Genomic DNA, 111,177 nt, shown 5'->3' with positions numbered 1-111,177 from the left:
CGAGCGCTTCGGGTTGATCCGGTTCGGCTCGCGGGTCGACGTCTACCTACCGGCCGGCGCCACCGTGCTGGTCGGCCTCGGCCAGAAGGCGGTGGCCGGCGAGACGGTGCTGGCCGATCTCGGCGGCGGCCCGGGGCGGCAGTTCAAGCGGATCTAGACGATCATGGACGACCTGTTCCCGCCCTTCGCGCCCGATCCGAACGAGCCGCGCCCGCGCCGGTTCAAGCCGGTGCCGTTCCGGATGATCGCGCCCAACATGATCACCCTGATGGCGCTCTGCCTCGGGCTGACCGCGATCCGGCTCGCCTTCGAGGGCAAGTTCGAGCCCGCCGTCATCGCCGTGGTGGCGGCCGGCGTGCTCGACGGGATCGACGGGCGGGTGGCGCGGCTGCTCAAGGGCACGTCCCGGTTCGGGGCGGAACTCGATTCGCTGGCCGACTTCGTGAATTTCGGCTGCGCCCCGGCGCTGATCCTCTACGGCTTCGCGCTGTTCCACCTCAAATCCGCCGGCTGGATCGTGGCGCTGATCTTCGCCATCGCCATGGCCCTGCGGCTCGCGCGCTTCAACGCGATGCTGGACGACCCGAACCGGCCCGAATGGAAGAAGGATTTCTTCGTCGGCATGCCGGCGCCCGCAGGAGCGCTGACCGCGATGCTGCCGCTCTACCTGCATTTCCTCGGCCTGGGCGGCGACACCTGGGCCGCCCCGGCGATCCTGATCTACGTGCTGGCCATCGCCCTGCTGGTAGTCTCCACGGTCCCGACCTTCTCGGGCAAGACCATGGGCAAGCGGGTGCCGCGCAGCCTCGTCCTGCCGATCTTCCTGTTCGGGGTCGCGGCCTTCGGCATCCTGATCAGCTATCCGTTCGAGGCCCTGGTGGCCGTGAGCGGCGGCTACCTGCTGACCATCCCGGTGGTGGCGGCCCAGTATCGCCGCCGCGCCAAGGCCGAACTAGCCGCCGCGGTCGACGAGCCGTCGGGACCTGCGGCGATCGGTGGGGGATAGACCGAGGCCAGCGCTGGCTTTCGCGCGCCTCCGGCCTAGGTTGGCCGGGGATACCGGCGGGGGTTGGGGATGCTCGAAGAGTTCAAGAAGTTCGCGCTGCGCGGGAACGTGGTCGACCTCGCGGTCGGCGTGATCATCGGCGCGGCCTTCGGGGCGATCGTCAACTCGGCGGTGCAGGACCTGTTCATGCCGGCGATCGGCGCGATCACCGGCGGGCTCGATTTCTCGAACTACTACATCCCGCTCTCGTCCAAGGTTCAGGCCGGGCTGCCCTATGCGGATGCCAAAAAGCAGGGCGCTGTCTTGGGTTACGGCCAGTTCCTGACGTTGACCCTCAACTTCCTGATCGTCGCCCTCGTGCTGTTCCTGGTGATCCGGGCCATGAACAAGCTGCAGCATGCCGAGGCCAAGAAGCCCGAGGCGGTGGCCGAGGTCCCGGCGGATGTGAAGTTGCTGTCCGAGATCCGCGATCTCCTGGCCGAGAAGCCGCGGGTCTGACGGTCAGGTCCGACGCTCAGGTCTTGGGCTTGTCGGCATCCTCCGGATTGACCCCGAGGGCGTCGAGGATCTGGTCGAGGGCCTGGCCCACCGCGCCGGTGCCCTCCTCGTGAGTCTTCAGCCGGGTCTCGAGCCGGCGGATCTGCGGCTCGAACGCGTCCGGCACCGGGTCGTCCCCGAGGAATCGGGGCTTGTCCGGACCGACGGGCAGCACGCCGCGCAGCTGCTGGCCGAGATGGTCACGCACCGGTTCCGGCAGCGTTGCGCCGGGGTCGCTCGGATCCTGGCTCATGATCTCCTCACATATGCCTTGGCGCATCAACGACTTCGCCGGAGAACCGTTGCGCCGCCGTCGCGGGTCGCAGATCGAAGACGGGCCCCGAAGCGGGTCGCTCCGGGGCCCGGTGGGCCGGCGCGGGACCGGCCCGGCTGATTAGTCGATGACCTCGACGATCCGGTGACCGCGATCGACCAGGACCGGACGATCGTTCACGACCGTGTAGCGGTAGCCCGGCTGCACGCGGTACTCGGACGGGACGTCGTAGTAGGTGACGCCGGAGGTCGGCAGCGTGGAGCCGACGGCGACGCGGCCGTCGTAATCGTACGAGCGGACGTTGCGCTCGCGGACGTAGCTGCGGAAGCGCGGCGCCATGTCGACGCCGAGGATGCCGCCGACCGTGCCGGTGGCCGCGCCGACGGCGCCGCCGACGATCCCGCCGATCGGGCCGGCCGCGTCGTTACCGGCGGCCGCGCCGCGCTCGGCACCCGGGATGGTGCCCTGGGCCTGGGCGGCGAGCGGCAGCGACAGGACGAGAGCCGAGGCGGCGATGAGGGTCTTGAGGGTCATACAGGATCACTCCGTTCCGTGGCGTTCCGCCGCAACGAGGCGACGAAGCTCGGGCCGGTAACGCCCGATCCCCGGAAACGGATGCATCCTTTCTCCGGCGCGATGCGCCGAAGACCACGCAGCCCAGAGTTTACTAGGCGTCCTTGGGCATCGCCGACTGGATGAACCGGTCGGAACCCAGATCCTCCTCGTCGTAGCCCAGCAGCTCGGCCAGCCGGCCGCGGGCGCGGCTGACGCGGCTCTTCACGGTGCCGACCTTGCAGCCCATGATCGTGGCCGCCTCCTCGTAGGAGACGCCCTCGGCGCCGACCAGCACCAGCGCCTCGCGCTGGTCCGGCGGCAGCTTGGCCAGGGCCGATTGCAGATCCTCGACGTCGAGCCGGTCGCCCTGATGCGGGGCCGTGGCCAGCCGCGCCGCGTATGAGCCGTCCTGGTCCTCGACCTCGCGGACCCGCTTGCGGTGATCCGAGTAGAAGATGTTACGCAGGATCGTAAACAACCATGCGTTGAGGTTGGTCCCCGGCTGGAACCGGGCGCGGTGCTGCCAGCCCTTCAGCAGGGTGTCCTGGACGAGGTCGTCGGAGCGGGCGGGGTTCGAGGTCAGCGACAGCGCGAAGGCGCGCAGGGACGGCACCGCCGCGAGCAGGCCGTTGCGGAATTCCGGCTCGATCGCCTCGCCGCGGGCGCGCAGCGCCTCTTCCAGCTTCTCGATCAGGTCGGCGAAGCGGGAGGGAAGCACCTCTTCACCGATCCGCTCGTAGACGGTGCGCAAGTGCTCGCCGAGATGCGTGCGGATGTTCGGCGCGAGGTTCGGGCGGCCATCCTGAAGCCCGTCCTCTTGGGATAGGACGGTGTCGGTCTCGTCGCGGCTCATGCGTGTCGTGCTCGTCAGCTCATCGTGGCTCGACCTGCGGTCCGGAACGGTCGAGGCGGATCGCTTGCCGGCCGAACTCCCTTCAAGTCCGGTCGATGCTCTCCTGTTACGGTCGTTCTAGCGCATCGGGGGCGCGCATGCACCCTCGCTCAAGTCGTCCTCAGGAGAGCCCGGCCGGTCTCAACAGGCGGATCGCCCCATCGCGCAGGGTCAGGACGTCGCCGCGGGCGAGGTCGGTCCAGCACTCGTCCCGGGTCAGCGCCTGGGTGGCGATGACCGTGACCACGTCGCTCTCGGAGGTCTCCTGCGCGAAATCGACCTGCCAATCCTCGTCGATCAACGTGGCGGTGCCGAACGGCGCCCGGCGGGTGAGATAGCAGAGGCGCTTGCCGCAATGCGCGTAGAGGGTGCGGCTGTCGGTCAGCAGCATATTGAAGACGCCCAGCGCGTGCAGCTCGCCCGCGAGGTCGGCCACCGCCCGGTCGAGGGTCTCGGGCCGGGGCAGGGCCTTGAACCGCGCCTGGAGGCGGCCGAGCATCCAGCAGAAGGCGTGCTCGCTGTCGGTGGAGCCGATCGGCATGAAGCTGCCGAGCGGCAGGCGCTTCACGCCCTTGAGCTGCCCGTTATGCGCGAAGGTCCACCGGCGGCCCCACAATTCGCGCGCGAACGGGTGGGTGTTCTCCAGGCTGACCCGGCCGCGATTGGCCTTGCGGACATGGGCGACGACGATGCGGCTCTTGATCGGCATGTCGCGCAGCAGCCGGGCCAGCTGCGAGCGCGAGCTCGGCTCCGGCTCGTGGAAGCTGCGACAGGTCCGCCCGTCATAGAAGCTGATGCCCCAGCCATCGGCATGGGGCCCGGTGTCGCCGCCGCGCCGGGCGAGCCCGGCGAACGAGAAGCGGATGTCGGTCGGCACGTTGGCGCTCATGCCGAGCAATTCGCACATAGTCGCCGACTTTCCACCCGAACCGCATCCGCGGGTGAGCGGATTTAGAGACGTTCGACCTTCGCGACAACCGAAGTTTCAGTCTCGTGTCTGCGCACGCTCCAGAGCGCGGAGCACCGCAGCGGAATCATGGCGGATCACGGTCAGATAGGCCAGCGTCGCGGCATCCGGTCGAGTGCGGCCCCTCTCAAGGTCGCGAAGGGTCCCGATCGGAAAGCCGAAGCGGGCCGCGAATTCGGCCTGCGTGAAACCGAGCTCCCGACGCACGACCTTCACGTCGAGCGTCTGCGGGCTGTGGACGCGATAGGTCCCCGGCTCGGCTTCGCCGCGGACGATGGCAAGGGCCTGCTGCGCGGCCTCGACCAGCCCTTCCCCGAACGCGGTCATCTCTCGCCTCTCGATACAACTCGTATCCACCATGTGTGGATCACCCGTGCCTGTGCAAACCCGCTCGATACGCCGCGACGAGGTCCGTCAGCGCCGCCCTGACGGCATGCCGCTCGGCATGGCTGATATCGACGCGCTGCCCCTTCGAAACCAGACGAAGCAGGAAGACGGGCAGATCATCAACAACGTAGAATGTAATGACCCTATAGCCCCCGGACTTGCCCTTGCCGCGGCCGCCGATCCTGACCTTTCGGGCTCCGCCGGTCTCCGGGATGAGATCACCAGCGCTCGGATCCGCTGCAATCGCATCGATGATCGTCGCCATCTCGCTGTCCGAGACGCCCGCGGCTTTCGCGTCAGCCAGAAATTTCGGCGTCAGGACGACCGTGTGCATGAGTCTCGACGGTAGAGATCAGCCGTCGGGACGCAAGATGGGGCGCTCAACCTTCACCGAGCAAGATAATCGGTCAGCGTCATCCCGATCATGATGGCGACCCAGAAGAAACCGAGCACCGAGAACAGCCGCACCAGCGGCGGCTCGTGGATCACCTCCATGGAGACCAGGAGGATCAGGGCCACCATCACGGCGACCACGAGGAGCTCGACGACCCAGACCTGGGGGAAGGGCAGGGTGGCCCCCAGGGTGACGTTGACCGCGAGCAGGGCCAGCAGCGCCAGGAAGGTCAGCACCGGCGTGCGCAGCCGCCGCCGGAGCAGGGCGCGGTCTTCGGCGCTCAGGGTCGACCAGGGCGCAAGCAGCCTCATGCCTGATGCTGCCCCGGACCGACATGGCCGGTTCGATCCGGAAGCATCGCGAGGGCGTCCTGCGCGGCGGCGGCGGCGTCCGGATCCGGCCCGGCGGCGAGTGCGGTGAGTTGAGCGCTCGCGACGCGGCGGCTCTCGGGATCCGCCATCGACACGCGATCCGCGTCCAGAAAGTGAAGCGCCTCGGACCGCGCCTCGAAGGAGCCGTTGCGCAGGATGTTGAGGAGGCCCTCCAGAGAAAGCGTCCCGCCCAACTCGTCGAGGGCGAACAGGAGCGACCCAGATTGCGGCGCGACGTCAGCCCGCCGGAGGAGCACGCCGATGCGTTCTGCGGCACCGTCCGCCTTCAGGTCCGCGAGCGCCAGAGCGGCGGCGTTGCGCAGGCGGTGTGAACCGGTCCGGTCGAGAAGGCGCGCGATCTCCGCCGTCGTCAGGGCCGGCGGCCGGCTCCCGATGTCGCGCAGCCACGCGATCATCTGCTCCTCGTCGACGGAGCCCGGAGATTCCCAATCCTGTAGAGCGACGGCCATGCTCAAGACCTTACACGATTCCGACCTGAGTTGATCCACGCCTCGTATCCCGCAAGCGCCTGCTCCCGGCTCTCCAGATCGCGTCCCCCGGACTCCTCCTTGCCAACGCGATGCCACCAGCGCCGAAAGGCTTCGAAGTCAGGTTGCTCGTCGAGGCCGAACCAACGGTCGCGCCGGGTCTGCGATCCGCCCCGAAAGCGGCCGCTCGGCTCCTTCGACATCGCATCGCATCCCCCGACTCAGACTCATCGGTTCACCACGTAGAGGATCGGGAAGGCCAGGATCCAGACGAGGTCGATGAAGTGCCAGTACAGGCCGTAGACCTCGATCCAGTTCTGGTGGCGGGACAGGAATCCGGCCTTGGCGGCCATCCAGGTCATGCCGAGCAGGAGCGCGATGCCGGTGAACAGGTGGAGCGCGTGCAGGATCGTGGCGACGTAGTAGAGGTTCACGAACAGCCGTGCCGGCGGCGTCTCGGCCAGCGCGAAGGGCCGGTTGCTCAGGAACGGCATCATGTGCTCGTCCCAGTCGGCGTAATACTCGTAGCCCTTGAGCACCAGGAACAGGCTGCCCAGCGCCGCGGTGGCGAGCATCGCCCGGACCATGGCGCGCTGCCAGCCGATCCGCGAGAACTCGATCGCCATCGACATGGTCAGGCTGGAGCAGATCAGCACCACGGTGTTGACCGCGCCGATCCAGAACTTGAGGTGCTTGGCCGCCGCGACCGTCGCCTCGGGATGCTGGATCCGGGTGATCAGAGCCACCAGGAACAGGGCCGAGAACAGCAGCAGCTCGGTGATCAGCCAGGCCCAGATGCCGAGCGTCGCGGCGGCGCGCTGCTGGCCCACCGTCTCGAAATGCCCGGCGCGGGAGACCCCGACGCCCTCTGCCAGTCCCTCGCTCATCCGTGCTGGTCCCGGGCTTCCTGCGCCTGGATCGGGTAATCGTAGGGGATGCGCGGCACCTCGGGCGGCGAGTGGAAATTGTGCTTGGGCGGCGGCGAGGCGGTCTCCCATTCGAGCCCCTTCGCGTTCCACGGATTGGCCGGCGCCTTCCGGCCGAACCACAGGGAATAGACGAGGTAGAGCATCGGGAAGATGTAGCCCGCGGCCAGGATCGTGGCGCCGGCCGAGGACAGCACGTTCAAGAGCTGGAACTCGACCGGGTAGGTCGCGTAGCGCCGGGGCATCCCGAGATAGCCGAGGATGAACTGCGGGAAGAAGGTGACGTTGAAGCCGAGGAAGATCAGCACCGCCGAGACCCGGCCCCAGGGCTCGCTGTACATCCGGCCGGTGAATTTCGGCCACCAGAAGTGCAGGCCGCCCAGGAAGGCCAGCACCGTGCCGCCGACCATGATGTAGTGGAAATGCGCGACCACGAAGTAGGTCGCGTGGATGTGCTGGTTGATGGCGAGGGTCGCGAGGTAGAGGCCGGTGAGCCCGCCGAGCACGAACAGCCCGATATAGCCCATGGCGTAGAGCATCGGCGTGTCGAGCCGCAGGCTGCCCTTATGGATCGTGGCAGTCCAGTTGTAGACCTTCACGGCCGAGGGCACCGCCACCGCGAAGGACAGGGCGGAGAAGACCAGGGAGGCCAGGTCGCTCTGGCCGTTGACGAACATGTGATGGCCCCAGACGAAGAAGGTCACCGAGGCCAGCCCGATCGACGCGTAGGCGACGAAGCGGTAGCCGAACAGCTTCTTCTGCGCGAAGGCCGGGACGATCTCCGAGATCACCCCCATGCCGGGCAGGACCATGATGTACACGGCCGGGTGCGAGTAGAACCAGAACAGGTGCTGGAACAGCACCGGGTCGCCGCCATAGGCCGGATCGAACACGCCGATATGGAAGCCGCGCTCCATGATCAGCAGGATCAGCGCGGTGGTGATCACCGGGGTGGCCAGCAGGAAGATCAGGCTGGTGGCGTAGTGCGCCCAGACGAAGATCGGCAGCTTGAACCACGTCATGCCGGGGGCCCGCATGGTGTGGATCGTGACCACGAAGTTCAGGCCGGTGAGGATCGACGAGAAGCCCACGATGGTCACGCCGATCAGGGCCGGCAGGACCCAGGTGTTCGAGAAGGCGGTGGAGAGCGGGGCGTAGAAGGTCCAGCCGGTGTCGACGCCGCCGAGCACCAGCGAGACCAGGGTGAAGAACGCCCCGGCCATGAATACGTACCAGCTCGTCAGGTTGAGCTTGGGGAAGGCCAGGTCCTTGGCCCCGATCATCAGCGGGATCAGGAAATTGCCGAAGGTCGCCGGGATCGACGGGATCAGGAAGAACCACACCATCACCACGCCGTGAATGGTGAAGGCCTTGTTGTAGGTGTCGTTGGTCATGATCGCGCCGTTCGGCACGATCAGCGCCAGCCGGACCACGCCGGCCGCCACGGCCCCGATCACGAAGAAGCCGGTGATCGAGGTGAGGTACAGGATCGCGATGCGCTTGTGGTCGGTGGTGAGGAACCACGAGCGCAGGGTCGAATCCGCGTGGAGATAATCCGCCTTGCGCCCGAGGGTGGCCTCCGGCGCGTGCGGCTCGCGGCGGGCCGTGCCGCCGACGCTGCCCGTTGCGCTCATGGTGTCGCCCTCATGGATTCGCCTGCGCGGCCTTGCCGGAGGCCGGCGCCGTGTAGGATTTCAGGAAGTCGATGAGGCGACCGAGCTCGTCCTCCGGGATCCGCCCGGCAAAGCTCGGCATGACCTGCTTGTAGCCCTCGGCGAGCCGGTCGCCGTTCGGGTTCAGGATCTTCTCGCGCAGCCAGGTCTCGTCGGCCGTCACGGTGCGGCCATCGGCGAGCTTCACCGGGCTGCCGTAGAGGCCGACGAGGCTCGGGGCCTTCACGGTTGAGCCGGGATCGTGGCAGCCGGCGCAGCCATAGGCCTCGTAGAGGGTGCGGCCGGCCGCGACCTTGCTCTGCTGCGCGCCGGCATGGGTCAGCCACTCCTGGTAGTCGCCCGGGTTCATGAAGGTGACCTGGCCGCCCATCACGGAATGGTCGGTGCCGCAATATTCCGAGCAGTGCAGGTGATAGGTGCCGATCTTGTCGGCCTTGAACCACAGGTCGGTGTAGCGGTCGGGCAGGGCGGCGACCTGCAGGCGCAGGGCCGGCAGGTAGAGGGCGTGGATCACGTCCTGGCTGATGATCCGCAGGCGGATCGGCTGCCCGATCGGCAGGTGGAGGTCGTTGATCTCGGCCTGGCCGGTCGGGTGCTGGAACTTCCACATCCATTGCCGCCCGATCGCCTCGATCACCATCGCGTCGGGCGGCGCGTTCTTCGAGGCGATGAACAGGCGCGCGCCCCAGACGAAGAAGATCAGCGTCAGCAGGAACGGGATCAGCATCCAGCTGATCTCGATCAGGTTGGAGCGGATGCCGGACGGGTGCCGGTCCGCCTCCGAGCCCTCCCGGTAGCGCAGGGCGAAATAGGTGATCGCCACGAAGACCGGCACGGTCAGCAGCAGGGTCAGGACCGTGAAGGCCAGGATTAACAGATCCGTCTCGGACGCTGTGGCCGAGATCGCGGGGGGCCAGAGTTCGAGGGCTGCGTGGTTCGGCGTCATCCTGTCTACCGTTCCGGCGCGTCGAGGGAGCGGCCGACGATCAGCTCCATGGCCCGGTCGACCGGGATGCGGGCCCGGGTGCGGGCCGGATCGCTGTAGCCGTAGCCGGAGACCTGCGCCGCCGCTCCGGCCCGCTGGCGGTCGAGATCGGCATAGGGATCCGCCTGGAGGTTCGGCGGCGGCGGCGTCAGGGGCGCGGTCTGCTGGCGGGTGAGGGGCGGCAGGCTCCGGCGCTGGCTGGCGCTGAAGGCGCCCATCAGCCAGACCATGGTGCCGATCACCGTGAGGACCGCGAGCGCGAGGCCCGCCATCACCAGCGCGGTGTTGCGGACGCTGACGTCGCGCGTCTCGTAGCCGGGACCGTCCGGATCGCGCGGGGCGTTGGCCGGCGTGCCGCGGGGCGGCCGGCCGTTCAGCAGGCCGCTGCCGCGCAGGGTCAGCCCGGCCAGGATCGCCGGGATCAGGCCGGGACCGGGGGTGCCGCCGGCGCTCATGCGACCCTCCCGGCGCGCCGGGCTTTCGGGGCCGCGCGCCCGCCCAGCAGGGGATGCAGCGCGGCGGCCAGACACGCCACCGCCAGGGCGGCGAGCGCGTCGGCCGGGCGGATCACGAACCGGTCGCGCAGGGCCGGCGTCACCAGCCAGAACATCTCGAGCGCGTGCACGGCGAGCGCGGCGCCGGCCAGGATCCGGGTGGTCGGGCGGCCCGGACGGAGGGTCGCGAGCCCGGCCAGCACCACGACGATCCCGGCCGCGATCGACAGGCCGCGCCCGAGCCCGCCGCCGCGAGCGAAGTACCAGGACACCTCCGGCGGCAGGTTGGCCGACCAGACGATCAGGAACTGCACGAAACGCAGGAACGCCCAGAGGCCGAGCAGGACCACCAGGGGGACCAGCCGGCCCCGCCCGGGCGGGGTGCGCCCGCGACCCACCGGCTCCGGCTCCTCCCAGGCGAGCAGGATCGCGGCCGCGAAGGCCAACCCGCTCCAGGCGGTCATCACAAGCAGGCCGAGCAGGGCGGAATCGAGCCGCGGGTCGAGGGAGGCGATGACGTCGGTGGTGAACAAGGTGCCGACCACCGCGTGGAGCCCCACCGCCGGCACGGTGCGGCCCTCGCCCGGCTCGTCGAAGGGCCGCGCGAAGCGGAAGGCCAGCCAGGTCCAGGCCGCGAGATACGCGATCACCCGGGCCGCGAAGAACGGCGTGGTGAACCAGAGCGCGGCGAGCGGCGTGCGCGGCGCCGCCCCGACCCAGGGATAGAGCAGCGGCACGGCGGCGAGGAGCGGCAACCCCAGCAGCGCGGCCACCGGCATCAAAGCCATCAGCCGGCGCAGGGCCGCCAGCATCTCGACGCCGCCGCGCTCGCGCACGCGCTTGCCGAAGCGCTCGGCCACGATCGTCACCGGCAGCGCCCCCACCGGCAGCGCCAGGAGGACGAGCCAGGCGGAGAGATACCCGCAGGCCGCGCCGCGCCAGCCGCCCGCGAGGAAGCAGCCGGCCAGCAGGCCGAGGCCGAGGAGGCCGAGGAGGAGGGGGCGGCTCACTGGGTCGCCTCCAGCCGGGCCCGGTCGTCCGGCGGCAGGCTCGCCACGGGGGCGTCCTGGCTGAGCTGGAGCGCCCGCACATAGGCGACGATCGCCCAGCGGTCGGCGGAGGGGATCATCTGCGCCATGCCGAACATGGCGCGCCTGCCGTTGCCGATGGCGTCGTAGATCTCGGCGGCCGGGGCCTTGCGCAGGGGCTCGGCCGTGAGGTCGCCGGCATGCGGGAAGCCGCGGGCCACGACGATGCCCTGGCCGCGCCCGTCCTGGCCGTGGCAGGGAGTGCAGAACACCGCGTAGCGCTGCCGGCCGCGCTCGACCAGGTCCTGGCTGATCGTCTGCGGCTGCGGCGCCTCCCGCGCCGGGTCGGTCCGCGGCACGGTCCCGGGGACCGGCTGGCGCATGGTGAGCTGGCGGGGGAAGAACGGGTTCCGGTCCCAGGTCTTGGCCCGGGCCTGGTCGTCCATGTTGGCCTCGCCGCAGGCCGAGAGGGCCGGCAGCGCCGCGACGAGGATGAGGCCGACGGCGCGCCTCATCGCGGGATCCTGCGGATCTCGAGGGGACGCCCGGCCTCGACCGGCAGGCCGGTGAGCCGCCGCTCGAACCGGGCCGCGTCGAACCGGTCGCCGCGCGCCTCCGCGGAGAGGAAGAACCGGTCGTCCGAGGCGCGCAGGAAGCCCGGGATGTTGAAGGCCGGGTGGTTCAGCCGCGGCAGGCGGTTGAGCACGAGCAGCGCGAGGTGGATCGCGATGCAGCCGGTCATCATCGCGAAGGAGATGCTCGGCACCACGAAGGACGGCCAGGACAGGCGCGGGCGCCCGCCGATCAGGAACACGTAATCGTAGGCCGTGGCGTAGACGCACATGGCGTAGAAGCCCGCGCCGCCGAGCAGCGCGCCGGCGAGCGCGTAGGGCAGGATCGAGCGCCCCTCCAGGCCCAGCGCCCGCAAGGTCCGGGGCATCGGCACCGGCCCGTGCCCATCGAGATGGACCTGGTCCGGCGGGCTGATCGACGACACCGCCTGCAGGGCGGCGGCGAGGTCGGACTGGCTGGCGAAGGTCGCGGACACGCCCCAGAGCGGCGCCGGCCCGGGATTCTCCTCCGGGCGGAGGGTGGCCCGGGACGCGGCCTCCCGGGCGGCGGCCTCGGTGCCCGGGGCCCGGGCGAGGGCCAGGCGCCGGCTCTCGATGATCGAGACCGCCGGCAGGTAGCGCAGGAACAGCAGCAGCAGGGTCAGGAACAGGCCGAGCGAGCCCGCGAAGGTGGCGATGCCCCAGGGATCCGGCCCGTAGGGCAGCCGCGAGGAGGGCAGGAAGTCCTGGGTCAGGGTGACGACCAGGACCATGACGTGGTCGGCATAGGCGCCGGCCGCCACGAGGAGCCCGACCGCGGCGAGCACCAGCGGCGCCGTGCGGGCGCGGGCCGACCACAGCACCTGCGCCGGCAGGACCAGGCCGAGGATCGCCGTCCACGAGACCAGGGCGTGGTCGCCGGTCATGCGCCGCACCAGAACGCCCCGCGCCTCCGGATCGCCGTTGAGGAACGTGTCGAAATACTCGGCGGCGTAGCAATAGGCGCTGGCGCAGCCGAGGCAGAGCAGCAGGCGGCCGAGCACGTCGAGATGGCGCACGCTGACCAGGGCGTCGAGGCCGTAGACGATGCGGATCAGCACCACGATCGCCGCGGTGACGCCGACGCCGGAATAGACCGCGTTCACCAGGAAGCTCACCGGCAGGAGCGTACTGTGCCAGCCCGGCATCAGCGATCCGGCGAGCATCACCGAGGCGCCGGTCTGGACCGAGACCACCAGCAGCACGCCGAGCAGGGCCACGGTCCGGTAGGCCTGGACCCAGATCTGCCAATGGGCGGCCGAGCCGCGCCAGCCGGAGGCGACGATGCCGTAGATCTGCGCGCGCAGCAAAGCGAGCTTGCGGGTGCGGGCCTTGGCGTCGCTCTGGCGCATCGCCTCCACGAAGGCGCGGTCGCGCAAGGTGGCGAGGTCCGGCAGCATCCCGATGAACCAGAGGCTCACGCAGATCACCAGGAAGGCGACGATGTCGATCGCGTCCCAGAGCAGCGGCGAGCGGAATTGCGGCCAGAGATTGTAGGTGTTGGGGTAGGGCAGGTTCCAGAAGAAGAACCACGGCCGCCCGAGATGGATGATCGGGTAGAGCCCGGCCGACGCGGTGGCGAGCAGCGCCAGGGTCTCGGCGATGCGGTTCACGGCCCCGCGCCACTCCGCCCCGAGCAGGAGCAGCACGGCCGAGACCAGCAGGCTGCCCGAGGCGACGCCGATCCACCAATCGTAGCTCGCGATGTCGAGCGCCCAGACGACGGCGTTGTTGTTGGCCCAGACCCCCGGCCCTGCATAGAGCAGGTAGCCGAGGGTGAAGCCGAACACGCCGAGCAACGCCACCGCCCCCGCGAAGGCGATCCACCAGCGGCGGTTGCGCGGATGGGTCAGCGGGATCGCCGCCACCGCGCCGCCGATGCCCTGGAGGGTTTCTTCCGGGCCGATCAGGGGGCCGGCGGGCTGGCCGCCGAAGAGGGCGCCGGACATGCTCAGCCCTCCCGTCCGGTGGGATCGGCCGCGGGCGCGAGCCCGGCGAGGTAGGTGGTGCGCGGGCGCGTGTTCAGGTGGCCGAGCAGCGCGTATTCCCGCGGATCCTTGCGGGCGGCCGAGACCCGGCTTCCCGGATCGGCGACGTTGCCGAAGGTGATCGCCCGGGTCGGGCAGGCGCCCTGGCAGGCGGTCTCGACGGCGCCGTCCGGGATCGGGGCATGCGCATCCTTGGCCGAGATGATCCGGGCCGCCGCGATGCGCTGGATGCAGTAGGTGCACTTCTCCATCACGCCGCGGGCGCGGACCGTGACCTCGGGATTGCGCTGCTGCTGCTGCACCGGGGTCATGCCGCCCGTGTAGTCCAGGTAGTTGAAGCGGCGGACCTTGTAGGGGCAGTAGCTCTGGCAGGTCCGGGTGCCGACGCAGCGGTTGTAGACCTGGAGGTTCAGGCCCTCGCTGTCGTGCAGGGTCGCCTCCACGGGGCAGCCGACCTCGCAGGGCGCCTGCTCGCAATGCATGCACGGCACCGGCTGGAAATGCGTCGCCGGCGCGTCGAGGTCGCCCGCGTAGTAGCGGTCGACCCGCAGCCAGCCCATCCAGCGCCCGAGCGCGACCTCCTCGCGCCCGACCACCGGGATGTTGTTCTCGGCCTGACAGGCGGTGACGCAGGCGTTGCAGCCGATGCAGGCGTCGAGGTCGATCGCCATGCCCCATTGCGCCGCCTCGCCGGTGATCTGGCTCTCCGGGGGCGGGTAGAACGAGGCCGGGGCCGCCGCGTCCTTGGGGTCGCCCACCGGGGCGGCGCCGAGAGCCTGGACCCGGACGATGTCCTGCCCCTCCATCGTGCCGAGGTTCTGGGTGGTCGCCGGCATGCGACGTCGGCCGGTCTTGGTCAGCCGCGCCCCGGTGAGCCGCCAGGGCGTCGCGACGGGCCGCAGGGTGGCGGCGTCGTAGCCGAGGCCGTTCGAGAGGTGGTCCGGCACGTTGCGGCCGTAGCCGAGGCTCAGGGTCACGGTCTCGGCGGCCTGGCCGGGCAGGATCCAGGCGGCGCCCTCGACGGCGCGCCCGTCGGCCTCGACCCGCACGATATCGCCCATGGCGATGCCCTCGCGCTCGGCGAGATGCGGGCTGAGGGCGACGACGTTCTCCCAGACGATCTTGGTCAGGGGTTTGGGCAGCTCCTGCAGCCAGGCGAGGTCGGCATGGGTGCCGTCCCAGATCGTGGGATCGGGGCGGAACACCACCTCGATCCCGCCCGGAGCAGGCGCCGGGCGGGCGGGCGGCGCCTCCTGGGTGAGGGCGACATCCTCGGCGGCGCCGGCGCTGTCCGGAAAGAACCCCCGGCGCAGGGCATCGGCGAAGCGGGCCTCGAAGGCGGCCGCATCCTCGCCCTCCTTCCGCCAGCGCGCCTTGACCAGGCCGAGCGCGTCCGCGCCGCCCTCGCTCCCGCGCCCATCGGTCAGGAAGGCCAGCATGTCCTGGAGGGTGCGGCCGTTATAGAGCGGCGCCACCGTCGGCTGGATCAGCCCGACCGTGCCGTCGAGGGATCGCACGTCGCCCCAGGATTCGAGCGGGTGGGCGGTGGGCAGGTGCCAGTCGGCATGGGCCCCGGTCTCGTCGGCATAGAGCCCGGCATGGATCTTGAGCGGCACGCGCTCCATCCGGGCCGCGAAATCGAGGGCGGCCGGGGCGTCGTAGACCGGGTTGGCGCCGAGCACGATCAGCACCTTGACGGCGCCGCGCTCCATCGCCTCCGCCAGTTCCGCCAGCGTGCCCGCGCCGTGCTCGACGACAGGCGCCGCGTGCCGCAGGGTCGCGCCGGTATTGCCCAGCGCGCCGTTCAGGCGGTGGACCAGGGCGTGCAGGTCGGGGCTCGTGGTGAGCCCGGCGGTGACGATGCCGGCGCCGCGCGCCTCAATCAGCGCCTTGGCGGCACCCCGGACCCAGCGAGAGACCGGATCGTCGCCCCCGGGCGCCGCGCCGCCCCCGGCCACGCCCAGAAGATCATGCGCCAGGGCTTCGAGGCGGCCCTCCGGTACGGCCACCGCGTGATCCGCCTTGGCGCTGGTCAGCGTCGGGGTCGGCGCCGCGGCGTGGAGGCTGAGCAGGCGGCCCTCGGCATAGGCCGCGCGGCGGCCCGCGCTCCAGCGCCCCGACAGGCCGACCTGGCCGGGCCCGAGATCGAGGAAGTCGCCGTCCAGGGCCACGATGGTGCGCGCCCGGCCGAAATCCGGAATCGTCTCCAGCGGCCGGCCATAGGCGCGGCGCGCGCCCTCGTAGATCGCCTCGCGGCCCGCCCCGCCGCCGACGAACCAGCGCGAGGCCGGATAGGCGGCCCGCATCCGGGCGATCTGCGCCGCCACGGTGGGCGAGGTCACCGGCCCGGTCAGCACCGCGATCCCCTCGCCCCCGGCCGCGTGCCAGGCCGGCATCTGCGCCTGGAGCTCCGCCCGGAACGCCGCCCAGGAGCTCGGCTTGCCGAGATGCTGCACCGCCTGGGAGCGGAACGGATCGTAGAGGCCGAGCACCGAGGCCTGCGCCAGCACGTCGGTGCCGCCGAGGCTCCAGGGATGCTCGGGATTGCCCTCGATCTTCAGGGGCCGCCCGTTGCGGGTGGTGACCAGGATGCCGTTGCCGAACCCGTCGAACACGGCCGAGGAGGCGTAGGACAGGTCCGTGCCCGGCACGATCCGCTCGGGCTGGTTGACGTAGGGCACCTCGTAATCCCGGCTCGCGCCGCCGCCGCAGGCGGTGAGGCCGCCGAGCGCGAAGGAGGCGGCCATCAGCTTCAGGAAGCCGCGCCGCTCCGGGGAGGCCGCGAGCCGGGCCGCGGAGGGGAACTCGGCCGCGAGGTAGTCGCGGAATTCCGGGCTGTCGGCGACGGCGTCGAGGCTGCGCCAGAAGCGCGGGCCGTCGCTGCCGGCGAGCTTCTCGCGCAGGGACGCGATGTCGGATCCGCTGGTCATCGGTGGCAGATCCCGCACTCGGTCAGCCGCGAACCGCCGCGGATATGGTACTCGGCCACGAGCTTCGGACCGAGCGTCGCCTGGTCGGCCGGCGGCTTCCAGGTCATGTTCCAGACCTGGTCGGGCGTGCGGACGTATTTCTCCGGCGCCTGATGGCAATCGAGGCAGAACTGCATCTCGAAGGCGTTGGCCCGGTAGGTCATCTGCATCGACGTGACGTCGCCGTGGCAGGTCGAGCAGCCGATCCCCTTCGTCACATGCACCGAGTGGTTGTAGTAGACGTATTGCGGCAGCTTGTTCAGCCGGACCCATTCCAGCGGCTTGTCCTGCGCGTAGCTGTCGCGCACCGGCTTGAGCATGTCCGAGCCGGTCCAGATCTGCGAATGGCAGGTCATGCAGGTATGGGTCGGCGGGATGCCGGCCGAGGCCACCTTGCCGACGGTGGTGTGGCAGTAGCGGCAATCGATGCCGAGCTCGCCCGAATGGTGCTTGTGGCTGAACGGCACCGGCTGGGCCGGGGCGATGCCGACCCCCGTGACGTAGTTCGAGCGCACGATCCCGGCCGCCAGAACCGGCAGGCCGACCAGGCAGGCCACGCCGGTCATCAGGGCGAGCCGGTAGACCGCGTCCGCGCCGGGCGTGAACAGCTGCGCCATCAGGTGCGCCCGCCGGACAGGCCAGCACGCCCGGAAGGCGCGAAGGTCCGGTCGTCGGGTTCGATCTGCTCAGCCTCGCGCCGCAAGCGTCGCCCCACCATTGGTCCCGGGTTGAAGTGTGCGGTGCACCGGATCGCTCGCGCAATGCGACCAAAGCGGCCGGGCCCCGCGGCGGCCGCAGCGCGACCGTCCCGGATGCCTCGCTGCCGAACCTAGAGCTTTTCCAGACGAGGGCTAGAACATGGATCAGAATGCCGGCCGCCGCGTGCGCCGGCTCCGCGCCACTTCCCGCCGGCGGCGCGAGGGCCTATGCGCTGCCTGACCAGGATCCGGCGGCCCGATCCCGCCGCCGCCCAAACCGGACTCGCCCCGGAGCCCTATGGATTCCGATCCCATCGTCCTGACCTGGCGCGCGGCCCGCCGCCTGCACGCTTCCGCGGCCGCCCTCGCGGTCGGAATCGGCGCCCCGCTCTGCGCGCTCGCCCTCCTGTGCCTGCGGGATCTGGTCGCGGTGCTGCCGCACGACGAGGCGCCGACGCTGCGGTTCCTGCGGCTCGCCCTGTCGCTGCCCGGCCGCGAGATCGTGCTGGCCCCCGGCTTCGCGATGCGCCCGGTCGACCTGGAGCTCGCCGCCTTCCTGTGCATCGCCGTCTGCGCCCTGGCCCTGGCGGGGATCGGCTGGGTCGTGGCGCGCCTGTGCTTCAAGGCCCAGAACCGGGCCGCGGACGCCGTCCGGGAGAACGTCCTGCGGGCGATCCTCGACGCGCCGGCCGGGGCCCGGGACGAGGCCCGCAGCCTGGCGCGCCTCGTCGGCGAGGTTCTGGGCCGGGGCGACCGGCTGCTCGCCGCCGGGATCGTCGTGCCGGCGATGACGCTCGCCGCCCTGCTCCTGGCGCTCGGCTTCGCGGGGCTGGCGGCGCCCCGGCTGATCCCGACCGCGGCGATCGGGCTGGCGGCGATCGGGCTCGCCTACGGTCTGGTGCTGGAGCGCGCCCGGGACCGGCAGGACCTGCGGCTGCGCACGAGCACCCGCGCCGAGACGAACCTGAACGACCTGGTGCGGCGGCTGCCGGCGGTTCGCGTCCACGGGGCCGCCGCCCTCGAGCGGACGCGCATCGCCGCCCGGGTCGCGGCGATGCGCACCAACGTGGCCCGGGCCGAGGCGCGGCTGGCCTATGCCCGGGCGCCGGCGCTGGCCCTGGCGGTGATCCTGCCGGCGATCGCCGTCGGCACGGCCCTGTGGCGTTCCGCGACGCCAGGCGCCCCGCCGGCACCGCCGGTCGATCCCGCCGCGCTCCTGGCCGCCACCGGAGCGTTCGGCCTCGCCGGCTGGCTCGCGGCGATCTGCGCCCGGCTCTGGACGGTGCGCAAATCGGTCCGCCCGCGCTTCCGGGACGTCGCGCGCATCATCGCCCAGCTGCAGGGACGGCAGGCGCGGGCGCCCCGGACCGGGGTCGCGCCGCCGCCGCTGCCCCGCTCCGGGATCCTGGCGACCCAGGGGGTCGGCGCCTTCGATCCGGCCACGGGCGAGCGGCTGACCGGCGTCGACGTCGCCGTCACCATGCCGGGCCACGTGGCGATCACCGGCAGCCGGGGCAGCGGCGCCCGGGTGCTGGCCGCGGTGCTGGCCGGCCAGGTCGAGCCGACCGCCGGCGCCGTCACCTATGCGGGCTCCGACCTGCGCGGCTTCGACGCCGCCGAGCGCGCCCGCCGCATCGCCTTCGCGGCCGGGGAGGCGATCCTGATGGAGGGCTCGCTCCGCCAGAACCTGCTCTACGGCACCGAGCCGGCCAACGCCCCCGACGACATCGCGCTGATCGGGATCTGCCGGCTCGCGGGGCTCGACAGTTTCGTCTACGCCCGCGGCCTCACCGGCCGCCTGGACCCGGCCAGCCAGCCCCGTCTGGCGGCGGCGATCGTGGCGGCCCGCCGGACCATGCGGGCAGCCCTGGCCGCCAAGGGGGCCGAGCGGCTGGTCGAGCCGTTCGACCCGGACCGCTACAACCACCAGGCCAGCATCGGCGAGAACATCCTGTTCGGCGAGCCGGTGGGCGGCGCCTTCGCGCCCCTGCGGTTCGCCCGCCACCCCTACCTGCGGGCGGTGCTGGAGGCCGAGGAGCTGGTGCGCCCCCTCACCGAGATCGGCCTGGCGGTCGCCCGCAGCACGGTGGAGATCTTCGCCGACCTGCCCAACGACCATTCGCTCTTCGACAATTACTCGCTGTTCCAGGCCTCGGAGCGCGGCTACTTCGAAGACCTCGTCGTCCGTCTGCCGAATGCCGCGAGCCTGCGCCGCGGGCCCGCCGGCCAGCGCGATCGCACGCGGCTGATCGGCCTCGCCCTGCGCTACAGCGAATCCCGCCACCGCTTCGGGCTGATCGACGCCGCCTTCGAGCAGCGCCTCGTGCAGGCGCGCCGCTCGTTCGCCCGGATGCTGCCGCCGCATCTCGCGGGCGCCGTCGAGTTCCACGATCCCAGCCGGGTCAATCCGGCGGCGAGCCTGGAGGAGAACCTCTTGTTCGGCCGGATCAGCCTCGGCGAGGCCAATGCCGAGCCGCGGGTGCGAGCGCTGGTGCAGCGCGTTCTCGCCGACGAGGGGCTCGAAGCCTCCGTCTACAGCCTCGGCCTGGACAGCAAGGTCGAGATCCAGCCCAGCACCGGCGCGCTGACGGACGGCGCCATCAACGCCCGGGAGCGCGTCGCGATCGAGCTGGCCCGCTGCCTCGCCCGCGAGCCCGACATCCTGGTGGTCGCGGTGGCGCTCGAGGACCGCACGGTCGAGGGCGTGCGCGAGCGCCTCGCCCGGCTCCGGCAGGCGAGGGCCGGCCGCGGCTTCATCGTCTGCCTGCCCGAAGCGGGCGTGTCCGACGGGATCGAGCCGTTCGACGCGGTGATCGCAGTGGAGAACAGCGCCCTGGCCGCGCCCCCGGTTCGCGAGACGGCCGAAGAGGCGGAGCCTGCCCTCGCCTGAGCGGCGGGCCGGCGACCGCGCCGGCCTCACGACGGCCGCAATGGCCCGTCAGGTCGGGACGCCGTGCTCGACCGGCACGCCACGCCTTCGCCCGGCCGATCCAGCGCGGACGGTTCATGCCTCTCCCGATCCCGAGATCCTTCGCCGCCGGCCTCGTGCTCCTGACCGTCTGCGGCCCGGTCGCGGCGCAGGCCGGGAAGGCCGACGCGCCGATCCCGGCCGCGACGCTCGCCCTGATGGCGCAGAAGGGCACCACGGCCGCCGCCCCGGTGCTGTTCCGGGCCTACAAGAAGGAATCCGAGATCGAGGTCTGGAAGAAGGGCCCGGCCGGGTTCGTCCACATCAAGACCTTCCCGATCTGCCGCTGGTCCGGCCAGCTCGGCCCCAAGCGCAAGAGCGGCGACCGGCAGACCCCGGAAGGGTTCTACATGGTGCCCAAGCGCCAGATGAACCCGAACTCGCATTACTACCTGTCCTTCGACGTCGGCTATCCCAACGCCTACGACCGCGCCCATGGCGGCACCGGCTCGGCCGTGATGGTCCACGGCATCTGCTCGTCGATGGGCTGCTTCGCCATGACCGACGCCACGGTCGGCGAGATCTACGCCATCGCGCGCGAGGCCCTGAACGGCGGGCAGGCGGCGTTCCAGTTCCAGTCCTACCCGTTCCGGATGAGCGCCGAGAACATGGCCCGTCACCGGGCCGACCCGAACATCGCGTTCTGGCGCGAGCTGAAGGCCGGGTCCGACCGGTTCGAGGCGAGCCGGGAGGAGCTTCAGGTCTCGGTGGTCGCCGGCCGCTACGCCTTCGCGCCGTCCCGGGATCCCGCCCGGGAGGCCGCTGTCGCGACCTATCACGCCGTCGAGGAGGCGCGCATGGCCGCGCTCGCGGAAGCCGGCGAGCCGGCCGTGCGCACCACCTATTCCGACGGCGGCCAGCACGCCTTCTGGGCGGCCTACACGGCCCGGGGCGGCGCCGTCGGCGACATCAGCCGGCCGGAGGCGCTGGCCTATGCCGGCCAGGAGGTGGTGGTCGTGCCGGGCCACCGGGCGCCGCGCCCGGTGCCGGAATCCGTCTGGGCCGCCTGGGCCGCGCCGGATTCGGGGCTCGCGCTGCGGCACATGGCCGGCTTCGTCCCGTCCTACGAGCGCGCGCCCGACCCGTTCGGGGCCCTGGCGGGCCGCCTCCCGGCGCGCTACAGCGACGCCCTGCCGTCCCTGCTGGCGGCGGGCCTGGCCGATTCGCGCGGCGCCGTCGCCGGACACCCGATTCCCGCCGGCGCGGGGGCCGGCCTGATCGCCTCGGCCGAGCGTCTCTAGGGGTGGCGCCGCCCCGAAGCGCGGCCGGTTCGTGTGCGCGGCCGCACATCACGGCCGCCTGCGACCCCCCAATTCATTGTCAGGCAGGGGATGAGCGGTACTCCTGTCCCGTCGGCCGGCCCTATTCAGCGCTACCTTCCCGGAACGGCGACGGGGTTTCGATCGTAACGGATTGGGACCGACTGTCCGCAGATTCGTGATCGCCATGTCCAATTGTTCCGAGCCGACTATCCGTGCGGCCGACGAGGGCCTCGTCCTCCGCTTCTGGGGCGTCCGCGGCTCGACCCCGGTCAGCGGCCCGCAATACGCCGAATTCGGCGGCAGCACGCCCTGCATCGAGGTGCGCTGCGGCGAGCGGATGTTCGTGGTCGATGCCGGCTCGGGCATCTACAATCTCGGCCAGGGCCACCGCACCGATCTGCCGCGGGAAGTCGACCTGCTGTTCAGCCACCTGCACCTCGACCACACCGCGGGGCTGCCGTTCTTCAAGCCGGCGGTCCTCGATTCCGACCGGGTGATCAACACCTATTGCGGAAATCTCGGCGGCGAATCGGCCGGCCCGACCCTCGACCGCCTGTTCGCGCCGCCGCTATTCCCGGTTACGCTCGACAAGCTGTGCTGCACCTTCAACCACCACGGTTTCGAGGCCGGCCAGACCCTGACCTTCCCGGACGGCGCCCGGGTCGACACGATCCTGCTGAACCACCCGCAGGGCTCGGTCGGCTACCGGTTCGAGCATGCCGGCCGGCGCCTGTGCCTGATCAGCGACATCGAGCACAGCGATCCGTGGCCGGAGCCCGAGCTGGCCCGGTTCGTCGCCGGCGCCGACCTCATGGTCTATGACGGCATGTTCACCGACGGCGAGTACCCGACCTGCCGTGGCTGGGGGCACTCGACCTGGCAGAAGGGCGTCGAGCTCGCGCAGACCGCCGGGGTCAAGGCGCTGGCGATCATCCACCTGCACCCGGCCCATTCCGACACGGCCTTGCGCGACATGGAGGCGGATCTCCAGGCCGAGATGCCCACCGCCTTCATCGCCCGGGAGCTTCAGAGCATCACGGTCGGCGCGCCGCGCTCGGTGGGCCGCCGCGCGGGCGGCCGCCCCACGGTGGCGCGCGAGGTCCGCCGCCGGATCAGGGTCGCCTGATCCCGTAGGTCAGGTAGAGCGTCCGCGCCGCGTCTGGCCGAACCTGCGATAGGCGAACAGGACGAACAGCGCGACACCGACCGTCAGGATGCTCCAGCCATAGGTGGTGACGAGCTGCGCATCGATCGGATGGCCGATCTGGCCCAGCGCGACGAGCAGGCCGAAGACGGCGATCACCGCTGAGACGAGCATCCCTAGAATCATCGTGGTCCCCGGCGCGTCCCGGCCGGCACCCCGGCCCGGCGAATTCGTCCGTGGAAATGCGCGGGACCGGCCCCCGTTCCCGGTCGCTTCCGGCGCTGCGAAGCGCTAATCGCGCCCCGACGCGCATGGGCGGCTCCCAAGGCGCCGAACTTAGGCTAAGTAGGCGCGCACGACGGCGCCCCGGGGCGCGCGAGGAGCCCGAGACCACGGCGATGACCGGCCCACAGAACACGCCTCAGGACAGCATGCCCGCAACCACCGCCGCTTCGGGCCCGCTGCGCCCGCAATCCCAGCTCGTGACCATCTTCGGTGGCTCCGGCTTCCTGGGCCGCCACGTGGTGCGGGCGCTCGCCAAGCGCGGCTACCGGATCCGCGTCGCGGTGCGCCGGCCGGACCTGGCGCTGTTCCTGCAGCCGCTGGGCAAGGTCAACCAGATCGTGGCCGTCCAGGCCAACCTCCGCTACCCCGAATCGGTGGCCCGCGCGGCCGAGCGCTCGGACGTGGTGATCAACCTCGTCGGTATCCTCCAGGAGACCGGGTCGCAGAGCTTCGCGCGGCTTCAGGTCGACGGCGCCGCGGAGATCGCCCGCGCCGCCGCCCGGCAGGGCGCCCGGATGATCCACGTCTCGGCGATCGGGGCGGACCCGGCCTCGCCGTCGCTCTACGCCCGCACCAAGGCCGAGGGTGAGGCCCGGGTCTTCGCCGCCTGCCCGGATGCCGTGGTGTTCCGGCCATCGCTGGTCTTCGGGCCGGGCGACAGCTTCTTCAACCGCTTCGCCGGCCTTGCCCGGGCGCTGCCGGTCCTGCCGCTCGCGGGCGGCCAGTCGCGCTTCCAGCCGGTCTTCGTCGGCGACGTCGCCGAGGCGATCGCCCGGGCGGTGGACGGCGTCGTGCCGGGGGGCAAGGTCTACGAGCTCGGCGGCCCCGAGGTGGCGACGCTGGAGCACCTCGTGCGCTACATGCTGAAGACGATCCAGCGCAAGCGCGCCGTGGTCGACCTGCCGCTGCCCGTGGCCAAGCTCCAGGCCCGGCTCCTGGAGGTCGCCGACACGCTCACCTTCGGCCTGCTGCCGGACAGCCTGAAGCTGACCCGCGACCAGGTGATCCTGCTCCAGAACGACAACGTCGTGTCCGAGGCCGCCAAGGCCGAGGGCCGGACCATCGAGGCGCTCGGGATCACCCCGACCGCCGCCGAGGCGGTGGTGCCGGGCTATCTCTGGCCGTTCCGCAAGGCCGGCCAGTTCGCCACCGACCGGGACGAGGAATACCTGGCCGAGGTGCCGGACTCGATCGCACCGACGCCCATGGCGGCGGGCTCCCAGCACAGGCCGCAGACCGCGTCCGGGCCGGCGATCGGCGCCGATGCCGGCAGCTCCCCCGGCAGCGCCCAGAGCCGCATGGGTACCCGCTGGGGTACCCGGACGATGAGCTGAACCGGGGTTTCAAAAGGCCTTCGACCTTTTGCGGGTCCAGGGCGGAGCCCTGGGTCAAGCGAAGCTCGATGCCATCGGGGCTCCGCCCCGATACCCCGCCAAAGGGCCGTGGGCCCTTTGGAAACCCGTTTCCTTGCCGGTGTGCGGCTTTATATGCCTGCGTTCTCCGAGAAGGAGACAACGCCTGACCTCGTCCGGGACTGCACGATGATGACGACCCCGTGGAACGGATCGGCAGGCTCGGCGTGAGGCGCATCCTCGTCACCGGCGCGGCGGGCTTCGTCGGCGGCCATGTCCTGCCGCTGCTGGCGGCGACAGGCGCCCGCGTGGCCGGGATCGGCCGCGGAGCGCCCCGGGGCCTGCCCGAGGGGGTGACCTACGAATCGATCGATCTCCTCGACGAAGCCGCGCTGACCGCCTTCGTGGCGCGCTTCCGGCCGACCGAGATCCTCCACCTCGCCGGCCTGGCCTCAGTGGGCCAGTCCGCCACCGGGCCGGGCCAGACCTGGCGGGTGAACGTCAACGGCCTGATGAACCTCGTGGCGGCGGTCGCGGCGGTGCCGGGCTGCACCTTGTTCTTCGTCAGCTCAGGCGAAGTCTACGGCAGCGCCTTCCTGGCCGGGCACGCGCTGACCGAGGAGGCCGAGCCCCTGCCGCGCAACACCTACGCCCGGTCGAAATGGGTCGGCGAGCAGGTGCTGCACGACCTGCTGCCCCGGATCGGGGTGAAGCTCGTGGTGCTGCGGCCGTTCAACCATATCGGCCCGGGCCAGGACGAGCGCTTCGTCGTGGCCTCCTTCGCCGGGCAGATCGCCCGGATCGAGGCCGGCCGCGCGCCGCCCGTCCTCGAGGTCGGCAATCTCTCCTCGTACCGCGATTTCCTCGATGTCGCCGACGTGGCGGGCGCTTACGTCGACCTGATCGGCCGGTCGGAATCCTTGGCGGACGGGAGCGTGTTCAACATCAGCTCCGGCGTGCCCCGCACGATCGCCAGCGTCCTCGACGGGCTGCGCGCCCGCGCCCGGGTGCCGTTCGAGATCCGCATCGCCCCCGAGCGGGTGCGCCCGAACGAGATCCCGCTGGCGGCGGGCGATGCCAGCCGCCTGCACGAAGCCACCGGCTGGCAGCCCCGGGTCGCCTGGGACGACGCCCTGACCCGGGTGCTGGACGATGCCCGCGCCCGGCTGGCGCCGGCCGAGGGCTGAGCGGCCCTTACCGGACCACCCCGCGCGCCGCGAGCGCGTCCAGCGCCTCCTTCGAAACATCCAGCCGCTCGGCCAGGATCTCCCGGCTCGAATCGCCGAGGCCCGGTGGCATGCGGCGGACCGGCAGGCGGCGCCCGTCGAGGCGGTAGGGCGGGGCGATGACGTGGGCGTTGCCGGGCGCCTCGACCACGAGGCCGGCTTCCCGCGCGCGGTCGCAGGTAAGCGCCTCGCGCAGGCCCATCACCTCCCCGCAGGGGATGCCGGCCGCCCGCAGGCGCGCGATCAGGGGCGCCCGCTCCCACTTGGCGAGTTCGGCATCCAGGATCGGGATGAAGGCGGCCCGGTTCCTGGAGCGGTCGAGATTGGTGGAAAAGCGCGGGTCGGCGCAGAGGTCCGGCCGCTCCAGCACCTGCTCGCAGAAGCGGCGGTACTGGGCGTTGTTGCCCACCGTGATCACCACCGGCCCGTCACCGGCCTCGAACACCCCGTAGGGCACGATCGACGGATGGGCATTGCCGTAGCGCGGCGGGTCGATCCCCCGGGCGAGCGCCTCCAGGCCGTAATAGGAGGTCAGCGCCACGCCGCAATCGAACAGGGCGAGGTCGATGGTCTTGCCGCGCCCGGTGCGCTCCCGCTGGAACAGGGCCGCCAGCACCGCCTGGGCGGCGTATTGCCCGGTGAACAGGTCCACCGCCGCGACCCCGAACTTCAGGGGCGGCCCGCCGGCCTCGCCGTTGAGCGCCATCACGCCGGATTCGCCCTGCACCACGAGGTCGTAGCCCGGCCGCCCGACCTCCGAGCCATCCGAACTGTAGCCGGCAATCGAGCAGTAGATCAGCCGCGGGTTTTCGGCCGAGAGGGCCGCGTAGCCGAGCCCGAGCTTGTCGGCGCCGCCGGTCTTGAAGTTCTGGACCAGCACGTCGCTCTCGCGGGCCAGCGCCTTGACGATCGCCAGCCCCTCCGGCGTGGCGAGGTCGACCCCGATCGAGCGCTTGTTGCGGTTGACGCTGTCGAAATACGAGGTGTTGCCGGGGCTGGTCGCCACGCCCCAATCGCGCGTGTCGTCGCCGCGCTCCGGATGCTCGACCTTGATCACGTCGGCGCCGAGATCGCCCAGCACCTGCGCGCACCACGGCCCGGCCAGGACCCGGGACAGGTCGAGGACGCGGATCCCGGCGAGGGGGAGGTCCGATGACGGCTCAGATTCCATCGCTAAGATCCTCAGAGCGCACGCGTCGCCTCGTAAAAAGTCTTGGTTTCAAAAGGTCTGCGACCTTTTGCGGGTCCAGGGCAGAGCCCTGGTCACTCGGGGGCTCCGCCCCCGAACCCCGCCAAAGGGCACGCCCTTTGGAAACCCCATCCCATGAGCCTTCAGGCGCCCATCACGCCGTCGAGGCCGCGCACCGCCGCGACGAGTTTCGGGCGGACCACGTCCATCAGGAACCGGGCGTCGGTGATGACGGTCGGGCCGCCGCAATTGACCGACATCGGCGGCAGGCCGCCGCCGGGATGAAAGCCCACGCCGATGGCGCAGACCGTCTCCTGCCACTCGCCGAACGAGGTGCAGCAGCCGATCTCGCGATGCTCGGCCACCGCCCGGTCGAGGCCGGCGCGCAGGGCGGGCCAGGCCACCGGGTCGAGGGCCTTCAGGTCCTCATAGATGCTCTCGCGCTCGCGCTCGGGGCAGACCGCCACGTAGGCGCGGCCCATGGCGCTGCGGGCGAGCGAGATCCGCGAGCCGGTATCGAGGTTCAGCGAGATCGCGGCGGGGCCGCGCTGGCAATCGACGTAGCGCATGCTCAGCCGATCGCGCACCCCGAGCCCCACCGAGGCATTCGCCGCCTCCGCGACCGCCCGCAGCACCGGCCGGGCGATGCCGCGCACGTCGAGCCCGCCGAGGGCCGCCGAGCTCAGGGCGATGGTCGCATTGCCGAGCCGGTAGCGGCCGGTCTCGGCGGTGTGGTGCAGGTAGCCGAGCTTGGTCAGCGTGTAGGTCAGCCGCGAGACGGTGGAGCGCGGCAGGCCGCAGGCGGCCGCGAGATCGTGGTTGGCGAGGCTGGTCCGCCCCGGTCCGAAGCAGGCGAGCACCGCGAGGCCGCGGGCGAGCGCCGTGACGAAGTGGCGATCCTCCTTGGCACCGTCCTCCTTGGCGCCGTCACCCGGCGCGGCTTCGGGATCGGCGAGCAGGGCCTCGTCCGCGGCGTTCATCGGCGCAGGAACGCCGCGAAGGCCGCCTGCGCCTCCGGGCCCCGGCGCAGCGCGTGGAACACCTCCGCCTCCTCGGCCAGGGCATGGGCGACGCTGGCGTCCTGGCCCCGGCGCAGGGCCCGCTTGGTCGCCGCGATCGAGGCTGGGGGCAGGGCCGCCAGGGAACGGGCCCGGGCGAGGGCAACCTCCAGGGCCGTCCCCTGCGGGACGGCGGCGTTGACGAGCCCGGCCGTCACCGCCTCCGCGGCGCCGAACGGCTCGCCCAGCAACAGCAGCTCGGCCGCCCGCTTGGTGCCGGCGATGAGCGGCAGGAGGTAGCTCGACCCGCCTTCCGGACTGAGGCCGAGCGCCGTGAACGGCAGGCGGAAGCGGGCGCCGTCCCCGGCATAGGCGAGGTCGCAATGCAGCAGCAGCGTCGTGCCGATGCCGACCGCGTGCCCCTCCACCGCCGCGACGACGGGTTTCGGGCAACCGCGCAGGGCCTTCAGGAAGATCAGGCCCGGGCTGTCGCCGGCGGCCTCGACATCCTGGAAGTCCTTGAGATCGTTGCCGGCGGTGAAGCAGCCCCCCGCCCCGGTGAGCACCACGGCGCGCAGGGTCGCGTCGGCGCCGGCGGCGTCGAAGGCGGCGGCGAGGCCCGCATAGGTCGCCCGGTCGAGGGCGTTGCGGCGCTCCGGCCGGTCGATGGTGACCAGCCGGATCCCGGGCTCCGGATCGGCGACGCGGACGCTCAAGAGACGGCCTCGCCGGCATACGCTGCCGAGACGCCCGCGAGCCCGGCCCGGGCGGCGGCGTATTCCCGGGCGAGCCGGGCGACGAGGTCGGCGGTGGCCGGGGCGTCGGCGATGGTGCCGACCCCCTGGCCGGCGCCCCAGACGTCCCGCCACGCCTTCACGCCGGCGCTGCCGAAATCCATCGCGGTCTTGTCGCGCGCCGGCAGCGCCTCGGGATCGAGCCCGGCGGCGCGGATGCTGGGCGTCAGGTAATTGCCCGGCACGCCGGTGAAGTAGGGGGTGTACAGGATGTCGGCGGCGGCGCTGCCGGCGATCATGTCCTTGTAGTCGGACGCCGCATTCGCCTCCCGGGTGGCGATGAACCGGGTGCCCATATAGGCGAGGTCGGCGCCCATGGCCTGGGCGGCCAGGATCGCCGAGCCGGTGGTGATCGCCCCCGACAGGATCAGCGGGCCGTCGTAGAAGCGCCGGATCTCGCCGACCAGGGCGAAGGGGCTCAGCGTGCCGGCATGGCCCCCGGCGCCGGCGCAGACCAGGATCAGCCCGTCGACCCCGGCCTCCAGGGCCTTCTCGGCGTGGCGAACCGTGGTGACGTCGTGGAACACCACGCCGCCATAGGCATGGACCGGGCGGATCACCGCGTCCGGGGCCCGCAGCGAGGTGATGATGATCGGCACACGGTGCCGGACGCAGGCCTCGACATCCTGGGCCAGGCGGTCGTTCGAGGCGTGGACGATCTGATTGACCGCGAAGGGGGCGATCTTCCGGGCCGGATCCTTCGCGCGCGCGTCAGCGAGCGTGCGCGTGATCGTCGAAAGCCATTCGTCGAGGCGTTCGGCCGGCCGCGCGTTGAGCGCCGGGAACGCGCCGACCACGCCGGCCAGGCATTGCGCGATCACCAGCTCCGGTCCCGAGACGATGAACATCGGCGCGCAGATCACCGGCAGGGCGAGCCGGCCGCGCAGGACGTCCGGCAGGCGGCTGGCCGGACCCTGTTCGGGGCCGTCGCTCATCGGAGGCTGCCGGGTTGCTGGCCGATACCGCGCAAAGCGATCCTCCCTGATCGGTCGGGCGGCCCGGCCCTTGGAACCCGGCTGGGCGGGTTCGAGCCGGACTCGCGCCCGGGGCGGGCCTGAATGGCATGGCGCCCGGCACCGGTCAAACCGTCCGGCCGGATCGCGTCTGCAATGCGGAACGCGCTGCGGGACGTCACACGCGACGCCGCGACATCCTTGACGGGTCGGCCACCGCGGATCAACATCCCGCAAAACTGCGAACGACAATTCTGCATTGCAGAACAGGGAGAAAGCCGCTTTGGTTCGTTACGAGGTCGATGGCGGCGTGGCCGTGCTCACGCTCGCCAACCCGCCGGTCAACGCGCTGGGCGCCGCGCTGCGGGCTGCCCTCGACGGCGCCCTGGCGCGGGCGGAGGCCGACGAAGCGGTCCGGGCAATCGTCCTGGCGGCCGAGGGCAAGGTGTTCGTCGGCGGCGCCGACATCTCGGAATTCGGCAAGCCGCCCCAGGCGCCGAGCCTGCCGGACGTGCTGGAGCGGCTCGATGCCGGGCGGAAGCCTGTGGTGGCGGCGATCGGCGGCGCGGCGCTGGGCGGCGGGCTGGAACTGGCGATGGCCTGCCACGGCCGGATCGCGGCGCCCGCGGCCAAGCTCGGCCTGCCGGAGACCAAGCTCGGTATCATCCCGGGGGCCGGGGGCACGCAGCGCCTGCCGCGGCTGATCGGGCCGGACGCCGCCTTCACGATGATGCTCACCGGCGAGCCGGTCTCGGCGGAAATTGCCGCCAAGCTCGGGATCGTCGACGCCGTGGTGCTGGGCGACCTCGTGCCGGCCGCCCGCATCCGGGCCCTGGAACTGGCCGATTCCGGCGCCCTGCCGCGGGTGCGCGACCGGGTGGACGCGCTGACCCCGGAGGCCCGCCAGGCCTTCGAGGCCAAGGCCGAGGCGGCGGTCAAGCGCGATCCCGAGGCGACCAACGTCCACGCCCTGGCCCGGGCGGTGCGCGCCGGCCTGGACCCGGACGCGTTCGACGCGGCCGTTGCCATCGAGCGGGCCGAGTTCCGCACGCTGGTGGAGAATCCGCGCTCCAAGGCCCTGCGCTACGCCTTCTTCGCCGAGCGCGAGGCCGCCCGGGTGCCCGGCCTGTCGAAGGACACGCCCCGCCGCCCTATCGAGACCGCCGCCGTGATCGGGGCCGGCACCATGGGCGGCGGCATCGCGATGTGCTTCGCCAATGCCGGCATCCCGGTTACCGTGATCGAGACCGAGGCTGGCGCCCTGGAACGCGGCCTCGACCGGGTGAAGGGCCTCTATGCCGGCTCGGCCAAGCGCGGCTCGATCACCGAGGCCCAGCGCGACGAACGGATCGGCCGGATCACCGGGGCGATCGGCCTGGAGAACGCCGGAGAGGCCGACATCGTCATCGAGGCGGCCTTCGAGGACATGGCGGTCAAGCGCGAGATCTTTTCCAAGCTCGACGGCATCGCCAAGCCGGGCGCGATCCTGGCGACCAACACCTCCTATCTCGACGTCGACGCCATCGCGGCGGTGACCGGCCGGCCGCAGGACGTGCTCGGCCTGCATTTCTTCAGCCCGGCCAACGTCATGCGCCTCGTCGAGGTGGTCCGCGCCGGCAAGACCGCCCCCGACGTGCTCGCCACCGCGCTGGATCTGGCCAAGCGCCTCAACAAGCTGCCGGTGACGGTGGGCGTCTGCTTCGGCTTCGTCGGCAACCGCATCCTGGAGCGCCGCAGCCGCGCCGCCGAGCGCCTCCTGCTCGAAGGCGCCCTGCCGCACGCGGTCGATGCCGCCGTGACCGGCTTCGGCTTCCGGATGGGCCCCTTCGCGATGAGCGACCTCGCCGGCCTCGATATTGGCTGGCGCTCCCGCAAGGATTTCGGCGGCCGGGCGCCGGTCGCCGACGCGCTGGCCGAGATGGGCCGGTTCGGCCAGAAGACCGGCCGCGGTTTTTTTGTTTACTCGGACGGCGCCAGGACCGGGACACGCGATCCCGAGGTTGAAGCGCTCATCGAGAAGACCGCCGCCGAGCACGGCATCGCGCGCCGGAGCTTCACGCCGGACGAGATCATCGCCCGGCTGATGTACCCGATGGTCAACGAGGGCGCCCGGATCCTCGAGGAGGGGATCGCGGCGCGGCCCGGCGACATCGATACGATCTGGATCAACGGCTACAACTGGCCGGCCTGGCGCGGCGGCCCGATGCACTGGGCCGACACCGTCGGGCTCAAGACCCTCGCCGAGGCGCTGACGCGCTTCGCCCGGGAGACCGGCGACGACAGCCAGGAACCGGCGCCTCTGCTGCGCAAGCTGGCGGAATCGGGCGGACGCTTCGCCGACTGGAAGGCGCGCTGATGCCCTGTCGGTTTCGCCGGGCCAAGTTCCGGTTTCGAAAGGTCGGGGACCTTTCGCGGGTGCAGGGCAGCGCCCTGCTGCCGGCCTCCGTCCCGCGCAGCGTCGGGGCGTCGCCCCGACACCCCACCAAAGGGCGTGACGCCCTTTGGAATCCCCGGAGGACCCCGGCATGACCGACGCGGTGATCGTCTCGACCGCCCGCACGCCGATCGGCAAGGCCCATCGCGGCGCGCTGAACCTCACCCGGGGCGCCGACCTCGCGGCCCACGCGATCCGAGGCGCCCTGGACCGGGCCCGGCTGGAGCCGGAGGCTGTGGAAGAGGTGGTGCTCGGCTGCGGCTATCCGGAGAACGCCACCGGCGGCAACGTCGCCCGCCACGCGGCCCTGGTGGCAGGGATCCCGGTGAACTCGGCGGGCGTCACGGTCTCGCGCTTCTGCGCCTCGGGCCTGGAGGCGATCGCCAGCGCGGCCCGGCGGATCATCCTCGACGGCGTGCCGGTGGCTGTGGCCGGCGGGGTCGAGTCGGTCAGCCTGGTCCAGCCGAAGGTGCAGCGGGAATTGACCCGCAACGCCTGGCTGGAGGCGCACCTGCCGGCGATCTACATGCCGATGATCGAGACCGCCGACATCGTCGCCACGCGCTACGGCATCTCCCGGGAGGCGCAGGACGCCTTCGCGCTGGAGAGCCAGCGCCGCACCGCCGCCGCGCAGGCGCGGGGCCTGTTCGACGACGAGATCGTCCCGATGAGCGCCGTCATGGCGGTGACCGACAAGGCCACCGGCGAGACCCGGGAGGTCGAGACGCGGCTCGCCAAGGACGAGGGCAACCGGCCCGACACGACCTTCGAAGGCCTCGCGAAGCTCAAGCCCGTGCGCGGGGAGGGCGCCTTCATCACCGCCGGCAATGCCAGCCAGCTCTCGGACGGCGCCGCCGCCAGCGTGCTGATGTCGGCCGAAGAGGCCGCCCGGCGGGGCCTGACGCCGCTGGGCACCTTCCGGGGCTTCGCCTCGGCCGGCTGCGGCCCGGACGAGATGGGCATCGGCCCGGTCTTCGCGGTGTCGCGCCTGCTGGAGCGCCAGGGGCTCACGGTCGCCGATATCGACCTGTGGGAGCTGAACGAGGCCTTCGCGTCCCAGTCGGTCTATTGCCGGGACAGGCTCGGGATCGATCCCGACACGGTCAACGTCAACGGCGGCGCCATCGCGGTCGGCCATCCCTTCGGCATGTCGGGGGCGCGGCTCGTGGGCCACGCGCTTCTGGAGGGCCGCCGCCGCGGGGCGCGCTACGCCGTGGTGACGATGTGCGTCGCCGGCGGCCAGGGCTGCGCCGGCCTGTTCGAGATCGGGGGCTGATTATGGATCTCCGCTTTACGCCGGAAGAAATCGCGTTCCGCGACGAGGTCCGCAGCTTCTGCCGGACGGAGATCCCGGCCGAGATCCGAAAAAAGGTCTCGGAGGGGCGCAGCCTCTCGAAGGAGGATTACGTCACCAGCCAGCGCATCCTCAATGCCAAGGGCTGGGCAGTGCCGCACTGGCCGCAGGAATGGGGCGGCCGGGATTGGACCTCGATCCAGCGCTACATTTATACGGAAGAACTGTTCCAGGCGGCGGTGCCGCTGCCGCAGCAATTCAACTGCTACATGTTCGGCCCGGTGCTCGCGACCTTCGGCCGGCAGGACCAGAAGGCGCGCTTCCTGCCGCGTGCGGCCAATCTCGACGATTGGTGGTGCCAGGGCTTCTCCGAGCCCGGCGCCGGCTCCGACCTGGCCTCGCTCAAGACCAAGGCGGTGCGCGACGGCGACCACTACGTGGTGGACGGCCAGAAGACCTGGACGACACTGGGCCAGCACGCCGACTGGATCTTCTGCCTCGTACGCACCGATTTCGAGGCCAAGAAGCAGCGCGGCATCTCCTTCCTGCTCATCGACATGAAGAGCCCCGGCATCACCGTGCGACCGATCCTCACCCTGGAGGGCCGCCACGAGGTCAACGAGGTCTTCTTCGACGCGGTGCGGGTGCCGGTCGAGAACCTCGTCGGCGAGGAGAACAAGGGCTGGGACTACGCCAAATTCCTGCTCGCCAACGAGCGCACCGGCATCGCCCGGATCGGCCTCACCAAGGAGCGGATTGCCCGGATCAAGCGCCTCGCCAAGGAGATGCCGGCGGGCTCCGGCACCATGTGGGACGACCGCGACTTCCGCGGCCGGGTCGCCGAGGTCGAGGTCGAGCTGAAGGCGCTGGAGATCACCCAGATGCGGGTGGCGGCCAAGCAGGGCCGGGCGGATTCGGTGGAGCCCGATCCCGTCTCCTCGCTCCTCAAGATCCGCGGCTCGCAGCTCCAGCAGGCGGCGACCGAGTTGCTGGTCGAGCTCGCCGGACCTTTCGCCCTGGCGGCGCCGGCCCGCGGGGCCGGGGGCAACAACCTGCCGGGCGGCTTCGACTGGGTCGATGCGGCGGCGCCGAGCTACTTCAACAACCGCAAGGTCTCGATCTACGGCGGCTCCAACGAGATCCAGCACAACGTCATCGCCAAGGGGATTCTGGGGTTGTGAGGGCAGGCGGCCGCCCCCGCCGATCCCACCCACCCCCTCATCCTGAGATGCGGCGCAGCCGCCTCGAAGGAGGCTTCCCGGGATCGTGCGGCCGGCTGGAGGGCTCCTTCGAGGCCTCCGCTGCGCTCCGGCACCTCAAGATGAGGGGAGGGGTGGGATGAACGCCGCGACCGTGACCTTCCGCGAGAGAACACCGACATGGATTTCGACCTGAACGAGGACCAGTCGCTCCTGCGCGACAGCGTCGAGCGGCTGGCAGCGGACCTGTACCCGTCGCTGGAGAGCCGGCAGGCGCGGCTGAAGGCGCCGCTGGGCTTCCCCGAGGCGGGCTGGGCGGCCTTCGCCGAGCTCGGCGTCACCGGCCTGCCCTTCTCCGAGGAGCAGGGCGGGCTCGCCGGCGGCCCGGTGGAGACCATGCTGGTCATGGAGGCGGTGGGGCGCAACCTCGTGGTCGAGCCCCTGTTCGCGAGCCTGGTGCTCGGCGCGACGGCGCTCCGGCTCGGCGGCAGCCCGGCGCAGACGGAGCGGATCCTGCCCGGCGTGATCGACGGCAGCCTGCGGCTCACCCTGGCCCATACCGAGCGCCAGTCGCGCTACGACCTCCACGACGTGGCGACCACGGCCCGCCGTTCGAGCGACGGGTTCGTGCTCAGCGGGGCCAAGAGCGTCGTGCCCAATGCCGACGCGGCCGGGCTGATGGTGGTCTCCGCCCGGGTCTCCGGGGAGCGGCGCGACCCGCACGGGATCGGGCTGTTCCTGGTGCCGACCGATGCCGCGGGGGTGGCGATCGAGGCCTACCCGACCCAGGATGGCGGGCGCGCCGCCGAGGTGTCGTTCTCCGACGTCGCGCTCCCGGCCAACGCGGCTCTGGGCGATCCCGAGGGGGGCCTGACGCTGCTGGAGCGGGTGGTCGAGCACGGCATCGCGGCGCTCGCCGCCGAGGCGGTGGGCTCCATGGACGCGCTGCACAAGCTGACGGTGGAATATCTCAAGACCCGCACGCAGTTCGGGGTCAGCGTCGGCTCGTTCCAGGCGCTGCAGCACCGGGCCGTGGACATGCTGATCCAGCTGGAGCAGGCGCGCTCGATGGCGCTCTACGCCGCCATGATGGTGGAGGCGGAGGATCCCGCGGCGCGGGCGGCGGCGCTGGCGGCCGTGAAGGTGCAGATCAACAAGGCCTGCCGCTTCGTCGGCCAGGAGGCGGTGCAGCTCCACGGCGGCATCGGCATGACGCTCGAATATCTCGGCGCCCACCACTTCAAGCGGCTCGCCATGATCGAGTACCAGCTCGGCGACACCGCCCACCATTTGCGCCGGATCACGCAGAGCGAGAACGGGCTGCTGGCGGCGTGAGGGGCGATTTTTATCTCACCCCATCCCATCCTACCCAGCCCCCTCATCCTGAGGTGCGCGCGTAGCGAGCCGCGAAGGAGCCTTCCAGGGATCGTGCGGCTGGCTGGAGCCCTCCTTCGAGGCCTCCGCTTCGCTCCGTCGCCTCAGAGGTTGTGAGCTCTCCGATCCTTCGCGGATGGAACGCGACACGCCCCCTGTCCCGTGCGGGAGAGGGGACCCGCGCCACGTCCTGGCGTTGCAAGCCCGCCTATCGATCGAACGATCACAGCCGGCCAGGATGAGGGAGGTGGGTGGGTGGACCGGACGGGATCCTAGTTGAACAGCGAGCCCACCCCGCCTTGCACGCGGCCCAACCCGGCGCGGGCGACGGCGTTGTTGGGGTCGATCACGGCGGCGCGCTGGTAGTTCTCGAGCGCCTCCTTGCGCTGGCCCGACTTCTCGTAGGCCAGGCCGCGATAGGCCCAGGAGGTGGCGTCCTTGTTGTTCACGTTGAGCGCCGCGTTGTAGTCCTCGATCGCCTTCGGGTACTGGTTGGTGGCGATCAGGCTCTGGCCGCGGGCCGCGTAGGGCGCGGACACGAACGGGTTGCGGTCGATGGCGGCGTCGAAATCGGCGATCGCCTGGGTCTCCTGGCCCTGCTTCTGCCGGACCAGGCCGCGGGCGTGGTAGGCCTCGGCCGATTCGGGCATCAGCCGGATCGCGACGTTGAGGTCGGAGAGCGCCTGGTCGAGGTTGCCCTGGGCGCGCTCGACATTGGCGCGGCCGATATAGGCCGGGCCGTAATTCGGATCGATGCTGATCGCCTTGCTGAAATCCTGAAGGGCGGCGGCGTCGCGGCCGACCTGGCGCTCGGCCAGCGCGCGGTTGTTGTAGGCCGAGCCCGAATTCGGGTCGATGCTGATCGCCTTGGTGAAGTCCGCGATGGCGTCGTTGAACTGGCCGGCCCGGGCATAGGCGGCGCCGCGGGTGTTGTAGGCGGCGGCGTCGTTCGGGTTGCGCTGGATCACCTCGGTGAGCGAGGCGATGTTGACGTTGGTGGCGCCCGTGGTGTCGGTCTCCACCACCGCGTATTGCCGCGGGCTGGCGGCGCTGCCGACGGTTTCGCAGCCCGCAAGCGCCGCGGCCGAGAGCGTGGCCGCGCCGATCAGCGCGATCTTGTGTGCCAGCCCGTTGCGTACGATCATCGCCCCACTCTCCCCGGGGCGCGGCCCGCATCCCGCATGCCCACCCCGCCCCCGATTTGTCCGTCGCCCGGCCCGCGCCGCGCCCCTGGTCTCCGGGGCACCGTCGCGCATCGCGGTGAATGCCGGCTTAAGGATGCGCGGTCCCGCGACCGGTCACGCCGTGGTGGAAGCTTTGGGATGTGGCGAAGGTATGGCTTGGGGCCGCGCCGGCCCGGCCGCGCGGCATCCGGCCTGCGCGCGGCCCGGCCGGTGTGTTCCCGAAGCCGCAGAACCGGCCCCGGTCAGGCCTTCGGAACAGGCCCCAGCCGGGTGACGTGGCCCATCTTGCGGCCGGGCCGGGCCTCGCCCTTGCCGTAGAGGTGGAGGTGGGCGCCGGGCTCGGCGAGCAGGGCGGACCAGTCGTCCGCCTGGGCGCCGATCAGGTTGCGCATCTCGACCGACAGGCCGCCGACCCGGGCCGAATCGCCGAGGGGCCAGCCGGACACCGCCCGGACGTGCTGGGCGAATTGCGAGGTCGTCGCCCCCTCGATGGTCCAGTGCCCGGAATTGTGGACCCGCGGCGCGATCTCGTTGACCACCAGCCGCTCCGCGCCGTCCTCGCGCACCAAAAACATCTCGACGGCGAGCACGCCGACATAGTCCAGGGCGTCGGCGATGCGCCTGGCGATGTCGAGGGCGGCGCGGGCGGTCTCGGGGGTGAGGCCGGGGGCCGGCACCCGGGTCAGCGCCAGGATGTGGTCGCGGTGCTCGTTCTCGCACAGGTCGAAGGCCGCGAAGCCGCCGTCGCGGCCGCGGGCAGCCACCACCGAGACCTCGCGCTCGAACGGCACGAAGCCCTCGAGGATCAGCGGCGCGCCGCCGAATTCGGCGAACAGCGCGTTGCGGTCGCCCTCGGCGCGCTCGCGCAGGATGCGCTGGCCCTTGCCGTCGTAGCCGAACCGGCGGGTCTTGAGCACCGCCGGCAGACCGAGCGCCGCGATCGCCCGGTCGAGGTCGTCGGGCGTGTCCACCGCCTGGAACGGCGCGGTCGGGATACCGAGCCGGTTGATGAATTCCTTCTCGGTGAGGCGGTCCTGGGTCGTGGACAAGGCCTCGGCATTCGGGTGCAGGGGTGCGTGCCGGGCCAGGATGTCGGCGGTGGCGCGCGGGATGTTCTCGAACTCGTAGGTCACCGCGTCGACGCTCTGCGCGAAGCCGGCCAGCGCGGCGGCGTCGTCATAGGCCGCGCAGGTGGTGCGGGCGGCGACGTCGAAGGCGGGGCTGTCCCGGTCGGGCGCGTAGACATGCACCTTCAGCCCGTAATTGGCCGCCGCCAGCGCGATCATGCGCCCGAGCTGTCCACCGCCGACGATGCCGAGGGTGGAGCCGGGCTTCAGAGCTGTATCCGTCACGAAAGCTTGTCCGTCTCCGGCCGATCGGCCACCGACGCGGTCTGGGCCGCGCGCCAGGCCTCCAGGCGTTCCGCCAGGCCGGGATCGGCGAGCGCCAGCACCGCGGCGGCGAGCAGGGCGGCGTTGACCGCCCCGGCCCGGCCGATCGCCAGGGTCCCCACCGGGATGCCGGCCGGCATCTGCACGATCGACAGCAGGCTGTCCTGGCCGGACAGGGCCTTGGATTCCACCGGAACGCCGAAGACCGGCAGGCGGGTCATCGCGGCGGCCATACCGGGCAGGTGCGCGGCCCCGCCGGCGCCCGCGATCACGACCTTGAACCCGGCCGCGACGGCGCCCTTGGCGAAGGCCACGAGCCGGTCGGGGGTGCGGTGGGCCGACACGATCCGGGTGTCGTGCGGCACGCCGAGCGCGTCGAGCGTCTCGGCGGCGTGCCGCATGGTCGCCCAATCGGACTGACTGCCCATGATGATCGCGACCGGAGGCGACGCCATCGTTGATCCCGGCAAAAGAGGCCGCTTACAGGCGGGGCGGGCCGGCGGCAAGGCGTCGCGCCGGCGCGTCCACCAACTTCGACGCCCGATCCCGATGGATGGTTGCCGGCTTTGAAAGAACGACGACGCACGCCTAAGCCGGGGCCGCGCGGGATCGAGGTCCCGGACGCGGCCCTAGGCGATGATGTCCGGGGTCAGCGCGTCCTCGATGTGATAGATCCGGTCGCGCAGGGTCAGCTTGCGCTTCTTCAGGCGCTGGATCTGGAGCTGGTCCCCGGCGACGCTGCGCTCGAGCGCCTCGATGGCGCTGTCGAGATCCCGATGCTCCTCGCGCAGCCGATTCAGCTCGGACTCGAGGTCCGACTGCCCGCTCTCACCCGACTCGTCCGCCATCATCACCCGCGGGATCGAAGACCGTTCCTTGTCGAAGAGCATGCGTCACGCCCCGCCGCGGGACAAGCCGGCCGGGCCGGCATTCGTCAGGCTTAGCCGGAGAAAAGGCTTCGACAGGTGTGGCATCCTGTGCCAGTCTCCGTGTGTCGGAACAATGACAGGAGATTCGACTCATGTCGCTGCAGACGCATCTGAGCCAACTCGCCCGGAAGCACGAAGCCCTCGAGCGTGAGATTCACGAGGCGATCCACAGGCCTTCGGCGAACGACCTCCACATTGCTGAACTGAAGCGACGGAAACTTCTCCTCAAGGACGAAATCAACAGGCTGCAGGCCGGCACGGACACGCTGCACTGAGCCGCGCCTGAGTCCCTCCCGGACATAGACGCAAGACGGCAGCCGCCGCGTCGGACCGCCCGGCGCGGCGGCTTCTTTTGGGGGGACAGACCGTGCTGTCCTACCCTGTCCCTCATCTTGAGCTGCCCGCGTCAGCGAGCCTCGAAAGAACTCTCCTTCGAGGCCTCTGCTTCGCTCCGTCGCCTCTCAGGATGAGGGGGATGGTTCGGAGAGGCGTTGTGCGGCTGGGCGCCTGGCCAGCATCCGGAGATCATCCCAGTCGCCGCGGATCAGTGCCTCTTTCTTGGCTCTGCTCCAGCCCTTGATGCACCGCTCCGCCGCGACCGCGTCCGCGATGCGCTCGAACTGCTCGGCATAGACCAGCGTGACCGGCCGCCTCCGGCTGGTGTAGCCCGGATACGTGCCGGCCTCATGCTCGCTGAGGCGCTTGTCGAGGGACGCCCCGCGGGCGGAGCCGACATAATAGCTGCCGTCCGAGCACCGCAGCATGTACACGAATGCATTCACGGCCCGACTCAGTCCGTCGCGGGACGCCGAGCCTAGCGGTTTCTACCGCCCCTCCAACCCACCCCCTCATCCTGAGGTGCCGGAGCGCAGCGGAGGCCTCGAAGGAGCCCTCCAGCCGGCCGCGCGATCCCTGGAGGGCTCCTTCGAGGCCGCTGCGCGGCACCTCAGGATGAGGGGATTGGGTGGGAGGAGCGCATTCCCCCGCTGAGCCGGGTCCCACTCCATCCGGGGTCACCCGCAGCACCGACAAGCACCCACCCGCGCGCGCAAAGAATCAGAATCAGCTAACTTGCCCGAGATGCCGCCGGAGAGCGGCTCCCGAGGACACGCCGCGCCGATGACCACCGCCAGCCCGCCGGGCCGCTATCCCGAGATCTACGACGCGGCGCGCCGCGACCCGGAGGCGTTCTGGCTGGAGGCGGCCGGGGCGCTCGACTGGGCTCGGAGCCCGGCGCAGGCCTTCGCCCCCGAATCCGGCCCCTATGGCCGCTGGTTCCCGGACGGGACGCTCAACGCCTGCCACAACGCGGTGGACCGGCACGCCGAGGGGGCGCGGGCCGACCAGGCGGCGATCCTGTACGATTCCCCCGTCACCGGGACCAAGCGCAGCATCAGTTACCGGGCGCTGCGCGACTCGGTGGCGGCGCTCGCCGCGGTGCTGGCCGAGCTCGGCGTCGGCAAGGGCGACCGGGTCGTGCTGTACATGCCGATGGTGCCCGAGGCCCTGTTCGGCATGCTGGCCTGCGCGCGGCTCGGGGCCGTGCACTCGGTGGTGTTCGGCGGCTTCGCGGCCAACGAGCTGGCGGTGCGGATCGAGGATGCCGCCCCGAAGGTGGTGCTGGCCGCCTCCTGCGGCCTCGAGCCGAACCGGGTGGTCGCCTACAAGCCGCTGCTGGACCTCGCGATCGCCACCTCCCGCCACAAGCCGGAAGCCTGCCTGATCCTGCAGCGGCCCCAATGCGCCGCGAGCCTGGTCGCGGGGCGCGACCACGACTGGGCCGAGACCGTCGCGGTCGCTCAAGCCGCGGGCAAGCAGGCCGACTGCGTGCCGGTGGCCGCCACCGACCCGCTCTATATCCTCTACACCTCCGGCACGACCGGCAAGCCGAAGGGCGTGGTCCGGGATACCGGCGGCTACCTCGTGGCGCTCGCCTGGTCGATGCCGAACCTCTACGGCGTCCAGCCGGGCGAGACCTATTTCTGCGCCTCCGACATCGGCTGGGTGGTCGGCCATTCCTACATCGTCTACGCGCCGCTCCTGCACGGCTGCACCACGGTCCTGTACGAGGGCAAGCCGGTGGGCACGCCCGATGCCGGGGCGTTCTGGCGGGTGGTCGCCGAGCACGGCGTCGTCTGCCTGTTCACGGCGCCGACGGCGCTCCGCGCCATCAAGAAGGAGGATCCGGCCGGGTCGCTGATCGGCGCTTACGACCTCTCGGCCTTCCGCAGCCTGTTCCTGGCCGGTGAGCGGGCGGACCCGGATTCGGTCGCCTGGGCCGAGCGGGTGCTGGCCCGGCCGGTGATCGATCATTGGTGGCAGACCGAGACCGGCTGGCCGATCGCCGGCAATCCGCTGGGCCTCGGCCTCCTGCCGGTCAAGCACGGCAGCACCTGCGTGCCGATGCCGGGCTACCGGGTCGAGGTCCTGGACGAGGGCGGCAAGCCGGTCCCGCCCGGCACGATGGGCACGATCGCGATCCGCCTGCCCCTGCCGCCCGGCTGCCTGCCGACCCTCTGGGGCTCGGACGCGCGGATGCGGTCGAGCTACCTCGCCACCTTCCCGGGCTATTACGACACCTCGGATGCCGGGGTGATCGACGCCGACGGCTACATCACCGTGCTGGGTCGGACCGACGACATCATCAACGTCGCGGGCCACCGCCTGTCCACGGGCGGCATGGAGGCGGTGCTGGCCGGCCACCCGGATGTGGCCGAATGCGCGGTCATCGGCATCCGCGACGCGCTCAAGGGCGAGGTGCCCTGCGGCTTCGTGGTGCTGAAGGCCCGGGTCGACCGCGCCCCCGAGGACATCGAGCGCGAGCTGGTCGCCAAGGTGCGGGACGAGATCGGCCCGGTGGCGGCGTTCAAGCTGGCGCTCACCGTGCCGCGGCTGCCGAAAACCCGCTCCGGCAAGATCCTGCGCGCCACCATGAAGCGCATCGCCGACCACGAGCCCTGGACCATGCCGGCGACCATCGACGACGCCACCGCGCTGGACGAGATCGACGCCAGCCTGAAGGGGCGGGGGATCGGCGCCGGCTGATCACGCGTCGCGATCCGGGTTCCCGAAGGGCCTGAGGCCCTTCGGCGGGGTTCGGGGCGCGCAGCCCCGATCTCGGGCGAAGCCCGACACCAGGGCTCCGCCCTGGACCCGCAAAAGGTCCCGGACCTTTTGAAACCACGACGGTTTCGTGGCTCGCTGCAGCCGCCCCTTGCGCCTCGACATCCGCCAACCATCTCTAGACCATCCAACCGGATGGCCTGGGGATGGCGGGACGATGAGCGACACTGTGCAGGATCTCCGGCCGAAGGTGCCCGACAGCGAGAAGATCACGATCAATCTCGGCTTCGTCGACCTCGGCCGGGTCGACCTGATGGTCTGCGACGGGTTCTACGCCAACCGCGCCGACTTCATCCGCACCGCCGTGCGCAACCAGCTCGACCGGCAGGAGGAGGCGGTGCGCCAATCCGTGGCCCGGCGCCAGCTGCGCCTGGGTGTCTCGCACTATTCGCGGGCCACTCTCGAGGCCGCCCGCGACGCCGGCACGCCCCTGCACATCCAGGTTCTCGGCCTCGCCACCGTGGCGACCGACGTCACCCCCGAGCTCGCCCGCGCCGCCATCGCCTCCGTCGAGGTGCTGGGCGCGTTCCAGGCGAGCCCCGCCGTCAAGGCCGCCCTGGCCGACCGGATCGCCTGAACCGCCCCGACCACCCCTACCGCACAGTCGGGCCAAGCAGCCGGCCGTGTCCGACCCCACCCGCGAGGAACGGCCCGATGAAACACTTTCCCAAGATGGATTTCTTGAACCTCGATCTCTCCAAGATGAAGCTCGGCGGCTTCGGTGCCGCCGGCTCGGCCGAGGCCGAGGGCCAGCGCGCTGCCCGGGCCGCCCGGATGACCGCCGCGATGGGCCGGTTCCAGCGCCGGCAGGTCGATGCCTTCGCCCGCTGGGCCGAGACGCGCGACCGTCCGGCCGAGCCCGCCGGAACCGCCACCATCGATATGGAGGCGCCCAGATCCCCCGACGGCGCCTGGACGGCGCCGGACCCGGCCGCCGCGCGCCCGCACGCCGCGCCCGGCGGTGCCGACATCGCTGCGGCGGTGATGCGCACCGTGCGCGACAGCCTCGCCAAAGGCGGCATTCCCGCCGGCGGCTTCGCGGAGGGGTTTGCCGGCGGCTCCGTCCAGCCGGGCAAACCCGCCGCCCCCGTGCCGGAGGGCGCCCGGTTCGAGGACCGCATGTTCACCGGCGCCGCGGGCAGCCGCCGCTACAAGGTGTTCGTGCCGAGCGGGTATACGGGCCAGGCGCTGCCGGTCGTCCTGATGCTGCACGGCTGCACCCAGAACCCGGACGATTTCGCCGCCGGCACGCAGATGAACCGGCTGGCCGAGGACGAGACCTTCCTGGTCGCCTATCCGGAGCAGCCCCAAACGGCGAACATGCAGCGCTGCTGGAACTGGTACGCCGCCGGCGACCAGGTGCGCGACGGCGGCGAGCCGGCCCTGCTCGCCGGCATCGCCCGGGCGGTGGTGGACGAATTCTCGGCGGATCCGGACCGGGTCTACGCGGCCGGGCTCTCGGCCGGAGGCGCCGCGGCGGCGATCCTGGCCGCCACCTATCCGGACCTGTTCGCGGCGGTGGGCGTCCATTCCGGCCTGGCCTGCGGCGCGGCCCGGGACGTCGCCTCGGCCTTCGCGGCCATGAAGGGGCAGGGGGGAAAGCCCGGCCCCAACCGGCAGGCGGTGCCGACCATCGTGTTCCACGGCGACGGCGACCGCACCGTGCATCCGGCCAACGGCGATCAGGTGGTCGCCCAGGCCAGCGCGGCGACGGGCCTCGCCGAGACGGTCGAGCGGGGCAGGAGCCCGGGGGGCGTGGCCTACACCCGAACCGTCCGCAGCGACGGGACCGGCCGGACGCAGCTCGAATACTGGGTCCTGCACGGGGCCGGCCATGCCTGGTCGGGCGGCAGCCCGGACGGGTCGTTCACGGACCCCCGCGGCCCGGATGCGAGCCGTGCGATGGTCCGGTTCTTTAAGGAGCATGCGCGGGCTGCGTCCGCCCGCGCATGAGGATCGGATCCGCGCCGGGGTTACGCGCCCCGGCTCAGCCTCACTCGTCGTCCGGCTCGTCCTCGGACGGATCGACCGACGGTGCCGGCCGGGATAGGGTCGGGGCGTAGGCGCCCGGCACCGCGTCCGTGGAGACCGAGGCCGGCAGGCGCTGCGGCCCGGACTCGGTGGGGATCAGGGTCGCGCTCGCGGCGACGAAGCCTGCCAGGGCCCGGAGATCCTGGGGCTGGCGCGGATCGCGCGAGATCAGGGTCGCCTCCTGCTGGAGCCGCAGGTTGCAGGCCTGAGACGGCAGGCCGCCATTCGGGGTGCAGGCGTCGTGGCGGGCGCAGGCCGCGTCGAGGGCGTCGATCGGCGGCAGCGGGGCGTTGTTGCCCGGGCCGCAGTAATTGCCGTGGATCAGGATCTTCGGGCCGCCGAACGCGGCCGGCTGGGCCTCGGCCGGGACGGCCAGGAACGCCGCCAGGGCAAACGGGGCGGCCGCAAGGGCGGCGAGTCGGGTGGAACGGGTCGGGTGAAACATGGAGAGGACCTCACGCGATCACGCCCCCTCAGGCGGTTCGCATCGGCGGCTTCGAGCCGTCGTCCTGCCAAAAGTTAACGAACCGGCGCTCGGTTCCCGCGGCGCCGTGCCGGAGCCGCCTGGCGGGTGGGCTACCGCACATGCCGGCGCTGGCCGCGGCCGCGCGGCTGCGCCACATTGGCCCGGCCCGTAACGGAGCCGCCCATGACCGCCCGCCTGTTCGAACCGCTCGCCCTGGATGCCCTCACTCTCGAGAACCGCATCCTGATCGCACCGATGTGCCAGTATTCGGCCCGGGACGGCGAGGCCACCGACTGGCACATGATCCATCTCGGCCAGCTTGCCCAGTCGGGCGCCGGCCTGCTGACCCTGGAGGCCACGGCGGTCTCCCCGGAGGCGCGGATCACCGCCTGGGATCTCGGCCTGTACTCGGACGGCTGCGAGCGGGCGCTCGGCCGGGTGCTGGAGGCTTTGCGCGAATACGCGCCGATCCCGATCTGCATCCAGATTGCCCATGCGGGCCGCAAGGCGTCGAGCCAGGCGCCCTGGGAGGGCGGTCAGCAGATCCCGCCCGAGCATCCCTATGGCTGGCGCACGGAGGCGCCCTCGGCGGTCCCGCACGGCGAGGCCGAGGTGCCGCCCCACGCCCTGGACGCCGCCGACCTGAAGCGCGTCCGCGACCAGTTCGTCGCCACGGCCAAGCGCGCCGTGCGGCTGGGGATCGAGGCCGTCGAGCTGCACGGCGCCCACGGCTACCTGCTGCACCAGTTCCTGTCGCCGATCGCCAACAAGCGCACCGACCAGTACGGCGGCAGCCTCGAGAACCGGATGCGCTTTCCCCTCGAAGTCTACGACGCCGTGCGCGACGTCGTGCCGGCCGGCAGCCCGGTCTGGCTGCGGGTCTCGGCCACCGACTGGGTCGAGGACGGCTGGGACCTCGACGAGACCGTCGCCCTGGGCCAGGCGCTCAAGCGGGCCGGCTCGCCGGCGCTGCACGTCTCCACCGGCGGTGTCTCGCCCAAGCAGGCGATCAAGCTCGGGCCGGGCTACCAGGTGCCCTATGCCGAGCGGATCAAGGCCGAGACCGGGCTGACCACCATCGCGGTCGGCCTGATCACCGAGGCGCAGCAGGCGGAGGCGATCCTGGCCGAGGGCAAGGCCGACGCGATCTCGCTCGCCCGGGCCATGCTGTACGATCCCCGCTGGCCCTGGCACGCGGCGGCCGAGCTCGGCGCCCAGGTGCGGGCGCCGAAGCAGTACTGGCGCTCGCAGCCGCGGGAATACAAGGACCTGTTCAAGGACACGGCGTTCGGGCAGCGCTAGGCCGCCCTCCGGTCGCGCGCGGCCCCGCGGCCGAGCGCGATCCGATCAGGGCGTTGCGGACTCGCCTTCGAGGATCGCGACGCCCCAAGCCGGCAGGTCGATCGGCTTGCCGCGCGTGACCGCCCGACCGCTCAGGAGCTCGGTGCCGCTCACCATCGCGGGCGTGACCTGGGCCGTCGCGGAGTAATTCAGCACGTAGCGGACCGGATGCCCGTTCGTCAGCGTGCCCCCGCGCACGATGATCGGCCAGTGCACCGCGGGAACATCGATCCCGGCGCGCTTGGCCGCATCCGCCAGGATCTTCTCGGCCAGGGCATCGGTCGGCATGAAGCCGACATAGGTCACCTCGCCCGAGCCCCAGCTGTTGCGCGTCACCGCGGCGGCGGCGGGCCAGGACGGGCTCTGGTAGCGCGCCACCACCGTCGCGGTGGTCGGGGTCAGCATCTCCATCCACCAGCGGGCCTTGTTGTCGGCCGCGCCGACGCCGAACGGGTCGCCCGCGAGGGACACGCCCTCGGGGACCGTGAACAGCTGATAGGTCACCCCCGCCGCCTGCGCGATCCCGCCCGGCTGCGCCGCGAAGCGCACCTTCGTGTTCTCGTCGGAGAAGCCGCTCTTGAAGCTGTAGAGCACGTGGGCGCCCGCCTTGGCGCACTCATTGAGCTTGGCGATCTCCGCGTCGCTCGCCGCGTAGAGCGCCGGCACCACGATCAGCTTGTATTGATCGAGCGGCACCGTGGAGGACGGAGAGATCAGATCCACCTCGATGTTCTGCCGGTACAGCGCATCGTAGAACCCGCGCACCACCTCGTTGTAGGTCACGGGGGTCCGATCGGCATTGCCCTTGAAGTCGTGCGTGTTGATCTTGAACGAATCGAAGGCGCTCAACGCGGCGTTGCTGACGTAGAGGGCGACGCGGTTCGTCTTCTTCATGTCGGCGAGCTTCGGCCCGAGCCGCTTGAGGTCGGCGCCGATCGTCTTCGCCTCGTCGTAGACCGGGTTGGGCTTGTAGTCCTGCGTCAGCAGCCCGCGCCAGTAGGTCTCGAACGCGTTCGTGGTCGTGGCCCAGTGCCAGTACTCCACCATCTTCGCACCGGAGGCGAGGTGGCTGAAGGCCTGCAGGCGCAGCTGGCCGGGGAAGGGCGTCCATTCCGGGAACCCCTGCGCCTGCGTCTCGATCACCAGGTAATTCGCGCCGCCGCGCATCGAGCGGGCCACGTCGCCGCCGAAGGCGATCTCGGTCCCGGTCAGCTTCTCCTGGCTGGGATGGTAGATGTCGATGCCCGCCACATCGAGCGCCTTGGCGGCCTCCCAATGGTTGACGTCGGGCTGGATGCCGTAGGAATAGCCGCGCCAGTCGAGGTCGAAGTTCTGGGTGACGAACTGGCCGGGGCGGGCGTGCCGACGGACCAGATCCGCCTGCCACGCGAGGAAGTCGGTCACGAGCCCGCGCTGGAACGCCTGGAAGGCGTTCGTCATACTGGCGTTGATCGACGCGTTGACCGACGGGAAATCGTCCCAGCTGTTGATCCGGTTGCTCCAGTAGTCGAGCCCCCAAGCCTTGTTGAGATCGTCGAGGCTCGGCCATTTGGTCTTCATGGCCGCAACGAAGGCGGCCTGGACGTTGGGGCCGCTGGTACCGAACGGCTTGGTCTCGTTGTCGACCTGGTAGCCGATGACCGCCGGATCGTCCTTCACGTGGTCGATCAGAGCCACGATGACGCGCTCGGCGGCCGCGCGATAATGGGGATTGGTGATGTCCATGTTCTGCCGCGGACCGTAGGCGCCCGGCTGCAGCAGGATGTCGGGGTGCTGGCGCGCCAGCCAGGTCGGCACGGCATAGGTCGGCGTGCCGATGATGACCTTGATGCCTTCGCGATTCATCGCCGCGAGGGTCCGGTCAATATGGCTGAAATTGAAGACGTTCGGCTGGGGCTCCAAGGTGCCCCAAGTGGATTCGGCGATCCGGACGACGGTGATGCCCGCCGCCTTCATCATCCGGGCGTCCTCGTCGACCCGGTCGACCGGCGTATACTCGTCGTAATAGGCCGCGCCGTACAGGATCGTTTGCGGGACTTGCGCCCCCGCCGAACTCGTCGCGAACACCATCGCCGCAACGCTGGCGGCAAGCTTCGACCGAGCCATGATTCCCCCCTTTGTTTTGTCTGAGTATATCGGGGGCGGTGCGCGCGTCCAAGGGCTAACGGCGGTTCCGAACCGCAGGGCGATCGACCTCGCGGCCCCAGGCCGGACGCCGATCCTTGCCCGGTCCGCGGCCGCATGGTCGTTCGATGGTGAGATCCGGGATCGGACCCGCTGTGATGCGGGATGCCGAGCGCGCCTTCAGCGCACGAGCGCCCCGATCAGCGGCCCCAGCGGCCGGCTGATGTCCGAGCGGCCGAGATTCGGCGCGTAGAGGCTCGAGACCGTGCCGTCGAGGAACAGGGCGTCCCGGCAGCCGAGGTCGTCCCGGAACAGGCGGGCGAAGGCTCCGAAGGTCACGGGGCGCTCGGAGATGGCGAACACCGCCACGCGCCCGTCCTCCTGCACCCCGACGCCGTTGCGGATCTTCTGGCTCGGACCGTCGGTGGAAATCTTGGGGTGGATCTGGCCGTCGATCACCAGCATCGGGCCGGATTGCGTGGCGAAGTCGGGCCGGATCTTCGCCCGGAGGTAATGGCCGGTGTCGAGCACGCCGGCCTTGTCGCCCTTCACCCAGAACACGCCGTTGGGCTTGAGGTGGAAGTTGCCCGGCCCGTCCGCGGTCGAGACCCGCTTCATCTCGCGCCCGTCCTCGACATAGAGGCCCACCGGCGCCTGCTCCTTGTCGTACATGCCGGCATTCATCGCGAAGGCGAGGCGCCCGCCCTGCTTCTCGGCGAGGGTCCCCAGGGCGCCGTAGGGCCGGCCGTCCTCCTGGAGCCAGAACAGCCGCAGCCGCTGCCGGCGCAGGTCGATCGTGCAGACCGTGAACGCCTCGCCCTGCGCCTGGACGGCGCGGCAGAGATCCGGCGCGGCCGGGGCCGCCACGGCCGCGCGGGCGACCGCGAGTGTCATCGCGAGCGCGATCAACAGAGCGTGAACCGGGCGCGTCGTCATCGGTGGTTCCGTGGGCCCGAAGGCGGGGGCGAGGGCAGGCGCAGCGCCTTTCGCCTGGGAAAACGGCGATTTTCGTGTCCGGGACCGGAGCTTCGCGGCTCAGGATGGCGCCGGGCTTGCGCCTCCGCCAGCGGCCGCGCGCCGCGGGCGGCACCTGAACTGTTTTCAATACTCAGGCGTTTCTGGCTCACGAGGGCGGTTAGAATCGACGGAGATACAAGATGAAGGGTGCAGTGCTCGGCTCGGCCATGCTGGCGGCGGGTGCCCTGGTCGTGATGCCGGCCGCCGCCGATGCGCGCGGCTTCGGCGGCGGCGGATTCCATGGCGGCGGGTTCCACGGTGGTGGATTCGGCGGCGGCTTCCGGGGTGCCGGGTTCGGCGGCTTCCGGGGCGGCGGCTTCGGCGGGTTCCGCGGCGGCTATGGCGGGTTCCGCGGCGCCGGCTTCCACGGCGGCTACGGCCGGGGCTTCTACGGCCGCGGCTACGGCTATCGCGGCGGCTACGGCTACGGCCTCGGCGGCCTGGGTCTCGGCGTCGGCCTGGGTCTGGCGGCCGGCGGCCTTTACGGCGGCTACGGTGGTTACGGCTATCCGGGTTATGGCTACGGCTACGGCGGCGGCTACGCCCCGGTCGGCTATGCCGGCGATTACGGCTACGGCGGCGGTTGCTACACGGTCCCGCGGGTGCGCTGGACCCCTTACGGCTACCGCCGGGTCCTGGTCGAGCGCTGCTACTGAGCGGCGCCTGAACCGGAACCCATTGGGAAAGGCCGCCTCCGGGCGGCCTTTTCCTTGCGTGGCGCCTCCCCACGGTTGCACAGCTCGGCTATTGGCGCCGATACTGGTACCCGGTGGTGGGAGAGTGTGATGCGTACGGAATCCGGGCCGGGGAATACGGGCGTGGAGGCGGTGGAGATCCGCGACGCCAGCCTCATGGCCTTCTACCGCTCCATGACCTCGACGGAGCGGCACACCTTCTGGGCATGCGCCGCCGGCTGGTGCCTCGACGGCATGGACTTCATGATCTACCCGCTGGTGATCGGGACGATCATGGCCCTCTGGCACGTCGATTCCGGCACGGCCGGGCTCGCCGCCACCGTGACGCTGCTCGCCTCGGCGCTGGGCGGCTGGCTCGCGGGCTTCATCGCCGACCGGATCGGCCGGGTGCTCACCCTCCAGATCACCATCCTGTGGTTCTCGGTGTTCTCGCTGCTCTGCGCCTTCGTGCAGAATTTCGAGCAGCTGCTCATCGCCCGGGCGATCCTGGGACTCGGCTTCGGCGGCGAGTGGGCGGCCGGCGCCGTGCTGATCGGCGAGACCATCCGGGCCGAGTATCGCGGCCGCGCCGTCGGCTCGGTCCAGTCCGGCTGGGCGATCGGCTGGGGCATGGCGGTGCTGGCCCAGGCAGTGACCTTCTCGCTGCTGCCCCCCGAGATCGCCTGGCGCTGGATGTTCGCGATCGGCGCGCTGCCGGCCCTGCTGATCTTCTACCTGCGCCGCTACGTCCAGGAGCCGCAGGTCGCCGCCGAGACCCGGGCCCGGGCCATCGCCACCGGCGACCGGCCGAAGATCTGGGAGATCTTCTCGGGGCCGATCCTCAAGACCACCCTGCTCGCCTCGCTGGCGGCGGCGGGCTGCCAGGGCGGCTATTACGCGATCACCACCTGGGTGCCGCGCTTCCTCACCACCGAGCGGGGCCTGTCGGTGGTGTCCTCCACGGGCTATCTCGCGGCGCTGATCATCGGCTCGTTCGCCGGCTATCTCGTGGGCGCCTGGCTCGCCGACCGGCTCGGGCGCCGGCCGCTGTTCCTGATCTTCTCGCTCGGCGCCATCGCGGTGATCGTCGCCTACACGCAGATCCCGCTCTCCAACAGCGTGCTCTGGGTTCTGGGCTTCCCGCTCGGGTTCTTCGCCTCGGGCTACTTCTCCGGGATGGGCGCCTTCCTGACCGAGCTCTACCCGACCCGCCTGCGCGGCTCGGGGCAGGGCTTCTGCTACAATTTCGGCCGGGGCGTCGGCGCCCTGTTCCCGGCACTCGTGGGCTATCTCGCCGAGCGCGCCGGCCTCGCCTCGGCCATCGCGATCTTCGCGGCGATCGCCTACGGGATCTTCTTCCTGGCGGCCTTCGCGCTGCCCGAGACTCGCGGCCGGGTCCTGCACGCGGATACCTGACCATGCCCGAGATCCGAGACTGCCCCGCCCCGGATCCGCATCCGGGCGGGCCGACCCGCTACCGGGTGCCCGCCGGCGCGGTCGACACCCACGCCCACGTGATCGGCCTGCCGCCGGCCTATCCGCTGGTGGCCGACCGCAGCTACACGCCCCCGGCCGCCCCGGCGGACCGGTATCTGGCGATGCTCGACGCCACCGGCATGGCCAATGGCGTGCTGGTCCAGGTCAGCGTCCACGGCACCGACAACCGCCTGATGGTGGAGACGCTCCGGGCCAACCGGCAGCGCCTGCGCGGCATCGCGGTGATCCCGCTGGGCCTGCCCGACGCGGAGCTCGCCGCCCTGAAGGAGGCCGGGGTGGTGGGCCTGCGCCTGAACGTGCTGTTCGGCGGCGGGGTCGGCCTCGACGCGGTCGAGGCCTACGGGGCGCTCGCCCGGGAGATGGGCTGGCACCTGCAGTTCCTGCTCGACGCCCGCGACCTGCCGCCCATCGCCACGCGCCTGGCGCGGCTGCCGGTGCCCCTGGTGTTCGACCATATGGGCCACATGCCGGCCTCGGCGGGGGTGGAGCATCCGGGCTTCCAGACCCTGCTCGGCCTCGTGCGCGACGGCAACTGGGTCAAGCTCTCGGGCGCCTTCCGGGATTCGGTCGCCGGCCCGCCCTACGCGGACACGATCCCGTTCGCCCGCACCCTCAACGACGCCGCCCCCGAGCGCTGCCTCTGGGGCTCGGACTGGCCGCACGTGGCCGCCTGGGACGGGCCGCCACGCCTGGCCGACCTGCTCGACCTGATGGCCGAGTGGGTGCCGGACGCGGAGCGCCGCCGCCGGCTCTTCGTGGACAACCCGCGCCGCCTCTACGGTTTCGACTAGGGGATGTCAGACCCGCAGGTCGACGCGCTGGCCCTGTCCGGGAGGCGCCGGCGGGCCGGAGGCGGCGGCGCCCTGGGCGGTCTCCGCCACGAGCCCGGCCACGGCCTTCTCAGCGTTGATCTGCTGGCGCGCGACCGCGGTGCCGATCGCCTGGTTCTGGGACGAGGCCAGCATCCGGCTGGCGGTGGCGGCGAGAGCGCTCATGCACCCCTCCTACGCGCCGCCCGTGAATCCGGCGTTAGCCGGATCCGCCGCTTTTGAGCGAATGCGGGCACGGACCGGGTTCCCAAAGGGCTCAGCCCTTTGGCGGGGTTCAGGGGCAAAGCCTCTGAAGGAAGAGAGCAGGGCCCCGCCCTGCACCCGCAAAAGGTCGACGACCTTTTGAAACCAGGACTTCCAGCCGTTTCGTGCAGCGCTAAAAACTCGGTGGCGTGCAGGCGCTGACCAGCTCGCACGGGTTGGGGCCGACGCAGCGGAAGCGGTGCGGGCGGCGGCTGTCGAAGCTGTAGGCGTCGCCGGGGCCGAGGATGCGCCGCTCCTCGCCGACCGTGACCTCCAGGCGCCCGGAGAGCACGATGCCGCCCTCCTCGCCCTCGTGGGAGAGCGGCACCCGGCCGGTATCGGCCCCGGGCTCGTAGCGCTCCTTGAGGATCTGCAGCTTGCGCCCGAACAGGCTGTCGCCCACCTGCCGGAACGAGATCGCCCCCTTGGCCGCCTTGCGGCCGATTTCGGTGAGCTCGTCGGCCGCGAAGAACGCCTTGCGCTCCGGCTCCGGTTCGAGCGCGAAGAACTCGGCCATGCCGATCGGCACGCCGTCGAGGATCCGCTTCAGGGCGCCCACCGAGGGGTTCACCCGGTTCGCCTCGATCAGCGAGATCGCCGAGTTCGTCACCCCGGCCCGCTTGGCCAGCGCCCGCTGCGACAGGCCGTGGCGGGCCCGCACGAAGCGCAGGCGCGCGCCGACATCGATGCTCATTCGCCCGGGCCCCGTTTCAGGTGTTGAGAATCCCGCAACGGTGGCGCCCGCGGCCCCGATTCTGCAAGGGCTTGGCGGCGATCAGAAAAGGACTTGTTGCCCGATCCGCCAGGGTGTCCCCTGCAGAAACCTTCGCCCCGGAGCGCCGCCCATGACCGACCATCCCCTGCGCAACACGCCGTCGCTCGACGCCTTCTGGATGCCGTTCACGGCCAACCGCCAGTTCAAGGCGGCGCCGCGGATGCTCGTGGCCGCCGAGGGCATGCATTACACGGCCGATGACGGCCGCACGGTCCTGGACGGCACCGCCGGGCTCTGGTGCGTCAATGCCGGCCACGGGCGCCGGGGGATCGCGGCGGCGGTGGAGCGCCAGCTCGCGACGCTCGACTTCGCCCCGACCTTCCAGATGGGCCACCCGATCGCCTTCGAGTTCGCCGAGCGCCTCGCCGAGATCGCCCCGGGCGGGCCGGACCAGCGCCTCGACCGGGTGTTCTTCACCAATTCAGGCTCGGAATCGGTCGACACCGCGCTCAAGATCGCGCTCGCCTACCAGCGGGCGATCGGGCAGGGGACCCGGACCCGGCTGATCGGCCGGGAGCGCGGCTATCACGGGGTCGGCTTCGGCGGATTGTCGGTGGGCGGCATCGTCTCGAACCGCCGGGTCTTCCCGCAGCTCAACGGCACCGACCACCTGCGCCACACCCACGACCCGGCCCGCAACGCCTTCGTGAAGGGCCAGCCCGAACACGGGGCGGAGCTGGCCGACGACCTGGAGCGGCTGGTGGCGCTCCACGGCGCCGAGACCATCGCGGCCTGCATCGTCGAGCCGGTGGCCGGCTCAACCGGCGTGCTGATCCCGCCGAAGGGCTATCTCGAGCGCCTGCGCGCGCTCTGCACGAAGCACGGCATCCTGCTGATCTTCGACGAGGTGATCTCCGGCTTCGGCCGCCTCGGCGCGCCCTTCGCCACCGATTATTTCGGCGTGGTGCCGGACCTCGTCACCAGCGCCAAGGGCCTGACCAACGGCACGGTGCCGATGGGCGCGGTGTTCGCCAGCCGCCCGGTGCACGACGCGCTGATGAACGGCCCGGACGGGATCGAGCTGTTCCACGGCTACACCTATTCCGGCCACCCGGTGGCCTGCGCGGCCGGGCTGGCCACGCTCGACATCTACCGGGAGGAGGGGCTGCTCACCCGCGCCGCCGACCTCGCGGACGATTGGGCGGCGGCGATGCACGACCTGCGCGGGCGCAAGAACGTCATCGACATCCGCACCATCGGGCTGATCGCCGGCATCGAGCTGGCGCCCCGGCCCGACGCCCCCGGCAAGCGCGCCTACGAGCTGTTCGTCGATTGCTTCCAGCGCGGCCTGCTCACCCGCGTCACCGGCGACATCATCGCCCTGTCGCCGCCGCTGATCCTCGAGCGCGGCCAGATCGGCGAGATCGTCGAGGTGCTGGGCGCGGCGATCGACCGGGTGGCGTGAGGGGCGGGGGTTGGCGGCCGCTGGATCGCGATCGAGCCTGCCGTACCGGCCCCTGACGTTCTGGCATCGGCCTACGGGCCGCGATCCCCTCGCCCCGCGTGCGGGGAGAGGGCTCCGGCGACCCCGTCGTCGCCGGAGCGAGGCGGCAGCCGAGGGTGAGGGGGCGGCTCCGGATGAGGCACGTCCTGACCCGCCCCCTCACCGCCGCTTCGGCTTCGCCTCCGCTTCCCGCACGGACGACGGGGTCCGTGCGGGCTTCTCCCCGCGCGGGGAGAGGGGGAACCCGCGCAGCGCCCGGAAAGTCGTGAGCACCGTCTCCCGCAGAGGGATGACACCGGGTGTGCCGAGTCGCTGACCTCCACCCATCGACACCCCGCCAATACCCGCGACGCGGGGGAGGGCGGCGCCGGTTGGCCTTGAAGCCTGTGGGTGACGGCCGCATCTGCCGCTCAACCTGGATGTGAGCCAGGTCGAGAGGATATGCATGTCGAACACCGCCCTGATCGTCGGCGCCAGCGGGATCGTCGGGAGCGCCACCGCGGCGCGGCTCACCGAGGAGGGCTGGCGCGTCGCGGGCCTCGCCCGCAAGCCGGTGGCGATGGCGGGGGTCGAGCCCGTCGTGGCCGACCTGCAGGATCCGGCCTCCCTGGAGACGGCCCTGGCCGGCCTCGCCCCGAGCCACGTCTTCCTGGCGACCTGGCAGCGGCGCCCGACCGAGGCCGAGATGATCCGGGTCAACCGGGCGATGATCGAGAACCTGCTCGACGCCCTGCGGCCGCAGAAGAGCGTCCGCCACGTCGCCCTGGTGACCGGGCTGAAGCACTATCTCGGCCCGTTCGAAGCCTACGGGAAGGGCACCCTGCCGCAGACGCCGTTCCGCGAGGACCAGGGCCGGCTCGACATCGAGAATTTCTACTACGCCCAGGAGGACGCGGTCTTCGACGCCAGCGCCCGCGACGGCTTCGCCTGGAGCGTGCACCGGCCGCACACGATCATCGGCAAGGCGGTGGGCAACGCCATGAACATGGGCACGACGCTGGCCTGCTACGCCACCCTGTGCCGCGCGCTCAACCGGCCTTTCACCTTCCCGGGCTCGGCCGCCCAGTGGAACGGGCTGACCGACATGACCGATGCCAGGCTGCTCGCCCGCCATCTGCTCTGGGCCTCCACCGAGCCGAAGGCCGCCAACGAGGCGTTCAACGTCGTCAACGGCGACGTCTTCCGCTGGAGCTGGATGTGGGGCCGGATCGCCGACTGGTTCGGGATCGAGGCGGTGCCGTTCGACGGCACGGTGCGGCCGCTGGAGGAGCGGATGGCCCAGGACGGGTCGGCCTGGGCCGAGATCGCCAAGCAGCACGGCCTGGCCGAGCCGGACCTCGCGAAGCTCGCCTCGCCCTGGCACACCGACGCCGATCTCGGCCGGCCGATCGAGGTCGTCACCGACATGAGCAAGAGCCGCCGGCTGGGTTTTTCCGCGTATCAGCCCACCGACGACGCCTTCTACGACCTGTTCACCCAGCTCCGGGCGGACCGGCTGATTCCCTAAGGGGGGCACGGATCGCCGGATGAGGGACAGGTCTCCTTCCGCGCGGGCTACGATGGTCTCGTATCACCGTGTGCGGGCCGCGACGCGGCCCCTCTCCCGCGCGGGCTACGATGTTCACACATCGCTGCCGGACGCGAACCAAGGCCAACCCCAAGCGCGCCTCCCTCCCCCCTCTGCGGGGGAGGGTGGGCCGGCCGTCAGGCCGGGTCGGGAGAGGGGAGCCCGGGTTCAGAACAAGGTGTGATCGGCATGACGGGCCCAAGCCTTGTTCTGCCACGTCGCTCCCCTCTCCCGACCCCCTTCGGGGGCCACCCTCCCCCGCAGAGGGGGGAGGGAAGGCGCGTGTCAGCCTCGGAGAGACGTCCCCTGCTGCCGAGAACCGACCGGACCGAGTTCCGTGAATCCGCTAGCCCGCACGGAAGAGGGGACCTGCGCTCCATCCGAAGGACCAAACCCTCAGCCCGGTCGCCGCTCCGTCCCGCACCATTCGGCCACGAACAGCGCCATCGCGGTGGTGCAGCGCTTCACCGAGGCAAGGCTGACGCGCTCGTCGAAGCCGTGGACGTTCTGGGCGATTGGCCCGTAGCACAGGGCCGGAACCCGGTCGTAGAGGGCGTGGACCCGGGTATCGAGGTAGCTCGGCGACATGAAGCTCTGCAGCTTGGTGCCCATCGCCCGCTCGTGGGCGCGGCCGAGCACCGCCTCGGCCTCAGAGCCCTCCTCCAGCACGTAACCCTCGGCGAAGAACCCGTTGAAGGCCACGCGCGGCGGGCTGTTGCCGAGGAACGGGTCGGTGCGGGCGAAACCGGACACGGCGGCCTCGATCTCGGCGGCGGCCTTCGCGGCCGAGACGCCCGGATAGAGCGCGACCCGGCAATCGATCCGGCACCAGGCCGGTACCGAGGAGGCCCAGTCGCCGCCCTCGATCTTGCCGATATTCAGGTTGATCGGGTGGTCCTCCGCCGCGAAGTGGCGGTGCGCGGACTTCTCGGCGTTCCAGCGCGCCTCGAGCTCCCGCAGGGCGCCGATCACCCGGTAGGTCGCGTCGATGGCGTTGGCGCCGGCGCCCATCTCGCGGACATGGACCGGCACGCCCCGGACCTCGACCGTGAACCACAGCACGCCGGTATTGGCGCGCACGAGCTTCTCGTCCTCGGGCTCCGGGATCAGCACGGCGTCGGCCCGATAGCCGCGCAGATGGGTGGCGAGGGCGCCGTTGCCCGTGGATTCCTCCTCGACCACCGACTGGATCGTCACCGCGGCGGCGGGCTGGAGGCCGAGACGGGCGAGCGCATCGAGGGCGAACAGGTTGGCGGCGTGCCCCGCCTTCATGTCGCCGCCGCCGCGGCCGTAGAGCCAGTCGCCCTCGATCACCGGGTCGAAGGGCGGATGGGTCCACAGGTCGAGAGGCCCTTCCGGCACCACGTCGACATGGGCCTGCAGGATCAGCGAGCGCCCGGTCTCGGTCTGCGGACGGTGGTGGCAGACCACGATCGGGGCATCCGAATGCCGGTCGTCGATCTTCGAGCCGCCCGGATGGGCCGCGATGGCGGCCCGGTCCATGGCGAAGCGCTCGGTGGCGTAGCCCCGGGCCCGGAACGCCCCGAACACGTAATCCTGGCAGGCATGCTCGGCCCCGCGCAGGGAGGCGAACCGGATCAGCGCCTGCGTGTGCGCGACCTGGTCGGCGAAGCCCTCCGCCACGGAGGCTTCGATCTCGGCGGCGAGGGCGGGGTCGAGGGGGGATGGGAAGACCATGGGATCTCCGGGTTCGGGACGGGGAGGAGGCGCCCGGCCGCGGGCGCGTGTCAACGGCCGCATCTTCCGTGCCGAAGCGAACCTGCGCGGTCGTCGCGCGCGCAGCACCAGACCCGTGGGATACGCCACGGTCCGGGATCGCGCGCTGTCCTGGGTTGCCTCGCCGGGCGCGCTCTGCGCAGTCGAGCCCCGCGGCCGCCGGCCTGCGCCCAGGAACCTTGGCGTTGCCAATGGCTTAGCCTATCTGAAAGCTGTCTTCGCCCATCTATCGAGGTCGTACATGCGTATCGGTCTGGTCTCGGTCCTGTCGGGGCTCCTTCTCTGGACCGCCGCGCCGCCGGCGGCGCGGGCGGATGTGCTCATCAGCGTCGACAAATCCTCCCAGCGGATGGAGGTCTCGGTCGACGGGCAGCCGCGCTACACCTGGCCGGTCTCCACCGGGGTCGAGGCCTACGACACCCCGTCCGGCTCGTATCGGCCGTTCCGGATGGAGCGCACCCACTTCTCGAAGGAGTGGGACGACGCGCCCATGCCGTTCGCGATGTTCTTCACCACCCAGGGCCACGCGATCCACGGCACCAACCACGTCCGCAGCCTGGGCCGCGCGGCCTCGCATGGCTGCGTGCGCCTGTCGGTGCGCAACGCCGCGACCCTGTTCAATCTGGTGAAGGCGCAGGGCATGAACCGGACCCGCGTCCAGATCGAGGGCACGGATGCCGTGGTGGCCGAGCGTGCCGTGCGCAGCCGCCGGGTCGCCCGGAGCCGCGATCCCTACGCGCCGGACGACAGCCTGGCCGATCTCGACCAGATGGGCCGGCGCACGCTCCCGGCCACCTACGCCCGCACCGTCGTGCGCCCGGCCTACGTGCCGGTGCCGGGCTATGGGTATCCCGTCGAGGTCGATGTGGTGGATGGCTGGTAGGGTAGGGGCTCGGCGGGTCCTTCCCACCCACGCCCGCATCGCGACGCAGTGCCCTCGGAGGCGCTCTTTTGCGCGGCCGAGCGATCCTCGATCGCCCGGCGCCTCAGAATGAGGGGAGGGTTTGGGATACGCGCGGCCGCCCACCACACCGCGTCGTCTGGGCGCGGCCACCCACCCCCTCCATCCGGACCATTGCCGAGGCGGGCATCCCGGCCTAGCTCAAGCGCGGCCCTCAGAGGCTGCGCGGCGCCCGCCGCGATCGTCATGGATGGAGACTCCCCCCGATGCCCTTCGCTTTCAGCCGGCCCCTGCCTCTCGCCGCCCTGGCGCTGGCCGCTTCCACCGTGGCGGGTCATGCCCTGGAGGTGACGCGCTCGGCCGACATCGCCGCGCCGCCGGCCAAGGTCTGGCAGACGATCGGCGAGTTCTGCGGCATCGGCGACTGGCACCCGGCCATCGAGAAGTGCGTCCTGTCCGACAAGGACGGCATGAAGGTCCGCACGCTGAGCCTGAAGGGCGGCGGCACCCTCAAGGAGGAGCAGGTCTCCCGCGACGACAAGGTGATGAGCTACACCTACACGATCCTGGAAGGTCCGCTGCCCGTCGCCGACTACAAGTCGACGCTGGCCGTCGCCCCCGAGGGCACGGGCTCCAAGGTGACCTGGAGCGGCACCTTCAACGCCAAAGGCGCCCCCGACACCGTGGCGGTCGACGCCATCCAGGGGATCTACGAATCGGGCCTGAAGGCGCTGTCGGACAAAGCCAAGTAGCCGCGCTTACCCGCGCGCGCCGAGGGCTCGACGCGCCCCCTCTTCCGCACGGGAGAGGGGACCTGCACCCTCTGCGGGAAAATCAGGGCATCTCAGCCCCGGATCACACCGCGCGCGATGCGTGATCATCACAGCGCGCAGCCATGCCGCCGGGGCGATTGACCCACTGCCAAGCTCGGCTCAAAACCCCGGCGGCGCAGCCCGTGCGCCGCAACAGGATGATCGCCGTGCCCGCGTCCCGTCTCCCGATGCGTCTCAGTCTCGTCGTTCTCGCCGCCGCGACCTTGGGTGCCTGCCAGCAGCGCGCGGCCGCGCCCAAGGTCTCCGAGCCCTCGCCCGTCGTGCCGGCGCCGCTGGCCCTGCCGACGGGCAGCGGCTGCGGCCCGGAGATCGCGCGCACCAAGGCCATCGTCGACAGCGATGTGGCGACCGGCAACCTCAACAAGCCGGTGGGCGACCGCTTCAACGCCGACCTCAGCCAGGCCGCCGCGGAATGCGCCGCCGGCAAGTCCGGCGAGGCGCTTCACCTCCTGGCCGCCGCCAAGAGCCGCTACGGGTATCGCTAGAGCATCATCCCGAACGGTGGACGCCGGCTTTCGAAAACGATGACGCGAAGCGCAGTCTGAGCGCGGGACTTAGAGCACCTCACAAAACTCCCGGTTCCCGGGAGCTCTCCCTTCGCACGCGACGGTGCGGCGGGGTTTTTGTGAGAGGCTCTTAGCAGGGCTCCGTCCTGCACCCGCACAAGGTCCCGGACCTTGTGGATCCGGGACTCAAACAATGAACAGCAAGTTCAAGCCCGCCCGGCGAAACCCGTCCTCGGTGATCTTCAGGTCGAGGCCGTAGGACGCGATGTCGTCCGCCACCGGGTCGAGCGCCGGCGCCCGATGCTGGTGCAGGTGCTTGATGTAGCTGTGGCAGGTCGTGCAGGTCTCGACCTGGACGTCCTTCGACACCTCGTCGAGCCCGTAATAGCTGATGCCCTCGCCGGAGCCGCAGGCGGTGCAGCGGATCCGGACATGGTTCCACAGGGTGCAGCAGACCGAGCAGCTCAGGTACCGGGCCTTGTCGGCCGGGGTCCAGCTGACCACCACGCTCGCCACGGGCGCGCCGCCGCAGCACGGGCAGACGCCGTCGGCCACCGGCTTCAGGGCGGATGCGTCGAGCCGCGCCGCATCCTGCGCGAACCGGACCTGCAGGGCCGCCCCGACGAACACGCATTCGGCGATCCGCTCCACCGGCAGCGCGCCTTCGACGACCTGCACGGCCAGGTCGAGCCGGTCGGCCGGGGACGCCGCGAGCAGGCTCGCCCGCGCCGCCTGGGACGCCTCGGGCGACACCGACAGGTCGAGCTGTTCCAGGAGAGCAATGAGGCAGGCGTCGAAGCCGGCATCGGTCTCGAGCCGCTGGCGCGACAGGGGCGGCATGCCGTGCTCGGCGCGCAGGGCCATGTCGGCCGCCGCTGGGGCCTCGGCGGCCGGGAATGCCGCCTGGACCGAAGCCTGCGCCCGGGCGACCTCGGCCACGAACAGCAGGTAGGCCTCGAGCGGATGCCCCGGCGCCGCCGCGGTCAGGCGAGCGGCCCGGTCGGCGAACAGCGTTCCGGGATCGGGCAGCCGCACGAACGGGACCGAGCCCGAGATCCCGATCTTGTCGGGATCGGGCTTCAGCTCGCTGAAATCCCGCCGCCGGGGTTTTGGCTCAGTCGCGGCTTGCTTCGTCTCGGTCGGGACCGCGGGCTTGCGCCGGAAGAAATTGGCCACGCCTCAGGATCCGCGCTTGTCGACCGAGCCCCGGCGCACCTTGGCGCCGGCGATCTGCCGGAACCACTTGCGGTGATGCCGGTAGGCCCAGCCACCCGTCACCGTGCCGCGCACCATCGCCCGGCCGGTGCCGCGCACCCAGATGCCGGCATAGATGTGGACCACGATGATCGCGATGGCGATCACGGCGGCGAGCGAGTGGGCGAGCAGCGCCCAGCGCTGGGTCTCGATGGTGGTCAGCCCGCCGAAATAGGTGTTCCAGATCACCAGGCCGGTGACGAACATCACCCCGATCAGCGCGGTCTGGCCCCAGAACACGCCCTTCTGGCCGGCATTGTACTTGCCGAGCTCCGGCAGGCGGTCCTCCCGGTTGGTGACCACGTCGCCGATATGCTTGGTCCACTCGACATCGTCCTTGTTGGGGATGTTGAGCTTCCAGAAGCGCACGAACAGGAAGAAGAAGCTCACCGCCAGGGCGACGCCGAACCAGGGATGGATCGCCCGGGTCGCCTGCCCGCCGCCGAACAGGCCGGTCAGCGAGAACAGGTAGGGCGTGAACATCGCCAGCCCCGAGAGGGTCAGCAGGGTGAACAGGATCGCGGTGATCCAGTGGTTCACGCGCTGAACCCCGGTGTAGCGCGGGACGTACATCACCTCCGGCGCCTCGGACCTGGCGTGATGCAGCGGGCGGGAATCACCGTCCCGGATATCGTTCTGGCTCGTCATCGGCCTTCTCGCGCCTGACGTGGCGCCGGCCCTGCACCGCAGCGGCGGCGAGGGCTGGCTCTGAAATTTTAGATCGGGCGGCCCGTCGGATCTACGCGATCGCAGGACCGGCCGCGGGTCCCCTCTCCCGTGCAGGAGAGGGACAGGGTGAGGGGTGCGATCTTTCTGGAAGACCCGGGTTCCTCACCCCAACCTTCTCCCGCACGGGAGAGGGGGCGTGTCGCGTCTCTCGGGCCACCGTGCCAGCCCGAAAGACGTGTCAGTGCGGCCGTGCCTCGCCGCCGTCGGTTTCGCCGCGGCGCTTGGCCTCGTCGAACTCGACCGCCTCCTCCTCTTCCTCGGGCACGACCTCGTTCGGGCCGGCCGTCACGTAGTGGAAGAAGCCCGCCACCGCGGCAAAGCCCATCGCGGCGAGCCCGAACACCTTGGCGCCGCCCTTCCAGAAGGCGACCAGCGGCGAGATCTTCGGGTCGTTCGGCAGGCCGGCATAGAGGCTCGGCTGGTCGGCGTGGTGCAGCACGTACATGACGTGCGTGCCGCCGACGCCGGCCGGGTCGTAGAGGCCGGCATGCTGGAAGCCGCGCGACTTCAGGTCCTCAACGCGGGTCTCGGCCTGCTCGATCATCGCCTGCTTGGTGCCGAACATGATCGAGCCGGTCGGGCACGCCTTGGCGCAGGCCGGAGCTTGCCCCACCGCGACCCGGTCCGAGCACAGGGTGCACTTGTACGCCTTGTGGTCGGTCTGGCTGATGCGCGGGATGTTGAACGGGCACCCCTTCACGCAATAGCCGCAGCCGATGCAGTTCTCCTCGATGAAGTCGACGATGCCGTTGGAGTACTGCACGATCGCGCCCGGGGACGGGCACGCCTTGAGGCAGCCCGGCTCGGTGCAGTGCATGCAGCCGTCCTTGCGGATCAGCCATTCGAGGTTCTGGGTCTCCGGGTTCTCGTACTCGGTGAACCGCATGAGGGTCCACGACTTCGGCGTGAGGTCGTGGGGGTTGTCGTAGACACCGCGATTGATGCCGATGTCGTCGCGCAGGTCGTTCCACTCTTCGCAGGCCGACTGGCAGGCCTTGCAGCCGATGCACTTCGACACGTCGATGAGCTTGGCGACCTCCACCTGGCGGCGGATCTCCGGCGGCGTCTCCGTGGAGGCGGAGCGCTGGCGGATATCGAGGGAGCTGTAATCGGCCATGATCTCAGCTCCCCTCAGGCGACCGCGTCGGACGGCGGCGTGGTCGGCTCGATATTCACGAGCCAGGCCTTGAACTCCGGCGTCTCGGTATTCGCGTCACCCACCACGGGCGTCAGCGAGTTCGGGTGCCATCCTTTCTTCGTCAGGCCCATGAAGCCCCAGTGCTGCGGGATGCCGACGACGTGGACGGGCTTGCCGTCGCAGATCAGCGGCTTGATCCGCTTGGTCACCACCGCCTTGGCCTTCAGCGAGCCGCGCTTCGACCAGACGCGGACCCAGCCGCCCTTGGTAATGCCCTTCTCCTTGGCCAGCTCCTCCGAGATCTCCACGAAGGCCTCCGGCTGGAGGATCGCGTTGATCCGGGCGTGCTTGGTCCAGCCGTGGAAGTGCTCGGTCAGACGGTAGCTCGTCGCCGCGTAGGGGAACTCCTTCGCGTCGCCGAGATCGGCCAGGTCGTCCTTGAAGATGCGGGCCGCCGGGGCGCCCTTGATCTTCGGGAACGGGATGTTGGCCATCGGCGACTCGAACGGCTCGTAATGCGTCGGGAACGGCCCGTCGCGCATGAGCCCCCGGGTCCACAGGCGGGCGACGCCCTCCTGGTTCAGGATGAACGGCCCGACGCCCTTATCGGGAGCGACGGTGACGCCGTAATCCGGCACGTCGAAGCCGATCCACTGCTTGCCGTTCCACTCGATGAGCTTCTTCTTCTCCGACCAGGGCTTGCCCTCCGGGTCGCAGGACGCCCGGTTGTAGAGCACGCGCCGGTTGGCCGGCCAGGCGAAGGCCCAGTTCGGGGCGATGCCGCGGTCGCCGGGATCATTGTTGTCCCGGCGGGCCATGGTGTTGCCCTTCTCGGTGTAGCAGCCCGAGTAGATCCAGCACGCGCACGCCGTGGTGCCGTCGTCCTTGAGCTGGGCGAAGCCGTCGACCTGCTTGCCCGCCGGGATGATCGTCCCGTTGAGGTCGGGCGTCGGCGCCACCGTGTAGCCGTTGAGCTCGCGGGCGAGCTCGGTCGGCGTCGGCGACTCGGCGATGGCGTAGTCCCATTTCAGGTTGACGATCGGGTCCGGGAACGCGCCGCCATCCTTCTTGTAGGCCGCCTTCACGCGGAGGAAGATCTCCGACATGATCTCGATGTCCGAGCGGCACTCGCCCGGCGCTTCCTGCGCCTGCCAGTGCCATTGCAGCCAGCGGCTGGAATTCGACAGCGAGCCTTCCTCCTCCACGAACAGGGTGGTCGGCAGCTCGAACACCTCGGTCTGGATCTTGGTCGGATCGACGTCGTTGTACTCGCCGTGGTTCTCCCAGAACCGGGCGGTCTCCGTCTTGAGCGGATCCATCACCACGATGAACTTCATCTTGGAGAAGGCTTCCGTCATCTTGGCGCGATTCGGGAACGACAGCAGGGGGTTGAAGCCCTGGATGACGTAGCCGGTCATCTTGCCCTGCTTGGCGAGCTCGAACCCACGGATCACGTCGTAGGTCGGCACGTCGAGCTTGGGCAGGTAATCGTACGCCCAGTCGTTCTCCTTCGTCGCCTTGTCGCCCCACATCATCTTCTGGAACGAGACGAAGAACTTGTTGTAGTTCTGCCAGTAGCTGGTCTGGCCCGGGCGCAGCGGCTTGAACTGCCGCTTGGCGATGTAGCTCGCGTAGTCCGGCTCCTTCTCCACGGGCAGGTTGAGATAGCCCGGGATGAGGTTCGACATCAGGCCGAGATCGGTCAGCCCCTGGATGTTGGAGTGACCGCGCAGGGCCTGCATGCCGCCGCCGAGCATGCCGATATTGCCCAGCAGCGTCTGGACGATGCACATCGAGCGGATGTTCTGCGAGCCCTTGGAGTGGTGCGTCCAGCCGAGCGCGTAGAGGGAGGCCATCGTCCGCTCAGGGGAGGACGTGGTCGCCATCAACTCGCAGACCTTCAGGAAGGTCTCCTTCGGCGAGCCGCAGATCCGCTCCACCATCTCGGGCGTGTAGATGGCGATGTGCTTCTTCAGCAGCTGCATGACGCAGCGCGGATGCTGCATCGTCTCGTCGACCACGGCGTAGCCGTCGGGACCGATCTCGTAGTCCCAGGTGGTCTTGTCGTAGTCGCGCTTGTCGGCGTCGTAGCCGGCGAACAGCCCCTCGCTGAAATCGTAGCCCTCACGGACGACGTAGCCCGCGTTGGAATAGGCCGCGACGTAGCGGTGCTGCAGCTTGTCGTTGTCGATCAGGTACTTCGCGACGCCTGACAGGAACGCGATGTCGGTCCCCTGCCGGATCGGGCAGTACAGATCGGCCACCGACGCCGTGCGGGTGAAGCGCGGGTCGACGACGATGAGCTTGGCGTTGTTATGGGCCTTCGCCTCGACGACCCACTTGAATCCGCACGGATGCGCTTCGGCGGCATTGCCGCCCATCACGGTAATCACGTCCGCGTGCTTGATGTCCATCCAGAGGTTGGTCATCGCACCGCGTCCGAAGGAGGGCGCCAAACTGGCGACCGACGGACCGTGTCAAACCCTGGCCTGATTATCGAAGACCAGGGCCCCCATGCTTCGGACTGTCTTGTAGGTCAGCCAGGCCGTCTCGTTGGTGGTGGCCGAGGCGCCGAGGAAGCCCGTCGTGGTCCAGCGGTTGACCGTGAGCTCTTCGTTCTTGGCCAGGAAGTTCTTGTCCCGATCCTCCTTGAGGAGGGTCGCGATCCGGTCGAGCGCGAAGTCCCAGGAGACGCGCTTGAACTCGGAGGTGCCGGGCGCGCGGTAGAGCGGGTACTTCGTGCGGGTCTCGGAATGCACGAAGTCGAGCAGCGCCGAGCCCTTCGGGCAGAGCGTGCCGCGGTTGACCGGGTGATCGGGATCGCCCTCGATATGCATCACCGAGGAGCGCGCGTTCTTCGAGCGGTCCCCCAGGCTGTACAGGATGACGCCGCACGCCACCGAGCAGTACGGGCACGTGTTGCGCGTCTCGCGCATCTGCGCGAGCTTGAAGGGCCGCACCGCGGCCGCCATGGCCGGCTGAAGTCCGCCGAAGCCGAGTGCGCCGAGCGAGCCGCCCGCGAGGCCGGCGCCGGCCCCTTTGAGCAGGCCACGCCTAGAGACCTGGACCGTCATCTCCGCTCCTAAAGCGATCTGGTATAATTCCAGGGTGTCCCAAAAAAGCGTGCACGAGGCAAGTGCGATTGGGTGACACAGCGCGCGGCGCCGTCGTCTTTTGGCCGGCACGTTCGAATGCCGGCTATCATCCTGGGAAACCAGATCTTTTCGGGCAGCGGATTATTTGGCCGGCGCGGCCGGGTTGTGGCCGGATGGGCCGCCCGTGCGGTGGTCCAGCGGCGCCTGCGGCTCGGTCCCGGTGGAGTTGCCGGTATCGGCGCCGGGGACCGGTCGGTTGGCGTTCTCGCCGATCGACTTGCCGCCCGGATTCGGCGCGTCCTTGGCCGCCGACTGCTCCCGGGGCACCGGCGCCTGGCTCCAGCCGTCCTGGGCGCTGCGTGACTTGTCGCCCATCGCGTCAATCCCTTTGATCTCGCCGGGCTTGGTCTGCGCCAAGGCGGGGCTTGCCGCCGCGACCGCCAGGAACGCCGTCAGGGTCAGGGAAAGTGAGCGGGACAAGGGGCGGGTCCGATCTGTGTGAGAGGTCATGCCCGCCAACGTAGCCCCGGGGCGGCCAGTTCCGGTTCGCTGCGGCGGCCGCGTGACGGCTTCTTAACCAAGCCTTGCCACTCTCCAGACAGGGATGTGCGGAGGAGTCGGGATCATGACGAAGACGCACCCGGAGCGCCCGTCCGAGACGGCGGCCTCCACGAACGCGGGAGCGCTCGGCCCGAGCGTGCGGCGCCATCTCGGCCAGACCCTGCGCTCGGCCTATGCCGACACGCTGGCGGCCCCGATCAGCCAGCGCCTCGAAGCGCTGGTCCAGCAGCTCGCCAAGCCCAAGCCGTAAGGCGTCCCGCGACTCAGCCCAGCGGAGCCCTGGCGGATGAAATGTGCGCCAGCGCACGCCAGTTCGTTCTTTCTAAGAAACCCGGAAACACGCCGACATTCTTCTCCCTGCGCCGCGCGCGAGAGAAGATCCATGCCTTCTGCCAGGAGCGGGCTCTGAGCACGCTTGTGTTCCGGGCGATTCCGCCGATCCTGCACCGCGACGACGCTGACGCAGACACGTCCGGACGGCTTGACTTCGTTCGATAAAACGAACGATCCAAGGCGTTCCGGGCGCGTCTTCCTGTGGCGCGACCGTCGGCGGCTGGGGGAGCGGACGTGATGAAGAACGGTGCGGCACGGAACCGGGCCTTCCGGGCGGTCGGGCTGTCGATGCTGGTCGGCGCCGGCCTGCTGAGCGGCTTCCTGCCGGCCGCGGCCGAGACCGCCTTGCTCAACGTGTCCTACGACCCGACCCGTGAACTCTACCGCGAGATCAACGCCGTCTTCGCCGAGGAATGGAAGGCCAAGACCGGCGAGGCCATTACGGTGCGCGCCTCGCATGGCGGCTCGGGCGCCCAGGCCCGGACGGTGATCGACGGCGTCGATGCCGATGTGGTCACGCTGGGCATCCCGTCCGACATCGACGCCATCGCCAAGCTGACCCGCAAGATCCCCGAGGATTGGCGGACCAAGCTCCCGAACGAGGCCGTGCCCTACACCTCGACGGTGGTATTCCTGGTTCGCAAGGGCAACCCGAAGGGCGTCAAGGACTGGGCCGACCTGACCAAGCCCGACGTCAAGGTGATCACCCCGAATCCGAAGACCTCGGCCGGCGGCCGCTGGAATTTCCTGGCCGCCTGGGGCTACGCCTACGCCCAGGACAAGGACACCGCCAAGGCCGACGCCTTCGTGGGCCAGATCTACAAGAACGTGCCGGTGCTCGATACCGGCGCCCGCGGCTCCACCGTGACCTTCGCGCAGCGCGGGCTCGGCGACGTGCTGCCGACCTGGGAGAACGAAGCCTACCTGGTCCTCCAGGAATTCGGCGCCGACAAGTTCGACATCGTGTCGCCGCCGACCTCGATCTACGCCGAGCCGCCGGTGGCCCTGGTGGCCGCCAATGCCGAGCGCAAGGGCACCACCAAGGCCGCCCAGGCCTATCTCAACTTCCTCTACAGCGACCGCGCGCAGGCGATCTTCGCCAAGCACCATTACCGCCCGATCCGCCGCGAGGCGGCCGCGGCCGCCGACCTCGCGCAGCTCCCCGAGATCAAGCTGTTCAAGATCGAGGACATGCAGGGCTCCTGGGACGACATCCAGAAGCGGAACTTCGACGCCGGCGGCCTGTTCGACCGGTTGAGCCGGGCCGGCCGCTGAGGCGGGAATCATGGTCGAGACGCCGCGTCGCAAACGGACCTTCCGCCGTCCCAGCGTGATCCCGGGCTTCGGGCTCAGCTTCGGCTACACGCTGACCTGCCTGGGGCTCATCGTGCTGCTGCCGCTGGCCGGGCTCGTCGTGAAGGCGTCCGGCCTCGGCCTCGCGGGGATCTGGGACGTCGCCACCGATCCGCGCGTGGCCAGCGCCCTCAAGCTCAGCTTCGGCGTCTCGGCGCTCGCCGCGCTCACCGCCTCGGCCTTCGGCTTCCTGGTCGCCTGGGTCCTGACCCGCTACCGCTTCCCGGGGCGCAAGCTCGTGGACGCGGCGGTCGACCTGCCCTTCGCGCTGCCGACCGCGGTGGCCGGCATCGCGCTGGCCTCGCTCTACGCCCCCGACGGGCTGCTCGGCGCGCCGCTCGCCCGGCTGGGCATCCAGGCGGCCTACACGCCGGTGGGGATCTTCATCGCCATGGTGTTCATCGGGCTGCCCTTCGCGGTGCGGACCGTGCAGCCGCTGATCGCCGAGATCGACAAGGAGATCGAGGAGGCCTCGGCCACCCTCGGGGCCACCCGGTTCGCCACCCTGACCCGGGTGGTGCTGCCGCCGCTGATCCCGGCGGTGCTCACCGGCTTCGCCATGGCTTTCGCCCGCGGGGTCGGCGAGTACGGCTCGATCATCTTCATCGCCGGCAACCTGCCCTACGTCTCGGAGATCGCGCCGCTCCTGATCGTGATCAAGCTGTCCGAGTTCGATTACGGCGGGGCGGCGGCGATCGCCACAATCATGCTGGGCATCTCGTTCCTGACGCTCCTCGCCATCAACCTGATCCAGGCCTGGAGCCGGAGGCGATTCGGCTATGTCTGAAATCTTCTCCCCGACCTTCGCGCCCGCCGCGCGCACGGAGCCGGTCGCCTCGGAAGGGACCGGCACGCGCGTCGTCCTGATCGGGATCGCGATCGCGTTCCTGGCGCTGTTCCTGGTCCTGCCGCTGATCGCGGTGTTCACCCAGGCGCTGTCGAAGGGGCTCGACGCCTTCCTGTCCGCGTTCCGGGAGCCGGATGCCTGGAGCGCGATCCGCCTGACGCTGACGGTGGCGGCGATCGCGGTGCCGTTCAACGTGGTGTTCGGCCTGGCGGCGTCCTGGGCGATCGCCAAGTTCGAGTTCCCCGGCAAATCGCTGCTGATCACCCTGATCGACCTGCCGTTCTCGGTCTCGCCGGTGGTCTCGGGCCTGATCTACGTGCTGCTGTTCGGCTCGCAGGGCCTGTTCGGCGGCTGGCTGCTGAACCACGGGATCCAGATCCTGTTCGCCCTGCCGGGGATCGTGCTGGCGACCGTGTTCGTGACCTTCCCGTTCGTGGCCCGCGAGCTGATCCCGCTCATGCAGGAACAGGGCTCCGCGGAGGAGGAGGCGGCCCTGACGCTGGGCGCCTCGGGCCTGCACGCGTTCCGCACGGTGACGCTGCCCAACATCCGCTGGGGCCTGCTCTACAGCGTGCTCCTCTGCAATGCCCGGGCGATGGGCGAATTCGGGGCGGTGTCGGTGGTGTCCGGCCACATCCGCGGCCTGACCAACACCATCCCACTCCACGTGGAGATCCTCTACAATGAGTACAACTTCGTCGCCGCCTTCGCCGTCGCTACGCTCCTCGCTGTCCTTGCCCTCATCACCCTCGTCCTCAAATCCATCCTCGAATGGCGCTTCGCGGGCGAGCTTGCGCACGGCCGGGCTCACTGATCGCCCGTCCACGGCGATCCGGGTCGAGGGCATCTCGAAGACCTTCGACACGGCCGCGGTGCTGCACGACCTGTCGATCGACGTGCGGGCGGGGGAGCTGCTCGGGCTGCTCGGCCCCTCGGGCTCGGGCAAGACGACGCTGCTGCGGATCATCGCCGGCCTCGACGCGCCGGACCGGGGCCGGATCCTGTTCGGCGACGACGACGCTACGGGCCTGGCCGTGCAGGAGCGGGCGGTGGGCTTCGTGTTCCAGCACTACGCCCTGTTCAAGCATATGAGCGTGGCCGACAACATCGCCTACGGGCTGAACGCGCGGCGGCGCGCCGAGCGCCCGGCCAGGGCCGAGATCAAGCGCCGGGTCGGCGACCTGCTCGACCTGATCCGGCTCTCGGGCTTCGGCGACCGCTATCCGTCGCAGCTCTCGGGCGGCCAGCGCCAGCGGGTGGCGCTCGCCCGGGCGCTCGCGGTCGAGCCCCGCGTCCTGCTGCTGGACGAGCCCTTCGGCGCCCTCGACGCCCAGGTGCGCAAGGACCTGCGCCGCTGGCTGCGCGAGATCCACGACCGCACCGGCCAGACCACGATCTTCGTCACCCACGATCAGGACGAGGCCCTGGAGCTGTCGGACCGCGTCGCGGTGCTCGACCGCGGCCGCCTGGAGCAGGTCGGCACCCCGGACGAGGTCCAGGAGCACCCGGCCTCCGCGACCGTGATGAAGTTCCTCGGCGACCACGTCGAGGTCGAGGCGCTGGCCGAGGGCGGCCGCGTGCTGGTGCGCGGCCGGGAGACGCCGGTGGCGGCGCCCGCCGGGATCATCGGCCCGGTCAAGCTCTACGTTCGGCCGTGGCAATTGCAGCTCGCCGAGCCCGAGGCCGCGCATCTCTCCGGCACCGTGCGCAGCTCTTACCGCAGCCAGGGCCGCCAGCGCATCGAGGTGGCCGACGACCAGGGCCGTGTGCTCGCGGTGGAGGATTTCGACGGCGTCCGCTACCCGGCCGGCCATCCGGTCGGCCTGCGGATCAACGGCGGGCATGTGTTCGGGTGAAGCTCGTCAGACACCGCACATCCGCCTAGGCTCCTACGCATGACGACCCCGAATCGCACCGCCCATCCCGACGTTCTCGCGGCAATCGGCCAGACGCCGCTGATCCGGCTGCGCCGGGCCTCCGAGGCGACCGGCTGCGAGATCTTCGGGAAGGCCGAGTTCCTCAATCCCGGCCTGTCGGTGAAGGACCGGGCGGCGCTCGCCATCGTGCAGGATGCCGAGGCGAAGGGCCTGATCCGGCCGGGTGGCACCATCGTGGAGGGCACGGCCGGCAATACCGGTATCGGCCTCGCCCTGGTGGCCTCGGTGCGTGGCTACCGGACGCTGATCGTCATCCCGGTCACCCAGTCCGAGGAGAAGAAGCAGACCCTGCGGCTCGCGGGCGCGCGCCTCGTCGAGGTGCCGGCGGTGCCGTTCGCTAACCCGAACAACTACGTCCACGTCGCCCGGCGGCTGGCGGAAAAACTCGCGGCCACGGAGCCGGCGGGCGCGTTCTTCGCCGATCAGTTCGACAACGTCGCGAACCGTCAGGCGCATGTGGACGGGACAGGCCCCGAGATCTGGGCGCAGACCGGCGGCCGGGTCGACGGATTCGTCTGCGCGGCCGGGACCGGCGGGACGCTGGCGGGCATTGCGGCGGCGTTACGGGCCCGGAAGCCGGGGGTGCGCATCGCGCTCGCCGACCCGGAGGGCTCGGCCCTCTACGCCCACTACACAACCGGCACCCTAAAGGCGGAGGGCTCCTCGATCACCGAGGGGATCGGCCAGGGCCGCATCACCCGGAACCTCGACGGCTTCACCCCGGATCACGCCTTCCGGATCCCCGACCGCGAGGCGCTGGACATCGTCTTCGGGCTGATGCGGGAGGAGGGCCTGTCGCTGGGCGGCTCGTCCGGCATCAACGTCGCTGGGGCGATCCGGCTGGCCCGGGAGCTCGGGCCCGGTCACACGGTGGTGACGATCCTGTGCGACGGGGCGGCGCGCTACGCCTCGAAGCTGTTCAATCCGGCCTTCCTGACCGAACGGAACCTGCCGGTCCCGGGCTGGCTGGAAGCGCCGCAGGATGTGTTGCCGGATTGGCACGCCTGAGAACTACCGCCTCATCCGGGCAATATCCTCACAAAAGCGTGGCCCTGCGTTGAACGGAACGGATTGTCGCAGCGTTTGAACGGTCACGCTCGCAACAGCGCGACCGTCCGGAGAGCCCGTTCTATGTCCCTCGTTACCATTCTCCTCATCATCCTGATCATCCTGGCCTTCGGCGGCGGCGGCTTCCTGGGCGGCGGCGCCTATCGCGGCCCGGGCTTCGGCCTCGGCGGCATTCTGCTGATCGTGCTGATCGTCCTGCTGGTCACCGGCCGGCTCTAAGCACCGCACACCCTCTCGGACGCAGGGCCCGCCGGACCGGATTCGGTCCGGCGGGATCGTCCGTGACGGCCGCACCCTACCGGCAGGCGATCGCGACCAGTGCGGGGGCCAGAGCGCCGGGCCCGCCATCCGGGCGTGGCTTCGCTTCGGCGATACCCTGAGCCGCCAGGAAGGCCGCGACCGCCTGGGCCGGCACCAGGGCCAGGCGCGCGGGCGGAACGATCCCGGCGACCCGCCGCGGGGCCGTCGGATAGCGGGCGACGAGCCCGACGAGACGGCCCGACCGGTCGAGAACCGGCGCGCCACCCGCACCCGGCTGCAGCGGCGCGATCACGCCGCCCGTCACCGCGTTGGCTGGCGCCGCCGATCCCCCGTCCGGCCCCGCCGCCAGGGCGATCAGAGCCTCGTCGGCCGCGGGCGCATCCGCCCGCACGGACAGGCGCGCCGGGGCCGGAATGCCCGACGCCTCGAGCAGCGCGAGGCCGGCCGGATCGGTGGCCAGCACCCGAGCCGATGACGGGCCGATGCGGGGCGCGGCGCAGCCCTCCAGCACCGCGGATGCGGTGAGCACACGCCCTGGCGCGACCACGAGCCCGGTTCCGGCTCCCTCGGCGGTTGAAGTGAGCGCCCGTGGCGGCGGCGCCGCGGGGGCCGCGGACAATCCGCTCGCGGCGGGCTTCGGGGGTGCCGACGCGCCGGCCGCCGGGAACGGCTCGAAGGCGTTGGCCACGGCGATCACCAGGCGGCCGACCTCCGCGGCCAGGGCCCGGTCGTAGCCGATCAGGAAGCCGCGCACGCCCTGCGGCCCGGCATCGTAGCGGATGTAGGACAGGCCGGGCCCGGCCTCGGCGGTGACCACCAGCGATTCCGGCCGCCGCAGCTTGTAGGTGACCTTGCGGTTGGGAAGCGGCGCGGTGGCCTGGTCGAACAGGCTGTCCAGGGTCTCGGTCCCGGACGGGAAGGACCGGGTTTCCAGGGTCACGCGCCCGTCCGCGCTCTGCCAGCGGGTGCCGGATGGCAGGGCGGTGCGCTTCGACAGCAGGCGCTCGGGCACGCCGATCATCGCGCCGCTGGCGGGATCCGCGGCGATCCGAAAGCGGGCCGCGGCCTTGGCCGATTCGCCGGCCGCCAGCAGCGCCGCCCGGCCGCGCGGGTCGAGGGGATCGGCGCCGCCCGTCCGGGTCCGGTAGGCGCTCAGCGCGTCGAAGGTCCGGCGGCCGAACGCCCCGGAGACCACGGCGTTGAAGTCGCCGGTCCAGACCAGCGCGTCCTGGATTGCCTTGCGCTCCGCCTCGGGCAGCACCTCGAACGCGGCCTTGGTCGCCTCGAAGGCCGGATCCGGCGCAGCGGGCCGGGCAGGGGACGAAGCCCTCGGCGCGGGCTGGGCCGGACGGGCCGGGGCCGGACGGTCCTGGGCGAGGGCCGGACCAGGGGGCGTCAGGCACCCCAGCAGCAGCGCCGCCAGGAGCGGATGCGTCCGCCGGCCGCGCGGCGCGATCTCGTGACCCGGTTCTTGCCCTGCTCGACGCGAATCCATCGCCGTCCCCGACGCTCAACGCAGCAACCTTGGCAGAGGCCTCGGCCGCGCGCCAGATCGAAGGCCCTCGGCCGGTAACGCGCACGGAAATCTGCTCGTCCCGGCGCCGCTCTCCCGTGCACGCGGCCGCGCGATGCGCTAGAGGGCAGGGGTCCGGCCTCGCGGGCCGGCCCGGATATCCGAATCGGGACTCGACTCGGACCTCCTGCCGGCCGCGCGCCGCCGCCATGGTCCGACGCGGAGCCCGGCATGAGCGAGACCAGCAACACCTTCAAGAAGGCGCCCAAGCGCAAGCCCGCCAAGGGCAAGAGCGTCAGCGTCTCCCCCGAGATGCGGCAGGCCTATGCCGACCTGATCCGGGAACGCGCCGAGAAGCAGGAGACCTACGGGCGTCACCTGCCGCAGGAAGAGACCAAGCGCCGGTAGAAAAACGGGTTTTCCGAAGGGCTCAGCCCTTTGGCGGGGTATCGGGGCGAGAGCCCCGATGGCATCGCGCTTCGCTCGACCCAGGGCTCTGCCCCGGCCCCGCAAAAGGTCCCGGACCTTTTGAAACCCTGAAGTCCTAGCGCTTGCGCACGAACTCGGTGCGCAGGACGAGGCCCTTGATGGTGTCGTGGCGGCAATCGATCTCTTCAGGATCGTCCGTGAGCCGGATCGACCGGATGACCGTGCCCTGCTTCAGGGTCTGGTTCGCGCCCTTGACCTTCAGGTCCTTGATCAGGGTGACCGAATCGCCGTCGGCCAGGACGTTGCCGGCCGAATCGCGCACCTCCGCCCGTCCGGGCGCTGCCGCGGCCGCCTGACCGGGCGGAAGCCACTCGCCCGTCGCCTCGTCGTACACGTAAGATTCGTCGTCGCCCGCCAAGACCATACCCCCGGTACCGGGTCCGGGCGCTGCGCCCATCACCCTGCTTGCCCGCGCCCGTCACGCCGAATCGATCATCGCCCCGGCTCGGATGCTGGAACAAGCGCGGCCGTTCTCGCTCCCGGCCGGGCCGGGGGCAAGGGGCAGCCTTCAGGATCGCCGATCCGGCCCCCGCACGCGGCGGAGGCCGGGGACGGTGTCAGCGCTTCAGCGGGCCGGCCTCGATCACGTCCTCGACGGTGCGCAGGCCGGCCCGCGGGGAATTGACCAGGCAGGCCATGTTGCCCGGCGGGTGCTGGTTCTTCCACATCTTGGTGTGGGCCTGGGGAATCTTGTCCCAGGGGAACACCTCGCTCATGCACGGGTCGACCCGGCGGTCCATCACGAACTGGTTCGCCGCCGAGGCCTGCTTGAGATGGGCGAAGTGCGAGCCCTGGATCCGCTTCTGGCGCATCCAGACGTAGCGGGCGTCGAAGGTGATGTTGAAGCCGGTGGTGCCGGCGCAGAACACCACCATGCCGCCGCGCTTCACCACCAGGGCCGAGACCGGGAAGGTCGCCTCGCCCGGATGCTCGAAGACGATGTCGACATCCTGCTTGCCGGTGATGTCCCAGATCGCCTTGCCGAACTTGCGGGCTTCCTTGGTCCAGGCGTGGAACTCAGGCGAGTTCACCGTGGGAAGCTGCCCCCAGCAGTTGAAGTCCTTGCGGTTGATCACGCCCTTGGCGCCGAGGCTCATGACGTAGTCGCGCTTCGAATCGTCCGAGATCACCGCGATCGCGTTGGCACCCGAAGCCGCGCAGAGCTGCACGCCGAACACGCCGAGGCCCCCGGAGGCGCCCCAGATCAGCACGTTCTGGCCCGGCCGGACCGTGTGCGGCGCGTGGCCGAACAGCATGCGGTAGGCGGTGGCCAGCGTCAGCGTGTAGCAGGCGGCCTCCTCCCAGGTGAGGTGCTTGGGCCGGTGCATCAGCTGGCGGGACTGCACCCGGCAGAACTGCGCGAAGGAGCCGTCCCCCGTCTCGTAGCCCCAGATCCGCTGGCTCGGCGAGAACATCGGGTCGCCGCCGTTGCACTCCTCGTCGTCGCCGTCATCCTGGTTGCAGTGGACGATGACCTCGTCGCCGACTTTCCAGCGCTTCACCTTGGCGCCGACCTTCCAGACGATGCCGGAGGCGTCCGAGCCGGCGATATGGTATTCGCCCTTGTGCACGTCGAAGGGCGAGATCGGCTCGCCGAGGCCGGCCCAGACGCCGTTGTAGTTGACGCCCGCGGCCATGACGTAGACCAGCACCTCGTCGTCGCCGATCTCCCAGACCGGCAGCACTTCGAGCTGGTGGGACTGCTCCGGGGGCCCGTGGCGCTCGCGCCGGATCGCCCAGGCGTACATCTTGGCCGGCACGTGACCCAGCGGCGGGATCTCGCCCATCTCGTAGAGGTCCTTGACCTCGCCGCCTGCCGGACTGACCGCAGCGCTCGCCGCCATCTCGCTCTCCTCTCGTCCCGCGTGGTTCTTGAAGGCCGCGGTTCTCATCGCGCTATAGCGGCGATATCCGAAGCGTCCAAGTGGGCCGAAAGTCGAAACCCAAGGGTTTCAGATGTGAAAAAGGCGCCGGCTCAAGGCCGGCGCCTCCGTATTCAAATTCGCCTTTCCGGCAGACCAAGTATTATTCGGCGGCAGCCTGCCGGGTGTCGATCCCGAGACCTTCCGCAACCCCGCGGCCGAAATCCGGGTGGACTTTATACCAGTGGGCGATCATCCGCTCCTGGATGTGACGCGGGGAATCGCCCATCGAGGTGACGATGTTCTTGACAAGCCGTTCGCGCTCCCCGTCGTTCAGCACCTTCGACCAGAGCTGGCGCGGCTGGCCGTAGAGGTCCTCGTCATCGTTCGGCCAGCCGTAGCGTGCCGCATCGCCCCGGATGCGCAGGGGCGGCTCGGCGAAGGCCGGATCCTCCACGGGACCGCCGAAGGAGTTCGGCTGGTAGTCCACCTGAGCGCCGTGGTTGCCGTCGATCCGCATCGCCCCGTCCCGATGGTAGGTCTGCACCTTGGCGTTCCTGGCCTGGTTCACCGGGATCTGGTGGTAGTTCACGCCGAGCCGGTACCGGTGCGCGTCCGAGTACGACAGGATGCGGTTCTGCAGCATCTTGTCCGGCGAGAAGCCGATGCCCGGCACCACGTTGGACGGCTCGAAGGCCGATTGCTCGATCTCGGCGAAGTAGTTCTCCGGGTTCCGGTTCAGCTCCATCTCGCCGATCTCGATCAGCGGGTAGTCGCCGTGCGGCCAGACCTTGGTCAGGTCGAACGGGTTGATCCGGTAGGTGTCGGCATCGAGCTCCGGCATGATCTGGACGGAGACCTTCCACTTCGGGAAGTCGCCCTGCTCGATCGCCGAGGACAGGTCGGCGGCGGAGTAGTCCGGATCCGTGCCGGCGATCCGGTCGGCCTCCTCGGCGGAGAAATTCTGGATGCCCTGCTTCGTGTGGAAGTGGAACTTCACCCAGTGCCGCTCGCCCCGCTCGTTCCAGAGCGAGAAGGTGTGCGAGCCGTAGCCGTTCATGAACCGGGCCGATTTCGGCGTGCCGCGGTCGCTGTACAGGATCATCACCTGATGGATCGCCTCGGGCGAGAGGCTCCAGAAATCCCAGCGGCGCCAATGCGGCTTCAGGTGCGTGCGCGGATCGCGTTTCTGGGTGCGGATGAAGTCGGAGAACTTGATCGCGTCGCGCACGAAGAAGATCGGCGTGTTGTTGCCGACGAGGTCCCAGTTGCCCTCCTCGGTGTAGAACTTCAGCGCGAAGCCGCGGGGATCGCGGGCGGTGTCGGCGGAGCCGGATTCCCCGCCCACCGTGGAGAACCGGGCGACCATCGGCACCTCCTTGCCGACCTCGGTCAGCACCTTGGCGCGGGTGTAGGCGCTGAGCGACTTGGTCAGCCGGAACGTGCCGTAGGCCCCGTAGCCCTTGGCGTGCACCACCCGCTCCGGGATCCGCTCCCGGTTGAAATGGGCCATCTTCTCGATGAGGTGGTAGTCCTGCATCAGCACGGGCCCGCGGGGACCCGCGGTGATCGAATTCTGATTGTCGGAGATGGGGTTGCCGAACGCGGTGGTCAGGCGCGGGCTCTGGTCGGCCATCGCTGTCGCTCCTTGGAAGCGCTCCCCGCCGGCCGATCCATCCGGTCCGGCACGGGAGAGGGCGGTGAGTCATGGATCTGGAATCGGGGGCGACACCGGTCGCGCCCGACTCGGCGGCCGCACGCGTGCGAAACGGTGCCGGTGCGATCGCCGGCGGTCCAACGCACCGGTTCCCGTTTGGAGCCGTTAAATTCTGGCTCGCGCGCGGGCTTGTGAAGGGGGCCTGTGAAGGGGGGCTGGACCGACCCTCAAATCCGGCTGTCCGCTCGGACAAGTTTTTTAAAGGCCGCCCAAGCAGTACTGGCCCGCGTTGCACTTCTGTCGCGGATGACGCGCCCGGCCGCCTTCGCTACGGTGCGGCCAAGACTGCGCCCCGAGCGCGGATAGTGAAAAAGACCATACGGAGGCCAGGATGGGCGCGCGCGTCGCGGAGACCGGGGGCGACAAGACGCCCCGCGATAAACCCTGGATCATCCGCACCTATGCGGGCCATTCCAACGCCGCGGAGTCGAACGCGCTCTACCGGGGCAACCTCGCCAAGGGCCAGACCGGCCTGTCGGTGGCCTTCGACCTGCCGACCCAGACCGGCTACGACCCGGACCACGAGCTGTCGCGCGGGGAGGTCGGCAAGGTCGGCGTCTCGATCGCGCATCTCGGCGACATGCGGACCCTGTTCCAGGACATCCCGCTCGCCCAGATGAACACCTCGATGACGATCAACGCCACGGCCCCGTGGCTGCTGGCGCTCTACCTGGCGGTGGCCGAGGAGCAGGGCGCGCCGCTCGACGCCCTCCAGGGCACCACCCAGAACGACATCATCAAAGAATACCTATCGCGCGGGACCTACGTGTTCCCGCCCGCGCCCTCGCTCCGGCTCACCAAGGACGTGATCCTGTTCACGACCAAGAACGTGCCGAAGTGGAACCCGATGAATGTCTGCTCCTACCACCTGCAGGAGGCGGGGGCGACGCCGGTCCAGGAGCTGTCCTACGCGCTGGCCATCGCCATCGCGGTGCTCGACACCGTGCGCGACGACCCCGCATTCGACGCGACGAGCTTCTCCGACGTCTTCGGGCGGATCTCGTTCTTCGTGAATGCCGGGCTGCGCTTCGTCACCGAGATCTGCAAGATGCGGGCGTTTGCCGAGCTCTGGGACGAGATCGCCCAGGAGCGCTACGGCATCGACGACCCGAAGAAGCGGATCTTCCGCTACGGCGTGCAGGTCAACTCGCTCGGCCTGACGGAGCAGCAGCCGGAGAACAACGTCCACCGCATCCTGATCGAGATGCTGGCCGTGACGCTCTCCAAGCGCGCCCGCGCCCGGGCGGTGCAGCTGCCGGCCTGGAACGAGGCGCTCGGCCTGCCGCGGCCCTGGGACCAGCAATGGTCCATGCGGATGCAGCAGATCCTGGCCTTCGAGACCGACCTTTTGGAATATGACGATATCTTCGACGGCTCGACGGTCATCGAGGCCAAGGTCGAGGCGCTGAAGGCCGAGACCCGGGCGGAGCTGGAGCGGATCGGCGGTATCGGCGGCGCGGTCGCCGCGGTGGAGACCGGCGCCCTCAAGCGCGCCCTGGTCGAGTCGAACGCCAAGCGGATCTCGGCGATCGAGGCCGGCGAGCAGATCGTCGTCGGTGTCAACAAGTGGCAGCAGGGCGAGCCCTCGCCGCTCACCGCCGGGGAGGGCGCGATCTTCTCCGTCTCCGAGACGGTGGAGATGGAGGCGCAGGGGCGCATCCGCGACTGGCGCAGCAAGCGCGACGACCGGGCGGTGGGCCAGGCGCTCGACGCCCTGGAGCAGGCCGCGCGCTCGGGCGCCAACATCATGCCGGTCTCGATCGCGGCCGCGAAGGCCGGCGTCACCACCGGCGAGTGGGGCGAGCGCCTGCGGCAGGTCTTCGGCGAGTACCGGGCGCCCACCGGGGTGACGGTCGAGACCGTCTCCTCCGGGGCGGCCGAGGAGGCCAAGCTGCTGATCGCCGATCTCGGCGAGCGGCTCGGCGAGACCCCGCGGCTCGTGGTCGGCAAGCCCGGCCTCGACGGCCACTCGAACGGCGCCGAGCAGATCGCCCTGCGCGCCCGGGATGTCGGCTTCGACGTCACCTATGACGGCATCCGCCAGACCCCGGCCGAAATCGTCGCCAAGGCCAAGGAGACCGGCGCCCACGTGGTCGGCCTGTCGATCCTGTCCGGCAGCCACGTGCCGCTGGTTCGCGAGGTCCGCGCCCAGATGCGCGAGGCCGGGCTCGACCACATCCCGGTCGTGGTCGGCGGCATCATCTCTCCCGAGGACGAGCTGGTCCTGAAGAACATGGGCGTGCGCGCGGTCTACACGCCCAAGGACTACGCCATCGACGCGATCATGATCGGCCTGGCCAAGGTGGTGGAGAAGAGCCTGGACCGGCAGGGCAGCCCGCCGGAGCCGGCGCGGGAGGGCGCGCAGGTCTACTGAGGGGCATCCCACGGGATACGGGCGGGGCGCGCCTTCCCGAGCGCGCGCGGGATCGCGTAGGACGGCGCCATGCCGTCCGTCCGCGACACGATCCTCCTCCTCGCCGTCCCGCTCGCCGCCGCCCTGTCGGCCGGGCTGATCCTGCGCCTGCGGCCGGTGCTGCAGCGCTACGCCCTGGCCCGGCCGAACGCCCGGTCGAGCCACACGGTGCCGACGCCGCAGGGCGGCGGGATCGCCGTGGTGACGGCTCTGGTGACGATCTCCGGCCTCCTGATCGCGGCGCCCGAGATCGGCGGCCGGCCGGACTGGATCGGGCTCGCGAGCGGCTCCCTGATCCTGGCGCTTCTCGGCGCCGTGGACGACCTGCGGCCGCTGCCGGCCGGGCTGCGGCTCGCCGTGCAGGCGGGGGTCGTCGGCGTGCTGGTCTGGCAGCTCGACGGCCGGCTGCTGCCCGGGGCGCCCCTGTGGCTCGAGCGCGGGCTCGCGCTGCTCGCAGGGGTCTGGTTCGTCAACCTGACGAACTTCATGGACGGGCTCGACTGGATGACGGTGGCCGAGATCGTCCCGGTCTCCGGGGCGCTGCTGCTGCTCGGGCTTGCGGGATACCTGCCGGCGCTGCCGGCCCTGGTGGCGGCCTGCCTGCTCGGGGCGATGCTCGGCTTCGCGCCGTTCAACCGGCCGGTGGCGAAGCTTTTCCTCGGGGATGTCGGCTCGCTGCCGATCGGGCTCGTCACCGCCTGGCTGCTGTGCCAGCTCGCCTTGGCGGGGGGGCTCGCCGCCGCCCTGCTGCTGCCGCTGGTCTACCTCGCCGATGCCAGCCTGACGCTCGCCGCCCGGGCGGCACGGCGCGAGCGGGTCTGGGAGGCGCATCGCGGCCATTACTACCAGCGCGCCACCGATCACGGCCTAACCGTCTCGGGCGTCGTGGCGCGGCTGTTCGCGGTCAACCTCGTGCTGGCTGCGCTCGCCGCCGCGACCTTGTTTTGGCCGTCCTGGCCGGTCACGCTCGGGGCTCTCGCGGCCGGGCTCGCCCTGGTCGCCGCCCTGCTCCGCCGCTTCGCCCGCGCCCCCGCGCCGGCCCATGCCGAAGGTGCCCCCAGCCCGTGACCGGATTGATCGCGCTCACCGGGGCCACCGGCTTCATCGGCCGCCACCTGCTCGCCGACCTCACCGCCCGCGGCTACAAGGTCCGGGTGCTGCTGCGCCGGCCGACCGCCCTGCCGGAGGGCGCCGCGAGCGCGGTGGTCGGCGACCTGACCCGCCCGATCAACATGGCGGCGGCGCTCAGCGGCGTGGACGCCGTGGTGCACTCGGCGGGCCTGGCGCATGCCATGTCCGGGGCTCCCGAGGACGATTACCGCACCCTCAACACCGAGGCGACGCGCAAGCTCGCGGAGGCCGCCGCCCGGGCGAAGGTGCGCCGCTTCGTGTTCCTGTCCTCGATCCGCGCGCAGGTCGGCGCCAGCGCGCCCGGCGTGGTCGGGGAGGGCGACGAGCCCCGGCCCACCGACGCCTACGGCCGCTCCAAGCTGGAGGCCGAGCGGGCGCTCGCCGAGACGGGGCTCGACTGGGTCGCGCTCCGCCCCGTCCTGGTCTACGGCGCCGGCGTGAAGGGCAACATGGCTGCGCTGCTGCGGCTCGCCCGCAGCCCCTATCCCCTGCCGCTGGGCGGGCTGGCGGCGCGGCGCTCGCTGATTTCCCTGGAGAGCCTGTCGGGGGCCGTGGACGCGGTGCTGCGGGCGCCGGACCCGATCCGATCCGCCCTGATCGCTGCCGACCCGGACCCACTCGGCCTGGCCGAGATGCTCACGGCGCTGCGCGCCGGCCTCGGCCGCAAGCCCGGCCTGGTCCCGGTGCCGGCCGGCCTCCTCGGGCTGGCCTGCCGGCTGACCGGCCGGGAGGCGCTGTTCGCCCGGGTGGCCGAGGGCCTGGAGGCCCGCGCCGACGGCCTCGCGGCGCTCGGATGGCGCCCGGCCGCGCCGACGCGGGACGGGCTGGCCCGGCTCGCACGAGACGAAGCGTGAGTTCAGGGCGGTGATTGGTCTTTCCCATCCAACCCCCTCATCCTGAGGCGCCCGCGTCAGCGGGCCTCGAAGGAGTCCTCCAGGAATCGCGCGGCCGGCTGGAGGGCTCCTTCGAGGCCTCCGCTTCGCTCCGTCGCCTCAGGATGAGGGGGTTGGATGGGACGAAACACGAGGTCGACCCGGGGAGCCGAACGCCTCAGCCGATCGCGGCGCGCGCCGCACCGGCCATCGACGCGTCCGCGATCGCCGCCCCGGCGGAGGAGGCCGGCTCCCGCTGGGCTGGCCGTTGTGCATGGCGCTCGCGGAAATGCGGCACCGCCGCCTCGAACACGGCTTCCGCGGCTTCCCGGTCGCCCGCCGCGACGGCCGCGCGCAGCTCGGCCACCCAGGCGTCGAGCCGGGCGCGGTCGGCGAAGACCGGGCGGGCCGCCATCACGCCGTCGATGCCCGGCAGGGTGACCCGGGGTTCCTCCCGGGCGAACAGGATCTCGTTGAGCCGCTCGCCGGGCCGGGCGCCGGTATAGGCGATCTCGATCTCCGCCCCCGGCTCGAACCCGGCCAGCCGGATCATCCGCTCGGCGAGCTCGGCGATCCGCACCGGCTGGCCCATCTTGAGCACGTAGACCGCGGCGCGCTCCGCCTCCGGGGCGGTGCGGCCCTCGCCGTCGGCGTGGGAGGCCGCGGTCAGCACGAGGTCGCAGGCCTCGCGGACGGTCATGAAGTAGCGCACCATGTCGGGATGCGTGACGGTGACCGGGCCGCCCCGGGCGATCTGCGCCTTGAACACCGGCACCACCGAGCCGACCGAGCCGAGCACGTTGCCGAAACGCACCGCGATCAGCCGGGTCGGATGGTCCGGCCTGGCCGATTGCTCGGCGTCCAGCGCCTGGGCGACCATCTCGGCGAAGCGCTTGGTGACGCCGAGCTGCGAGACCGGCTCGATCGCCTTGTCGGTGGAGACCATCACCAGCGCCCGGGCGCCCGCCGCCACCGCGGCCTCGGCGACGTTGATCGAGCCGAAGACGTTGGTCTTGATGCCCTCCTGCCAGTCGCGCTCCAGATAGGGCACCTGCTTGAGCGCGGCGGCATGGACCACGCAATCGGGCCGGAACGCCGCGATGACCTGATGGGTCCGGTCCCGGTCGCGGATGTCGGCGAGCACGCCGGTCACCGCCGCCTCCGCGGACAGGATCGCCGGGTGGCTGAGGATGCCGTGCAGGGCCGGCTCGGAGGATTCGAGCACCAGCACCGCGGCGGCCCCGAAGGCCACGGCCCGGAGGCAGATCTCCGAGCCGATCGAGCCGCCGCCGCCGGTCACCACCACCCGGCGGCCGGCCAGGAACGCCTCGAGGCGCGGGCGGTCGATCGCCACGGTGGGGCGCAGGAGCAGGTCCTCGATCTCGAGGGGGGCCAGCTCGGGCCCCTGCGCGCCCTCGCCGAGCCCGACCACGCGGGCCAGCGGCAGGCCGAGCCGCCGGGCGCGGGCGATGAGGTCGTCGGGGGCGGCCTCCGGCACCAGGGCGCTCGGGGCGGCCACCAGCCGCCGGACCGGCTCGCCGCCTGCGGCCAACTCCGCCACCACCCGTTCGAGGTCCCGGAAGCCGCCGAGCACCGGCACGCCGCGCATGAATTGCCCGGTCTCGTCCGCCCGGGACGACAGGATCCCGCGGGGCGCCAGCTTCCTGACCGAGCCGGTCTCGATGGCGCGGATCAGCACGTCGATATCGCCGCCGCGCCCGAGCAGTAGTGTCGGCACGGTGGCGGCCCGGGCGCTCGATTGCCGGGAGCGGGTGTCCTTCAGGTACCGGAACGCGAGGCGCGCGCCCCCGAGCAGAAAGATCTGCAGGACCCAGTACAAAAAAATCGCGATCTTGCCGAAGAAGTAGAAGCCGTAGAGGTCGGCCGAGACCAGGACCCAGTCGGTCACCAGCAGGGCGAGGGCCAGGACGCTCGACGCCCGGACGATCCCGGCGAGATCCTGCAGCGAGGCGAAGCGCCACTTGGTCCGGTACAGCCGGAACCGGGCATAGACGAGGCCGGCGAAGAGCAGGAACGGTGGCAGCAGCAGCGGCAGGGCGTGCAGGCGCTCGTCCAGCATGCCGCCCTGGAAGCGGAACAGGAAGGTGAGCACCACGGCGGCGGCGGTCGCCGCGAGGTCGTGGGCCACCATCACCGCGATCTTGTAGAAGCGCTGCTGCATCGGGGGCCGGATGGGGTGCCGCGCGGTATCCGCCGCGGCATCCGCCCTGTCAACGCGGGGCCGGACGCCCCGGGGGCACCCGGCCGGTGGCGTACCCTACTTGACGATCGCGCCGGAGAAGCCGGTCTTGAAATTCTTCTGGTAAGTCCGGCCCTTCAGCGGGTAAATCTTGTCGACGAGCAGGACGCGGACGCGCTCGTTGAAGTCTTCCGTTGTTACGGTCTGCGCCTTACCCGTAATCAGAGTCCTGGCCATTATCGTCTCCGCATCGTCGCCCAGGGCACGGGATTGCGCGGAGGGTGAACTCTACATGGGGCACGGGCGACGATTTACAAAGACTTATCTTTCACCGCAGCGCCCGGACGGCCGCCCCGGCCGCGTCGTCCACCCGGTCGATGTCGGGCGCGTCGATGTGCCGGTAGCGGGCCTGGATCAGCCCGAACGCCCCGAAGGCGGCGTGGCCGGCCGCGACCAGCGCGAGCAGGATCCAGCCATACGGCTGGGCGCGCAGCAGCGCGAAGGCCTCCGCCAGGCCCTTCGCGTCCGACGAGCGCTGATGCCAGGCCGCCGCCACCAGGAAGCCGCCGATGATCAGGAAGGCGATGCCCCGGGCCGCGTAGCCGAAGCGCCCGACCGGCCCGGCCCAGCGGTCGCGGGCCTGGGCATCCAGGGCGAGCCGGTCGGTGACGTCGCCGCGCCACGCCTTGCCGAGGAACCCGAAGCCGCCGCCGATCACGCCGAGGCCGACGAGCGCCACGAGCCAGCGGCCGAAGGGCTTGGCCAGGAGCCAGGCGGTGCCGTCATGCACGCCGTCGCCGCCGCTCATCCCGAGGCCGAGGCTGAGCGAGGCCGCGCTGACGGCGAGGCCGAGATAGATCACGGCGCTGATGAGATGCGCGCCGCGCACCGCCAGCCCCTTGGCGGACGTGCCCCGGCGGTCGGCATCGGTCACGCCCTCGACCAAGCGCCAGAGCGCGAAGCCGGCGAGCCCCAAGGCGATCAGCCCGACCAGGACCACGCCGAACGGCCCGTTCAGGACGGCGCGCAGAGCGTCCTTGCTGTCGCCCGCCCGGCCGCCCTGGCCGATCGCCGCGAGCAGGGCCAGGGCGCCGACCACGACGTAGACGATCCCGCGGGCGCCGTAGCCGAAACGGGCGATGCGCTCGATCGTGTTGCGGCCGCCCGGAACGGGCGTCATGCGGGGCACCGGTCGGGGCGGGGGATCAGGTTCGGCACGGGCGGGATCCGATGATGCGGGACCGGTCAACGCCCGGACGCCCGGACCCGATCCGTTGCCAGCTCGATACCGATCGCCCGGATCACATCGGCGTCCGCTCCGAGCGACCGGCCAGGGCGACGTAGAAGCCGAGCCCGTCCTGGGCCGGCAGGGTGTGCAGGCGCTCGATCAGCCCGCGGCGCTTCGCGTCGAGGAGCAGGCGGCCCGCCGGCTGGAACAGGGTCTCGCCGCCGCCCTCCGGGGGCGGGTCCAGGCGGATCGCCACGGTCTTGCCCTTGGCGAAGCGGCTGCGCTCCAGCATGTCCTTGAGGGACGCCTCCGCGGTCGCCCGGTTGGCGCCGCGCAGGTCGAGCACCGATTCCGCGTCCGTAACGCCGAGGGCGCCGCGCAGCTTGGCCGCGTAGAAATCTTCGAAATGGGGCAAGTCGGTTGCCTTGAAGCTCTGCTGGGCCGGGGAGACCGGCGCGTTGCGATCGGGTGCGGGGCTCAGTCGGCGAGGCCGCGGTAGATGTCGGATACCGGCACGGTGCCGTCGAGTTCCGGCAGCGCGACGCTGCCGCCGGGGCCCAGCGCCTGCACGGTCCAGTCGGATGCCCCCCGGCGCCAGACCTCGACCCGCAGCTCGTCGGAATAGACGATCAGCAGGACCCTGAGGCTCGGGACCGTGCGGTAGAAGTCGATCTTGCGGCCCCGGTCCAGGCTCATCGTGGACGGCGACAGCACTTCGGCCACCAGCAGCGGGTCCTCCGCGTAGCCGTCCGGCAGCGGCGGTCCGCAGCGCACCACCACGTCGGGGATCGGCACGAAATCGTCCTGCTCGGCGCTGACGATCCCCAGGCCCGGCATGGCGCGGCAGCCCCGCGGCTCGGCGAGGGCATCCAGGCGCCCGGCTAAGTTCATGACGATGCGCTGATGGCGCTCCCGCGGCGGCGACATGAGCACGGGCTCGCCGTCGAGCAACTCCCAGCGCTCCTCGTCCGGGCGATCCTCCGCCCAGCGCCTGAACGCGGCAAATCCCATGCGCGTGTCGCGCTTCGCGGCCAACGCCATCGCCGCCCTCCGATCCGGGCGCGATGGTAGCACCCGCGACGGCGCCCGCAACAGCGCCGGTTCAGAAGGCCACGCGGGCGTAGGCCTCGCCCACCGGCAGGACACCGCCGAGCTCCGGCAGGGCGATAGCCTCGCCCGGCCCGGCGACCCGCATCGTCCAGCCGGCATCCCGGCGCCAGACCTCGATCCGGGCCTCGTCCTGATAGACGATCAGCAGGGTCTGGAGGCTCGGGACGGTGGCGTAGAAGGCGAGCTTGCGGCCCCGGTCGTTGGTCATGGTGCCGGGCGAGAGCACCTCGACGATCAGCAGCGGGTCGTCGACGTAGCCGCCGGGCGGCATCGAGCCGCAATGGACCACCACATCCGGATAGGGCGCGTAATCGTCCATCGCGTCGCTGAGGATGGCGAGGCCCGGATAGGCGCCGCAGCCGCGCTCTTTTGCCAACGCATCGAGATGCTGCGCGATGTTGAGGACGATGCGCTGGTGCCGAGCACTCGGCGGTGCCATCAGCACCGGCTCGCCGTCGAGCAATTCCCAGCGCTCCTCGTCCGGACGCGGCTCGACCCAGCGCCGGTATTCGGCGACGCTCATGCGGGCGTCGCGCCTCACTGCCAATGCCATGGCGGCCTCCGATCGGAGGCGCCACGATACCATGAGTCTCTGATTCCGGCGACGGCTCAGTCGGTTGCGAGCACCGCCGCGAGATCGCCGCCGGCCTCGAGGAAGCGCTGCGGGTCGACCGGCTCGCCGTCGATCCGCGTCTCGTAATGCAGGTGCGCCCCGGTGGAGCGCCCGGTCGAGCCGACGAGGCCGACCACGTCCCCCGCGGCAATGCGCTGGCCGGGCCGGACGAGGATGCGTGCGAGGTGGCCGAATCGGGTGACGACGCCGTGGCCGTGGTCGACCTCGACCATGTTGCCGTAGCCGCCGGCATAATCCGCGGCGCTCACCCGGCCGGGGGCGGTAGCGCGGGCGGGCTCGCCGGACTCGGCCTTGAGGTCGAGGCCGGTATGGAGCGCCAGCCCCCGGGTGAACGGGTCGAGCCGGGTCCCGAACGGGCTCGACACGACCGGCTCGCCGCGGGTCGGTCGCCCGAGCGGCAGAGTAGCGACGAGCTGGTGCAGGCGCTCGCCGTCGCCGAGCGTCCGGCGGGCCAGGTCCAGGTTGCTCGTGAAGCTGTTCGCGACGCCGGCCCCGTCCAGCATGTCGGGACCGAGGGGAACCAGCGGGCCGCCGGTTCCGCCGGCCGCCGCACGGTCGAGGCGGTCGGGGTCGAGGCCGGTACGGCCGATCAGCCCGCGCAGGCGCCGGACCGTGTCGCCGGCCCGCTCGACCACCCGGGCGAGGCGCTCGCCCTGCGCGGCCCGCAGGCCGTCGAGGCGGGCCTCCAGCCGGATCAGACCGGTCTCGGCATCGATGGCGCTGCGGCGGGGGAGGGCGGGCAAGCGCGGCCGGGTGCCCGCCTCGGCCGGGCGCAGGCTGAACCCGTCCGGGTCCGCCTCCGGACGCGGCAGCGCGCCGGTGGTGAGCGGATCGGAGACCTGAGCGCCGAGGGCGGCCAGGGCTGCCTGACGCCGCTCCAGCTCGGCCTGGCGCTCCAGCGCCGCCGCGACCCGCTCGGCCAAGCTCGTCTCGGCCCCGGCCCGGTCGCGGCCTGCCCGGTCGAGCCGGTCCTGCAGCTCGGCGAGACGGGCCTCGTAGGCGTCCCGCATCGCCCCCTGGCGGGCGACGAACCCGGCCAGCACGTCGTCGTGGAACACGATCAGGTAGGAGGCGCCGAGCGCCCAGATCAGGGCGAGGGCGAAGCCGGCAGCGAGGATTTTCGGAAGCGGCGGGCGATGCATCAAGACGGCCCCGTGGGAGCCGCCATTCAGACCCGCTTAGGGTTAAGGATCCGTCGCGCCGCGCCCGGTCAGGGCAGCGCCCGGGCGGCCTCCAGCACAGCCTCGGCGTGCCCGGGCACCTTCACCTTCGGCCAGATCTTCGCGATGCGCCCCGCGCGATCGACCAGCACGGTGGTGCGCTCCACGCCCATGTACTTGCGCCCGTACATGCTCTTCTCGACCCAGACCCCGTAGGCCTCCAGCACGCCCTTGTCCTCGTCGGAGGCGAGCGGGAAGGCGAGGCCGTACTTGCCGCAGAACTTGTCGTGGCTCTTCACCGGATCCGGCGACAGGCCGATCACTGTCGCGTCGGCCTCCGCGAAGGCCGGCAGCAATCCGTTGAAGTCCTGCGCCTCCAGGGTGCAGCCGCTCGTGTCATCCTTCGGGTAGAAGTAGAGCACGATCTTGTGACCTTTGAGCGCGGACAGCGCGACCCGTCCTCCGCCGGAGGCGGGGAGGTCGAAATCGGGGGCCGGATCGCCCTCTGACAATGGCATCGTGCCTTCCTTTCGGCCGATTGATGGTGTGCAGTCCCGCCGTGCGCGGCAGCTCCATGAGGTTGCGCCGCGCCGCCCGACCAGAACTCGGAGTCAGGCCCGCTGTAAAGCGCGGCCGCACTTCGATCCACCGGCCGCGGAGTTCCGCGCGCGAAGCACCCGGAACAAGGGTCCCGATGGCGGACGAGACGACCTTGGCAGGCAAGCCTCGGGGGAGGGCACGACGCTGGGGCGGGTTCTGCCTCGTCGGTGCGCTGACCCTGGTGTTGCTCGTCGGCGGCGGGATCGGGTTGGCGGTGCTGCGCCTGTCGAACGGCCCGCTGCAGATCGACGCCCTGTCGCGCCGGGTCGCGGCCGCCGTGGCCGAGCGGATCGGGCCGGGCTGGAGCATCGCGATCCGCGGCAGCAGCCTCGAGCTCGACCGCGAGAACGCCCTGAGCCTGCGCTTCTCCGGCCTCGACATCCGCAACCCGCAGGGCGACCTGGTGGTGCGGGCGCCGCTCGCCCTGGTCAGCCTCGATCCCTGGGGGCTCCTGCATCTCAACCTGCAGCCGCGCTCGATCGAGTTCCGCGAGACCCAGACCACCGCCCTCGTCCACCGCGACGGCTCGATCGCGTTCGCGGCCTCCGAGGCCAACCACCCGGTCGATATCGAGCCGCACACGCTGCCGAGCGTGGACGACGCCCGGGGTAAGGTCTCGCCGCTCTCGGCGACCGTGGCGTCGATCTTCGGCGTGGTGCTCGATTCCAGCGGCATCGTCGGCGCCCTCGACCGCGCCCGCCTCACCGATGCGCGCCTGCGGCTGATCGACGATGACGGCCGCGAGCGCGCGGTGTTCGCCCGGGTCAACGGGTTGTTCGGGCGCGATCCGGTGAACGGAACCCGCAACTTCGAGTTGCGGCTCGACGGACCGCACGGCGAGTGGCGCTTCGGTGGCTCCCTGCGGGAGGGCGGGGAGGGGCAAGAGGGCACGGAACACGCGCGCTCGGGCGTGATCACCCTGGACGATTTGCCGGTGCCCGACCTGCTGCTGCTCTCGGGCCAGTCGGGCCTGCCGCTGACCACCGACCTCAAGCTCTCGGCCCGGGCCGACGTGAGCCTGGCGGGCGGGCGCATCAAGACCATGAGCGCCAAGGTCCATACCGGCGACGGCACCTTCCTGATCGAGGAGAAGGACTTCAACCCGGTCACGGTCGAGAGCCTGGACGCCACCCTGAACTGGGACGAGGCCGGCCGGGTCATGTCGCTCACCGGGCTGGATTACCGGGGCGCCGGCAATGCGGTGCACCTGACCGGGGCCTGGACGGGAAGCCCGCCGGACGCCGCCACGGCCTGGACCGCGACGCTGTCGGGCCGTGACGCGACCCTGCGGGGGGCGACCGCGCAGGACGCGCCGGTGAAGATCGACGCGCTGGACGCGCAGCTCACCGGCCGCGACGGTGGCATCGCCATCGACGCGCTCAACGTCTCGGCGCCGGGCGTGCAGGGGGTGATCACCGGCACGATCGGCACGACCGCCGACGAGGGCGGCCTGACCCTGCGCATCCTCGGCCATGACGGCGAGGTCCGGACCGGGCTGCGCCTGTGGCCGGAGCATATCGCGCCGCCGGCCCGCACCTACCTGGTGGACCAGCTGCGCCGGGGCCGGATCGATTCCGTCGACATCCGCGTGAAGATGTCCGGGACGGTGCTGGCCGCCGCGACCAAGGGCGAGCCCGCCCCCGACGACGCGGTGCATATCGATTTCCGGGTCTCGGACGCGGCGCTGGACGTCACCGCGGACGCGCCGCCGGTGGTCAAGGGCAACGTCTCCGGGACCATCACCGGGCGCTCGACCACCGTGCGCAACGTGACCGCCGAGGTCCGCGGCCCGGACGGGCGCGGGCTGGCGATCTCGGACGGCAGCTTCGTGATCCCGCAGATCACCCCGGACCGGGTGGTGGCGCAGATCGGCATGCGGCTCTCCGGGGGCGCCGACGGCATGGCCTCCGTGCTCCAGGCGAAGCTGTTCAAGAGCCTGATGAGCGTCGACCTGGACCCGGCCACGATCAAGGGCAACGCCGACCTGCGGGTCGACTTCCCCCTCGACCTCAAGCACGTGCCCGACCTGCCGAACCTGCCCGTGACCCTGTCGGGAACGCTCTCCGACCTCTCGGTCGACAAGGTGATGGGCAAGGACCGCCTGGAATCCGGCAAGTTCTCCCTGCTGTACGACCGCGGCGCCTTCACGCTGAAGGGCGACGGCCGGGTCGCGGGCGCGCCGATCTCGGTGGATCTGCGCCAGCCCAAGGTCGGCCAGCCCGGCGAGGCGGTGGTCAACCTCGCCCTCGACGATGCCTTGCGCGGCAAGAAGGGCCTGCCGACCGCGCCGCAGCTCTCGGGGACGATCCCGGTCCGCGCCGTCGTGCCGATCGGCCGACCGGGCTCCGGCAAGCCGCCGATCCGGGTCGAGGCGGATCTCGCCAAGGCCGGCATCGACGGGCTGGTGCCCGGGCTGACCAAGCTGGCGGGCAAGCCGGGCCGCGTCAGCTTCACGCTGGTGGATGGCGGCCAGACCTACGAGTTGCGCGACTTCGCCCTCGACGCCGCCCCGGCCGCCGCCCGCGGCAGCCTCACGATCAGCCCCGAGGGCGGCCTCGAGCGCGCCGACCTGACGAGCGTCAAGCTGTCGCCGGGCGACGACATGCGGGTGAGCCTCGACCGCACCGGCAGCGGCTACAAGGTCGTGGTGCGCGGCGCCGTGGTCGATGCCCGGCCGTTCCTCAAGTCGCTGGGCGGCCCGGACGCCAAGGGCGGCAAGGAGATCAAGGATCCCAACCCGAAGGATATCGATGCCGACATCCAGGTGCCGATCGTGGCGGGCTTCAACGACGAGGCCCTGACCAACGCCAACCTGCGGCTGTCACTGCACGGCCGGACCCTGCGGGCGGCCAACATCACCGGGCGCTTCCGCGCGGCGCCGTTCGCCGCCACGGTCACAAGGGGCGAGCGCGGCGTGCCGATGCTCGCCGTGGAATCGTCCGATGCCGGCGCGACGCTGCGCTTCGTCGACGTCTACCGGCGGATGTATGGCGGCCGCCTGACCGCCGGGATCGGCCTCAATGACGGCCCGCAATCGGGCGTGGTCCAGATCCGCGACTTCTCGCTCCGCAACGAGCCGGCCCTGTCGAGCATCATGGCGCAGGGGCCGGAGCCGGCCGAGGCGGAATCGGCCCGCGGCCGCCGCATCGCCCCGGGCCGGGCGGCCGGCGACGTGACCTTCGACCGGATGCGGGCGAATTTCGTGCGCAGCGGCAGCCGGGTCGAATTCAGCGACGCGGCGATCTCCAACGCCGCGATGGGCTTCACCCTGTCGGGCTGGCTCGATACCGGCCGTGAGCGCACCGACATGAACGGCACCTTCGTGCCGCTCTACGGGCTCAACAACGTCGCCTCGCAGCTGCCGCTGCTCGGGCCGCTGCTGGGCGGCGGGCACAATGAGGGCCTGTTCGCGGTCAATTTCCGCGTCTCCGGCAAGCTCTCCTCCCCGGACGTGAGCGTGAACCCGCTCTCGGCGATCGCCCCCGGCTTCCTGCGCAAGCTGTTCAGCGCCGGCGGCGGCCCCTTCGCGGACGGCGTGCCGGCGGTGCCGCAGGGCGAGCGGTAACGGCATCCCATCCCGGGGGCCGTTTCCGTGTGCCGCACCGTCAGGGCGAGCGCAGCGAAGCAACCCAGGGACACGCCCCCTTCGGGAGATCGCGCGCTAAGCTGGGTTGCTTCGCTGCGCTCGCAATGACGAACGGGCGGAGACGAACGCTGTCGCGGAAGCACAAAAAAGCCCGGCGCGGCGGACCGCACCGGGCTGAACCCAAAATTCAAAACAACTACTTCTCGACGAAGGCCTTCTCGATCACGTAGTGGCCGGCCTCGCCGTGGTTGCCTTCCTCGTAGCCACCGCTGCTCAGCAGCTCGCGGGTGTCGCGGATCATGTCGGGGCTGCCGCAGAGCATGAAGCGGTCGTTCTCCACCGACATGGCCGGCAGGCCGATATCGGAGAAGAGCTTGCCCGAGACCATCAGGTCGGTGATCCGGCCGCGGTTGCGGAACGGCTCGCGGGTCACGGTCGGGTAGTAGATCAGCTGGCTCGAGATCATCTCGCCCAGGAACTCGTGCTTCGGCAGGGCCTCGGTGATGGTCTCGCCGTAGGCCAGCTCCTGGACCTGGCGGCAGCCATGGACCAGCACGACCTTCTCGAACCGCTCGTAGCTCTCCGGGTCCTTGATGATCGACATGAACGGGGCCAGGCCCGTGCCGGTGCCGAGCAGGTAGAGGTTCCGGCCGGGCAGCAGGTTGTCGAGCACCAGGGTGCCGGTGGGCTTCTTGCCGACGATGATCGGGTCGCCGACCTTGAGGTGCTGGAGCTTGGAGGTCAGCGGGCCGTCCTGGACCTTGATCGAGAAGAACTCGAGCTCCTCCTCGTAATTGGCCGAGACCACCGAATAGGCGCGCAGCAGCGGCCGACCCTCGACCTCGAGGCCGATCATGGTGAACTCGCCGTTGCGGAAGCGGAACGCCGGGTCCCGCGTGGTGCGGAACGAGAACAGGTTCTCGGTCCAGTGATGCACCGACAGAACGCGCTCCTCGTAGAACTTGCTCATCGACGGATCAGTCCTCGAATCCTCTGATGCTCGGCCCATGCCCCCGGCGATTCGGGGCGCATGAGGTTCGGCGGATCGTCGCCGTCCCGCGGGGCAAGGTCGGACCCCGCGCGCACGCGCAGCGGGACCCGGCTGTCAAACCCAAATCGGGTGCTTCTTCTCGGGTGCTTCTTTCGCAGTTGCAGCACGCCCGTCAAGGCGCGCCAGGATCACACCCGCGCAAGAAGTGAATGGCCTGGAATCGTTCGAATATTTTAACCCGCGACGACCGGACGGAGCGGCTTCAACCCCGCCTCGATCTCGGCCCGACGCGGCTCCAGGAACGGCGGCAGGGCGAGGCGCGCGCCCAGGCTCTCCAGGGGCTCGTCGGCGGTGAAGCCCGGGCCGTCGGTGGCGATCTCGAACAGGATCCCGTTGGGCTCGCGGAAATACAGGCTGCGGAAGTAGTAGCGGTCCACCGGCCCGCTGCTCGGCACCCGGGCGGCCTTCAGCCGGTCGGCCCACGCCTCGTACTCCGCGTCGGGGATGCGGAAGGCGACGTGGTGGACCGCGCCGGCGCCCTGCTGTGCCGGCGCTGCGGCATCGGCCAGGAGCTGGATCTCGGCGGCCGGGCCGCCCGGACCCATGGCGTAGACCGCGACCGGGCCGTCGCCGGTCTCGAAGCTCCGCTCCCGGCGCATGCCGAGCAGATCGGTCAGCACGGCGGCGGTGCGGGCCGGGTCCGGCACGGACAGGCGGATCGGGCCCAGGCCCCGGATCTGGTAGGCCGCCGGCACCGGCGAGGCGTCCCAGGGATGCTCCGGGCCGGTGCCGCCGTCATCGACCAGGGCGAGGCGCTGGCCCTCGGGATCCTCGAAATCGAGGGTGAGGCGGCCGTCGCGCAGGGCGGGCTCGGCCAGCACGATCCCAGCCTCTTGGCCGGCCTCGCGCAGGCGGGCGTGCCACCACGCTACCGCGCTCTCGCCGGGCACGCGCAGATGGGTGCGGGTGATGCTGTTCGACCCGCGCCGCTCCCGGGGCGCCGGCCAGTCGAAGAAGGTGATGTCGCTGCCCGGGCTCGCCAGCCCGTCCGCGTAGAACAGGTGATAGGCCGAGACGTCGTCCTGATTCACGGTCTTCTTCACCAGCCGCAGGCCGAGCGTGCCGGTGTAGAACGCGACGTTCTCGGCCGCGCGGGCGGTCACCGCGGTGAGGTGATGGATGCCGGTGAGCTGCATGGTTTTCCGTGTGGGTCCCCCCTCCGATCCGCGTCACGTGGGGTTCGGGCGACGGCGTTGCGAGCGCACGGCTGGAATGCAGTGGGCGTAAGGGGATTTGAGAGGCTTCATTCCTAGCCCCCCTGAAGCCGTATCATCGACAGATACAAAGCTCTTGACTTGATGTATCTCTCGTTGATACATCGAAGTCAGAGGCGGAGCGATGGCGTGGCGATTCAGAGCTTCGCGGACGACGCGACGGAAGCGGTGTTCCGCGGACGCCATCCCAGAGGCATCCCCTTCGCGATCCTCAAGGTCGCACGGCGCAAACTACGCCAGATCCATGCGGCGGCGTCCCTGAACGATCTGAAGGTGCCGCCGGGCAACAGGCTTCACCCACTGACGCACGATCGCGCTGGGCAGCATGCCATCTGGATCAACGATCAATTCCGGATCTGCCTGCGCTGGAGAGAGACAGGTCCGGCCGAGGTCGAGATCGTCGATTACCATTGACCAGGGGCATCGCCCCACTCCGACGGACGGGAGATCCCCGATGGCCATCGCGTACGAGACCGACACCGTCTTGCCGCCGCTTCATCCCGGCGAGGTGCTGCGCGAGGACTTCCTGATTCCCCTCGGCTTGTCGGCCGGCACGGTGGCGCGGGCCTGCCGCGTCCCACGGACCCGGATCGAGCGGATCGCCGCCGAGCAGATCGGGGTGTCGACCGACACAGCCCTACGCCTCGGCCGCTATTTCGGCACGAGCGCGGAATTCTGGCTCAACCTCCAGCGCCAGTACGAGGTGGAGACGCTGACGCGCACCCTCGGGCCGGAGATCGAGCGGATCGCCCCGCTCGCCCCCGCGGCAGCCTGAGCGTCAGAGACCGACCGGACGAAGCCCCTTCTGACTAATGCTCCTCGTCACGACCGCCCCACACCCGGCAAAGGCTTGCGGGCGGCGTGGCGAAACCGCTGCACCACGATCTCATCCTCATCGGCAAAGTCATCGATGTGGTAGGGATAGGGCGTCAGGAAGACGCGGCGAACGCCCGGGATCGATGTCTTCCTTCCGGAGAGCGGATGATCCCGCACGACGGTGAGAACCGCGGACAGACGCGCCTCGACCTTGGCCGCGCCCTGGGGAGAGTACGCCGCGATATAGGCCAAGGCGCTGTCGATCTGCTGCAGGGCGCGCCTTTGAAACCGCAGCCTCAACGGCGGTATTTGGACAGGACGGCCTGGACCTCGGCCTCAGTCGCGAAGTCGCCGCGCGTCTTTTCGGCCTGCGCCTCGATCAGGTCGGCCTCCTCGTCCGGTGTCAGCGCGATCACCGCATCGTCCCCGCCCGCATAGGCGAGCACCATGCGGGCGATCTCGTCCTGCATTTCGGGGGACAGCGCGCGGGCGGTCTGCACCGCGCGATCCAGAAGCTCGGTCATGACCGCATTCTGCACCCGATCGCCGCCCGGAGAAAGGCGGTCTCAGCCTCAGAGCCCCACCGGCCGGCCGGCGGCGACCACGAGCATCCGGCCGTCCGCAAAAGTCCGGGCGGCGGCGCGGCGGATATCGGCCTGGGTGACGGCCGAGACCAGGGCGTTACGGCGGGCGATGTAGTCCATGCCCAGTTCCTCGAAGGCGATCTGCACCAGCTGGTGGGCGATCTTGGTCGAGGTGTCGAAACCGAGCGCGTAGGAGCCGGTGAGGTAGTCCTTGGCCTTCTGCAGCTCGTCGTCGTCCGGGCCGTCGGCGATCAGCCGGCCGATCTCGTCGCCGATCACCGACAGGGCCTCGCCGACGCGCTCGTTCTTGGTGGCGGTGTAGCCCCAGGTCATCGCGGCCGAGCGGTGGCTGACCAGCGAGGTGCCGACCGAGTAGGCCAGCCCGCGCTTCTCGCGCACCTCCTGGAACAGGCGCGAGGTGAACGCCCCGCCGCCCAGGATGTGGTTGAGCACGTAGGCCGGGATGAAGTCCGGGTCGCGCCAGGGCACGCCGGCCATGCCGAAGCGGATCACCGATTGCGGCACGTCGAGATCGACCACGATGCGCCGGCCGAGATCCTGCACCTCGGTGCGCGGCACCGCCTTGAGCTCTCCGGCCTCCGGCAGGGAGCCGAAGGCACGGTTCAGGCCCTCGGCGAGCTGCTCGGCCCCGATGGCGCCCACCGCCGCGACCTTCACCCGGCCGCGCCCGATGATGCGGGCATGCATCGCCAGGAGGTCGTCCCGGGTGATCGTGGCGACGCTCTCCACCGTGCCCGAGGAGGGCCGGGCATAGGCGTGACCGGCGAAGGCCTCCTTGAAGAACCGGCGCGAGGCGAGCACGCCCGGATCGTTCTGCTGGTAGCGCAGGCCGGCGATCACCTGGCCGCGGACGCGCTCGATCGCGTCCGGATCGAGGCGCGGCTTGGCAAGCGCCAGGGCGAGGAGCGCGATGCCCTCGTCGGCATGCTTGACCAGCATCTTGAGCGAGCCGCCGATCGCGTCGGGGCCGGCATGGAAGGACAGCTCGATCGCCCGGGCGGCGAGCTGCTCCTGGAAGGCGTCGGAGGTCAGGTCGCCGGCGCCCTCGTCGAGGAGCCGGGCCAGCATCTGCGCGCAGCCGGCCTTGCCGGCCGGGTCCTGGGCGGCGCCGCCCTCGAAGGTGAAGGCCAGCGCGATCATCGGCACGACCGGGGATTCGACGTGCCACGCCTCGATGCCGGCGGCGGTCGTCACCGGCAGCGCCGTCGTGGGCGAGCTGGCGGGGGCGGCGGTGTCGACCAAGTTCTCGGCGACGCTCATGGGAACCTCTTCTTATTTCGTCACGGGCGGCGGCGGAGTGGTCTCGCGGCCTGATGCAGGTCCCGACGGGGGTGAAACCGCCCGCCGGGACGCGCCCGAAAACCTATTCCGCGGCCATCGCGACCGGGGCGTCGGGGTCCTGAGCCTTGGTCAGGTAGCCGGTGACCGAGCGGGACGGCGTCAGCCAGCGCTCGGCGGCGGCCTTGAGGCGCTCCTGCGAGACCGCCTCGATATCGGTCGGCCAGCGGCGGACCTCCTCGATGGTCTCGCCGATCGCGAGCGCCGAACCGTAGATCCGGGCCAGCGAGGACTGGCTGTCGGAGGAGTAGACGGTCTCGGCCACGAGCCGGGTCTTGGCGCGCTCGATCGCCTCGGCGCCGAGCGCCTCCGCGGGGGCGCGGCGCAGGATCTTGTCCACGGCCTCCTCCAGCGTCTCCAGGGAGACGCCCTCGGCCGGCACCGCGTAGACGGAGAACCGGGTCTCGTCGATCGCCGAGCCCATGTACCAGGCGCCGGCATTCACCGCGAGGCCGGTCTCCATGACCAGCTTGCGGTAGAGATAGGAGGTCGAGCCGCCGCCCAGAACCTCGGCCAGCAGCTCGAGGTCGTGGCAGCCGCCGTCGCGGGCGGTGATGCAGGACGGGGTCAGGTAGAGCCGCTGCAGGGTCGGCTGCTCGACCTTCGGGTCGGCGACCGCGACCCGGCGCAGGGCCTTGGGCTCGGGCTCGCGGGCCCGCAGGCGCTCGGGGCGGGCGCCCTGCGGGGCGACGCGGCCGTAGGTCTCGTCGGCCAGGCGCCGAACCTCGTCCGGGGTCACGTCGCCGGCCACCACCAGGATCGCGTTCTCGGGGGTGTAGAAGCGCTTGTAATAGGCCAGCGCGTGCTCGCGGTTCAGGCCCTCGATCTCGTGCATCCAGCCGATGATCGGGATGCCGTAGGGGTGGTGCACGAACAGCGAGGCGGCCATCGCCTCGGAGAGCTGGGCGGAGGGGTCGGTCTCGACCCGCATGCGCCGCTCCTCCAGCACCACGTCGCGCTCGGGCGCGACCACGGCGTCGTCGAGGACGAGGCCGCTCATGCGGTCGGCCTCGAACGCCATCATGGTGCCGAGATGGTCCCGGGCGACCCGCTGGAAATAGGCGGTGTAATCGTAGCTGGTGAAGGCGTTCTCCTGGCCGCCGAGGCCCGAGACCGCCTTGGAGAAGGCTCCCACCGGGTGCTTCTCGGTGCCCTTGAACATCAGGTGCTCGAGGAAGTGGGCGATGCCCGACTGGCCCAACGGATCATCGGCCGAGCCGTTGCGATACCAGATCATGTGGGTCGCCACGGGGGCCCGGTGATCGGGCACCACCACCACGTCGAGGCCGTTGTCGAGGGTGAAGGCCGTGACCTCGGGCCCGCCCGCCTCGGAGCGCCCGAACGGCGCGGCCTCGCCCCGGCCGGCGCTGCCGCCATACGGCGAGCCCGGACGCGGCGGGAAGAGGGTGGGCGTCGCCTTCCTGAACAGGTGCATTCCGCTTTCCTTTTGCCGGCCCCGGTGCCGCCGGCGCCCGCCTGGGACGCTCGGATGGATCGGGGCCGTCCTCGTCTCCGGCCGGCAAGAGCCGTACCGGGACAGACATGTCATGTTGCCATGCCGGGGCGCCGTTGCAACGACGCCACAGCCGGATGGTTACTGCTGGGCGCGCTGGCGCTGATAGGCCCGGGGATCGGCCTCCTCGCGCTCGCGGCTGGCATTGTTGATCGGGTCCCGGGACGGCGGCTGGGCCAGCTTCTTCGGGGATTGCCGGTAGCCGGTCGGCGGGTCGGTCAGCACGTCCCGGGCCGGCTCGACATCGGAGGGCTCGGCATTGGCGCTCTTGCCCTTCAGCAGGTCGAACGGGCTGAGCAGGCTGTCGTCGCGGTTGGTGTCGCCCGGCTTGCGCTCGGCCTCGGTGGTGACGTTCGCCCCGGCGCGGCGACCGCCGCGGATCTCGTCCACCGAGAGCGTGGCGTTGTTGTCGTCGTAGCGGCCGCGGGCCTGGTTGCCGACCGGGCGACGCCGTTCGGCCGCCGCGCGCTCGCGCTCGACGATCTCGGGATCCTTCGGCCAGGCGGTGCTGGTGGAGCGGGCCCGGGGCTGGGGCAGGGCCTTGCCGTCGAGCTTGGGCGGCATCACCAGCGGCGGGCGCTCGTGATAGTCGATCGGGTCCTGGCGCTTCTCCAGAAGGCCGATGCCGGAGAGCGCGTCGCGCATGAACTCGCCCCGCTCCTGGGCCTGCGCACCGCAGGCCAGCAGCGGCGACAGCGCGACCGCAACGGCGGGGAGGATGAGACGAAGCCTGCGGTGCCCGGTCATGCTGCCTCACGGGTTCCGGCCGGGAGTCCGGCGCGGGGACGGCCGCCACGCGGCCTGATCCGACGGGTCCCGGCCTGAGACCGGTTTCCGGCGATCGTATGGCGCCTTGACCGCATTGCACCAGAGGCTTGGGGCGGGCAGGGCCGATCTGTTGCGGGAATCACGGGCGCGAGGCCCCTTGCGGCGTACCCCGCCCGGCTGGACTCAGGCTGTCGAGAATCAGGCCGATCACCCCGGCGACGATCGCGGCGTCCGCCACGTTGAACACGTACCAGGACCAGCCGCCGGCATGGAGGTGGACGAAGTCGAACACCGCCCCGTAGGCGGCCCGGTCGATGGCGTTGCCGAGCGCGCCGCCGACGATCAGGCCGAGCGCCACCGCCAGAAGCCGCGAGCCGGCCCGGGTCATCCAGACGCCGAGGCCGAGGGCAGCGGCGAGCGACAGGACGACGAGAAACCAGCGTCCGAACCCGCTCTCCTGCTGGAACAGGCCGTAGGAGACGCCGCGATTCCAGACCACCACGAAGTCGGCGAACGGCGCCAGCCGCCACGGCTGGGTCAGCACGAGGTCGGTTCCGAAATAGAGCCCGAGCTTGGACGCCTGGTCGAGGACCAGGGTGACGAGCAGGGCCAGCAGGCCGGCGCGGGTGGGGGTCATGGGCGGGGACCCGACACGCGCACGCCTCCCTCCCCCCTCTGCGGGGGAGGGTAACCTGCGCAGCAGGGGGGGAGAGGGGAGCGGCGGTGCAGAGCGAGGCTGTGCCCGTCATGCCGGCCCCGCCGCGTCCGGAAACGGCGCTCCCCTCTCCCGACCCCCTTCGGGGGCCACCCTCCCCCGCAGAGGGGGGAGGGTGATGTCGCGGGTACGATCACGCCGCGCTGGCCTCCGGGTGGGCCGCGTCCCACTCGCGCAGGGCCTGGGCGTCGCGGGGCGTGACGTCCGGGTATTCCGGGTCGCTGCCGACCGCGGGGCTGACGCGCCAGGAGCGGGCGCATTTGCGGCCCTCGGCCGGGCTCGGCACCACGGCGACGCCGCGCACCTCGTCGAGCCGGAACGCCTCCGCGGGCCCCTCGCCGGCCACCACCGTGATCGCGGAGGTGATGCAGGTATCGGCGAAGTCGCAGCCCTCCAGGGCGGCGAGCAATTCCGGATCCGAGACGTAGACGGTCGGGGCCGCCTCCAGGCTCGCACCGATCCGCTTGGCCGCGCGCTCGATCTCCAGGGCGCCGGTCACGGCCCGGCGTACCTTCCGGATCTTCTGCCAGCGCTCCGCGAGGGTGGGGTCGAGCCAGGCGGCCGGGGTTTCCGGCAGGGTCTGGAGATGGACCGAGCCGTCCGGCGACGGGTAGCGGTCGAGCCAGGCCTCTTCCGCCGTGAAGGCCAGCACCGGCGCTAGCCAGACCACCACCCGGCGGAAGGTCTCGTCGATCACCTGCAGGGCCGCCCGGCGGGTCACCGACGCGATCGGGTCGCAGTAGAGCGCGTCCTTGCGCACGTCGAAGTAGAACGACGACAGGTCGCCGGTCATGAAGCCGTTGAGCAGGGCCACGACCCGCTTGGTGTCGTAGGTCGCGTAGGCCTCGCGGATCTCGCCGTCGAGTTCGGCCAGCCGGTGCAGGATCAGCCGCTCCAGCTCCGGCATTTCTCTCGGATCCACATCGTCGCCTTCGACCCGGTGGGCGAGGGAGCCCAGCATCCAGCGGAGCGAATTGCGCAGCTTGCGGTAGGTCTCGGCAAACGTCTTGATGATCTCCGGGCCGATCCGCAGGTCGTCGGTGTAGTCCGAGGCGGCGACCCACAGGCGCAGGATGTCGGCGCCCGAATCCTTGATGATGCTCTGCGGCGCGACGACGTTGCCCTTCGACTTCGACATCTTCAGGCCCTTGCCGTCGAGCACGAAGCCGTGGGTCAGGACGATGTCGTAGGGCGCCCGGCCGCGGGTGCCGGAGGATTCGAGCAGCGAGGACTGGAACCAGCCCCGGTGCTGGTCCGAGCCTTCCAGGTACATCACCCGGTCCTGGCCGCCGTCGCGGACACGCCGCGCCCCGGCCAAAGCCGGGAACGCCTCCGGATCGTCCAGCACGAAGGCGTGGGTGGAGCCGGAATCGAACCAGACGTCGAGGACGTCGGTCACCTTCTCGTAGGCGGCCGGGTCGTGGTCCGGCGCCAGGAAGCGCTGCGCCGCGTCGTCCCGGAACCAGGCATCGGCCCCCTCGGCCTTGAAGGCGTCGCGGATCCGGGCGTTGACGGCAGCGTCCTTGAGGATCTCACCGCTCTCCCGGTGGACGAACACGGTGATCGGCACGCCCCAGGCGCGCTGGCGCGAGACCACCCAGTCCGGCCGGTTACCGACCATGCCGTTGATGCGGTTCTTGCCCTGGGGCGGGACCCACTGGGTCTCCTCGATGCCCTGGAGCGCGACCTCGCGCAGGGACCGGTTGCCCAGGCTGTCCACCGGCCGGTCCATGGCGATGAACCATTGCGGGGTGTTGCGGAAGATCACCGGCTTCTTGGAGCGCCAGGAATGCGGGTACTGGTGGCGCAGCACGCCGCGGGCGACCAGCGCCCCGACCTCGGTGAGCGCGGCGATGACCGCCTTGTTGGCGTCGCCCTTCTCGCCCTTGTCGGTGAGCACCCGGGTACCCTCGAAGCCCGGCGCGGCCTTGGTCAGGGCGCCGTCGGCGTCCACCGTGTAGGGGATCGCGGTGTCGATGCCGCGCTCCTGCAGCAGCCGGCCGCTGGACATCCAGAGATCGAAATCCTCGCGGCCGTGGCTCGGCGCGGTGTGGACGAAGCCGGTGCCGGATTCGTCGGTGACGTGGTCGCCGTCGAGCATCGGCACCGCGAAGTCGTAGCCGCGGCCCTTGAGCGGGTGCGCCAGGGTCAGGCCGGCCAGCGTCTCGGGACGCACGTCGCCGACGCGCTCGAACGCCTCGACCCGGGCGGCCTTGAACACGGTGGCGGCCAGGCTGTCGGCCAGCACGTAGGTCTGGCCGGGGGTCGCCCAGTTTTCGGCCGGGGCCTGCGTGACCCGGTAGAGCCCGTAGGCGATTTTTTTGGAGTAGGCGACGGCGCGGTTGCCCGGCATGGTCCAGGGGGTGGTCGTCCAGATCACCACCCTGGCATCCGCCAGCGCCGCATCGGCCCCGTCATCGGCTCCTTGCCGGATCGGGAACGCGACGAACACGGTATCGCTGACATGCTCCTCGTACTCGACCTCGGCCTCAGCCAAAGCGGTCTTCTCGACCACCGACCACATCACCGGCTTGGAGCCGCGATAGAGCTGGCCGCTCATCGAGAACTTCATCAGCTCGTCGGCGATCACCGCCTCGGCCGGGTAGGCCATGGTGGCGTAGGGATGGTCCCAGTCGCCGGTGACGCCCAGCCGCTTGAACTCGCCCCGCTGCACGTCGAGCCAGTGGGCCGCGAAGGTCCGGCATTCCTGCCGGAACTCGATCACCGGCACGTCGTCCTTGTTGCGGCCCTTGGCGCGGTACTGCTCCTCGATCTTCCACTCGATCGGCAGGCCGTGGCAGTCCCAGCCGGGGACGTAGTTGGCGTCGAGGCCGAGCGCGCTGGCCGAGCGCACCACCACGTCCTTGAGGATCTTGTTGAGCGCCGTGCCGATATGGATGTTGCCGTTGGCGTAGGGCGGGCCGTCATGCAGCACGAAGCGCGGCCGTCCCGCGGCGGCGGCGCGGATCTTCCCGTAGAGGTCGATCGCGGCCCAGCGCTCGAGCAGCAGCGGCTCCCGGGTCGGCAGGCCGGCGCGCATCGGGAACTCGGTGCGCGGCAGGAACAGGGTCTTGGAATAGTCGCGGGCAGCCGCGGTCTCGGGGGTGGTCATCGGATCTCGCATCGGCGGTCGGGCCGGCGGCAATGGGCCGGCCGGATACAGGAATCTGGGCAGGGCGAGCGGCATCAGGATCCCGGACTTCCGCGCGGCCTCGCCGAAGCGGGCGCTCATCTACGCGGAGGCCGGGCCCATAATTCGAAGCCTGCGGCCCAGGCCGCGAAGAGCATGCGAAGCGAACATGACCCGTTCTCTAGCAGCGGCCCCTTCCCGATGCCAGCGGGCGGTCCCGCGATGCCGGATGAGACCTTTCGGCACCTGAACCGTTGACCGGTACGCCCTCCGCGACCCGCGGGCCGCGGAGCCCATCCCGATCGACGACCAGGAGTTGACCATGAAGAAGCTGATGATCGCCGCCCTCGCCCTCGCCCCGCTGGCCTTCGCGTCCGGCGCCGAGGCCCAGGGCACGGCCCGGGGCGCCCAGCGCGGCGTCGAGGACGGCTCGGCCGCGGCCGGCCCGGTGGGCGGTGTCGTGGGCGGCGCGGTGGGTGCGGCTACCGGCACCGTCGGCGGCGTGCTCGGCACCGACACGGATCCGGCCCGCCGCGCCCGCGAGGACCGGCGCGAGGAGCGTCTGGACCGCCAGGAGCGCATGGGCCGCTAAGCGAGCCTGAAACCGGCCGGTCGCCTCAGGCGGCCGGCCTGTCCCGGCGGATTGTCTCCTGCGCCAGGAGATAGAGGCCGGAGCCGACCACGATCATGGCGCCGGCGACCGTCCAGCGGCTCGGCACGTCGCCGAACAGCAGGAAGCCCAGCGTCACGGACCACAGCAGCTGCGTATAGATGAACGGCGCCAGCACGTTGGCCGGCGCGCGGGCATGCGCCATGACCAGCAGCCAGTGCCCGATCGTCCCGAACAGCGCGACCGCGATCAGCAGCGCCCAGTGGCCGAGATTGGCCGGGCTGGTCCAGATCCAGGGCAGGAGCGGGGCCATCAGCGCCAAGCCCGCGAGACCGGTATAGAACATGGTCGTGGCGGTGGAATCGTAGGCTGCGAGCTTGCGCGTGATGATTGCGTAGAAGGCGTAGACCACGACGTTGGCCACGCAGAGCAGGGCGGCCGGATGCATCCCGCCCAGTCCCGGCCGCACGATCACCAGAACGCCGATGAAGCCGACGCCGATCGCCACCATCCGGCCCCGCGACGACCATTCGCCGAGCAGCGGCCCCGCCAGCAGCGCCACCGTGAGCGGGGCGGCGAACTGGATCGAGATCGTCTCGGCGAGTTGCAGGTAGCGCAACGCCAGGAAGTTCAGGGCCGTGGATGCGAAGAGCAGCAGCGAGCGCACGATCTGCAGCGTCAACCGCCGGCTCTTCACCACCCCGGGGGTGCGCACCGGGTTGATGAACAGCGAGATCATCGCGACGCTGGCGGCGTAGCGCATGAAGGTGGTGACCAGAGGGTCGACGCCGCCCCGCGCCAGTGTCTTGGCGCTGGCGTCGAGGCCCGCGAAGAACGCGACGGCGCCGCACATCAGGGCAATGCCGACGATCCGCCTTCGGCGCGCGAGGTCAGGTGACGGGGCCGCCCGGGCGGGGTCCCTGTCGTGGGCGACGGATGTCGCGACCTGCGTGCTCATGCCTGCCAAATCCGATGGAGGCCTGTATTCCTGCCACGCTGACCTGCGCGGCGGCACCCGTCGCGGCGCAGGGGAAGTATGCAGCCGGCACGGTGCGCCGGCTCAGCGCTTGGCCACGACCTTCTCGGCGGCGGCGGTCTTGGTCGCCGCCTTGGCGACCTTGGCCTTGGCCGGGGTCGCGCCGGCGATCAAAGCGGCCAGGTGGCCCTGGTCGAGGCCCGCGGCCGGGGCGGGCACGGCGGCCGGCACGATCGGTGCCGCGCTCACGGGTCGACGCGGCTCGATGGAGCCGGTCGCGACCGGATCGGGGGTGCTGGCGAAGGCCGCGATGGGACTCGCGGTAGCAGATTCGCGCTGTACGCGCAGGGTCCAATGGGCGGCGGTGGAGATGGCGGCAATCCCGAGGATCGCCTTGATGCCGCCGGTGAGCAGGGCTCTCATGGTCGTCAGGCCCGAAAGAACGCGGTTACGCCGGACCGGATCCCCGGCCTCGTCGTATCATCGCGCCGGAGCGTGAACGAAGCTGCAACCGTGCCCGACCGGGCTGTCCCGGATCGGGGCAGGGCGACGGATCGGCGCCGCCAGTCCCGGATCGGGGTAATTCTATGTGGGCCTTGCGCCGAGCCCGCGGTTCCTGTTCCCCGCGCTCCCGACACTCCTGCAGCGACTCGGCCCACTGAGCCTCACAGGATTGGCCCAGAGAACTGGTCCGGACCACCCCGTCACTGCCGGCCCCGCTACCATGCAGGCCCGAGCGGGCTCGCGAAACCTTCAGGCGCATCGGCCGCGGGGACCGTCCGTGTAGAGGGTGGCAGCCGAGCCGGCAACAGAGCGGCGGCCGATTCGGCCCACCCGCGGCGATCAGCGCTCCGCGGCGGCCGCGGCGAAGCGTATCAGCGCGGCGATCTCGGGCTCTCCCGTCTCGGCGGCGAGGCGCGCGTAGAGCTCGGCATAGCCCGAGAAGACCTGCCGTCCGGCCGCATCCGGCCCGAGGAAATCGGCGATTTCACCCATCTCGGGGGCCCAGCGATAGGCCTTGGGCGCCATGTCGGGCAGCGCCTTGGCGAGGCGGGCGAGCAGCACCGGCTCGTTCTCGGCGAGCTCGTCCTGCAGCGCCGCCCCGGCCCCGGCGCGCTCGGCGGCCAGGATCATGATCGCGGCGAGCGCGGTGAGACCCTTGTTGAGGCCGGCATAGCTCATCTTGAGGCTGGAGGCCGCGCCGACACCGCCGGGGCAGACGCGCAGGTCGAGGCCCAGATCGCGCAGGAGCATCACCGGGGCGGTGTCGCCGCCCGAGACGTAGACGCGCGGCCCCTTGCTGCCGGGCTTGGGCGGCAGACCCAGGATCGCCCCGTCGAGGAAGGGAGCGCCTGTTTCCGCCACGATCGCGGCGATCCGCGCGATCGTGCCCGGGCTGACGGCGTTGGCGTCGACATAGACCGGCTTGCGCGGGGCCGCCGCCAGCGCGGGGGCGAGGCGGCGGGCCAGGGCCTCCGCGTCGGCGGGCGGCACGATCGACAGCAGGATGTCGGCGGCCATGAGGTCGTCGAGGCCGGCATCGGCCATGCCGGCCGCCGCGGCCCGCGCCCGACTCGCCGCTCCGCGCCCTTCGAGGACGGTCAGCACTCGCGCGCCGTGCCGGACGAGCCGCGCCCCGATGGCGCTGCCCATGGCCCCGGGGGCGATCACCGCGATGGTGGGCATGGGAGGCTCCGAAGGACTGCCGGCGGATTATGGTAGCCAGCGCGCCAGCGGGGTCATAGGGCTTCGCGATCGTAGACCGGCTTTACGATGAAACGGTGCGCCGATAATCTTCGTCGCATGGCCCAACGCGCAGCGAGTCCGCCCGAGCAGTCCGGGCATTGGCGCCTTCAGGACGCCAGAAGCCGGTTCGGCGAGCTGGTTCGGCGGGTCCGGAGCGATGGCCCACAGCATGTCACGGTCCATGGGCAGGAAGCGGTCGTTGTGATCTCCGCTGAAGAGTTCCGTCGGCTCACCGGAGCGGCGACGGGCCAGTCGCTGATCGATGCGCTGCAGGCCTCACCCCATCGGGATATCGATCTCGAACCCGAATCTGTGGTGATGCCGGTCCGCGACGTCGGCTTGTGACCCGCTGGCTCCTCGATACCAACATCCTGTCTGAGCTACGACGTCCGCGCCCCGAGCAAAGGGTCTTGACCTTCGTCGCCGCTCAGCCGCTGGATGCCCTCTTCGTGAGCTGCGTAACGTTCGCAGAACTCCGTTTCGGGATCGAGCGGCTCCCTGACGGGGCCCGCCGGATGGAACTGGCCGATTGGCTCGCGAACCGGCTGAGGCCGATGTTCGAGCGACGCATCCTGCCCCTCGATGAGGACGTGATCGTGCGCTGGCGGTTCCTGGTCGAAGAGGGTCGGCAACGCGGACACACGTTCTCGCAGCCGGATCTGCTGATCGCCGCGACGGCCCTGGAAGCGGGACTGACGTTGGCCACGAGGAACACCTCGGACTTCGTGCAGACCCGCGTTCCGGTCTTCAACCCATGGACCGACTCGCTCCCGTGAGCCCCCTCAGTGCGGGACCTACCGCAGCGAGCCGCAGAACCGCTGGATGCGCCGGCAGGCTTCCTCCAGCACGGCGTTCGAGGTCGCGTAGGAGATGCGCAGGTTCGGGCCGAGCCCGAAGGCCGAGCCGTGCACGGCGGCCACGCCCTCGGCCTGGAGCAGCTCGGTGACGAAATCCTCGTCGGTCTCGATGGTCTTGCCGGCCTCGGTCGTCTTGCCGATTAGCGCCGCGCAGGACGGGTAGACGTAGAAGGCGCCTTCCGGGGTCGGGCAGGTCAGGCCGTTGGTCTGGTTGAGCATCGACACGACCAGGTCGCGCCGGCATTGGAACGCCGCCCGGAACTTCGCGAGGTGGTCCTGCGGGCCGTCGAGGGCGGCCACCGCGGCCCATTGCGCGATGGTGCTCGCCCCGGAGGTCTGCTGGCCCTGGACGAAGTCCATCGCCTTGATCAGTTTCTCCGGCCCGGCCGCGTAGCCGATCCGCCAGCCGGTCATGGCGTAGCCCTTCGAGACGCCGTTCATGGTCAGCGTCCGCTCGATCAGCTGGGGCTCGACCTGGGCCGGGGTGACGAAGGCGAAGTCGCCGTAGGTCAGGTGCTCGTAGATGTCGTCGGTCAGGATGTGCACGTCGGGATAGCGCAGCAGTACGTCGGTGAGCGCCTTCATCTCGTCGCGCGTATAGGCGGCCCCGGACGGGTTCGACGGCGAGTTGAGCACGATCCACTTGGTCTTCGGGGTCAGCACCCGGTCGAGCTCCTCGGCCTGGAGCTTGAAGCCGTGCTCCATGTCGGTGTCGGCGAAGACCGGCGTGCCGCCGCACAGCCCGACCATCTCCGGATACGACACCCAGTAGGGGCGGGGGATCACCACCTCGTCGCCGGGGTTCAGGGTCGCCAGGAAGGCGTTGTAGAGCACCTGCTTGCCGCCGGTGCCCACGATGGTCTGCGAGAGCTTGTAGTCGAGCCCGTTCTCGCGCTTGAACTTGCGCACGATCGCCTCGCGCAGGGGCACGATGCCCGAGACCGGCGGGTAGCGGGTCTCGTTGCGGTGGATCGCCTCGATCGCGGCCTGCTTGATGTGGTCCGGCGTGTCGAAATCCGGCTCGCCCACCGACAGGCTGATGACGTCGACGCCGGACGCCTTCAGGTCCCGGGCCTTCTGGGTCATCACGATGGTCGCGGACGGCTTCACCCGCGAGAGGACGTCGGCGAGGAGAGCCATGGCGTTTCGATCTCCGTGAGGGGCGCGGCGGGCTCGGGCGCCCGCGATGCGGCCGGGACCCTAGGCCGACGGTGCGGTGCGGACAAGGCTGCGCCGCGGGCTCGATTTCATGCTAAGATCATGCCGATCTGAAGAGGGCGATTCATGCCACCCGCCGAGACGATCAGCATCACCCTGGCACCGGACACGCTCCGCACCGTACGCCAGAGCGTCGAGTCCGGTGAGTACGCCTCAGTGGAGGCGATGCTCGACGAGGCTGTGCACGCCCTGCAGCGCCAGCGCCGCGAGAACGCCGAACGCCTTGATGTCATCCGTGCCCGCATCCGCCGCTCCCTCGACGACCCTCATCCGGATCTGAGCAGCGAAGAGGTTCAGGAGCATCTCGACGAGCTGTTCGCCGAAGCCCAGCGGGAAACTCGCCGTGCGTAGACTGCCCGTCGTGTTTCGCGCTCAAGCGCGGGCAGACTTGGCCAATATCTTTCGCACGGTTTTCCACCTCAGTCAGGACGTTCCAACGGCGCGACGGTTCACGCAGCGGATCAAGGACCGGTGTGATCGCATCGGTGATGCGCCTCACGCCGGCAGGCCTCGCGATGACCTCTCGGAAGGCTTACGGACGGTGCCCTTCGAGCGGTCGGCCGTCATCGCCTACCGCGTGGAGCGTGGATCAGTGCGTATCCTGAACATCTTCTACGGCGGCCGGGATTTCGAAGCTTTCTACGATAGCCAGACGTAGGAGCCGCAGCCAGGACGAGCCGCCCTCGCACCGGCCCACCCGCCTCCCCATCTCCTGTCCATGACACCGCTCTCCGTCCTCGACCTCTCCTTCGTCAGCGCCGATTCGACCGCGGCGCAGGCGCTGCACGACACGCTGGCGCTGGCGCGCCACGTCGACGGTCTCGGCTACCGGCGCTACTGGCTGGCCGAGCACCACGCGCTGCCCAACGTGGCGAGCCCGGCCCCCGAGATCATGATCGGCCAGATCGCCGCCACGACCCGGTCGATCCGGGTCGGCTCGGGGGGCATCATGCTGCCGAACCACGCGCCGCTCATGGTGGCCGAGCGGTTCCGGGTGCTGGAAGCCCTGTTCCCGGGCCGGATCGATCTCGGCCTCGGGCGCGCGCCCGGCACCGACGGGCTCACCGCCCGGGCGCTGCGCCGCCGGGAGGCGCCCGGCCAGGGCGGCAACGACGATTTCCTCGACCGCCTGCAGGAATTGCTGTTCTGGGACGGCGGCTTCCCGGACGGGCATCCCTTCGCCAAGATCCAGGCGAGCCCCGCCGGGGTGCCGCTGCCGCCG

Annotated in this window: 108 protein-coding genes (2 of these 108 running past the window's edge); 45 read left to right on the top strand and 63 right to left on the bottom strand. The window is 70.9% G+C overall.

Annotated elements, in window-relative coordinates; genetic code table 11:
* The 3 genes from BMZ47_RS16530 to mscL all read left to right on the top strand — a co-directional run.
* On the top strand, positions 1-157 hold the 3' portion of the coding sequence (locus tag BMZ47_RS16530; protein WP_091863460.1) for a phosphatidylserine decarboxylase. 554 nt of this gene lie to the left of the window's left edge; the window shows 157 of its 711 coding nt (coding positions 555-711); the start codon falls outside the window, past its left edge; its stop codon occupies positions 155-157.
* Positions 158-163: 6 nt separating this feature from the next.
* Positions 164-1,006 carry a CDP-alcohol phosphatidyltransferase family protein gene (locus BMZ47_RS16525; protein ID WP_007562835.1) on the top strand — a complete coding sequence of 281 codons (843 nt, stop codon included), beginning with the start codon at positions 164-166 and terminating at the stop codon, positions 1,004-1,006.
* A gap of 69 nt (positions 1,007-1,075) precedes the next feature.
* Positions 1,076-1,504 carry a large conductance mechanosensitive channel protein MscL gene (gene mscL, locus BMZ47_RS16520; RefSeq protein ID WP_091863459.1) on the top strand — a complete coding sequence of 143 codons (429 nt, stop codon included), beginning with the start codon at positions 1,076-1,078 and terminating at the stop codon, positions 1,502-1,504.
* 16 nt (positions 1,505-1,520) lie between these two features.
* On the opposite strand, the gene BMZ47_RS16515 is transcribed toward mscL, so the two are convergent.
* The 17 genes from BMZ47_RS16515 to BMZ47_RS16435 form a co-directional block, all read right to left on the bottom strand.
* Positions 1,521-1,796, bottom strand: a complete 276-nt coding sequence (locus tag BMZ47_RS16515; RefSeq protein WP_007562831.1) for a hypothetical protein — start codon at positions 1,794-1,796, stop codon at positions 1,521-1,523.
* Between the two features lie 141 nt (positions 1,797-1,937).
* Positions 1,938-2,351, bottom strand: a complete 414-nt coding sequence (locus tag BMZ47_RS16510; protein ID WP_091863458.1) for a DUF1236 domain-containing protein — start codon at positions 2,349-2,351, stop codon at positions 1,938-1,940.
* Between the two features lie 133 nt (positions 2,352-2,484).
* Positions 2,485-3,225, bottom strand: coding sequence for a NepR family anti-sigma factor (locus BMZ47_RS16505; protein WP_007562827.1), 741 nt, complete (start codon positions 3,223-3,225; stop codon positions 2,485-2,487).
* 160 nt (positions 3,226-3,385) lie between these two features.
* Positions 3,386-4,171: a class II glutamine amidotransferase gene (locus tag BMZ47_RS16500; RefSeq protein ID WP_007562825.1), complete on the bottom strand. Its 786-nt coding sequence runs from the start codon at positions 4,169-4,171 to the stop codon at positions 3,386-3,388.
* A 78-nt stretch (positions 4,172-4,249) separates the two neighbouring features.
* Positions 4,250-4,558 carry a helix-turn-helix domain-containing protein gene (locus BMZ47_RS16495; protein ID WP_091863457.1) on the bottom strand — a complete coding sequence of 103 codons (309 nt, stop codon included), beginning with the start codon at positions 4,556-4,558 and terminating at the stop codon, positions 4,250-4,252.
* Positions 4,559-4,598: 40 nt separating this feature from the next.
* Complete coding sequence (locus tag BMZ47_RS16490; protein WP_091863456.1) at positions 4,599-4,952, bottom strand: type II toxin-antitoxin system RelE/ParE family toxin; 354 nt, start codon at positions 4,950-4,952, stop codon at positions 4,599-4,601.
* A 53-nt stretch (positions 4,953-5,005) separates the two neighbouring features.
* Entirely contained in the window at positions 5,006-5,323 is a 318-nt protein-coding gene (locus tag BMZ47_RS16485) for a hypothetical protein (RefSeq protein ID WP_007562823.1), read from the bottom strand.
* Entirely contained in the window at positions 5,320-5,853 is a 534-nt protein-coding gene (locus tag BMZ47_RS16480) for a hypothetical protein (protein ID WP_007562820.1), read from the bottom strand. The genes BMZ47_RS16485 and BMZ47_RS16480 overlap by 4 nt, the downstream gene beginning before the upstream one ends.
* A 245-nt stretch (positions 5,854-6,098) precedes the next feature.
* Positions 6,099-6,758, bottom strand: a complete 660-nt coding sequence (locus BMZ47_RS16475) for a cytochrome c oxidase subunit 3 (protein ID WP_007562818.1) — start codon at positions 6,756-6,758, stop codon at positions 6,099-6,101.
* Entirely contained in the window at positions 6,755-8,431 is a 1,677-nt protein-coding gene (locus BMZ47_RS16470; protein ID WP_007562817.1) for a cytochrome c oxidase subunit I, read from the bottom strand. The genes BMZ47_RS16475 and BMZ47_RS16470 overlap by 4 nt, the downstream gene beginning before the upstream one ends.
* Before the next feature lie 10 nt (positions 8,432-8,441).
* Complete coding sequence (gene coxB / locus BMZ47_RS16465) at positions 8,442-9,416, bottom strand: cytochrome c oxidase subunit II (RefSeq protein WP_091863455.1); 975 nt, start codon at positions 9,414-9,416, stop codon at positions 8,442-8,444.
* A gap of 5 nt (positions 9,417-9,421) precedes the next feature.
* A complete protein-coding gene (locus tag BMZ47_RS16460) occupies positions 9,422-9,910 on the bottom strand; it encodes a hypothetical protein (protein WP_091863454.1) in 489 nt (162 codons plus the stop codon).
* Entirely contained in the window at positions 9,907-10,959 is a 1,053-nt protein-coding gene (locus BMZ47_RS16455) for a hypothetical protein (RefSeq protein WP_091863453.1), read from the bottom strand. Before BMZ47_RS16455 ends, BMZ47_RS16460 begins: the two co-directional genes overlap by 4 nt.
* Positions 10,956-11,492 carry a c-type cytochrome gene (locus BMZ47_RS16450; protein WP_091863452.1) on the bottom strand — a complete coding sequence of 179 codons (537 nt, stop codon included), beginning with the start codon at positions 11,490-11,492 and terminating at the stop codon, positions 10,956-10,958. The genes BMZ47_RS16455 and BMZ47_RS16450 overlap by 4 nt, the downstream gene beginning before the upstream one ends.
* Entirely contained in the window at positions 11,489-13,516 is a 2,028-nt protein-coding gene (locus BMZ47_RS16445) for a quinol:electron acceptor oxidoreductase subunit ActD (RefSeq protein ID WP_091863451.1), read from the bottom strand. Before BMZ47_RS16445 ends, BMZ47_RS16450 begins: the two co-directional genes overlap by 4 nt.
* Positions 13,517-13,518: 2 nt before the next feature.
* Positions 13,519-16,485: a TAT-variant-translocated molybdopterin oxidoreductase gene (locus tag BMZ47_RS16440; RefSeq protein WP_091863450.1), complete on the bottom strand. Its 2,967-nt coding sequence runs from the start codon at positions 16,483-16,485 to the stop codon at positions 13,519-13,521.
* Positions 16,482-17,141 carry a cytochrome c3 family protein gene (locus BMZ47_RS16435; protein WP_091863449.1) on the bottom strand — a complete coding sequence of 220 codons (660 nt, stop codon included), beginning with the start codon at positions 17,139-17,141 and terminating at the stop codon, positions 16,482-16,484. The genes BMZ47_RS16440 and BMZ47_RS16435 overlap by 4 nt, the downstream gene beginning before the upstream one ends.
* 379 nt (positions 17,142-17,520) lie before the next feature.
* On the opposite strand from BMZ47_RS16435, the gene BMZ47_RS16430 reads away from it, so the two are divergent.
* The 3 genes from BMZ47_RS16430 (at position 17,521) to BMZ47_RS16420 (ending at position 22,578) form a co-directional block, all read left to right on the top strand.
* On the top strand, positions 17,521-20,112 hold the full coding sequence (locus tag BMZ47_RS16430; protein ID WP_091863448.1) for a P-loop NTPase family protein: 2,592 nt from the start codon (positions 17,521-17,523) through the stop codon (positions 20,110-20,112).
* 116 nt (positions 20,113-20,228) lie between these two features.
* Entirely contained in the window at positions 20,229-21,431 is a 1,203-nt protein-coding gene (locus tag BMZ47_RS16425; protein WP_091863447.1) for a L,D-transpeptidase family protein, read from the top strand.
* Positions 21,432-21,636: 205 nt separating this feature from the next.
* On the top strand, positions 21,637-22,578 hold the full coding sequence (locus BMZ47_RS16420; RefSeq protein WP_050733633.1) for an MBL fold metallo-hydrolase: 942 nt from the start codon (positions 21,637-21,639) through the stop codon (positions 22,576-22,578).
* A 9-nt stretch (positions 22,579-22,587) separates the two neighbouring features.
* Here the strand turns inward: BMZ47_RS16420 and BMZ47_RS16415 are convergent, their stop codons facing one another.
* A complete protein-coding gene (locus BMZ47_RS16415) occupies positions 22,588-22,770 on the bottom strand; it encodes a hypothetical protein (protein ID WP_244536839.1) in 183 nt (60 codons plus the stop codon).
* Positions 22,771-23,027: 257 nt separating this feature from the next.
* Between BMZ47_RS16415 and BMZ47_RS16410 the strand changes: the two genes are divergently transcribed.
* Positions 23,028-24,215 carry a complex I NDUFA9 subunit family protein gene (locus BMZ47_RS16410; protein ID WP_091863445.1) on the top strand — a complete coding sequence of 396 codons (1,188 nt, stop codon included), beginning with the start codon at positions 23,028-23,030 and terminating at the stop codon, positions 24,213-24,215.
* A 245-nt stretch (positions 24,216-24,460) separates the two neighbouring features.
* Positions 24,461-25,420: an NAD-dependent epimerase/dehydratase family protein gene (locus BMZ47_RS16405; protein WP_007562792.1), complete on the top strand. Its 960-nt coding sequence runs from the start codon at positions 24,461-24,463 to the stop codon at positions 25,418-25,420.
* 7 nt (positions 25,421-25,427) lie between these two features.
* Here the strand turns inward: BMZ47_RS16405 and BMZ47_RS16400 are convergent, their stop codons facing one another.
* From BMZ47_RS16400 to BMZ47_RS16385, 4 genes are all read right to left on the bottom strand, one after another.
* Complete coding sequence (locus tag BMZ47_RS16400; RefSeq protein ID WP_091863444.1) at positions 25,428-26,630, bottom strand: CaiB/BaiF CoA transferase family protein; 1,203 nt, start codon at positions 26,628-26,630, stop codon at positions 25,428-25,430.
* A 161-nt stretch (positions 26,631-26,791) separates the two neighbouring features.
* Positions 26,792-27,628 (bottom strand): IclR family transcriptional regulator, encoded by an 837-nt coding sequence (locus BMZ47_RS16395; RefSeq protein WP_091863443.1) that lies wholly within the window; start codon positions 27,626-27,628, stop codon positions 26,792-26,794.
* Complete coding sequence (locus BMZ47_RS16390; RefSeq protein WP_091863442.1) at positions 27,625-28,362, bottom strand: enoyl-CoA hydratase-related protein; 738 nt, start codon at positions 28,360-28,362, stop codon at positions 27,625-27,627. Before BMZ47_RS16390 ends, BMZ47_RS16395 begins: the two co-directional genes overlap by 4 nt.
* Positions 28,359-29,375: an NAD(P)H-dependent flavin oxidoreductase gene (locus BMZ47_RS16385; RefSeq protein WP_091863441.1), complete on the bottom strand. Its 1,017-nt coding sequence runs from the start codon at positions 29,373-29,375 to the stop codon at positions 28,359-28,361. Before BMZ47_RS16385 ends, BMZ47_RS16390 begins: the two co-directional genes overlap by 4 nt.
* Before the next feature lie 301 nt (positions 29,376-29,676).
* On the opposite strand from BMZ47_RS16385, the gene BMZ47_RS16380 reads away from it, so the two are divergent.
* From BMZ47_RS16380 to BMZ47_RS16360, 4 genes are all read left to right on the top strand, one after another.
* Entirely contained in the window at positions 29,677-31,749 is a 2,073-nt protein-coding gene (locus tag BMZ47_RS16380; protein WP_091863440.1) for a 3-hydroxyacyl-CoA dehydrogenase NAD-binding domain-containing protein, read from the top strand.
* Between the two features lie 169 nt (positions 31,750-31,918).
* On the top strand, positions 31,919-33,103 hold the full coding sequence (locus tag BMZ47_RS16375; protein WP_091863439.1) for an acetyl-CoA C-acyltransferase: 1,185 nt from the start codon (positions 31,919-31,921) through the stop codon (positions 33,101-33,103).
* Between the two features lie 2 nt (positions 33,104-33,105).
* Positions 33,106-34,302, top strand: coding sequence for an acyl-CoA dehydrogenase family protein (locus tag BMZ47_RS16370; protein ID WP_091863438.1), 1,197 nt, complete (start codon positions 33,106-33,108; stop codon positions 34,300-34,302).
* Between the two features lie 198 nt (positions 34,303-34,500).
* Complete coding sequence (locus BMZ47_RS16360) at positions 34,501-35,655, top strand: acyl-CoA dehydrogenase family protein (RefSeq protein ID WP_091863436.1); 1,155 nt, start codon at positions 34,501-34,503, stop codon at positions 35,653-35,655.
* A 311-nt stretch (positions 35,656-35,966) separates the two neighbouring features.
* Here the strand turns inward: BMZ47_RS16360 and BMZ47_RS16355 are convergent, their stop codons facing one another.
* The 4 genes from BMZ47_RS16355 to BMZ47_RS16340 form a co-directional block, all read right to left on the bottom strand.
* Positions 35,967-36,839 carry a tetratricopeptide repeat protein gene (locus BMZ47_RS16355; RefSeq protein ID WP_007563163.1) on the bottom strand — a complete coding sequence of 291 codons (873 nt, stop codon included), beginning with the start codon at positions 36,837-36,839 and terminating at the stop codon, positions 35,967-35,969.
* Between the two features lie 281 nt (positions 36,840-37,120).
* Complete coding sequence (locus BMZ47_RS16350; protein ID WP_091863435.1) at positions 37,121-38,230, bottom strand: 5-(carboxyamino)imidazole ribonucleotide synthase; 1,110 nt, start codon at positions 38,228-38,230, stop codon at positions 37,121-37,123.
* Positions 38,227-38,724, bottom strand: a complete 498-nt coding sequence (purE, locus tag BMZ47_RS16345; protein ID WP_091863434.1) for a 5-(carboxyamino)imidazole ribonucleotide mutase — start codon at positions 38,722-38,724, stop codon at positions 38,227-38,229. Before purE ends, BMZ47_RS16350 begins: the two co-directional genes overlap by 4 nt.
* A 174-nt stretch (positions 38,725-38,898) precedes the next feature.
* The gene (locus tag BMZ47_RS16340; protein ID WP_007563169.1) at positions 38,899-39,159 is read right to left on the bottom strand and encodes a YdcH family protein; all 261 of its coding nucleotides are present in this window, start codon (positions 39,157-39,159) and stop codon (positions 38,899-38,901) included.
* A 131-nt stretch (positions 39,160-39,290) separates the two neighbouring features.
* On the opposite strand from BMZ47_RS16340, the gene BMZ47_RS16335 reads away from it, so the two are divergent.
* Positions 39,291-39,473, top strand: coding sequence for a YdcH family protein (locus BMZ47_RS16335; RefSeq protein ID WP_007563171.1), 183 nt, complete (start codon positions 39,291-39,293; stop codon positions 39,471-39,473).
* A gap of 186 nt (positions 39,474-39,659) precedes the next feature.
* Here BMZ47_RS16335 and BMZ47_RS16330 read toward each other — a convergent pair whose 3' ends face one another.
* Entirely contained in the window at positions 39,660-39,980 is a 321-nt protein-coding gene (locus BMZ47_RS16330; protein WP_091863433.1) for a GIY-YIG nuclease family protein, read from the bottom strand.
* A gap of 337 nt (positions 39,981-40,317) precedes the next feature.
* Between BMZ47_RS16330 and BMZ47_RS16325 the strand changes: the two genes are divergently transcribed.
* The 3 genes from BMZ47_RS16325 (at position 40,318) to BMZ47_RS16315 (ending at position 44,274) form a co-directional block, all read left to right on the top strand.
* Positions 40,318-42,243, top strand: a complete 1,926-nt coding sequence (locus tag BMZ47_RS16325) for a propionyl-CoA synthetase (protein WP_091863432.1) — start codon at positions 40,318-40,320, stop codon at positions 42,241-42,243.
* Between the two features lie 235 nt (positions 42,244-42,478).
* Positions 42,479-42,898, top strand: a complete 420-nt coding sequence (locus tag BMZ47_RS16320) for a ribbon-helix-helix domain-containing protein (RefSeq protein WP_091863431.1) — start codon at positions 42,479-42,481, stop codon at positions 42,896-42,898.
* Positions 42,899-43,023: 125 nt separating this feature from the next.
* Positions 43,024-44,274, top strand: a complete 1,251-nt coding sequence (locus BMZ47_RS16315) for an extracellular catalytic domain type 1 short-chain-length polyhydroxyalkanoate depolymerase (protein ID WP_425285070.1) — start codon at positions 43,024-43,026, stop codon at positions 44,272-44,274.
* 40 nt (positions 44,275-44,314) lie between these two features.
* On the opposite strand, the gene BMZ47_RS16310 is transcribed toward BMZ47_RS16315, so the two are convergent.
* Positions 44,315-44,797, bottom strand: a complete 483-nt coding sequence (locus BMZ47_RS16310; protein ID WP_091863429.1) for a phospholipase A2 family protein — start codon at positions 44,795-44,797, stop codon at positions 44,315-44,317.
* Positions 44,798-45,001: 204 nt separating this feature from the next.
* On the opposite strand from BMZ47_RS16310, the gene BMZ47_RS16305 reads away from it, so the two are divergent.
* On the top strand, positions 45,002-46,120 hold the full coding sequence (locus BMZ47_RS16305; protein ID WP_091863428.1) for an NADH:flavin oxidoreductase/NADH oxidase: 1,119 nt from the start codon (positions 45,002-45,004) through the stop codon (positions 46,118-46,120).
* Positions 46,121-46,165: 45 nt separating this feature from the next.
* On the opposite strand, the gene BMZ47_RS16300 is transcribed toward BMZ47_RS16305, so the two are convergent.
* Together BMZ47_RS16300 and BMZ47_RS16295 are read right to left on the bottom strand one after the other, a co-directional pair.
* The gene (locus BMZ47_RS16300; RefSeq protein ID WP_091863427.1) at positions 46,166-48,265 is read right to left on the bottom strand and encodes a beta-galactosidase; all 2,100 of its coding nucleotides are present in this window, start codon (positions 48,263-48,265) and stop codon (positions 46,166-46,168) included.
* Between the two features lie 198 nt (positions 48,266-48,463).
* Positions 48,464-49,219 carry a phosphodiester glycosidase family protein gene (locus tag BMZ47_RS16295; RefSeq protein WP_091863426.1) on the bottom strand — a complete coding sequence of 252 codons (756 nt, stop codon included), beginning with the start codon at positions 49,217-49,219 and terminating at the stop codon, positions 48,464-48,466.
* A 221-nt stretch (positions 49,220-49,440) separates the two neighbouring features.
* Here BMZ47_RS16295 and BMZ47_RS16290 point away from each other — a divergent pair, with 221 nt between their 5' ends.
* The 3 genes from BMZ47_RS16290 to BMZ47_RS16280 all read left to right on the top strand — a co-directional run bounded on the left by BMZ47_RS16290 (position 49,441) and on the right by BMZ47_RS16280 (position 52,262).
* Positions 49,441-49,956: a hypothetical protein gene (locus tag BMZ47_RS16290; protein ID WP_091863425.1), complete on the top strand. Its 516-nt coding sequence runs from the start codon at positions 49,441-49,443 to the stop codon at positions 49,954-49,956.
* A 129-nt stretch (positions 49,957-50,085) separates the two neighbouring features.
* Positions 50,086-51,390 (top strand): MFS transporter, encoded by a 1,305-nt coding sequence (locus tag BMZ47_RS16285; protein WP_007563181.1) that lies wholly within the window; start codon positions 50,086-50,088, stop codon positions 51,388-51,390.
* A 2-nt stretch (positions 51,391-51,392) separates the two neighbouring features.
* A complete protein-coding gene (locus BMZ47_RS16280; protein ID WP_091863424.1) occupies positions 51,393-52,262 on the top strand; it encodes an amidohydrolase family protein in 870 nt (289 codons plus the stop codon).
* A gap of 6 nt (positions 52,263-52,268) precedes the next feature.
* Here BMZ47_RS16280 and BMZ47_RS16275 read toward each other — a convergent pair whose 3' ends face one another.
* Positions 52,269-52,466, bottom strand: a complete 198-nt coding sequence (locus tag BMZ47_RS16275) for a hypothetical protein (protein ID WP_091863423.1) — start codon at positions 52,464-52,466, stop codon at positions 52,269-52,271.
* Between the two features lie 211 nt (positions 52,467-52,677).
* The gene (locus BMZ47_RS16270) at positions 52,678-53,238 is read right to left on the bottom strand and encodes a cupin domain-containing protein (protein WP_007563185.1); all 561 of its coding nucleotides are present in this window, start codon (positions 53,236-53,238) and stop codon (positions 52,678-52,680) included.
* Positions 53,239-53,389: 151 nt separating this feature from the next.
* Here BMZ47_RS16270 and aptA point away from each other — a divergent pair, with 151 nt between their 5' ends.
* Positions 53,390-54,724 carry an omega-aminotransferase AptA gene (gene aptA, locus BMZ47_RS16265; RefSeq protein ID WP_091863422.1) on the top strand — a complete coding sequence of 445 codons (1,335 nt, stop codon included), beginning with the start codon at positions 53,390-53,392 and terminating at the stop codon, positions 54,722-54,724.
* A gap of 484 nt (positions 54,725-55,208) precedes the next feature.
* Complete coding sequence (locus BMZ47_RS16255; protein WP_091863420.1) at positions 55,209-56,270, top strand: SDR family oxidoreductase; 1,062 nt, start codon at positions 55,209-55,211, stop codon at positions 56,268-56,270.
* A 456-nt stretch (positions 56,271-56,726) separates the two neighbouring features.
* On the opposite strand, the gene BMZ47_RS16250 is transcribed toward BMZ47_RS16255, so the two are convergent.
* A complete protein-coding gene (locus BMZ47_RS16250) occupies positions 56,727-58,028 on the bottom strand; it encodes an ArgE/DapE family deacylase (protein WP_091863419.1) in 1,302 nt (433 codons plus the stop codon).
* A gap of 280 nt (positions 58,029-58,308) precedes the next feature.
* On the opposite strand from BMZ47_RS16250, the gene BMZ47_RS16245 reads away from it, so the two are divergent.
* The 3 genes from BMZ47_RS16245 to BMZ47_RS16235 all read left to right on the top strand — a co-directional run bounded on the left by BMZ47_RS16245 (position 58,309) and on the right by BMZ47_RS16235 (position 60,286).
* Positions 58,309-58,950 carry a L,D-transpeptidase gene (locus BMZ47_RS16245; RefSeq protein ID WP_091863418.1) on the top strand — a complete coding sequence of 214 codons (642 nt, stop codon included), beginning with the start codon at positions 58,309-58,311 and terminating at the stop codon, positions 58,948-58,950.
* Positions 58,951-59,234: 284 nt separating this feature from the next.
* The gene (locus BMZ47_RS16240) at positions 59,235-59,720 is read left to right on the top strand and encodes an SRPBCC family protein (protein WP_007563192.1); all 486 of its coding nucleotides are present in this window, start codon (positions 59,235-59,237) and stop codon (positions 59,718-59,720) included.
* Between the two features lie 218 nt (positions 59,721-59,938).
* Complete coding sequence (locus tag BMZ47_RS16235; protein ID WP_091863417.1) at positions 59,939-60,286, top strand: hypothetical protein; 348 nt, start codon at positions 59,939-59,941, stop codon at positions 60,284-60,286.
* 207 nt (positions 60,287-60,493) lie between these two features.
* Here BMZ47_RS16235 and fdhE read toward each other — a convergent pair whose 3' ends face one another.
* From fdhE to BMZ47_RS16205, 5 genes are all read right to left on the bottom strand, one after another.
* Positions 60,494-61,483, bottom strand: coding sequence for a formate dehydrogenase accessory protein FdhE (fdhE, locus tag BMZ47_RS16230; protein ID WP_091863416.1), 990 nt, complete (start codon positions 61,481-61,483; stop codon positions 60,494-60,496).
* 3 nt (positions 61,484-61,486) lie between these two features.
* Positions 61,487-62,209: a formate dehydrogenase subunit gamma gene (locus tag BMZ47_RS16225; protein ID WP_091863415.1), complete on the bottom strand. Its 723-nt coding sequence runs from the start codon at positions 62,207-62,209 to the stop codon at positions 61,487-61,489.
* Between the two features lie 259 nt (positions 62,210-62,468).
* A complete protein-coding gene (fdxH, locus tag BMZ47_RS16220; RefSeq protein ID WP_091863414.1) occupies positions 62,469-63,407 on the bottom strand; it encodes a formate dehydrogenase subunit beta in 939 nt (312 codons plus the stop codon).
* Between the two features lie 14 nt (positions 63,408-63,421).
* On the bottom strand, positions 63,422-66,502 hold the full coding sequence (gene fdnG, locus BMZ47_RS16215; RefSeq protein ID WP_081496973.1) for a formate dehydrogenase-N subunit alpha: 3,081 nt from the start codon (positions 66,500-66,502) through the stop codon (positions 63,422-63,424).
* Positions 66,503-66,664: 162 nt separating this feature from the next.
* Entirely contained in the window at positions 66,665-67,003 is a 339-nt protein-coding gene (locus BMZ47_RS16205; protein ID WP_007563207.1) for a hypothetical protein, read from the bottom strand.
* 145 nt (positions 67,004-67,148) lie between these two features.
* Between BMZ47_RS16205 and BMZ47_RS16200 the strand changes: the two genes are divergently transcribed.
* The 7 genes from BMZ47_RS16200 (at position 67,149) to BMZ47_RS16170 (ending at position 72,841) form a co-directional block, all read left to right on the top strand.
* Positions 67,149-67,334, top strand: coding sequence for a hypothetical protein (locus BMZ47_RS16200; RefSeq protein WP_007563209.1), 186 nt, complete (start codon positions 67,149-67,151; stop codon positions 67,332-67,334).
* 320 nt (positions 67,335-67,654) lie between these two features.
* The gene (locus tag BMZ47_RS16195) at positions 67,655-68,692 is read left to right on the top strand and encodes a sulfate ABC transporter substrate-binding protein (RefSeq protein WP_091863413.1); all 1,038 of its coding nucleotides are present in this window, start codon (positions 67,655-67,657) and stop codon (positions 68,690-68,692) included.
* 10 nt (positions 68,693-68,702) lie between these two features.
* The gene (cysT, locus tag BMZ47_RS16190) at positions 68,703-69,557 is read left to right on the top strand and encodes a sulfate ABC transporter permease subunit CysT (RefSeq protein ID WP_091863412.1); all 855 of its coding nucleotides are present in this window, start codon (positions 68,703-68,705) and stop codon (positions 69,555-69,557) included.
* Positions 69,550-70,431, top strand: coding sequence for a sulfate ABC transporter permease subunit CysW (cysW, locus tag BMZ47_RS16185; RefSeq protein ID WP_091863411.1), 882 nt, complete (start codon positions 69,550-69,552; stop codon positions 70,429-70,431). The genes cysT and cysW overlap by 8 nt, the downstream gene beginning before the upstream one ends.
* A gap of 58 nt (positions 70,432-70,489) precedes the next feature.
* Positions 70,490-71,473, top strand: coding sequence for a sulfate/molybdate ABC transporter ATP-binding protein (locus BMZ47_RS16180; protein WP_050733640.1), 984 nt, complete (start codon positions 70,490-70,492; stop codon positions 71,471-71,473).
* Positions 71,474-71,512: 39 nt separating this feature from the next.
* Entirely contained in the window at positions 71,513-72,562 is a 1,050-nt protein-coding gene (locus tag BMZ47_RS16175; RefSeq protein WP_091863410.1) for a cysteine synthase A, read from the top strand.
* 123 nt (positions 72,563-72,685) lie between these two features.
* Positions 72,686-72,841, top strand: coding sequence for a hypothetical protein (locus BMZ47_RS16170; RefSeq protein ID WP_007563230.1), 156 nt, complete (start codon positions 72,686-72,688; stop codon positions 72,839-72,841).
* A gap of 76 nt (positions 72,842-72,917) precedes the next feature.
* Here BMZ47_RS16170 and BMZ47_RS16165 read toward each other — a convergent pair whose 3' ends face one another.
* Positions 72,918-74,378, bottom strand: coding sequence for a S1 family peptidase (locus BMZ47_RS16165; protein WP_091863409.1), 1,461 nt, complete (start codon positions 74,376-74,378; stop codon positions 72,918-72,920).
* Between the two features lie 249 nt (positions 74,379-74,627).
* Between BMZ47_RS16165 and BMZ47_RS28630 the strand changes: the two genes are divergently transcribed.
* Complete coding sequence (locus tag BMZ47_RS28630) at positions 74,628-74,804, top strand: hypothetical protein (protein ID WP_163006003.1); 177 nt, start codon at positions 74,628-74,630, stop codon at positions 74,802-74,804.
* Positions 74,805-74,940: 136 nt separating this feature from the next.
* On the opposite strand, the gene BMZ47_RS16160 is transcribed toward BMZ47_RS28630, so the two are convergent.
* The 3 genes from BMZ47_RS16160 to BMZ47_RS16150 all read right to left on the bottom strand — a co-directional run bounded on the left by BMZ47_RS16160 (position 74,941) and on the right by BMZ47_RS16150 (position 78,383).
* Positions 74,941-75,249 carry an alkylphosphonate utilization protein gene (locus BMZ47_RS16160; RefSeq protein ID WP_007563236.1) on the bottom strand — a complete coding sequence of 103 codons (309 nt, stop codon included), beginning with the start codon at positions 75,247-75,249 and terminating at the stop codon, positions 74,941-74,943.
* 193 nt (positions 75,250-75,442) lie between these two features.
* Positions 75,443-76,729, bottom strand: a complete 1,287-nt coding sequence (ccrA, locus tag BMZ47_RS16155; protein ID WP_007563238.1) for a crotonyl-CoA carboxylase/reductase — start codon at positions 76,727-76,729, stop codon at positions 75,443-75,445.
* 181 nt (positions 76,730-76,910) lie between these two features.
* Entirely contained in the window at positions 76,911-78,383 is a 1,473-nt protein-coding gene (locus BMZ47_RS16150) for a catalase (protein ID WP_091863408.1), read from the bottom strand.
* Positions 78,384-78,795: 412 nt separating this feature from the next.
* On the opposite strand from BMZ47_RS16150, the gene BMZ47_RS16145 reads away from it, so the two are divergent.
* The 3 genes from BMZ47_RS16145 to BMZ47_RS16135 all read left to right on the top strand — a co-directional run bounded on the left by BMZ47_RS16145 (position 78,796) and on the right by BMZ47_RS16135 (position 82,862).
* The gene (locus BMZ47_RS16145) at positions 78,796-80,838 is read left to right on the top strand and encodes a protein meaA (protein ID WP_091863407.1); all 2,043 of its coding nucleotides are present in this window, start codon (positions 78,796-78,798) and stop codon (positions 80,836-80,838) included.
* A gap of 69 nt (positions 80,839-80,907) precedes the next feature.
* Complete coding sequence (locus BMZ47_RS16140; protein ID WP_091863406.1) at positions 80,908-81,945, top strand: MraY family glycosyltransferase; 1,038 nt, start codon at positions 80,908-80,910, stop codon at positions 81,943-81,945.
* Positions 81,942-82,862 carry an NAD-dependent epimerase/dehydratase family protein gene (locus BMZ47_RS16135; protein ID WP_091863405.1) on the top strand — a complete coding sequence of 307 codons (921 nt, stop codon included), beginning with the start codon at positions 81,942-81,944 and terminating at the stop codon, positions 82,860-82,862. The genes BMZ47_RS16140 and BMZ47_RS16135 overlap by 4 nt, the downstream gene beginning before the upstream one ends.
* A 196-nt stretch (positions 82,863-83,058) precedes the next feature.
* On the opposite strand, the gene BMZ47_RS16130 is transcribed toward BMZ47_RS16135, so the two are convergent.
* The 8 genes from BMZ47_RS16130 to BMZ47_RS16100 form a co-directional block, all read right to left on the bottom strand.
* A complete protein-coding gene (locus tag BMZ47_RS16130) occupies positions 83,059-85,062 on the bottom strand; it encodes an SDR family NAD(P)-dependent oxidoreductase (RefSeq protein WP_091863404.1) in 2,004 nt (667 codons plus the stop codon).
* A gap of 96 nt (positions 85,063-85,158) precedes the next feature.
* Entirely contained in the window at positions 85,159-85,317 is a 159-nt protein-coding gene (locus BMZ47_RS28625) for a hypothetical protein (protein ID WP_007563251.1), read from the bottom strand.
* Between the two features lie 91 nt (positions 85,318-85,408).
* The gene (locus tag BMZ47_RS16125; RefSeq protein ID WP_007563253.1) at positions 85,409-86,260 is read right to left on the bottom strand and encodes a DUF1206 domain-containing protein; all 852 of its coding nucleotides are present in this window, start codon (positions 86,258-86,260) and stop codon (positions 85,409-85,411) included.
* Positions 86,261-86,381: 121 nt separating this feature from the next.
* Positions 86,382-86,723, bottom strand: a complete 342-nt coding sequence (locus BMZ47_RS16120; RefSeq protein ID WP_007563255.1) for a hypothetical protein — start codon at positions 86,721-86,723, stop codon at positions 86,382-86,384.
* Between the two features lie 62 nt (positions 86,724-86,785).
* Positions 86,786-87,349 (bottom strand): Uma2 family endonuclease, encoded by a 564-nt coding sequence (locus tag BMZ47_RS16115; RefSeq protein WP_091863403.1) that lies wholly within the window; start codon positions 87,347-87,349, stop codon positions 86,786-86,788.
* A 61-nt stretch (positions 87,350-87,410) separates the two neighbouring features.
* Complete coding sequence (locus tag BMZ47_RS16110; protein ID WP_091863402.1) at positions 87,411-87,971, bottom strand: Uma2 family endonuclease; 561 nt, start codon at positions 87,969-87,971, stop codon at positions 87,411-87,413.
* A 56-nt stretch (positions 87,972-88,027) separates the two neighbouring features.
* A complete protein-coding gene (locus BMZ47_RS16105; protein ID WP_091863401.1) occupies positions 88,028-89,194 on the bottom strand; it encodes a M23 family metallopeptidase in 1,167 nt (388 codons plus the stop codon).
* Positions 89,195-89,262: 68 nt separating this feature from the next.
* A complete protein-coding gene (locus BMZ47_RS16100) occupies positions 89,263-89,730 on the bottom strand; it encodes a peroxiredoxin (protein WP_007563263.1) in 468 nt (155 codons plus the stop codon).
* Between the two features lie 176 nt (positions 89,731-89,906).
* On the opposite strand from BMZ47_RS16100, the gene BMZ47_RS16095 reads away from it, so the two are divergent.
* On the top strand, positions 89,907-93,377 hold the full coding sequence (locus BMZ47_RS16095) for a YhdP family protein (protein ID WP_091863400.1): 3,471 nt from the start codon (positions 89,907-89,909) through the stop codon (positions 93,375-93,377).
* A 217-nt stretch (positions 93,378-93,594) separates the two neighbouring features.
* Here BMZ47_RS16095 and BMZ47_RS16090 read toward each other — a convergent pair whose 3' ends face one another.
* Both BMZ47_RS16090 and BMZ47_RS16085 read right to left on the bottom strand, forming a co-directional pair.
* Complete coding sequence (locus BMZ47_RS16090; protein ID WP_007563268.1) at positions 93,595-94,368, bottom strand: ferredoxin--NADP reductase; 774 nt, start codon at positions 94,366-94,368, stop codon at positions 93,595-93,597.
* Between the two features lie 254 nt (positions 94,369-94,622).
* Positions 94,623-95,585 (bottom strand): ring-cleaving dioxygenase, encoded by a 963-nt coding sequence (locus BMZ47_RS16085; RefSeq protein WP_091863399.1) that lies wholly within the window; start codon positions 95,583-95,585, stop codon positions 94,623-94,625.
* A gap of 207 nt (positions 95,586-95,792) precedes the next feature.
* Here BMZ47_RS16085 and BMZ47_RS16080 point away from each other — a divergent pair, with 207 nt between their 5' ends.
* On the top strand, positions 95,793-96,077 hold the full coding sequence (locus BMZ47_RS16080; protein WP_244536838.1) for a type II toxin-antitoxin system RelE/ParE family toxin: 285 nt from the start codon (positions 95,793-95,795) through the stop codon (positions 96,075-96,077).
* 40 nt (positions 96,078-96,117) lie between these two features.
* Positions 96,118-96,438 carry a HigA family addiction module antitoxin gene (locus tag BMZ47_RS16075; protein ID WP_091863397.1) on the top strand — a complete coding sequence of 107 codons (321 nt, stop codon included), beginning with the start codon at positions 96,118-96,120 and terminating at the stop codon, positions 96,436-96,438.
* Between the two features lie 47 nt (positions 96,439-96,485).
* Here BMZ47_RS16075 and BMZ47_RS16070 read toward each other — a convergent pair whose 3' ends face one another.
* The 7 genes from BMZ47_RS16070 to ileS form a co-directional block, all read right to left on the bottom strand.
* Positions 96,486-96,779, bottom strand: a complete 294-nt coding sequence (locus tag BMZ47_RS16070; RefSeq protein WP_091863396.1) for a type II toxin-antitoxin system RelE/ParE family toxin — start codon at positions 96,777-96,779, stop codon at positions 96,486-96,488.
* Positions 96,776-97,003 carry a hypothetical protein gene (locus BMZ47_RS16065; RefSeq protein ID WP_091863474.1) on the bottom strand — a complete coding sequence of 76 codons (228 nt, stop codon included), beginning with the start codon at positions 97,001-97,003 and terminating at the stop codon, positions 96,776-96,778. Before BMZ47_RS16065 ends, BMZ47_RS16070 begins: the two co-directional genes overlap by 4 nt.
* Positions 97,004-97,051: 48 nt before the next feature.
* Positions 97,052-98,344 carry a M16 family metallopeptidase gene (locus tag BMZ47_RS16060; protein ID WP_091863395.1) on the bottom strand — a complete coding sequence of 431 codons (1,293 nt, stop codon included), beginning with the start codon at positions 98,342-98,344 and terminating at the stop codon, positions 97,052-97,054.
* Positions 98,345-98,447: 103 nt separating this feature from the next.
* Positions 98,448-99,857 (bottom strand): M16 family metallopeptidase, encoded by a 1,410-nt coding sequence (locus tag BMZ47_RS16055; RefSeq protein WP_007563276.1) that lies wholly within the window; start codon positions 99,855-99,857, stop codon positions 98,448-98,450.
* 159 nt (positions 99,858-100,016) lie between these two features.
* A complete protein-coding gene (locus BMZ47_RS16050) occupies positions 100,017-100,682 on the bottom strand; it encodes a hypothetical protein (RefSeq protein ID WP_050735743.1) in 666 nt (221 codons plus the stop codon).
* Positions 100,683-100,842: 160 nt separating this feature from the next.
* Positions 100,843-101,340, bottom strand: a complete 498-nt coding sequence (gene lspA / locus BMZ47_RS16045) for a signal peptidase II (protein ID WP_091863394.1) — start codon at positions 101,338-101,340, stop codon at positions 100,843-100,845.
* 211 nt (positions 101,341-101,551) lie between these two features.
* On the bottom strand, positions 101,552-104,530 hold the full coding sequence (gene ileS, locus BMZ47_RS16040; protein WP_091863473.1) for an isoleucine--tRNA ligase: 2,979 nt from the start codon (positions 104,528-104,530) through the stop codon (positions 101,552-101,554).
* A 340-nt stretch (positions 104,531-104,870) separates the two neighbouring features.
* On the opposite strand from ileS, the gene BMZ47_RS16035 reads away from it, so the two are divergent.
* Positions 104,871-105,140, top strand: coding sequence for a hypothetical protein (locus BMZ47_RS16035; protein WP_007563284.1), 270 nt, complete (start codon positions 104,871-104,873; stop codon positions 105,138-105,140).
* Positions 105,141-105,165: 25 nt separating this feature from the next.
* Here BMZ47_RS16035 and BMZ47_RS16030 read toward each other — a convergent pair whose 3' ends face one another.
* The 3 genes from BMZ47_RS16030 to BMZ47_RS16020 form a co-directional block, all read right to left on the bottom strand.
* Positions 105,166-106,116: a DMT family transporter gene (locus tag BMZ47_RS16030; RefSeq protein WP_007563286.1), complete on the bottom strand. Its 951-nt coding sequence runs from the start codon at positions 106,114-106,116 to the stop codon at positions 105,166-105,168.
* Positions 106,117-106,218: 102 nt separating this feature from the next.
* A complete protein-coding gene (locus BMZ47_RS16025) occupies positions 106,219-106,557 on the bottom strand; it encodes a hypothetical protein (protein ID WP_091863393.1) in 339 nt (112 codons plus the stop codon).
* 420 nt (positions 106,558-106,977) lie between these two features.
* Positions 106,978-107,820 carry an NAD(P)-dependent oxidoreductase gene (locus BMZ47_RS16020; RefSeq protein ID WP_091863392.1) on the bottom strand — a complete coding sequence of 281 codons (843 nt, stop codon included), beginning with the start codon at positions 107,818-107,820 and terminating at the stop codon, positions 106,978-106,980.
* Positions 107,821-107,937: 117 nt separating this feature from the next.
* Between BMZ47_RS16020 and BMZ47_RS16015 the strand changes: the two genes are divergently transcribed.
* Positions 107,938-108,225, top strand: coding sequence for a type II toxin-antitoxin system Phd/YefM family antitoxin (locus tag BMZ47_RS16015; RefSeq protein ID WP_091863391.1), 288 nt, complete (start codon positions 107,938-107,940; stop codon positions 108,223-108,225).
* Positions 108,222-108,656: a type II toxin-antitoxin system VapC family toxin gene (locus tag BMZ47_RS16010; RefSeq protein ID WP_091863390.1), complete on the top strand. Its 435-nt coding sequence runs from the start codon at positions 108,222-108,224 to the stop codon at positions 108,654-108,656. The genes BMZ47_RS16015 and BMZ47_RS16010 overlap by 4 nt, the downstream gene beginning before the upstream one ends.
* A gap of 18 nt (positions 108,657-108,674) precedes the next feature.
* Here BMZ47_RS16010 and BMZ47_RS16005 read toward each other — a convergent pair whose 3' ends face one another.
* Positions 108,675-109,877, bottom strand: coding sequence for a pyridoxal phosphate-dependent aminotransferase (locus BMZ47_RS16005; protein WP_091863389.1), 1,203 nt, complete (start codon positions 109,875-109,877; stop codon positions 108,675-108,677).
* Between the two features lie 144 nt (positions 109,878-110,021).
* On the opposite strand from BMZ47_RS16005, the gene BMZ47_RS16000 reads away from it, so the two are divergent.
* The 3 genes in view from BMZ47_RS16000 to BMZ47_RS15990 are tightly spaced (at most 60 nt apart) and all read left to right on the top strand, a layout consistent with a single transcriptional unit that may run on beyond the window.
* Entirely contained in the window at positions 110,022-110,306 is a 285-nt protein-coding gene (locus BMZ47_RS16000; protein ID WP_091863388.1) for a ribbon-helix-helix domain-containing protein, read from the top strand.
* Positions 110,299-110,613, top strand: a complete 315-nt coding sequence (locus BMZ47_RS15995; protein ID WP_091863387.1) for a type II toxin-antitoxin system RelE/ParE family toxin — start codon at positions 110,299-110,301, stop codon at positions 110,611-110,613. Before BMZ47_RS16000 ends, BMZ47_RS15995 begins: the two co-directional genes overlap by 8 nt.
* Before the next feature lie 60 nt (positions 110,614-110,673).
* Positions 110,674-111,177, top strand: partial view of an LLM class flavin-dependent oxidoreductase gene (locus BMZ47_RS15990; RefSeq protein WP_091863386.1) — the 5' portion only. It continues 522 nt past the right edge of the window; only the first 504 of its 1,026 coding nucleotides appear in the window; the start codon lies at positions 110,674-110,676; its stop codon lies beyond the right edge, outside the window.

It is taken from the genome of Methylobacterium brachiatum (assembly GCF_900113845.1).
In the GTDB taxonomy this organism is placed as follows: domain Bacteria; phylum Pseudomonadota; class Alphaproteobacteria; order Rhizobiales; family Beijerinckiaceae; genus Methylobacterium; species Methylobacterium brachiatum.
Note: the sequence above shows the minus strand (reverse complement) of the source record. Positions and strands in the feature narration are given on the sequence as shown.

Coding starts and splice junctions, on each gene's coding strand:
- BMZ47_RS16020 (WP_091863392.1), bottom strand. CDS start 107,820: ATGCCCACCATCGCGGTGATCGCCCCCGGGGCCATGGGCAGCGCCATC.
- BMZ47_RS16420 (WP_050733633.1), top strand. CDS start 21,637: ATGTCCAATTGTTCCGAGCCGACTATCCGTGCGGCCGACGAGGGCCTC.
- BMZ47_RS16320 (WP_091863431.1), top strand. CDS start 42,479: ATGAGCGACACTGTGCAGGATCTCCGGCCGAAGGTGCCCGACAGCGAG.
- BMZ47_RS16385 (WP_091863441.1), bottom strand. CDS start 29,375: ATGAGCGACGGCCCCGAACAGGGTCCGGCCAGCCGCCTGCCGGACGTC.
- BMZ47_RS16475 (WP_007562818.1), bottom strand. CDS start 6,758: ATGAGCGAGGGACTGGCAGAGGGCGTCGGGGTCTCCCGCGCCGGGCAT.
- BMZ47_RS16145 (WP_091863407.1), top strand. CDS start 78,796: ATGGGCGCGCGCGTCGCGGAGACCGGGGGCGACAAGACGCCCCGCGAT.
- BMZ47_RS16200 (WP_007563209.1), top strand. CDS start 67,149: ATGACGAAGACGCACCCGGAGCGCCCGTCCGAGACGGCGGCCTCCACG.
- BMZ47_RS16485 (WP_007562823.1), bottom strand. CDS start 5,323: ATGAGGCTGCTTGCGCCCTGGTCGACCCTGAGCGCCGAAGACCGCGCC.
- BMZ47_RS16270 (WP_007563185.1), bottom strand. CDS start 53,238: ATGAGCATCGATGTCGGCGCGCGCCTGCGCTTCGTGCGGGCCCGCCAC.
- ccrA (WP_007563238.1), bottom strand. CDS start 76,729: ATGGCGGCGAGCGCTGCGGTCAGTCCGGCAGGCGGCGAGGTCAAGGAC.
- BMZ47_RS16140 (WP_091863406.1), top strand. CDS start 80,908: ATGCCGTCCGTCCGCGACACGATCCTCCTCCTCGCCGTCCCGCTCGCC.
- BMZ47_RS16430 (WP_091863448.1), top strand. CDS start 17,521: ATGGATTCCGATCCCATCGTCCTGACCTGGCGCGCGGCCCGCCGCCTG.
- BMZ47_RS16375 (WP_091863439.1), top strand. CDS start 31,919: ATGACCGACGCGGTGATCGTCTCGACCGCCCGCACGCCGATCGGCAAG.
- BMZ47_RS16275 (WP_091863423.1), bottom strand. CDS start 52,466: ATGAGCGCTCTCGCCGCCACCGCCAGCCGGATGCTGGCCTCGTCCCAG.
- BMZ47_RS16495 (WP_091863457.1), bottom strand. CDS start 4,558: ATGACCGCGTTCGGGGAAGGGCTGGTCGAGGCCGCGCAGCAGGCCCTT.
- BMZ47_RS16280 (WP_091863424.1), top strand. CDS start 51,393: ATGCCCGAGATCCGAGACTGCCCCGCCCCGGATCCGCATCCGGGCGGG.
- BMZ47_RS16065 (WP_091863474.1), bottom strand. CDS start 97,003: ATGACCGAGCTTCTGGATCGCGCGGTGCAGACCGCCCGCGCGCTGTCC.
- BMZ47_RS16370 (WP_091863438.1), top strand. CDS start 33,106: ATGGATCTCCGCTTTACGCCGGAAGAAATCGCGTTCCGCGACGAGGTC.
- BMZ47_RS16025 (WP_091863393.1), bottom strand. CDS start 106,557: ATGAGAGCCCTGCTCACCGGCGGCATCAAGGCGATCCTCGGGATTGCC.
- BMZ47_RS16445 (WP_091863451.1), bottom strand. CDS start 13,516: ATGTCCGGCGCCCTCTTCGGCGGCCAGCCCGCCGGCCCCCTGATCGGC.
- mscL (WP_091863459.1), top strand. CDS start 1,076: ATGCTCGAAGAGTTCAAGAAGTTCGCGCTGCGCGGGAACGTGGTCGAC.
- lspA (WP_091863394.1), bottom strand. CDS start 101,340: ATGACCCCCACCCGCGCCGGCCTGCTGGCCCTGCTCGTCACCCTGGTC.
- cysT (WP_091863412.1), top strand. CDS start 68,703: ATGGTCGAGACGCCGCGTCGCAAACGGACCTTCCGCCGTCCCAGCGTG.
- BMZ47_RS16295 (WP_091863426.1), bottom strand. CDS start 49,219: ATGACGACGCGCCCGGTTCACGCTCTGTTGATCGCGCTCGCGATGACA.
- BMZ47_RS16310 (WP_091863429.1), bottom strand. CDS start 44,797: ATGTTTCACCCGACCCGTTCCACCCGACTCGCCGCCCTTGCGGCCGCC.
- BMZ47_RS16325 (WP_091863432.1), top strand. CDS start 40,318: ATGACCACCGCCAGCCCGCCGGGCCGCTATCCCGAGATCTACGACGCG.
- BMZ47_RS16255 (WP_091863420.1), top strand. CDS start 55,209: ATGTCGAACACCGCCCTGATCGTCGGCGCCAGCGGGATCGTCGGGAGC.
- BMZ47_RS16305 (WP_091863428.1), top strand. CDS start 45,002: ATGACCGCCCGCCTGTTCGAACCGCTCGCCCTGGATGCCCTCACTCTC.
- BMZ47_RS16415 (WP_244536839.1), bottom strand. CDS start 22,770: ATGCTCGTCTCAGCGGTGATCGCCGTCTTCGGCCTGCTCGTCGCGCTG.
- BMZ47_RS16355 (WP_007563163.1), bottom strand. CDS start 36,839: ATGATCGTACGCAACGGGCTGGCACACAAGATCGCGCTGATCGGCGCG.
- BMZ47_RS16085 (WP_091863399.1), bottom strand. CDS start 95,585: ATGCAGCTCACCGGCATCCATCACCTCACCGCGGTGACCGCCCGCGCG.
- BMZ47_RS16500 (WP_007562825.1), bottom strand. CDS start 4,171: ATGTGCGAATTGCTCGGCATGAGCGCCAACGTGCCGACCGACATCCGC.
- BMZ47_RS16360 (WP_091863436.1), top strand. CDS start 34,501: ATGGATTTCGACCTGAACGAGGACCAGTCGCTCCTGCGCGACAGCGTC.
- BMZ47_RS16160 (WP_007563236.1), bottom strand. CDS start 75,249: ATGGTCTTGGCGGGCGACGACGAATCTTACGTGTACGACGAGGCGACG.
- BMZ47_RS16400 (WP_091863444.1), bottom strand. CDS start 26,630: ATGGAATCTGAGCCGTCATCGGACCTCCCCCTCGCCGGGATCCGCGTC.
- BMZ47_RS16195 (WP_091863413.1), top strand. CDS start 67,655: ATGAAGAACGGTGCGGCACGGAACCGGGCCTTCCGGGCGGTCGGGCTG.
- BMZ47_RS16510 (WP_091863458.1), bottom strand. CDS start 2,351: ATGACCCTCAAGACCCTCATCGCCGCCTCGGCTCTCGTCCTGTCGCTG.
- BMZ47_RS16315 (WP_425285070.1), top strand. CDS start 43,024: ATGAAGCTCGGCGGCTTCGGTGCCGCCGGCTCGGCCGAGGCCGAGGGC.
- BMZ47_RS16440 (WP_091863450.1), bottom strand. CDS start 16,485: ATGACCAGCGGATCCGACATCGCGTCCCTGCGCGAGAAGCTCGCCGGC.
- BMZ47_RS16225 (WP_091863415.1), bottom strand. CDS start 62,209: ATGACGAGCCAGAACGATATCCGGGACGGTGATTCCCGCCCGCTGCAT.
- BMZ47_RS16285 (WP_007563181.1), top strand. CDS start 50,086: ATGCGTACGGAATCCGGGCCGGGGAATACGGGCGTGGAGGCGGTGGAG.
- BMZ47_RS16340 (WP_007563169.1), bottom strand. CDS start 39,159: ATGCTCTTCGACAAGGAACGGTCTTCGATCCCGCGGGTGATGATGGCG.
- purE (WP_091863434.1), bottom strand. CDS start 38,724: ATGGCGTCGCCTCCGGTCGCGATCATCATGGGCAGTCAGTCCGATTGG.
- BMZ47_RS16050 (WP_050735743.1), bottom strand. CDS start 100,682: ATGACCGGGCACCGCAGGCTTCGTCTCATCCTCCCCGCCGTTGCGGTC.
- BMZ47_RS16175 (WP_091863410.1), top strand. CDS start 71,513: ATGACGACCCCGAATCGCACCGCCCATCCCGACGTTCTCGCGGCAATC.
- BMZ47_RS16515 (WP_007562831.1), bottom strand. CDS start 1,796: ATGAGCCAGGATCCGAGCGACCCCGGCGCAACGCTGCCGGAACCGGTG.
- BMZ47_RS16245 (WP_091863418.1), top strand. CDS start 58,309: ATGCGTATCGGTCTGGTCTCGGTCCTGTCGGGGCTCCTTCTCTGGACC.
- BMZ47_RS16075 (WP_091863397.1), top strand. CDS start 96,118: ATGGCCATCGCGTACGAGACCGACACCGTCTTGCCGCCGCTTCATCCC.
- BMZ47_RS28630 (WP_163006003.1), top strand. CDS start 74,628: ATGAGCGAGACCAGCAACACCTTCAAGAAGGCGCCCAAGCGCAAGCCC.
- BMZ47_RS16110 (WP_091863402.1), bottom strand. CDS start 87,971: ATGGCATTGGCAGTGAGGCGCGACGCCCGCATGAGCGTCGCCGAATAC.
- BMZ47_RS16470 (WP_007562817.1), bottom strand. CDS start 8,431: ATGAGCGCAACGGGCAGCGTCGGCGGCACGGCCCGCCGCGAGCCGCAC.
- BMZ47_RS16170 (WP_007563230.1), top strand. CDS start 72,686: ATGTCCCTCGTTACCATTCTCCTCATCATCCTGATCATCCTGGCCTTC.
- cysW (WP_091863411.1), top strand. CDS start 69,550: ATGTCTGAAATCTTCTCCCCGACCTTCGCGCCCGCCGCGCGCACGGAG.
- BMZ47_RS16165 (WP_091863409.1), bottom strand. CDS start 74,378: ATGGATTCGCGTCGAGCAGGGCAAGAACCGGGTCACGAGATCGCGCCG.
- BMZ47_RS16335 (WP_007563171.1), top strand. CDS start 39,291: ATGTCGCTGCAGACGCATCTGAGCCAACTCGCCCGGAAGCACGAAGCC.
- BMZ47_RS16015 (WP_091863391.1), top strand. CDS start 107,938: ATGGCCCAACGCGCAGCGAGTCCGCCCGAGCAGTCCGGGCATTGGCGC.
- BMZ47_RS16000 (WP_091863388.1), top strand. CDS start 110,022: ATGCCACCCGCCGAGACGATCAGCATCACCCTGGCACCGGACACGCTC.
- BMZ47_RS16460 (WP_091863454.1), bottom strand. CDS start 9,910: ATGAGCGCCGGCGGCACCCCCGGTCCCGGCCTGATCCCGGCGATCCTG.
- BMZ47_RS16300 (WP_091863427.1), bottom strand. CDS start 48,265: ATGGCTCGGTCGAAGCTTGCCGCCAGCGTTGCGGCGATGGTGTTCGCG.
- BMZ47_RS16235 (WP_091863417.1), top strand. CDS start 59,939: ATGATCGCCGTGCCCGCGTCCCGTCTCCCGATGCGTCTCAGTCTCGTC.
- BMZ47_RS16395 (WP_091863443.1), bottom strand. CDS start 27,628: ATGAACGCCGCGGACGAGGCCCTGCTCGCCGATCCCGAAGCCGCGCCG.
- BMZ47_RS16490 (WP_091863456.1), bottom strand. CDS start 4,952: ATGCACACGGTCGTCCTGACGCCGAAATTTCTGGCTGACGCGAAAGCC.
- BMZ47_RS16240 (WP_007563192.1), top strand. CDS start 59,235: ATGCCCTTCGCTTTCAGCCGGCCCCTGCCTCTCGCCGCCCTGGCGCTG.
- BMZ47_RS16125 (WP_007563253.1), bottom strand. CDS start 86,260: ATGACGCCCGTTCCGGGCGGCCGCAACACGATCGAGCGCATCGCCCGT.
- BMZ47_RS16290 (WP_091863425.1), top strand. CDS start 49,441: ATGAAGGGTGCAGTGCTCGGCTCGGCCATGCTGGCGGCGGGTGCCCTG.
- BMZ47_RS16055 (WP_007563276.1), bottom strand. CDS start 99,857: ATGCACCTGTTCAGGAAGGCGACGCCCACCCTCTTCCCGCCGCGTCCG.
- BMZ47_RS16450 (WP_091863452.1), bottom strand. CDS start 11,492: ATGAGGCGCGCCGTCGGCCTCATCCTCGTCGCGGCGCTGCCGGCCCTC.
- aptA (WP_091863422.1), top strand. CDS start 53,390: ATGACCGACCATCCCCTGCGCAACACGCCGTCGCTCGACGCCTTCTGG.
- BMZ47_RS16410 (WP_091863445.1), top strand. CDS start 23,028: ATGCCCGCAACCACCGCCGCTTCGGGCCCGCTGCGCCCGCAATCCCAG.
- BMZ47_RS16150 (WP_091863408.1), bottom strand. CDS start 78,383: ATGGCCGACCAGAGCCCGCGCCTGACCACCGCGTTCGGCAACCCCATC.
- fdxH (WP_091863414.1), bottom strand. CDS start 63,407: ATGGCCGATTACAGCTCCCTCGATATCCGCCAGCGCTCCGCCTCCACG.
- ileS (WP_091863473.1), bottom strand. CDS start 104,530: ATGACCACCCCCGAGACCGCGGCTGCCCGCGACTATTCCAAGACCCTG.
- BMZ47_RS16105 (WP_091863401.1), bottom strand. CDS start 89,194: ATGCATCGCCCGCCGCTTCCGAAAATCCTCGCTGCCGGCTTCGCCCTC.
- BMZ47_RS16095 (WP_091863400.1), top strand. CDS start 89,907: ATGGCGGACGAGACGACCTTGGCAGGCAAGCCTCGGGGGAGGGCACGA.
- BMZ47_RS16480 (WP_007562820.1), bottom strand. CDS start 5,853: ATGGCCGTCGCTCTACAGGATTGGGAATCTCCGGGCTCCGTCGACGAG.
- BMZ47_RS16525 (WP_007562835.1), top strand. CDS start 164: ATGGACGACCTGTTCCCGCCCTTCGCGCCCGATCCGAACGAGCCGCGC.
- BMZ47_RS16060 (WP_091863395.1), bottom strand. CDS start 98,344: ATGAGCGTCGCCGAGAACTTGGTCGACACCGCCGCCCCCGCCAGCTCG.
- BMZ47_RS16505 (WP_007562827.1), bottom strand. CDS start 3,225: ATGAGCCGCGACGAGACCGACACCGTCCTATCCCAAGAGGACGGGCTT.
- BMZ47_RS16100 (WP_007563263.1), bottom strand. CDS start 89,730: ATGCCATTGTCAGAGGGCGATCCGGCCCCCGATTTCGACCTCCCCGCC.
- BMZ47_RS16435 (WP_091863449.1), bottom strand. CDS start 17,141: ATGGCGCAGCTGTTCACGCCCGGCGCGGACGCGGTCTACCGGCTCGCC.
- BMZ47_RS16005 (WP_091863389.1), bottom strand. CDS start 109,877: ATGGCTCTCCTCGCCGACGTCCTCTCGCGGGTGAAGCCGTCCGCGACC.
- BMZ47_RS16035 (WP_007563284.1), top strand. CDS start 104,871: ATGAAGAAGCTGATGATCGCCGCCCTCGCCCTCGCCCCGCTGGCCTTC.
- BMZ47_RS16250 (WP_091863419.1), bottom strand. CDS start 58,028: ATGGTCTTCCCATCCCCCCTCGACCCCGCCCTCGCCGCCGAGATCGAA.
- coxB (WP_091863455.1), bottom strand. CDS start 9,416: ATGACGCCGAACCACGCAGCCCTCGAACTCTGGCCCCCCGCGATCTCG.
- BMZ47_RS16030 (WP_007563286.1), bottom strand. CDS start 106,116: ATGAGCACGCAGGTCGCGACATCCGTCGCCCACGACAGGGACCCCGCC.
- BMZ47_RS16130 (WP_091863404.1), bottom strand. CDS start 85,062: ATGCAGCAGCGCTTCTACAAGATCGCGGTGATGGTGGCCCACGACCTC.
- BMZ47_RS16090 (WP_007563268.1), bottom strand. CDS start 94,368: ATGAGCAAGTTCTACGAGGAGCGCGTTCTGTCGGTGCATCACTGGACC.
- BMZ47_RS28625 (WP_007563251.1), bottom strand. CDS start 85,317: ATGGCCAGGACTCTGATTACGGGTAAGGCGCAGACCGTAACAACGGAA.
- BMZ47_RS16425 (WP_091863447.1), top strand. CDS start 20,229: ATGCCTCTCCCGATCCCGAGATCCTTCGCCGCCGGCCTCGTGCTCCTG.
- BMZ47_RS16115 (WP_091863403.1), bottom strand. CDS start 87,349: ATGGCGTTGGCCGCGAAGCGCGACACGCGCATGGGATTTGCCGCGTTC.